The organism is Sphingobacterium litopenaei, assembly GCF_014692495.1.
GTDB classification, from domain to species: domain Bacteria; phylum Bacteroidota; class Bacteroidia; order Sphingobacteriales; family Sphingobacteriaceae; genus Sphingobacterium; species Sphingobacterium litopenaei.
In genome coordinates this window covers 1-115,343 of the sequence record NZ_JACOIJ010000007.1, presented here as the reverse complement: position 1 = coordinate 115,343, position 115,343 = coordinate 1, and the positions used below count along the sequence as shown (strand labels likewise).

Sequence of the window (115,343 nt, the reverse complement as noted above, 5' to 3'; positions counted from 1 at the left end):
TATCGAAGCCGCATATCATATTAGCTACTGTTGCAGGTGCAAATACGCGAACCTTATCTAAGATTGTATTAAAATCTATCTTTTTGTCCTTTAAATTATGTTGATAAACAGGCATATTATCTGTTTTAGTTCTTTCCACTTATTTTGCTCCTACGTTTACCAAATCAGCAAACACACCTCCTGCGGTTACTTCCGCACCAGCTCCAGGACCTTTTACTACTAATGGGCGTTCTTTATAGCGTTCTGTTGTGAATGAGATAATATTATCACTTCCCGACAACGCATAGAATGGATGTGTCTCATCTACCATTTGCATAGAGATAGAAACTTTTCCATCCTCCAATTTACCAATGTAACGAATTACTTTATTTTCTGAAGCTGCTTTATCTTTTAGGTCATTGAAATATTGGTCAGCTTTTAACAATTCCGTATAGAATTCATCTACTGAAGCGGCCTGCAAACATGATTCTGGTAAGATAGCACCCAAATCAACATCAGAAGCTTCAATCACATGCCCTGCATCACGAGCTAAGATAAGCATCTTACGCATAAAATCTACACCTCCCAAATCATCGCGAGGATCTGGTTCTGTATAGCCTAAAGCTTGTGCATTTTTTACTACATCATAGAAAGAAGCATCTCCTACGAAATTGTTAAAGATATAAGAAATCGTACCAGAAAGGATAGCTTCTATTTTTATGATTCTGTCACCACTCAACATCAAATCTTTCAATACACGTACTATTGGTAAACCTGCTCCAACATTAGTTTCGTAGAAGAAATCTACACCGTGTTTACGTGCTGTGTCGCGCAACAATTTATAGTTAGCATATTCACCCGAATTGGCAATTTTATTACAAGTGACAATAGAAATATTAGATTTGAAAATATCCACATAATAGGTAGCAGGTAATTTGCTGGCTGTATTATCTATGAAGACTGCATTTGGCAAGTTCATGTTTTTCATGATCTCAACAAAGCTAGACAAATCCGCCACCTGACCTTTGCTATCCAATGCTTGAGCCCAAGAATCCAAATCAATTCCATTGGCATCAAAATACATTTTACGGGAATTAGCAACACCAACAACTTTGATTTCTAAATCATTTTTCTCTGATAAGAAATCATGCTGCTCAGCCAGCTGTCTAAATAAAGTAGAGCCGATATTACCAGTACCCAAGTTAAATACGTGCAGCGTTTTTTTCAATTCTGCAAAGAAAGCATCATGAACTGCATTCAAGGCTTTAGCCAAATCATCTTTTGAGATAATTACGGAGATGTTGAATTCAGAAGAACCTTGTGCTATTGCGCGTACATTAATACCATTACGTCCTAACGCAGCGAACAAACGTCCTGACATACCAGGTGTACGTTTCATATTTTCACCTACGATTGCCAATACCGAAAGATTCGTTTCTACTTCTGGCATTACCAATTTATTGGCTTCCAATTCCAATTCGAATTCCGAAGAAATCAACTTCAGTGCTCTTTCTGCATCGCTAGGATTTACTGCAAACGTAATACTATGTTCGGATGAAGACTGCGTTATTAACACCACATTGATCTGCTCGCGAGCTAATAAAGTAAATAAACGGCCTGAAAATCCTGATTTGCCAATCATTCCAGAACCTGAAAGATTGATGATAGAAATATCAGAGATGGACGAAATACCTTTAATTGGATATTGTGTACAATCTGATTCGAACTGAATAATCGTACCTGGAAATTCTGGTTCAAAAGTATTGCGAATCGCAATAGGAATACGTTTCAAAAATGCCGGGATCATCGTCGGTGGGTAGATTACTTTCGCGCCGAAATAGGACAATTCCATCGCCTCTGTATAAGATAATACAGGCAGAGAGAATGCTTTTTTCACTATCCGTGGATCCGCCGTCAACATACCATTTACATCGGTCCATATCTCGATTACCGAAGCATTCAATACCGATCCAAAAATTGCAGCAGTATAATCCGAACCTCCACGGCCTAAGGTAGTCACACGACCAGCTTCATTTGATCCAATGAAACCCGTCACAAACATCAATTTATCTGCATGCGAATGATTCAAAGAATTGATCAACGAATTGGTTAATTCTTCATTCAAATGCGCATTTCCAAAATTTGAATCTGTTTTCACATAATGTGATGCATCTACGTATATAGCTTCGGGAATGTATTGTTCCATGATTTTAGAAACCATATAGTTGGAGAAGCGCTCACCAAATGAAATAATCAAATCTTTACTTTGCAAGCTTAACTCCTTCAACGCATAAACACCTTGCAAAATTTCTTCTAACTCATTAAGCATCAACTTCAGTTTGGTGAAAACTGGATTTTGATACTTAATTGCAATAAGTTGTTTTACAACTTCGAAGTGCTTTTCCTCTAACAATTTAATGTCTTCGGTGAAAGATTTGCGGTCAGCAGCATTTTCAGCCATTTTTGTCAATAAGTTGGTCACTCCAGACATTGCTGATAATACCACCAAAGGCTTTTCTCCCTTTTCATAAGAAGACTTTACAATCTCTAATACAGATTTGATACTTTCTACTGTTCCTACAGATGTTCCGCCAAATTTTAGAACTTTCATTGGGTTTATTTAATATATGTTTAGTTTGTCATAATAGTCTACCAACAAAAAAAGCCCTCCTCTCTTTCGGAGGAAGGCTTCTTTATATTTACACTCAATTGTACACACAAGTTACTTCCTCCGAGAATATCCCCCCGTAGTAATAATAATTGTTGAAATAATTGAGTTATTAATTTTCATATTTTTTAAATCTGCGTCTAAGATAGAATTATTTTGACATTAAAATCAAATTTATTTTAAAAAAATCACAAAAACCGCTGTTACAATCGATAGAAGCGCATCTATCTTTGCGTATTTATACTCTATACCAGGTACTTATATCTTAAAAAGTGTTAAGAAACTGTTAAAAATACTTTAATTTGTTTGGATAGTACGCACGTATCTATTATCTTCGTATTATCTGCTCCCTGGAAAAGAGTAGATCGAAGGAAAGTTGTAAATAAAAAAAAGCGATTTAATGAACACAAAAAAACTAATAGCGTCAATGCTATTTATAGGCTTTTGTCTAGTGTCGCAAGCACAAACTACCAAAAAGAACAATGAGCAAGATAACCTTGCTAAAGAGTATTTCTCGCAAATCATGGGCGTAGCGGTAAATGCTACAACTAATACAAAACTTTATCAATTTGTATATGATTGGTTAGGCACACCTTACAGATTAGGTGGTGACTCTAAAAGAGGAATTGACTGTTCTAAATTCTCCCTTGCAGTTTACGAAAATGTATTTAATACAACCATTGGTTTTAACAGCAGAAATCAATATGCTAACGTAACACCTGTTAGCCGTAAAGATTTACAAGCAGGAGATTTGGTATTTTTCAAAATCAGAAGCAAAAACATTACACACGTAGGTGTATATCTTGGTGATGATAAATTTGCGCACGCCTCTTCAAGTAAAGGCGTAATGGTAAGTAATCTTAACGAAGCGTATTGGAAACGTTATTATTATAATGGCGGACGCCCAAAACCAGAAGATTCGCACACTATGACTGCTGATGCGTCATCTTTTAAAGAAGATAAATAATTAGCAAAAATTAACTATATTAGAAAGTCCGAATGATACTACGCATTCGGACTTTTTATTTATTTTTGTTCCATCAGATTTGAATTTATGTCAACAAAAAGAACCCTTATACTTAATAAAGAACAAATACTTCAAAAGTCAAAGCGTATTGCTTATCAAATCTTAGAAGATAATTTCGACGAAAGTCATATTGTATTGGTCGGTATTGCAGATAGAGGATATGTATTTGCTCAACGCCTACAAAAAATCCTACAAGGCTTCGCTCCAGACAAAGAGATTGAATTGGTAAAAGTCTCAATTAATAAAGTAAAAAGATCATTAGAAGCTTCCACAGACTTACCTATTGAAACCGCTAAAGACAAGGCTGTAATTGTCGTAGACGATGTATTGAATAGCGGAAGAACGTTAGCTTATGCTTTGGGCGCTTTCATAAATGTACCATTAAAGAAAATGCGCACTGCAGTATTGATTGATCGCAGTCACCCACAATTCCCTGTACACAGCACTTTCTATGGTCAGAAGCTTTCGACTATTTTGAAAGAAAATGTAGAAGTGTATTTAGAAGAATTCGATAAACAAGAAGATGCTGCATGGTTAGCATAATAAATTAAGAAAGGGTTAATCAACAACGATTAACCCTTTCTTATTTTTAGCTTCATTCCTGGTTTAATTACCGAATTTTTCAAAGCATTATCTTCTTTTATCTTAGAGACTGTACTCCCTTCAAATTTTCTAGCTATGCGATCCAAAGAATCACCTTTTTGCACCACATAATAGGCAGTACGTGATTTTTCCGTTTTCACTATGCTTTTAGATACATTCTTCGCTAAAGTAGAATTAATGGGTTGAGCGACTACCAAAGAGCGACCAACAACCAAACTGTTGTTTTTTAAACCATTCCACGCCTTTAAATTCTGGACAGTTACACCAAATTTCTTGGACAAACTTGACAATGTTTCACCTTTACGTACTTTGTACTTTTGAGAAACATTAGCTAATTGCATTTCAGGTTCCTCTTTGATTGCCAATTGAATAGAAGATGGCGCATGTAATGCTACATACAATAAACTATCATTCAGTTGAGGAGTAACTGGAATAAACAAACGTTTTGGCTTATCTACTGTACCATTAATGACATCTTTTTTATATGCTGGATTGTAATGTTTAATATGGGAAACTTCCACATTAACAGCTTCTGCAATATGTCGCATATTTACAGCTTTATCCACCATAACCACCCTAGTTTCAAAATCCAATTCCGTCTTCGCTGGCTCAATACCCAAAGTTGACGCATTACTCAGTACATAGGTCATTGCTACATATTTTGGGATATAGTTTTGGGTTTCTTTTGGTAAATAAGGTGACAATTCCCAAAATGTAGGATTTGTCATACCCGAACGTTGAATAGCGCGTTGCACACAGCCACGACCGCAGTTATAGGATGCTAATGCCAATAACCAATCATTGAATTGATTGTAGGATTCTTTCAAATATTTGGAAACAGCATAAGTAGCGGAATAAATATCCTTACGTTCATCTATATGCGAATTCATATCCAGATCATAAATGCGCGCCGTGGTATAAATGAACTGCCACGGCCCTACAGCCCCTGCAGACGAAACCAAATGAGGGTTCAATGAAGACTCCACTAAAGATAAATACTTCACTTCTTCAGGAATACCCATCTCGCCTAATATCTGATCATAGACCTTAAAATAGTGCTTGCTTAAACCAAGCATACGATTCATATAAGGTCTATAATTCGAAGACACGTATTTGTCAATAAAGAATTTTACTTGAGAATTGTAATCTAAGGGAATAGTCTTTACAGAAGCTTTCATGCGACGTAATGTATTTGCATCCTCTATGGATACATCCACTTTGACATCTACATTTTTCTTAATAGAATCTAATTCAACTAATAAGGCTTTATGCTCATCCATCGAGGTCGCAAAAGTTGTTTGATTATAATAATCGTCTCCGATAAGATCCTTGTAAGCGGTTTGAGCTTTAGTTATGTGTACACTGATTATGGTAGTTAATAATACGGTGTATAATGATTTTTTCATATTGTGCTAGTTTTTGGATACTAGTTGGCAATATTTAGCCAATATTGGCAAAAACACAAAGATTACATTTTTCTCGAAATGTAATCTTTGCTATTATTTTTTATTGATTATTTGTTTTTTCGTTTGTTTTGTCAGCTGGATCTTCGCGTTGTCCATCCTTAAATTCTTTCACACCTCTACCAAGACCGCGCATTAGTTCAGGAATTTTTTTACCCCCAAATAATAAAAGAACTAAAATCACGATAATGATGATTTCTTGTGTTCCTATGAATAATAAATTAGATGTATACATTTTATGTTCTTTCTTTAATTACTTATCAAATCTCTATTTTACAAATATATAGAATTAATTGTTATCCTAATGTAACTATCTTGCTAACCAAGGTGCTGGGTTAAAATCGTTAGCTCCTTGTGAAATACCGAAACTTACAATCGGTACACCGCTCTCTAAATCACGTCCTGCGGTACCAATAGTCTGACCACGACTTACCTTCTGACCACGTCTTACCGAGACAGAGCCTAAATTTGAATAGAATGTAAAATACTCCCCGTGTTTAATAACAATAACTTCTGGTAATGATGTAATAACCTCTCCGTCAAATACAGCTTTCACCGCTGCACCTTCGGTAGTCCTTATGGTAATATCAGGCTCTGATGTTGTTACGCCTTCGTTTGAAGACAAACCGTAATTACGGATAATAGTTCCTTGAGCAACCGGCCACGGTAGACGTCCTCTATTTGATTTGAAATCGGCAGACAAACGTGCAGCTTCTGGTGTAGAGCGTAGAATCTCACTATCCGTTTTCTTAGGTGTTGCTTTTTCTACTTCAGCCACTGATTTACCAGTACGTTTAGCTTCAGCTTCCGCAAGGCGTTTACGCTCTGCCTCTTCTCTACGTCTTTGTTCAGCTATTTCTCTATTGATTGCAGCACGTATCATAGCTTCCATCTTTTTCTTCTCTTGCTGCTTTTTAGTCAATTGACTTTTGAATGAACGCTCTTGCTTCACAATGCTATTCAGCTGCGATTGATGCTGTGAGCGGTCTTTACGAATGATATCCCTTTCTTTTTGTTGATCCGCCAATAGAACACGTTGAGTATTTCTATCCGCTTCCATCTGCGCAATCTTCAGCTCAATATCTTTCTTCACTTTTTCGATCTCGGCAGCTTTGGTTTTACGCGCGTCGGAGAACTGTTGCAAATATTTAATACGTTTGAAAGCTTGGTTGAAATCCTTAGAAGCAAAAATGAACATCATTTTGTTGTATCCATTTTTGTTACGAAAAGCGAACATGATCATTTTTTCATAATCTTTACGCATTTTCTCCAATTCGGCTTTTAGTTCATTTACAGACTTAGTATTTTGATTAATTTGATAAGTCAGACTATTAACCGTTCTGCTGATTACCGTAATTTTTTCTTCCCTCAGGTTTAACTGTTTGCTTAAAGCTGTCACTTCTTTCTGTGACAATAGTTTTTCCTTAGTCTTAGCCAATAATTCTTTGTTCAAACTAGCAATTTCGGAATTGATTTTTTCTAATTGCTTCTTTAATTGCGCACTGCTTTGACCAAATGACAGTTGGCTACAAAAGAAAATAAAAAATATGCTTAATAGTATTTGTCTAAAATTCATGAAAATGAGCTCAGCTTTCTCGTATTTGTACAACTTCCAAAAATAGTGATATCTAACTGACTTGCCTAATAAAAAGATTTATTTAACACGTCATTAATCCAAAACTTTATATTTAGCAGGTACCGTAAAAGGCATTTCCAATTCTTGATTAAAATCAATTTTATTGTAATTCAACACAGCAGTAACATTAATATTCGAAGTATTAAGTTTTATATTTTGATTTTGCGGAAAATTATAACCTGTTACGTCATTGAAAGAACTGTAATAAGCTTCTAAACTATTGCTACTTCCTACAGGCGTCAGGCGAATTACTTTCGGACGATATTTGTTATTCAAGCTGTATTGAAATGAAACATCATCTCTCACGCCTACGATCTGCACATCTTCCGTCGCCTGAGCAACGGTCAATTTATCTGTGCGCAACAAATCCGAAGACACATTTGCAATAAGCAAATCTTGTAAAACCCCAAAAGTCACACCAGCACCAGTATAGCGATGAATATAATTGAAAGGTTTCGCAATGTATTCACCTTGTAATTTATTCATAATCTTAACACTGTCAGGTGTTATTAGAACGCGTACTCCTTCCACATTCAAAAATGTAGCTGTCACGGAAATCCATATTGCTTTATTACGCTGAATACGCACATGCATCGTGACATCCTGATTTTCATCGCCTAATTCTACCCTTGCTTTAGCTCTTCCCGAGAAGCTATGATAATCCAAATTATTGATGAGATAATCTGCATTTTTATCAGAAGAGTTAACTGTATTTACCGCTGTATCAGAAGGCAATTTAGCTGTCTGTTTGCGTGTCCCACAACTAGTCAAAATCGCCAATCCCAATGTTATAGTTAATATTTTATTCCACATATTTTTTCTCTTTTATCTTTTGTTGAATCTTCGCAAAACTTCCTTTTGATTCGGATTTAATCTCTATATCTAATGCTTTTTGCCATTGTACAAGAGCATCCTTTTCACGATTCAACTTACTCAAAATATCACCATAATGTTCTAACAATACAGCAGATGTTTTATTTAATTTTACCGCTTCTTCTATCCATTTCAACGCTTCTTGGTATTCTCCTTGTTGGAATAAAACCCAAGCATAGGTATCCATATATGTTGCAGAATTAGGTTCAATTTCAATTGATCTTTTAGAAAAATCAGCAGCTTTTTCCAAATCCTTTTTGCGTACCGCCAAATAATAAGCATAATTATTCAAAGCCGACACGTTCAGACTATCTAAAGCTATAGCTTCATCGTACGCTGCATCAGACATGTTTTCCATTTTTAATTCATGGTATAAATCACCTAATGAGCCATAAATCAATGAGCGCAAATAATTATTTTCATTTTCAGAATAGTTTAAAGCTGTTTCGAGCATACCCTTACTCGACTCGTAATCTTGCTTTCCAGCAAATCCTAAACTGGTGAAATACAATAATTGAGGATTATTAGGATTATATTTTAAACCTTCTAAGCCATGTTTGATTGCTTCATCTGCCTGTCCTAATCCTAAATCTGTATTGATGACTAATCGCCAAGCATTGATATAACGTGGATTAGAAGAAACTACATTTAAAAACACCGATCTCGCTTCAGCAGCATTTCCACCTTTCCAAAGCAACTCACCTTTCAAAATCTGTCCTTCTAATATATCGGGATGACGCGCTACTAATGAATTAGCTAAGAGTTGCATCTTGTCATCAGACAATATTTGCTCTTCATTCATCAGTCCCATTATAAACTTATATTTATCCCAAAAAACAACTTCAGAAGCATCGAAAGCTATCTTTAAAGCTGTATACATAGGCTCTGTCTTCCCCATGTTTTTATAAGTGTCCGCCAAGTCCAGATAAAGGCTTTTATCATTAGTACGTTTGATTCCGCGTTCGATAACCGCTAATGCTTCTTTAGGTTTATTTTCATTAGCATGTATATAACCTAAATAACCGTACACATCAGGAATCATTGTCTTACCATCTAACTTTGTTAATATTTTCTTAGCAGAAGTAAAGTCTTTCGAATTAATATATACTTCCGACATGACCAAATGCAAAGTATCTGAGGGATTCGCTGAGGTTAATTTCCCATATAATTTCTGTGCTTGATCCAATTGTTTATTTTCCGCATATAAAATCAACAATTCACGGTTCAAACCTTCGTGTTCAGGATATTTCACTTTTAAGTCTTGAAGTAATTCAATTCCTTTAGCCAGATCTTTTTTTGATTTATATAACTCTAAAAGATGATTTGCGTAAAACATATGTTTACTTTTATCATACGCTAATGCCGCATTTTGCACCGCTTCATCATAGTTTCCCCTCTGCCCAAGAATCAAAGATTTTGCATAATAAATATCAGCTACCTCAGGATATTTAGCTGTAATATCATCTAATAGTTGTAATCCTTCTTGAAATCTACCTTCTCTTAATTTTGCTTCTACCGCTTTTAATTCTTCACGATATGCTACTTCTGACTCCGTCTGTGCCTGTACTATTAATGTTGTACAAATGCAAACAAGCAGCATCAAGTATTTTCGAAAGCTATATATTAATTGTTTATTCATCATAAAATAATAAAAATTCATCGTGTTCTCGCTAAACATACTAATGTAGCATTCTAGTCTTACAAAAGAGTAAATTCTAAACTATAAGTTTAAATGCTAAAAACTTAAAAAAAGTTAAAAAATATTTTAGTGTAAAGATGTTTTATAATTGAAAATAAAATTATTACCTTTGCAGTCCGATTGTAGTGATTACAATCATTAAAACATTATTAATTAATTAAATAAAAGCAAGTGAATACGTTAAGTTACAAAACTGTCTCTGCCAACAAAAACACCGTTAACAAAGAATGGATCGTTGTTGACGCTGAAGGCGAGATCTTGGGACGCTTGGCAAGCGAAATTGCAAAAGTAATTCGTGGAAAACACAAGCCAACATTTACCCCACACGTAGACTGCGGAGATAACGTGATCGTTATTAATGCAGACAAGGTTAAGTTGACTGGAAACAAATTAGGCGACAAAACATATGTTCGCTATACAGGCTACCCAGGTGGTCAAAGATTTGTATCTCCAAAAGAATTATTGGCTAAACACCCTGAGCGCATCATCGAAAAAGCGGTACGTGGTATGTTACCTAAAAACCGTTTAGGTCGTCAGTTATTCAAAAACCTTTTTGTTTATGCTGGTACTGAGCACAAACACGAAGCGCAAAATCCAAAACCAGTTAAATTTTAAGGAGAACAAACATGTCAACAACTAACACTTCAGGAAGAAGAAAAACTGCTGTTGCTCGTATCTACTTAGGAGCAGGTAGCGGAAACATTACCGTAAACGGTAAAGACTACAAAGAATATTTCCCAACATTGCCATTGCAATACATCGCTACTCAATCATTATTAGTAGCGGAGTCATTAGCAAATTTTGATGTGAAAGTTAACGTTCAAGGTGGTGGAGTTAAAGGTCAAGCAGAAGCTGTGCGTTTAGCAATCGCTAAAGCATTAGTAGAGCTTAACCCAGAAGTAAAACCAGCTTTACGTGCTAAAGGTTTAATGACTCGTGATGACCGTATGGTTGAGCGTAAAAAACCAGGACGTCGTAAAGCACGTAGAAGATTCCAATTCAGTAAACGTTAATCAAAGGAGGAACACAAAATGGCAAGAACTACTTATCAAGATTTATTGGATGCAGGTGTTCACTTCGGTCACCTTACTCGTAAATGGGATCCGAAAATGGCTAAGTACATTTTCATGGAACGCAACGGTATCCACATCATTGACTTGAACAAAACTCTTACGAAATTAGAAGAAGCTGCTTCAGCTATCAAACAAATCGTAAAATCGGGTCGCAAAGTTTTATTCGTAGCTACGAAAAAACAAGCTAAAGAAATCATCGCTCAACAAGCTAAGGCTGTTAACATGCCTTACGTTACTGAACGTTGGTTAGGTGGTATGCTTACAAACTTCGCAACAGTTCGTAAGTCTATCAAAAAAATGTCTAACATTGACAAAATGCAAAAAGATGGTACATTCGATGTATTATCTAAAAAAGAAAAATTGATGATTCAACGTGAGCGCGTTAAGTTAGAAGCACTTTTGGGTGGTATCGCTGACTTAAACCGTTTGCCAGCTGCTTTATTCATCATCGATGTGAAAAAAGAACACATCGCTGTGGCTGAAGCTATCAAATTGAACATCCCTACTTTTGCAATGGTAGATACAAACTCTGATCCTACTAACATCGACTTCCCTATCCCAGCTAATGATGATGCTACTAAATCTATTAGCCTTATCGCTGGTATCATAGGTCAAGCGATCGTAGAAGGTTTAGAGGAGCGTAAACGCGACAAAGAAGAAGATGCGGAAAAAGAAGCTGCTGCTGCTAAAGCTGCAGTAGATAATGGAGATGCTGATGCAACTTCAGGAAAACGCACTCGTAAAGCAAAAGACGTAGAATAATATTCTATATATAAAGCCGGATAGACAAGTGTAGGTTTCTGGAAGTTTGCTTCCTTACCCACGCACGTCTTTCCGGTTTTTTTGTTAAAAAGAACCAAAAAACTTAACAATAGCTCATCGCTTTGTTAATGACAACATTGTAATTTTATTAAAAAAGAAAATATCATGTCAGTACAAATTTCTGCATCAGATGTAAACAAATTGCGTCAACAAACAGGCGCAGGTATGATGGATTGTAAAAAAGCTTTAGTAGAATCTAACGGAGACTTCGAAGCTGCTGTTGACTACTTACGTAAAAAAGGTGCTAAAGTAGCTGCTAGCCGTCAAGACCGTGATTCTAACGAAGGTGTTATCATCGCTAAAGCTTCAGCTGATGGTAAAACTGGTATCGTAGTAGAAGTAAACTGTGAAACTGACTTCGTAGCTAAAAACGCTGATTTCGTAGCTTTCGCTGACAAAATCGCTGAAGTAGCTTTAACTAGCACTCCTGCTTCTTTAGAAGAATTAAAAGCTTTAACAGTTGATGGTAAAGTAATTTCAGAAGCATTAATCGAGCAAACTGGTGTTATCGGTGAGAAAATCGATGTTTCTAAATACGAAATCGTAACTGGTGAGAAAGTTGTTGCTTACATTCACGGTAATTACCGTTTAGGTGTATTAGTAGGTCTTTCTGCTGCTGTAGAAGGTGCTGAAGAAGCTGGTAAAGACGTAGCAATGCAAATCGCTGCGATGAACCCAATCGCTATCGATAAAGATGGTGTTGATCAACACACTATCGAGCGTGAAATCGCTATCGCTAAAGAACAAATCATCGCTGAAGGTAAACCAGCTGAAATGGCTGAGAAAATTGCTCAAGGTAAATTGAACAAATTCTTCAAAGATACTACTTTATTGAACCAAGAGTTCGTTAAAGATTCTTCTAAAAATATCGCTCAATTCTTAGATTCAGTATCTAAAGGATTAACTGTTACTGCTTTCAAACGCGTACAATTAGGAGCATAATTTTAGTATTAAGTACTAAATTTAGATATAGAAAAGCCTTGCTTAGATGATAAGCAAGGCTTTTGTCATTTTAAGATTTGTCTACTTTCCTTTGATAAATAAACTCCATTACGAATTACGACACCAACAGTCATTTTCACATTTATAGGATATCCGAGTATTTTATATGGCTTCGTTGACTTTGTAAGTAAGATTCTTTAATCTCAACGATAAGGTCTTTATATACATCTTTTCCCCAAGAATTATACTCAACAGATCTTACTGCCATTCCTATCTATAATTACATCAAAAAATAACTTGGGAATCCCCGACTTGTGGATTGCTGTATTTCTAGTGAAATTTATGGCATCTATTACAAGACTTTGATCTACACTTGAAGATGAATATGTTTGATCCACCAAAAATTTATCTTTTGGTAAAACAATAGTAACTGTATCCAAAAAGACTGATACTGCTTGCCAAAATTTTAATGAATCTATCCGCTCACTATTATTGTTATGATACTGTATAATTTCGCTTAGATTTTCTACTAGCCTATCGTGTACTACATAATCCTTCAGTAATAAATTATCGGAAATATAAATTTCACAGTTAGGAATCTCTTTGCCTACTGGGTTTAAAACACATTTTCTAATAAGACCTACATTTGCATGAAATTCATACAAAATCATTGAACTATCTTTTGAAATTAAACGTATAAATTCATTTCCTGTTGAAAAATAAAATTGAAGATCTGAAACATGACTATCATTATTTGTAATCGATTTATTATCCATATTACATGATAATAGTAGAGGAATAAATAATACTAAAATTAATATTCTCATATTTTATAGAATTGATTAAATAGATGATGCCATCCGTAATCAGATTCCATAACAATTACATAATTACAGAGGAAACACTACCGCTTCCATTGAATTCTTGGAAATGGATCGAAAACAAGCCCGGTAAACAATTGGAATCCGCTATCCACGAAGCGATAATTGTAATTATCGTGACCATATATTCCAGAAACATATAAACCGAGATTATTGTGGAAATACACTGTCCCTGTTAAATCTGTCCGGAAAGGATTAACATATGGATGAGGTTTATGGATTAAATTGAAATTTAAAGCTACTTGATAACGATCAAAACTCCAATCTGACATTTCATCTTCATCTTTATTAAACATCTTCATAAAATCACCACCCAATTTGAAGCGATTTTTTCCATATATTTTGATGTCATTTTCTGTGTAACCTCCAATATCGGGAAGTATCCACAATATTCGATCATGAAAACGATTGTATCCAAATTGTACAGAGAAAGAAGATTTAGGCCTATTATTACCCGTCAATTCGCCCAAAGCCTGTATGTATTTGACATTTAATTCCGTAAAATTAGTGGAGAAATTCCCACTGTAACGATTAATCATAGCAGATAAGTCGGAATCCTTATTTATCTTATCATATAAGGCTTCTGCTTCCGGAGTACCATCTGCCAAATTAGGATCAAAAGCACTTCGATCCTGACCATTTGAATAATGTCCAGATTCAACAGCTAAAGCTACAAAAGCATTATTTATAGACTTCAGTCGTCGAAGTTGCTGATAAGCGATTCCAATATGGTATGAAGGCATACGCACAGGTTTGCTATTGTCATGATACATCCGTATTTGTGGCTTGAAATGAAGATATAAGACCGAAGTTTTATTCTTATCGTTTTCTAAATCTTCCTGTATAGTATTAAAGAATGCCAATCGAACTATTGGATTCGCCTCAAACAATATTTTTTCTATCTCCGGAACCATGCTCGTCTTATAGCCGACATTAGCACTCTCTCCAATTGGATAGACATCCCGAAGAACGCCTTGTGCTTTGGTATTCAAAATACTGGAGATAAACACAATTACCAAAAGTAACTTTTTCATAGCCAATTAATTTTCTTCTACAATCTCTTTAATTTTTTCAAAATCATGATCAGAAAGCCCATTTACCAGAGCTTTCGATCCTGATTTCCGATTAACAAATACAAGAAGATAATTAATGCCTTCTGACTTTAATTCTTTATCAAAATCATCTCGAAATTTATTATCACAACTTATTAAAAAAGTTCCAGCAACTTCAACATACATCATCTCGTACATAGCAAGAAAACTACGGATGTATGCAAGGTGTAGGGATGTGACATCTATTGTTGCCAAAAACAAATACTTCGTTTTGACAGCTTGGTTGGTCTGTTTTTTACTCATAACAAATAATTAGTTAGTGTGGTTAATTGTACTAGAGAAGTACAATTACCTATACACAACACAAACTATATAGAAAATTGTTTTAAGTAAAACAAAAAAAATAAATTTTAATGTAGTTTAAAAATTTATTTCAACTTTAATTTCAATTGATGCATTCCAGCTTCCAACTTAATTTCTCTTTCACCTTCTATATTATTGGGTGCATAAAAAGTTGCAGATGAATTGGCAGGAATGGTGATATCGTAAGTAATAGATTTTTTGTTTTTCCTCCAATTAGAAATAATCTTCCCATAAGGCGACTCATGAAACACTTTCGAATGTTCTAATCCTTTTGGAAAAATAGGTCTCAATAAAATATGTTTAAATCCTGGTTGCGTAGGATCTGGAAGAATACCACCAATAGATTTAAAGAACCACCCTCCTATTTCACCAAACATCATGTGGTTGTCCGAAATATCTCTTTTGGCATCTAAATCCCAATTTTCTAACAAGGTAGTCGCTCCATTAACAGCCCACCATCCCCACGAAGGATAGGTATTTTGTACCGCAACTTTATAAGCGGATTCACTATAACCATTATTGTTTAAAGCGTTAAGTAATGCCTTTGCTCCTAATACCCCAACATCCAAATGGAAATTCGTTTCAACTACCTTTCTATTGAGATTAGCAGCAACTTTACTAATCATGTCATCAGGTACTACGCCCCAGTGTAATGGCACACTCAATTCTGTCTGTGTTCCAGATGCATAGACACCTGTTTGTCTATTTAAGAATTTGTCATTTATAGCCTTTTTGATCTTCTCAGATAAGGCATAATAACGTTGATAATCTTCCTCCTTATCAAATAATTTAGCTGCTTCTGCCAAAATCTTAGCATCTACATAAAAATAAACCGAAGAAGTTAGTTCTAAATTAGAAGTGGACTTTACAGGCACCCAATCACCGCGTCCAAAGGTTGTTAAGCCTTTCACACTTATTCCTTCTACATAATCTACATATCGCTTAATATTCTCATAACAATCTTGCAACAACTTACTATCCCCATAAAACTGATAAATTTCCCATGGAATAATAGCAATGGTACTGGTCCAATCCAAACCGTTAGCAGCACCGTATCCCCAACCACCTGTTGGAATAATATCAGGCAATACGCCATTTGGTTGCTGTTCATCACGGTGATCAGCTAACCATTTTTCATAAACTGTAATACCATCGTAGTTGTAAAGAGCTGTTTCTATAGCCAAATGTCCATCTCCTGTCCAACCATTCTTTTCACGCTGTGGACAATCAGTAGGATAACCCATTAAATTGGATAAATAGGCATTATTGGTGATGCGCCAAAGATCATTTATAAGCGAATAAGAAGTATTTACATTTCCTTTGGGAAGAACATCACTATGGACAAAATAAGCAGTAAGACTGGATTCATCGATTTCTATAGGCTCGCTACTGGTAACCTCAACATACCTAAAACCTTTGTAATTAAACTTGGGCATAAATTCATCTTCTTTAGTACCGCTTAGTATTAAGATGTCAGTCTGGAAAGGATCTTTTTCTTTATCACCTAAATAGTAGACATCTATATTAGAAAGGTCCAAACGACCATTTTTATCAAGACGCTCACTATGCGTTATATGAAGCTCTGTTCCTGATTTACCCTTTACTTTTATTTTGGTGACCCCAGCCATATTTTGCCCCATATCGTAGATGTATGTAAAAACATCAATTTTTCTAAAGCTTATAGGTTTATATTCTTTTACCAATCGAATAGGGGCTATTTGTTGGGCTACTATATTACCAGAAGGCACACTTCTGTACCGAACTCCTTCCCATTTCGAATCATCGAAGTCCGGCAGATCCCAACCTTTCTGTTCAAGCCGTGCGTCATAATGTTCTCCTGTATAAATACTATTAGAAATAATCGGACCAGAGGAAGTTTTCCAATCACGTTCGGTAACTAATGTTTCTATTGTACCATCTTCATATTGAATACGCAGATCCATAGCAAAAGTAGGTCTTCCACGCCAAGGTGCTTGGTGAAAATCCCAAACCGCCAAAGGTTGATGATTATACCATCCATTTCCTAATACTACCCCAACAGCATTTTTTCCAGATTGTAGATGAGCCGTAACATCATGCGTCACATACAATGTTCTTCTGTCAAATCGCGTATACATTGGATCTAAATAATGATCTCCTACACGCTTTCCATTGATTGACAGTTCATACAATCCAGCTACAGCTATATATGCCCGAGCAGATTTAATCTTTTTACTCGTTGAAAATTCCTTTCTAAAATAAGGCGCAGGTCGATGATGAATATCTTTGTGATCACTAATCCAGCTTCCCTTCCAGTTGTTCATTCCCATCATTCCTGTTTCAAATGAAGCGATTTCTGAACTGTGAGCTACTTGGTCTTTATCCCAAACTATAACTTTCCAATAGTAGTGTGTTAGAGCCTCTAATTTTTTGCCTGAATATGAAACTAATATAGCGGATTGGTTTATTTTCCCACTATCCCAATAATCAGCAATACCTTGAGTCAAAGCGCTTGAATCTATGCTAACTAATATTTGATAAGCCTTCTGAATAGCACCGTTTCTATTGTCTTGTATTTTCCACGAAAATCTCGGGTTCATAGCATCAATTCCTATTGGATTTGTAAGATGTTCGACTTTTAAATCAATTGGCTTACCATTAGTTTGAATGATACTTGCTCCAAGATTGAAGCTAACTAGAAAAAGTAGTATAGATAACAGTGTTTTCATAACCAGGTATGGATTAGCAATTAAGCCTCGGATAGAAAGATCTTCAAAAACTTAACCATCAGAAAGATAAGGATTTTTACGCATCGATATTTAATATTTTTGTATCAATATAATGTCTTTAAATCTCATACGTATAAAGTAAGAGTAAAGCATATAAAAAAGGAAGATAGCTTCTCAGCTATCTTCCACACACACACTATTAAATCGCTCAAATTAATACTACTTAATTGTTGAGCTTTTATTGTTTAAAAATTCCCATTCTGTTATATGTGAATTCTGATGTTTTTTGAGTTGTATAGCATTAAACTTTTCAATTATTTCAGGATATAATTTTGCTAAATCCCTTGTTTCTGCTCTATCATCTTTTAAATTGAATAACATCCAGGGACTATTTTTATCCTTTCGGACATTTACACGTACTCCTTTCCAATCCCCCATCCGAATAGCGACTTGACCTCCCTTTTCTGGATATTCAAAGTATATATATTCCCGCTGCTTTTGATTTTGTAGTTGATTCAATAAAGTGGGCAAAATCGATATACCATCATTCTTTTGGGTTTCAATTCCTAATATGTCAGTAAATGTTTCCATCATATCAAACTGAACGGAAATAAAATCACTAGTAGATCCTGACTTAATCATTTTGGGCCATCTTACAATAAAAGGTACTCGAATTCCTCCTTCAAACACATCCATCTTCAAGCCTCGCAAATCAGCTGCACTATTGAAATATTTGGCTTGCACACCACCATTGAATGTTGCTCCATTATCACTGGAGAATAGAATAATTGTATTCTCGTCCAATCCAAGCTCTTTCACTTTTTGCATGAGGATGCCAACCTGTTCATCAAGAAAACTAATCATCCCTGCGTAAGTAGACAATGGATATTGAGATGTATTATAGCCTGACTGTCCATAATATGGCTTTTCTCCTGGAAATTTCCCAATATACTGTTGGATGTATTTATCTGGAACCTGCAACCCTACATGAGGAATGGTATATGGTAAATAGAGAAAAAAAGGATCAGCTTGATTTTCCTCTAGAAATTTTAACGCTTTATCGGTGAATTTCGTTCCTGCATATTCATTACCTTTGAATTTTTCGAAATCTGCAACTGTTACTGTTGTAGAATCTAACTTTCTATGTACAGCAAAAGATGTATTGTTTAACGTATGCCATTTTCCATTTTCCCAAAGATGGGTCGGGAAATAATTATGTGCCTGCTTTTGATCTAAATAACCATAAGCATAATCGAAGCCTTGCAGATTTGGATTACCAGAAGTAAAATGCATACCCAAGCCCCATTTACCAATTATTCCTGTTTTGTATCCTGCAGATTTCAACATTTTTGGAATAGAATAAATGCCTTCTGGCAAGGGCATTTGTCCGCCTTCAGTTTCATCGGTAAAACCGCCCATCTCATAATTACCACGAATGTACGAATGTCCTCCATGCTTGCCCGTAAGCAACATACATCGCGCAGGAGCACATAATTATTTTGAGACGGCCTCTTGTGTTTATCTTCCCTTTGGTCGATGTGAAATAAAATGAGATTTCAATTTATCCAAACCAATATCTTCTTCTATTTTGTCAATCTCATATAACCATACTTTATCATTCAGCATCTCTACACGCTCTTTGGAGTTAATCAAATCCAAAGGTTTCACACGAAACTCTTTGCTAATCGGCTGTGTTTGTGTTTGCGCTAAACGTGTATGACGAATAATCTGTAAATGAAAGTTGGGCCACTTACCTACTGCCGAAAAATTCGCGGTATAAATTTGTGCGAAATCATGTTTCGGGACAGAATTAGCAAAAATGCCAGTAGTTTTAGAACCAGAAATTTCAGACACCGAAACTAATAATTCATATGAAGTTTCATTAATAATATAAAACTTCGCCAATCCATCCTTTTGTTCGCCAGCAACCCCAATAAAGATTCCTTTATCCACAAAAGGTAAATTTGCTTGAGCTGGCAAATCATCTAATTCATCTTCGATGGTGCGCATATTTCCATGCACCAATGTCACTTTCGTACGCAATACAGGAATTTCAAAACCAGTATCATCGGTTACACCGATTATATCATTCGCTTGCATAGATGTGATATGCCCTTCTATGGGTTCATCTATAAAACGTACTAAATCTCCTATTTTCAAATTCATCTTATTTCTCTATTTTATCAATCACTGCTATCAACTTATCTACATCCTCTTTCGTATTGTACAAATGTAATCCTATTCGAATTCCAGTTCCGCGAGGAAAACATTTAATTCCTTCTGCCATCAACAAATCATAATATTTCGGATTGATCTGCACATTAAATAACGAAGATTTGACCTTTCTGTTTTTTATTTCGGGCAAAAGTAAACTTCTTTCTTCTAATTTTTCGTAAGCGTAAGTACTAAGCTCGTGCAAATATTTTTGAATATTTTCCAACCCCAGATTTTTCAACAAACGAACTGATTGTCCTAAGGTACCATGACTCAAAGTATCTTGATGTCCAGGCTCAAAAAATGTATCCAAAATACTTTTCGAAGACCACATCTCCTCCTTAGGCCGCTCGCCTTGTTGGGATTCAGCATAGATTTTCGATTTCAAATTCTCCGAAATCATCATATAACCATTGCCAAACCCAGCCATCAACCATTTATATCCCGAACCTCCTACAGCATCAAACCCAGAATTCAAAAAATCAAAAGGTTCTGTTCCGAGATATTGAGTAGCATCTGCAATAACTAGCAAATTAGGATTTTCTTTCTTCAATTTTTGGACGAAACTCAAATCAATTTTCACCCCATTTATATATTGCACAATACTCAACAGCAATACATCTACTGCTTTCTCACGAATTGTATGTTCTATATTTTCTTCGAGATTTTCGTCCACCTTTACTTTTACATAATCCAATCCTCTGCTGATAATGGGATAATTCAATGATGGATAATCTTCATCCAAAATAGCATATCGCAAGCCCTCTGGTAAGCCATTCACCAAAGTATGCAATCCAAAGGAAAAGTTAGGTAATGCAAATAAATTAGCTAATGGACAATTGAAAAGAGTTGCAAATTCAGCTTTCGCTTCCGCAATAAATGCACCTTGCTGATCACGTAAATTACCTCGTACATCAAAGAAATCCTTTTCCCTATTTGCTCGCCAGCTATAATGAGTACGCGGCATTAATCCATTTCCTGGTGTATTAAGATAAGTAATATCAGTCGGAATATCGAAGTAGATTTTGTAATCCATGGGTATTATATTGTTGGTTTTGAAGCAAATTATAAAATATTTTGGAATCAATTAGCTTAGCCCCCATAGATTCTAAATGATCCGAATGAATTTGACAATCGACAAGATCCAAATCAAAATTCTTGCACAAATAAATCAGTGCCGCCTTAGATGCATTAGAAACTTTTGAAAACATACTTTCCCCACAAAATACTTTCCCAATTAATACGCCATATAATCCCCCCACCAATTTTCCATCTTGCCAAACTTCTATGCTATGTGCAAAACCTTTTTGATGTAGATTAATATAAGCTTTTTGCATCTCATCGACGATCCATGTCCCATCTTGGTCTTTTCTATCCGCAGAAGCACAATTATGAATAACATGTTCAAAAGCGATATCAAAAGTAATTTCAAAACTGCCTTTGTCCATTATCTTAGACATAGATTTACTTACTTTAATCTCTTGAGGATATAATACAAATCTTTCGTGTGGAGCATACCACAATATGAGCGTTTCTTCTGAATACCATGGAAAAATTCCATTTGCATAAGCATTCCGCAAACGGTCTAAGCTTAAATCACCGCCTACAGCAAGTAAGCCATCTTCTTCGGCCAAAGAGGGATCAGGAAATATTATTTGTTGCTCGTCTAGTCGAAATATCATAAGCCAAAAAAGCCAGATTGATTAATCTGGCTGTCTAGTTTCTTTACTTATCTCTTCGAATATCTTATCCATATGCTCTACATATTCGTTAGTATCATCTAAGAAGAATTCCAATTGCGGAACTATTCTCGCTTGATTCTTAATACGAGCGCCTAATTTATATCGAATTTCATTCGTTTTCGTTTTGATGGATGCTATATCATCCTTTGCAGTTTTTGTATTCAAAAAGCTTAAAAATACACGCGCTATAGCTAAATCTGGAGTCACACGAACTTTTGTTACCGTGATAAAAGCTCCTGGTGCCCAAGCTCCACCTTCACGCTGAAATAGCTCTGCTAAATCTTGCTGAATAACACCTGCAAATCGTTGTTGTCTCTTACTCTCCGTTCCCATATGAATGTCCTCATGGTTTATTTTGACAAATGTCAATACAAATATACGGATTTGTAGCTTTTAATTGCACGACAAAAAAAAAGACTTGTCGCGGGTTTGGACAAGTCTATAATTAGTCTAAAATAGTTTTATAATTGGATAGAAAATTTCTTGGTGAAGTTTTAAGACATTGCGGTCTATCATGAATTGTGTTTTTTTGGTTATTCACTCGTGAGTAAATACTCACAAAGTTTCATTCTTTCATCTCCCTTTGTGGTTACAAACATAATGAGTTAAAACGGATTACAAAAGAAAAATTTAAAAAAAAGTAAGTGCTTACTTATTTGTTTCTGATTCTAGTAAATCGATTGCATTACCTTTTCCGAATTCATTGGAATAAACTTTTATTAAAACACCTACAGAGGATAGGATTAATGGACCAAAAATCAATCCAAGCATACCAAACATATTTAACCCTAATAATACACCGAAAACAGTAATTAAAGGCGGAACATTACCTAAAGTCTTAAGTATCGTAAAACGTAGAATATTATCAATCCCTCCAACCAATAAAAAACAATACAACGTAAGTCCAATACCACTTCCAACTGTCCCCGTAGCAAATACAGTTATACATACTGGAATATAAATAGTCATAGTTCCCAACACTGGAATTATAGAAGAGACTCCTGTTAAAGTTCCCAATAGGATATAATTCTCCACACCAAAAATCCAATACCCAAACATCGCTACCAAGCCTTGGCACAACCCCAAAATTGGAATACCTATCGCATTCGATCGAACCATTAGATCTACTTCTGCCCAAATTTCATTCTTACTCGTTTCAGAAAACGGTATAGCTCGTCTTATATAATTTTCCATTTGGCGGCCGTGAACTTGCATAAAATACAGGACAAATAGCGCTACCAAAATATTAACCCCTACTTCCATTACCGAATTAAGAATACTTGGAATATATTTTGTCAATCGTTGCAAAAAATTCATTAAGGACTGATCCGACATATCGATATCTTTCAAGATAGGCTTATCCTCCATAAATACTTTTACTTGATTAAATTTCGCTATGATATCAGCTGGATTGCTTAATATATTACTGACCTGTGGAACTAGGTAATCCACTATAGCCCAAATCGGTAGAACAATAAATACAATAGAAATTAGGATATAGAGAATGCTCGCTAAAGATTTATTCCAACGACGTTTTTCAGTCAATTTGAAATAGGAATTTCGAAACAAAATATACAAAGTAACAGCACCTAAAAAGCCAGGTAAATAATACAGCAAGTTCTTAAATATCAAAATACATATAAGAAGAATAATCAAAATCAGCATAATCTGATTTATAGGTGTATTATTTATCTGTTTGTGTCTCATACTATTTTACTTCTTTTACTTTGCCAACACTCAAAACCATAATCACAGCACTTAGAATCAATACGGCCCATCCCCATTTGATATGCAAGGTCTTAGCCAAAAGACCATCTACTAATTTCATTCCGAAATAATTGTTGATCTTAAAATAAACAGCTACTAGTCCCAAAATAGTCCAAATAAAGAAGGCTATAGAAACAAAACGAAAAGCAGCAATTTTTCGCGACACGAAAAATAAAACAGCTAAGCCTAGAATACCTAAGGTAATTAAAAATAGACTTGTATCTGTCTCATACAGATTCCAATTTCCTTTGATTGGAACTTTCAAAAATGGACAAAAAATAGTCGATAAAGCTGCAGCAGCAACACCTAGTAGTGCGATTGGTTTTCTTAATATATACATAATAGTAAAGGTAAATTTCAAAATTTACTTGCCCAAATAATTAATCCTTATATTTGAACATTGTTTTCCGCTGGAAAATTATGCACCAATCTCAACCCCAAATTATGATTGTAATTACAAAATAGATTTTGATTATATGATATAGATCATTATTCAAAAAAATATATTTGTAAATATTTAATTATCAACAGTTTAAAAATTCAAAACTCATTATTTAGAGTCTTTCTAAATTAAACGGTTTGACAGATTTTTGACAGAATAACCAAGGTTTTAGCATACATTTGCATCAGTTATTTGAGCTAGAAAGTTAAAGCGTTGAAGAATTTAAAAGTAATAGCATTCACCCACAAACACGTTGACCTTAAAGATTTGGGGAATTTGGTTATCTGTAACGAAGAGTTGGATGCCAGATTGATCAATCTTAAAAATGCATTAGATATTCCTGAAATATTCTACATCGCGACGTGTAACCGTGTGGAGTTTGTATTTTATGGTGCGCACGAATTGACAGACGAATTTATCGCTGACTTCATGCAAAAAATGAATTTTTGTGTACCTGCCGAAAGACTTCAATGTTATTTAGGTCAAGTAACTCGCTATGCAGGAATGGACGCGCTTAATCATTTGTTCCGTATGTCTTGCTCTCTGGAGAGTCTAGTTGTCGGAGAAAAAGAAATTTTAGCGCAAGTGCGTCGTGCTTACGAAAAATGTCGTGAAGCTGGATTTACTGGCGACTTCCTTCGTCTGATGATGGATAGACTAGTTAAGACAGCAAAAGAAGTTTACACATACACTAACATTTCTCGCAATCCTATCTCTGTAGTTTCTTTAGCTTACCGCAAACTAAAAGAAATCAAATTAGCAGAAAACCCTAGAATTTTAGTTATCGGTTCGGGCGAAACGAATCAAAACTTCGCTAAATACCTAGAAAAGCATAAACACTCAAATTTCGTAATTTTCAATCGTACCCTTGAAAATGCTAAAAAATTAGCCGAAGAATTAAACTGTGAAGCTTATCCTTTGACTGAATTAGCAAATTACAAACAAGGTTTCGACGTGATGATTACATGTACTGGTGCTGCTGGTTCTATCATTGATAATGAATTATACCAAAGCTTGTTGAATGGCGAGACAGATAAAAAAGTGATCGTAGACTTAGCAATCCCGAATGATATCGACGCTGAAGTATTAGCAAACAATCCTATTCACTACATTGAGGTAAGTGGTTTGCAAGCTATCGCAGAGAAAAACATCCAAGAAAGATACAACGAATTAGAAAGTGCTGAAACCATCATTGATGCAAATATCAAAGAGTTTCTTCCCATCATCAAACAACGTCGTGTAGAAGTAGCTATGCGTCAGGTTCCGGATAAGATTAAAGAAATTCGTGAGATAGCAATGAATGAAGTTTTTGCGCAAGACCTTAACAATCTTGACCCACAAGCCCGTGAGGTATTAGAGAAAGTTATCAACTATATGGAAAAAAAATACATTAAAGTTCCTATGGTGATGGCTAAAGAAATTCTTGTAAAAAACACGGAATTCGAAAAGAATTAATCTCCTTCTTCTTTCCTAGACAAAAGATACTTTATTCTGACACTAAAACAGTCGGAAAGTGGTTCAATTTGGCTAAATTTGCATCGTTAATTACATAACGTAAATTAGTCTCAGTGAACAGAAAATTAATTATCGGAACTAGAGGTAGCCAACTTGCACTTTGGCAAGCCAACTTCGTAAAAGATAGATTAGCAAAAATCGGCGTAGAAGCTGATTTAAAAATTATCAAAACTCAAGGCGACATTATCCAGCACCTGCGTTTGGATAAATTGGAAGGCAAAGGTTTCTTTACCAAAGAATTGGAAGAAGAATTATTGTCTGCAAAGATTGACCTTGCTGTTCATTCCCACAAAGACTTACCGACGGTAAACCCTCCAGGACTTATCATTGCTGCAGTTTCAGAACGCGAAGATCCTTCGGAAGTAATCATCATTCACAAAGATTGTGTAGATGTAACTAAACCATTCTCTTTGAAGCACAATGCTAGCGTAGGTACATCTTCAAACAGACGTAAAGCGCAATTGCTTTCTGTACGTCCTGATTTAGAATTTTCTGATCTCCGCGGTAATTTGCAAACACGTATTCAAAAATTACGTGATGAGCAATACGACGCCATCGTATTAGCAAAAGCTGGTGTTACGCGTATTGAGATGGATTTATCAGATTTTCATCTTCAAGAAATAGCTCCTGTAGAAATCATTCCTGCTCCTGCCCAAGGTGTATTGGCGATTCAGATCCGTGAAACAGACACAGAATTATTTGATGTGTTACAACAAATAAACTGTGAATCTGTTGCAAAAACTATCGCTGTAGAACGTAAAGTTTTAAATATGTTTGATGCAGGCTGTCATGCACCACTAGGTTCTTATTGCCGAGAGCGCAATGGAAAATACGAAGCTTGGACTTCTATTGCAGAAGATAACGAAGATTTTCCAGATAGATTTTATATCCAATGGGATACGACTGAGAGCATGGCAGAAAAAATATTTGAAAAATATAAGAAAGACCGTAAACTCCCTTCTTCGGTTTTCATCTCAAGAGATTTGGATGATAATTCATACTTAGGAAAATGGTTAGCAAAACATAACATCGCTATAGATGGCCGCTCTTTGATTAAAATCTACCCTACTATCAATAAATTGGATTCTTTTATCCTAAAAAGAGCAGATTGGATTTTCTTCAATAGCAAAAATGCGATTGAACATTTCTTCAAATTGGAACCTTTGATTTTGAAGAAAACTAAAATCGGGGTTTTAGGTAGAGGTTCAGAATCAACTTTACGTAAATTTGGTCGCGTAGCAGATTTTTCGGGTGATGATTTAGGTATCAGCACAGAAGAAATCGCGAAAGAATTTGCAAAAGTGGTGGATGGACAAACTGTATTTATACCACGTGCTAAGGACTCTTTAATGAGCATCCAAAAAGCATTGACTCCAGAAACACAAGTTATCGACATGCCTATTTATGAAACGGTATTGGAAGAAAATGTGGATAAATCAAATGCTGAAGTTTTGATCTTTACTAGCCCAAGCAACGTACAGGCTTATTTTGCTGAAAATCTTGCTGAACCTGATCAACAAATTATCTGTATCGGAAATTCAACAGCTAAAGCGATCGAAGAAATGGGACTAAAATATACTCTTCCATTCTCTCCTGACGAAATGGGCTTAGCAGAAGCTATTTTTGGATTAGATTATAAATAAAAAACATTAAGCCATTTCTTACGAAGTGGCTTTTATATAAAACAAATACCATGTTACAACGTCCTAGAAGAAACAGAAAATCAGCAGTCATTCGTGACATGATTCAAGAGACGCACTTGTCGCCTTCTAACTTAATATTCCCATTATTTATCATCGATGGTGAAAACCAAAAAGAGGAAGTAAAATCAATGCCGGGCATCTTTCGCTATTCTATTGACAACTTGCTACGAGAAGTAGAAAGCTGTATGAATTTAGGATTGAAAGCATTCGATTTGTTCCCTGCTGTGGAAGAATCGTTGAAAGATAAATTCGCGACAGAAAGTTACCGTGAAGGAACTTTGTATTTACGCGCTATCGATGCCGTAAAGAAAAATTTCCCAGAAGCCTGTGTTATTACAGACGTTGCAATGGACCCATACAGTTCGGATGGTCACGATGGAATCGTTGAAAATGGTGAAATCCTAAATGATGAAACCTTAGTCGTATTGGGTAAAATGGCATTAGCACATGCGCAAAATGGTGCTGATATCATTGCTCCTTCGGATATGATGGACGGTCGTATTGGCTATTTACGTCAAGTTTTGGACGAAAACGGCTTTACGAATGTATCCTTGATGTCTTATACGGCTAAATATGCTTCTGCATACTACGGACCTTTCCGTGATGCCTTAGGTTCTGCACCTAAAAAAGGAGATAAAAAGACCTATCAAATGAATCCTGCAAATAGCAGAGAGGCTTTAATTGAAGCGCAATTGGATATGGAAGAAGGTGCAGACTTCTTAATGGTAAAACCAGGTCTTCCTTATTTGGATGTAATCAAATTATTGCACGATAACTTTGATTTGCCAATCGCCGCGTACAATGTTTCGGGAGAATACGCTATGTTAAAAGCTGCTATCGCCAATGGTTGGTTATCAGAAGCAGTTATTATGGAAACATTACTAAGTTTCAAACGTGCAGGTGCTACTTCTATCCTAACCTACCACGCGAAAGAAGTCTTGGAAAAAGGTTGGTTGAAATAAAATATTACGCTTTGTCGTCATATCGACTTTAGGAGATATCTCATCAGATTCCTCATTGCATTCTAAATGACGATTTATAACACAGGCTCAAGAAATTGTTGAGCCTGTGTTTATTTAACTGCTTAATGTCATTTCGACGAAAGGAGAAATCCAAACTAATAGATTACTCACTCCGTTTGCAAAGACAAAATGCTTTATTAAAATCCTGACCTGAGAATGAATATAATTTACGTTTAAATCTCTAACTTCGCAAGACTATTGAATTAGCACATGAAAGCACAAGATATATCTAGAGAAAAGTCAGCTGAACTTTTCGAAAAAGCAAAAAAATATTTTCCAGGAGGTGTAAATTCTCCTGTTCGCGCATTCAAATCGGTTTATGGTACACCATTATTTATCGAAAGAGGTGATAAAGCACATCTTTGGGATGCGGATGGAAATGAGTTTATAGATTTTTGTTGTTCTTGGGGGCCACTTATTTTAGGTCACAACAATCCTGAAATCCGTGAAGCTGTGCAAGCGCAATTGAGCAAGGGATTGAGTTTCGGTGCGCCTACTGCTTTGGAAAACGAATTAGCAGAATTGATTATTTCAAACAATAAATATGTGGAGAAAATCCGTTTTGTAAGTTCAGGTACAGAAGCGGTGATGTCGGCTATTCGTTTGGCTAGAGGTTATACTAAGCGTGATAAAATCGTCAAATTCGAAGGTTGTTACCACGGCCACTCGGATTCTTTATTAGTAAAAGCTGGTTCAGGATTAGTAACATTTGGTGAGACTTCTTCAGCTGGTGTCCCTAAAGCTTTTGCAGATGAAACTATCGTCATTGGTTTAAATGACAAGGCGGCTTTAGAACAAGTTTTTGTTGATTTCAAAGATCAAATTGCGGCAGTCATCATCGAGGGAGTTCCTGCAAATAACGGTTTATTAATTCAAGATAAAGAATACATTCAATTCTTACGTGATATTACCACAGCTAATGGTTCATTGTTGATTTTTGATGAAGTAATCACTGGTTTCCGTTTAGGATTCGAAGGTGCTGCTAAATATTATGATATTCAACCTGATATCTTGACGTATGGAAAAATCATCGGCGGCGGTATGCCGGTAGGTGCATATGGTGCTTCATCTGAAATTATGGGGCATATTTCTCCTGATGGTGGGGTTTATCAAGCAGGTACTCTTTCAGGAAATCCAGTGGCTATGGCTGCGGGTATTGCGGCTTTAAGTATTCTAGCGCAACCAGGATTCTACGAAAAACAAGAGCAAACCACTTTAGCTTTCGTTGAAGAAATTCGTGCTTTCATCACAGAAAAAAATCTAGAAGTAAAGATTTTTACGATTGGCTCTATATTCTGGTTTGCATTCACTTCATTAGAAAAAATTCAATCTGCAGATCAAATCGATCCAGCTTCGATGGAAAAATATAAAATCATGCACCGTGAATTGTTGAATAGAGGCATTTACTTCGGACCTTCAGGTTATGAAGTAGGTTTTATTTCGTCCGCACATACTGCTGAAGACTTACAAACAGCTATTGCTGCTATTAAAGAAGCACTTTTAGTTGCTTTCTCATAAAACTTTTTAGTGTAGTGGTTTGTTGTAATGAGTATTGATTACAATAAACCACTTCATTATGAAAAATATCGTACGTAAAAATTTATTTTTAACCGCAGCCTGCGGCTTATTTATTACTTTTTCTTGTAATTCATCCAACAATTCTAATACAACTTCTTCTCAAGACTCTCTAACATCGGTAGATTCTACTGAATCCATAGAAGTTACTCCTTTACCACATGCTAAAGAATTTCCAGGTGCAACGCTTACAATTTCTTCTCTAGCTTCCGAGAAGTTGGGTAATGATTCAGCCAAAGTAACTATTAAATACAGTGTCCAAAATTTCAATTTAACGGATCAAACCGATCACGATCACCATATGGCCAATTCTGCGGATGGCCAACATATACATTTCATTTTAGACAATAAGCCCTATGTAGCTTTATATAAGCCCGAACATATATTTAATGTTTCGATAAATTCAGAACATTATCTATTATCATTTTTGTCTCGCTCATTTCACGAATCTATCAAAACTTCAGATGCCTCAAAATTAGTGAAATTCAAAGTAAACGCAGATGGCAAAGTAGAAGAACAAGGCGTACCTTCTGAACCATCTTTATTTTATAGCAGACCAAAAGGTGAATATAAAGGTGACGATACAAAAACGGTATTGTTAGACTTCTTCTTGGTAAATACCGACCTTGCTCCAGATGCGAACAAGGTAAAAGCTACGATAAATGGTGTCGAATTTATGTTAGATAGATGGGTACCTTACCAAATCACTAATCTACCAAAAGGCGATGCTATCATAAAATTAAGTTTAGTAGATAAGGATGGGAATGCACTAACTGGTGACAATGTAACAGTAGAAAGAACAAGTAGCATATTGGAATAAATCTCGTTATAATAAAATTACAAATGCATTAAACTTTTATTGAATATCATTGTCACAATAGATAACTAAGTATTAATATATAACTACTATACACATGAAACGAGTATTACTTGCCTTAGCAATTGCTAGCGCCTCATTAGTGACATTGAGCTCTTGCACAAAAGAGTATATTACCAATTATTTGCCAGGTGTGACTTATACTACTACTGTAAAGCCAAATGATTGGGTACGGGATGGAAATACAAATATTTATTATACAGATTTAGAGTTTCCTGAACTTGATAATGCGTATTATAACTATGGTACTGTGCAGGTTCATCTGGAATTTACAGATAGCAAAGGATATTACAATGCAATTCCTGCTACGATTAAAGGTATTCACTATTCTTATGAATATAAAGTCGGTACAGTTTCTTTGTATGCAGAAGATAGATTAGGTTCAAACCTGAACGCACTTGATAAAGATATTAAAGTAAAAGTAACACTTACAGACGCCGACAACGGCGGAAACTAAAAAATAAAAAGGAATGTTTGGGACTGCCCCCAAAAAGTTAGACAAATTTATGCAATGTTCTTGATATAATGAGCTCTGTATTCTACAGGGCTCATTCCGTTTAAATTGGGAGTGTAAAATAATAACAACATACGATTAGAATACCTGTTAGCCTCGTTGCTTACAGGTATTCATCTTTTATATCTACCAGTAGCTATCCAATAGAGAATAAAAGAAAATTAAAATACTATTATTATAATTTGTTCTTGTCTATTGATTTCTTTCATTACTCCTAATAAACTATACGTTCATTAAATATATTTTCGTCCAACCCACTATTTTGTCTATGCCTATAGACTATATCCTCCAGAAAAGCTATATTTATAAAACATCTACTACTATTACCGAATGATTAAAGAGCTTAAAACGCTAAACTGTGAGGAAGAGCCAATTCATTTGTGCGGGAAAATTCAAAATTTTGGTTACCTCATTGTTTTTAATTTATCGGGCAAATGTGTGGCCGTTAGTGAGAATTGCTCGGAATGGCTTCCTTTTGATTTATCCAGTGCGTTGCATCTGGAATTGAATGATTTTCTTAAAAACATTCCATCGGATTCTCCTCTTGATTTGAATATCAAGGATTTTCAAATATTAAAACAGCAACCATTATCGACAAAGACCAAATTAAATGGTAGAAATTACCAGCTGACGCTTTACGTTCACAATGAGAAATTGTTTCTGGAGTTCGAAATGAATGAAAACATGATCATTGAACTAAATCAGTTGAATGAATTTCAGCAAAATTTCGAACGTAGCGAAAATGTATGGCAAACCTTGTGCGAAAATATCTTTAAGATTATTGATTTTGATCGCATTATGGTATATCAATTTTTGGAAGACAGCAGTGGTATTGTTATTGCCGAAAACAAAAAACTGAAAGAAGAATCTATTCTAGGCTACAGATATCCAGAGTTTGATATTCCTAAACAAGCAAGACAGTTGTATCTTAAAAATCTTTCGCGTCAAACCCCCGATATTCATGAAAAGACTATAGATATTTATGGTTTATCACCAGAACAAATAGATCTTTCTAAATCTCAAATTCGGGCTTTATCTCCTATGCACTTACAATATTTAGATAATTTTGGTGTGCGAGCTAGTGCAAGTTTTTCCATTGTCATTGACAATAAACTTTGGGGATTAGTAGCTTGCCAGAATATTGAACCAAAATATATCCCTTTTGACAAAAGAAGTCTTTGTCTTTTTGTTACTCAATATGCTGCAAATAAATATTTGGTAAAACAACAGCGTATTAAAATTCAGCAAGATCATACTATCAAAGAAATCGAATTGGAACTCAAAGAAAAATTATTCTTTAGCCAATCTTTTGAAAAAACTTTGAGTGAATTTGCGAATCGTTTTATGCAAACTATCTCTGCAACTGGTCTAATCATTAAATCTCCAGATTATACTTTACGATTTGGAGACACACCTAACGAATATTTGCTTCAAGACATACACACTGAAATAAACAAAATAGTGGGTAATGAGAATATCTTTACCAGTCATTCGTTTTCCTTATCGGCAAATAAAAATGTAGATAACAAAAACTGGACAGGCATCGCTCGCTTATGCTTTGATGAAGATAATGAATTTGCTATTTATTGGTTCAGAAAGGAAATTATAGCCGAAGAAAAATGGGCAGGGGTCCCTGAAAAACATCAAATTTTTTCGAAAGAAAAACAAGCTTATATTTACTCTCCTCGTACTTCTTTCCAATTGTGGAAAAAAGAGGTAAGTGGTCAGTCAGAAAAATGGTCAGTATTTGATAATGACTTTTTAGTAAGGATTCAAAAACTTATTCAAGAGTCTATGCTAAGAAAATTGAATGAAGTTCGACGACTAAATCAGAAGTTGATTGAGGCTAATAATGCCTTGGATACATATACACATCAGTTGGCGCACGATCTTAAAAATCCGCTGTCGACAATCAAAACTTCTGCACAATTCATGCAAACCCGACAGGATATCTCTCAAGAATTTGTAGCTAGATTTTCTAAAAATATTGCAGATGCCGCTAGTCTGATTAATGATATTATTGATAAGACCATTGAATCTACAAAAAGCTCTTTCAATATTCTGAAATATGAACTGGTGGCAACTGAAACATTTATTAATCAGCTTATTCAGCAGGCTATTCAGAGGTACAAAGTCCAGAATTTTGAAATCATCCTTGGAGATTTGCATCCAGTTTTTGGTGAAAAAACTTTACTGTATCAGCTGTTTATGAATCTAATTAACAATGCGGTTAAGTTTAGTAGTAAAAACAGCATGACAGTTTTGGAAATATATAGTATAATAGAAGATAATAAGACTGTTTATTTCATAAAAGACAACGGCATAGGCATAGAAGAGACAGAAAAAGAAAAGGTATTTAGTATTTTCAAACGCTTATCCAATGCTACTCAATTCGAAGGAAGTGGAGTGGGTATGTCGATTGTAAAAAGAATTGTCGATCGATTAAATGCCGAAATCAGCTTTGAAAGTATAATTGGATCCGGAACCGTATTTAAAATAAAATTCCCGAATGAATAATAAATTATTAAAAACAGAAACGCAGGATTTACACGATAGAATTGAGCAGGTGATGAATGCACACTTGTTATTTAGTAATCAATTTACTATCGCTCATTATAAAAATTTTATATTAAAATCATATTGCTATATCACGGGCATTATTTCTAAAGTAAGTTTGGAATGGCTTGAATTAAGCGATATTTTGTCTCAAAAGCAAGATTCATTATTGGTTGATCTTAAGCATATGAATATTGATTATACTCAATATTCACCCGTTGTAGTGAATGCTTCTGATAAACATTATAAGCTCGGATTAATTTACATTGTTTTAGGAGCGATGCTAGGTAATAAAATGATTTTGAAGAAACTACAGGAATATCCTTCATTTGATGGATTTCCTTTTGCATACCTCTCCCAACATCAAGATCAATTATCTATTATTTGGAAAAATTTTCAAGTTTTAAATAATCAATTGAGTCCTGCGCAATTACAGCAAGTGATTCAGGGAGCAAGAGATGGCTATTTGCTGTTTGGAGAATGATTAACTAGACGCTTACGTATAAATACGCATGCAACAGTTTAAAATTCCATCTTAAAAAAATTAGTACCTAACTTCTTTGTTTAATTATCACATTGTGCCAATAATTTATTTTTGGCATACCAATTGAATAATACTTGATATAGGATTAAATATTAATATAAATATCAAGATTATGAAAACTATTGAACAAAAAGCAGCAGAATTGGGTTTAGAAAAAGGATATTATTTACTTTTATTAGCTATCATAGGACAAAATGAAGAATAAGTCTATGAAAGTATATATAAAACCAATCAAAACATAAAAGCCTGCAAAACTTATTCGCAGGCTTTCTTATTTTTTCTAGCTTTTAAAAAATTTTCTAGTTATTAACTAATAGATTTTTAGCATGTGCCAATGCTGCTTCTCCTGGATTCGCTCCACTTAACATCTGCGCTATCTCCATTACTCGCTCATCTTCATTCATCAATACAATATTCGATCTCGTCTTATTTTCTTTATCTTCTTTATACACTTTGAAGTGTGAAGTTCCTTTGGAAGCAATCTGAGGTAAGTGCGTTATCGCCAACACTTGCATATTTATCGCTAAACCTTGCATCACCTCTCCCACTCTTAAAGCAACTTCCCCAGAAATACCCGTATCGATTTCATCGAAAATAATTGTAGGTAAAGCCGATTTACTAGCAACTAAAGACTTAATAGCCAACATCACACGAGATAACTCGCCACCTGATGCTACTTTATGAATAGGTTGTAAAGCTTGCCCTTTATTTGCGGAGAATAAAAACTGAACAGTATCCAATCCTTTAGAAGAGACTTTCTCCAACGGTTGAAGAGTTAAGGAAATATCCAATCGCGCATTAACCATTCCAACATGCGCCAAAGTATTTTGAACAGCGTGTTCCACCTCAGATTTTACCTTAGATCTATTCTTGTGGATATTTTTACCCACTTGCAATACTTTAGTTTCTTGCTTTTGCTTCTCAGCTTCTAATTTCGCTAAGATTTCATCATGATTCAATGCGACCTGAAGCTTCTCTTCTAATTGATTTTTAAGTTCAATTAATTCCGATTCAGAATCTACATGATGCTTTTTCAGTAAACTATAGATATCACTCAAGCGTGTATTAACTTCATCTAAACGCTGTTCGTCCAAATGCACTGCACTTTCTTGATTCGCAATTTCAGATGATACATCCTTAATTTCTATGTATGCACTGTTAAGACGATTGGCCAGTTCTTCAGCATCTGAAAAATAGCGAGAAGCTTGCTGAATTTGCTGAATACTTTCTTTTAATAAAGCTAAAGCAGTGTGTTCGCCGTCCGAAAGCAAATAATTTGAAGCCAATAAAGCTCTCTTTATTTCTTCAGCATTTTCCAATTGGCTTTGCTCTTCTTCTAACTCCTTCACTTCACCTTCACGCACATTTACTTTTTCCAATTCATCAAACAAAAACTGGTTATAATCCAATTCAGCATTCGCTGTACGAGATTCTTCTTTTAAGGATTTAAGTTTTTTATCGATTTGCCTTAGTTGCTGTAGTTCCTTACGAAACTCTTCAAGTAAAGATTCGTTTCCTGCAATAGCATCCAACACAAACAATTGAAATTCTTCGGTATTGATTTGCAAGGTTGCATGTTGCGAGTGAATGTCGATTAATCGTTCACCCAAAGTTTTTAATATCGAAAGATTGACAGGTGAATCATTCACAAAAGCTCTAGACTTGCCATCGACTGATATTTCACGGCGGATAATTGTTTCATCATCATATTCCAAATCATTTTCTTCAAAAAATCCTTTCAGATCATACGATGAAATAGAAAAATAACCTTCTATCACACATTTTTTATCTTCATTAAAAAACTGTTTTCCATCCGCTCTATTACCCAAAACCAAACCCAATGCACCCATCAGAATAGATTTACCCGCACCAGTTTCACCCGTGATAATATTCAATCCCTTATCAAAAGCGATATCCAAATTGTCAATTAAAGCGTAGTTTTTTATTAATAATCGTGATAGCATAAAGTATATGTTGATGTTATTTCTACCGAAAAACTAATTTCAAATATAGGGATAAGATTTAGGTTTGAAAACCATAAAAAATTCACTTTCTGCTATTAAAATAATATGTTTGTAACGATATGCCCGATTTCAGCAAACAATTGAGTAAGTATATTCCTGCAGAGGCTGCTCCAATTATTTCGCAATGGATTAATGATACCGCTTGCCGATTTAAAGTCACCAGGAGCCGTGCCTCTAAATTGGGTGATTACCGTGCGCCTTTTCGAGGAAGTCCACACCAAATTACGGTGAATCACGACTTAAATCCGTATGCTTTTTTAATGACTACAGTTCACGAGTTTGCCCATCTTAAAACATATCAGGATTTCAAAAATCTGGTAAAACCGCACGGCGAAGAATGGAAAAACAACTTTAAAAGCTTAATCCAGCCATTTTTGAAATTAAACATCTTCCCTTCCGATATCGTGATTGCTATTAACAATTACATGAATAATCCTGCCGCATCCTCCTGCACGGATTTGAATTTATATCGTGTTTTGAAAAAATACGACACCAAAATCTCGGAAGTAACACATGTAGAAGAATTGCCAGAACAGGCAGTTTTTCAACTAAAAAACGGAAGAACTTTTCAAAAAATGGAAAAACTTCGCAAAAGATATAAGTGTTTGGAGATTTCAACGCAAAAAATCTATTTATTTCATCCTGTAGCAGAAGTTATTCCTGTCAAAGATTAGATACAACATACTTTCTTACACTTTTAATTGTAATTTTATCCGTACAATAATTATTTAGATGATGAATAAATCTTTTGTAGCTGCCTTGCTTATCTGTACAGCTTTGACTTCGTGCAAACAAACTTCCTCTATGTACGATGCGAGCAAATTGGATAGCACCGCACTCGATGCAATTACAGAATCTGCTTATCGTACTTACGTGGAGAAGTTATCTTCTGATGAGTTTTTGGGTAGAAAACCTTTTACTAAAGGCGACACCTTAACGGTAAATTACATTCAAGAGCAGTTTAAGACGCTTGGGCTAGAACCCGGAAATGGAGATTCGTACTTCCAAGAAGTCCCTATGGTAGAAATAGCTTCCAAACCTTCAACTCCTCAACTTACTTTCGAAGGAAAAAACGGCACATTAGCTAAAAAAAATCTAGACGATTTCGTGATTGTTTCACGTAAATCATCTCCCAAAGTTGCTATTCAAAAAACAGATTTAGTATTTGCAGGGTTTGGTATAGTTGCTCCAGAATACAATTGGAATGATTACGAAGGCTTGGATGTCAAAGGGAAAACTGTTGTAGTCATGGTTTCTGATCCAGGGCGTTATGACAAAAATCTTTTCAAAGCCGATACGATGACGTATTATGGTCGTTGGGATTACAAATACGAAGAAGCTGCAAGACAGGGAGCAACTGGTGTGTTGATTATTCATGAAACTGGCGCCGCTAGTTATGGTTGGGATGTGGTTCGTTCAGGTTGGTCTGGCCCTCAACTTTTGTTGGCCGATGATAATATCAAAACAACAGATTTTGAAGGGTGGATTACTACAGAAACGGCTAACGCTTTATTTAAGTTCGCAGGAATTGATCCTATAATAATGGAAGAAGCCAAGAAACCAAATTTTAAAGCTGTTCCATTAAATATTTCTACCAAAGTAGAATTAAACAATACTATTCGTAATTCGAAGTCCAGCAATGTCATTGCTAAAATTAAAGGAACGAAACGTCCGGATGAAACTATTATTTACACTGCACATTGGGATCATTTAGGTGTTGGCGAACCAGTAAATGGAGATTCGATTTACAATGGTGCGATTGATAATGCAGCAGGTGTTTCCGCATTATTCGAAATTGCTAATGCTTTCAAAGCAGCCAAACATCAACCAGAAAGAAGCATTGTTTTCATCGCCTTGACAGGTGAAGAAGATGGCTTATTAGGCTCTGGTTATTACACGAACAATCCTATTTATCCATTGAACAAAACCGTTGCTAACTTAAATATGGATGCATTCAGCGCAGCCGGTGCGACTAAAGATGTTTCGATTGTAGGCTATGGACAAACAGAAATTGAAGATTATGTAGCTAAATCTGCAGCTAAATTTGGTAGAACCGTAGCTGGCGAAAAAAATCCAGGTTCTGGTGGCTTTTACCGTTCGGATCATTTCAACTTTGTCAAAAAAGGTGTTCCTGGATTGTTTATGGGCTCTGGTTCGAAATTAATTTCTACAGACTCATTGGCTAATGACACACGTAGAAAAGGATTAGGAAAATACCACTCTCCACAAGATGAAGTGAATGAACATTGGGATTTTAATGGTATAATAGCAGATGTTCGTTTATTTTTCGATATTGGATATATGATGAGCTACGAGACAACATTCCCACAATTCAAGGCAAAATCCGAATTTAGGGAATTAGGTGAAAAACGACTTTCAAAATAGTACTTTTGTAAAAACTGAAATTTAAAAACAAAACATATGTTAACAGGTATGAAACATTTACATTCAACTTTAGCGGTAATCTTATTACTAGCTTTGGTTATTTCTATTGTAATTACTGCAGTAAATTATTTTAAAGCAAATCCATATAACCGCAAAATTGCTTTAATCGGATTTATATCTGCGCACTTACAATTATTGATTGGTTTGATTATTTATTTTATTTCTCCACTAGGATTCAAAAGCTTTTCTGGTGAAAACATGGGAAATAGCTTATCGAGATTATATTTCTTAGAGCACCCACTTACAATGATTATTGCTATTGTATTAATTACTATAGGTTATTCAAAAGCTAAAAAGGCAACAGAAGATTACGCAGCAAACAGAACTGTATTTATCACATACACGATTGCATTGATCTTGATTCTATCCAGAATTCCTTGGTCAACTTGGTCATTGATTAACTAAAGAACATAAAGGGCTCATTCATAATGAGCCTTTTATGTTTTAAAGCCCTCATTGATAAATCCTTTATAACTCAGAGAAGTAACATTTTTTATCAATATTCTCCCCTTCGCCCTTCCTAAAACATTTAATTTCATTAACTTTACGCACATAAATTTGTATTTTGTATAAAACAATCAAAATGAGTGTAGATATCAACAAACTTGAACAAACTGCAACACAAGTAAGACGTGACATCGTACGTATGGTACATGGATGTCAATCCGGACACCCAGGTGGATCATTGGGCTGTACAGACTATTTCGTAGCTTTATATTTCTATGCTATGAAACACGATCCAGCTTTTAACATGAACGGCGTTGGTGAAGATTTATTCTTTTTATCTAATGGTCACATTTCACCCGTATTTTATAGCACATTAGCTCGTGCTGGATATTTCCCAGTAAGTGAGTTGGCTACCTTTCGTAAATTAGATTCACGTTTACAAGGTCACCCTACTACTCATGAAGGATTACCAGGTATTCGCATCGCTTCAGGTTCTTTGGGTCAAGGTCTTTCAGCAGCTATTGGTGCGGCACAAGCTAAAAAATTAAACAAAGACAACAGCTTAGTGTATGTATTAATGGGTGATGGTGAATTGCAAGAAGGTCAAGTTTGGGAAGCTGCAATGTATGCGCCACACAATAAAGTGGATAACTTAATCGCGGCAGTTGACTACAACGGAGCTCAAATTGATGGTTCTACAGATCAAGTATTATCTTTAGGCAACTTAAGAGCTAAATGGGAAGCTTTTGGTTGGGATGTATTAGAAGTAGAAAAGGGTAATGATATGGCTTCAGTAGTAGCTGGTATTGATGAAGCTAAATCTCGCTCAGGAAAAAGAAAACCTGTAATTATCTTATTGCACACGGCAATGGGTTCAGGTGTTGATTTCATGATGGGTACGCACAAATGGCACGGTGTAGCTCCTAACGACGAGCAACTAGAAAGTGCATTGAATCAATTATCATCAACTCTAGGCGATTATTAATATAGATAATAGAAGATAGATAATAGAAGATAGATAGTAGACATTAGATAATAGAATTATTCGAGATAAGCTATCTCACATCTAAAGTCTCAAATCCACATCTAAATACAAACATGAAAAAATATACATTCACAGAATCTAAAGATACACGTTCGGGCTTCGGTGCTGGTTTATTAGAAGCAGGTAAGCAGAACGAAAATGTAGTAGCATTATGTGCTGACTTGGTGGGCTCCTTAAAAATGGATGCTTTTATCAAAGAATTTCCAGAACGCTTCTTCCAAATTGGTATTGCTGAAGCAAATATGATGGGTATTGCTGCTGGTTTGACTATCGGTGGTAAAATTCCTTTCACAGGAACTTTCGCTGAATTTTCCACAGCACGCGTTTACGATCAAATCCGTCAATCTATCGCTTATTCACACAAAAACGTAAAAATCGCTGCATCACATGCAGGTCTTACATTGGGTGAAGATGGTGCTACACACCAAACTTTAGAAGATATCGGTTTGATGAAAATGTTACCTGGAATGGTGGTTATCAATCCTTGTGACTTTAACCAAACTAAAGCAGCTACTATTGCGGTAGCAAAATACGAAGGTCCAGTTTACTTACGTTTCGGACGCCCAGTAGTTCCTAACTTCACTCCTGCTGACCAAACTTTTGAGATTGGTAAAGCGGTCATGTTGAACGAAGGTAAAGATGTGACTATTATTGCTACTGGTCACTTGGTATGGGAAGCAATCAAAGCTGGAGAAGAACTTGAAAAATTAGGTATCGATGCAGAAATCATCAATATCCACACCATCAAACCTTTGGACGAAGAAGCAGTCTTAGCATCAGTAGCAAAAACCGGCTGTGTAGTTACAGCGGAAGAACACAACCGTCTTGGTGGTTTAGGAGATAGTGTAGCGCAAGTATTGGCTAAAAACTTACCTTCACCACAAGAGTATGTAGCAGTAGATGATAGCTTCGGTGAATCAGGTACTCCTGCACAATTGATGGAAAAATACGGCTTAAACGCAGCAAGCATTGTAGCAGCTGCACAAAAAGTTATTAGCAGAAAAAAATAATAAATGGAAGACGCGCAAATCATATCCATGTTTGCCGATGAAAGCACACGTGAGGCGGCTTTCAAACAATTGTTGAAGAAATATCAACAAAAAATATATTGGCATGTCAGACGCATGGTCATCGATCATGACGATGCGGATGACGTGACCCAAGATATCTTTGTGAAGGTATGGCGTAATTTAGATAAATTCAGAGAGGATTCGCAATTATACACTTGGCTGTATCGTATTGCTACCAATGAATGTATCACATTTCTGAACAAGAAAAAGCAAAAAAATAATGTTTCGTTAGACGATGACAGTTCATCTTACCTATCTGAAACATTAACAGACGGCTCATATTTTAATGGGGATCAAGCCCAAATGAAATTACAGCAGGCTTTGCTAACCTTGCCAGAAAAACAACGCCTAGTATTCAACATGAAATACTTTGAAGATTTGAAGTATGATGAGATATCCGAAATTTTAGGAACTAGTGTAGGGGCCTTAAAAGCTTCATACCATTTAGCAGTGAAAAAAATAGAGCATTTTTTCAATAGCCACGATTAAACCTTTGGTTATTAAATTCATCTATATATACACTCATGAAGGAACACAACACATATAACGAAGAATTAGGAGGCAAAAATCTACCAGATTCATTGCGTGTAAATCCTTTTTTTATTCCTAAAAATTTCTTTGAGGATCAAGAAGAACATATCCTCGGTCAAATTCATTTCGAACGTACTGTCGGAAATATAAACGAAAGTTTAGATACAAAAGCTACAGCAAATGTTCCTAATGGATATTTTGACACACTCGAAACTTCTATTTTTGCAAAAATCGCAGAACAGGGTTTGAAAGATAAAGTGAGTGAAGATGGATTTACTATTCCTACAAACTATTTTGATGATTTAAGTCAAAGTATAGAGGCTTCTATTGCAGAAGAAAATCTTAAATCTATTGTACCTGCTTTAGACTTCCAAGTCTCAGGGGACTATTTTGAGGCTGCGGAAAATCAAATTTTTGCAAAAATTGCTGAGAGTAACATTCATGATCAAGTAGGCAAAGAATCAGGGTTTAGTGTACCAACTTCTTATTTTGAGGAAGCATCAAATGAAATTGAAGCTAAAATCATTGTAGAGAAATGGTCTGAAGAATTAAACCAAGAACACTTTACTGTTCCTACAGGATATTTTAATCAATTGAATGAAAAAATTTTAGCAAGAACGACTAAACAAGAAACTACTATACTTACTCTTCCAAAGCGTACAAATTGGAGAAAATATTCTGCAGCAGCAGCAATTGCGCTTATTGTAGGTGTAGGCTCCTATTTTGGTTTTCAAAATACGATTTCTAATCAAAATGGAAATCAACTTTCAACTACAGAGGTAAATCTTGATCATGTGAGTGATGAAGAAATATTAAATTATTTAGCTCAAGTTTCTGAAGGTGAAGATTTAATCCATTTAGCAGAATACACGTCTGATACTAAAAATGAAAATGTTCAATTGGATTTGGAAATTGGAAAAGAGGAAATAGAAGAGTATTTAAATTACATGCTATAATGTTACGATTGAGATATATTATATTAACCATCTGCTTTATTTTCACTTTACATCTATCTTCACAGGCACAACAAAACTTTGAGGCAATAGAAAGTGAGAAAATTGCTTATATCACTAAGGAATTGAAATTAAGTCCTAGTGAAGCTGAACGATTTTTCCCTATATACAATCAGTATAATAAGGAAATGTGGGATTTGAAACGTGCTAAAAGAGGCTTCAACGTTCGCGGTAATTCTCTTAATGCGGAAAAACGTGATGTAATTGCTTTTGATGCTAAAGAAGTAGAACTTAAAAAGTCGTATCGTGCAGAATTTGCAAAAATTGTAGGACAAACTCGAGCTTCACAATTTTTTCAAGTCGAAGAAGATTTCTTCAATTTACTCCGAAGTAAGATACAGAATAGTAGAAAGAAATAGATAAAAATAAAGTCCTACAAAGTAAATTTGCAGGACTTTATTTTTAAGACTTTCTTTGGCGCAATTATTTTCCTTCCATTTCTTTTCTAATCTTACTATTCTTTCTTCCGTATCCGAAATAAATAACAAGACCAATCAAAATCCATACTATTAATCGAATCCAGTTTTCTTTACCTAATCCAGCGATCATAATTCCACAGGTCAATATACCTAAAATAGGAATTAAAGGAACTAAAGGTGTTTTAAATTCTCTATGTAAATTAGGCTCTTTTTTGCGTAAAATTATTACAGCTAAACATACCAAACTAAATGCGAATAACGTACCAATACTAGTCATATGCCCCACTACATTTCCTGGAACAAAGGCTGCAAATAAAGCCACCAATAACAAGATTAATAAGTTTCCTTTCCATGGTGTTCCATACTTTGGATGTACATCTGAAAATACTTTTGGCAATAATCCATCTTTACTCATGGAATAGAATACTCGACTTTGTCCCAAAAGCATCACCAAAATAACCGAACTAAAACCAGCTAAAATTGCTATTGTAATGGATTTGCTTAACCAAGAAAAACCAGGCATGGATTCTTGAATTGCCATTACCACCGAAGCTTCACCACCACGCGTAGGATCTCTGAAAAATTCTGTATCCACTAGTCCTGTCAATACATGACCAAATAAAACATATAATAAAGTACAGACAGCCAAAGAACCTAAAATACCAATTGGCATAGTACGCTTAGGATTTTTCGCCTCTTGTGCAGCGGTACTAACCGCATCAAAACCAATAAAAGCAAAAAATACGGTTCCAGCTGCGCCTAATATTCCCCAAATTCCACCAAAACGATGTGAAATACCTTCATGGTCTACATACACAGTGGACTGTGGAATATATGGAGTGTGATTTGCAGGATCAATAAAATGCCAACCTAAGATAATTACCAAAACAACAATTGTTACTTTAACAAACACAATAATATTATTAACAACAACAGATTCACTAGTTCCTCTAACCAATAGTAAACTCATTAGCGTTACAATAAGTAAAGCAGGTAAATTCATAATACCTTTAGAAGTAGTGACAAGGTTTTGATAGGGTGTGGGCACTTTACTTAGCAATTCTGGTTCTAAAGCCAATTGAGTTCCAATTTGCATTTTTTGCGCTATTGCTGGTTCAAAAGCACTCTGTAAGGCGGTTAATTGTTCCTGACTATTTATCTGCAAAAGATTTAAGCTTTGAAATGGTGAATGACACCATTCATATGGTATGGGTTTGATACCTATGATATCGACTAGAAAATGATTTAAATATTCACTCCAGGCAATACCCACTGTCGCTGCAGAAACTGAATATTCTAAAACCAGATCCCAGCCAATAATCCATGCCATTAATTCTCCCATAGTCGCATAGGTAAAGGTATAAGCAGAACCAGATACAGGTATAGAAGATGAAAGCTCCGCATAACATAGACCTGCAAATACACAACCTAAAGCCGCCAGGATAAAGCCGATTGTTACGGATGGACCAGCATTTTGTGCAGCTGCTGCTGCTGTACGAACAAAAAGTCCAGCGCCAACAATTGCTCCAATACCCAAAGCAATTAGCGCCCCACTAGTAAGTGTTCTTTTTAATGTTCCCTGGCCCCTTTGCTCAGCCTCGGCTATTAAATTTGCAATCGATTTTTTATACCACATAATTCGGATGTTAATTTTTGTTTATCAAATGTAAAAAAATGAAATTATTATTTTCGAATATTTCAAATTAAATCATGATGCGATGCAAAAGTGACAGAATAACGTTTAAATAATTAACTTAGTTTTAATTACAACTAATTTAAAACAATAAAATTCATAAGTTGCCTACCTCATATCAATCTATTAGAAATTAGGTTTTTAGAATAATTATGCATACCTTTGCAACGCCTTAGGCAATAGTGCCTATTGTATAATTTATTTCATGAACCCATTTTTAGAACTGGGAATCCGTGAGGAAGTTGTTAAAGCCATCTCAGAAATAGGTTTCGAAAAACCTTCTGAAATACAGGAAAAAGCCATTCCTGTTTTATTGACTGGCAGCGACGATTTTGTCGGATTAGCCCAAACCGGCACAGGTAAGACAGCGGCATTTGGTCTACCATTATTAGAGCAGTTAGACTTTTCTCAAAAACACCCACAAGCATTAGTATTATGCCCAACTCGTGAGTTGTGTTTACAAATCGCTAAAGATTTAGAAAAATTTGCTAAGTACATCGACAACGTACACGTTGTAGCTGTATACGGAGGTGCAAACATCAGTGATCAATTACGTCAAATCAGACGTGGTGTACAGATTGTTGTCGCTACTCCAGGACGTATGTTAGATATCATTGGCAGAAATGCTATTGACTTCTCAAATGTAAAATATGTTGTATTAGATGAAGCGGACGAAATGTTGAACATGGGCTTCCAAGAAGACATCAACAACATTTTATCAGAAACTCCAGAAGATAAAAAAACTTGGTTGTTCTCAGCTACTATGCCTAGAGAAGTACGTCGTATCGCTCAAAAGTATATGACTGATCCATTTGAATTAACTGTAGGTACAAAAAATACAGGTAATGCAAATATTGAGCACCAATACTTCTTGGTAAAAGCAAGAGATAAATACGCAGCATTCAAACGTATCGTGGATTCTAATCCAGAAATCTTTGGTATTGTATTCTGTCGTACTAAAATCGAAACTCAAGAAATCGCAGAAGCATTAATCAAAGATGGTTACAATGCAGATGCATTACACGGTGACTTGTCACAACAACAACGTGATAAAGTAATGAAACGTTACCGTGACCGTAGCTTACAAATGTTGATCGCAACAGACGTAGCTGCTCGTGGTATCGACGTAAATGATGTAACACACGTTATTAACTTCTCATTACCTGATGAAATTGAAAACTATACACACCGTTCAGGTCGTACGGCTCGTGCGGGTAAAACTGGTATTTCAATCTCATTAATCAACATTAAAGAGCAAAGCAAAATCCGTCAACTTGAAAAAGTTATCGGTAAACCTTTCGTTAAAATGCAAGTACCTCAAGGGGAAGAAGTTGTTGCAAAACAATTGATGACCATCATTGATAAGGTAAAAAATGTTGAAGTTAACGAAGAGCAAATCAACACTTTCTTACCAGCTATTATGGAAGGTTTCGAAGATTTATCGAAAGAAGAAATTGTAAAAAGATTTGCATCTCTTGAATTCAATCGTTTCTTAGATTACTACAAAAACGCACCTGATTTAAATATCGATGCACGTGAAGTAAGCGGCGATAGACGTGAAAGAGGAGAACGTGGTGAACGCCAAAGTTCAAAAGGATACACTCGTTTATTCATGAACTTAGGTTCTGTAGATGAATTTAGCCGTGGAGATATGTTAGGATTTATTTGTAATACTGCAAATATTTCGGGCAAGTCTATTGGTAAAATTGATTTGAAAGGTGTATTCACATTCTTCGAAGTTCAAGATGAAGAGGTTAATAAAGTATTCGATGGCTTCAAAGGTGTAGACTTCAACGGACGTCAAGTTCGTATCGAAGTATCTGGGGAAGGTCGTTCAGATCGTGGAGACCGTGGTGGTCGCTCTAGAGGCGGTGACCGTGGTGGAAGAGGTCGTGGTGAGCGTAGCGGAGGCTTCGGTGGCGAAAGAAGAGATCGTGGCGGTGACCGTCGTGGTGGATTCTCTGGCGAAAGAAGAGAACGTGGTGGAGATAATGGCGGATTCCGTGATTTCTCTGGCAAACGCCGTGAATCGAAAAGCAAATATTAATCTTAAGAATATTGCGTAAATTTGTTAGGCTACCTATTTGTTTAGGTAGCCTTTATATTTTATGTGATATTGCTTATGAAAAACGAGCCTACACGTATATTTGATCTAGTCAAGTATAGACAGGACACTTACCCTACTTCTTCTATTTTCTCTTATAAAGAAGAAAAAAAATGGAAGAAACTCTCTAATGAAGAATTCCAACAACAAATCGACGAACTTTCTAAAGGACTCATTGCCCTTGGTGTAAAACCACAAGACAAAGTCGGAATAGTAAGTGAAAATAGAATAGAATGGTCCTTACTAGACTTTGCTATTCAACAGATTGGAGCTATCGTCGTGGCATTATATCCCAACATTTCAGACAACGACTATAAATATATTTTAAATCATGCTGAGGTTAATATCATCTTCATTAGCAATAAAGATTTATACCAACGTATCTTTAATCTCAAAGCCGATCTTCTAACACTAAATAATCTTTTTATTTTAGAACAAGGTACAGTCTATCCTCATTGGAGTATTGTTAATCAAACTGGAAAGGTTATTTCCGATTCAGAGTTTCATACGCGAAGAAATGCTGTACAACATGAAGATATTGCCACAATAATTTATACCAGTGGCACCACTGGCAATCCTAAAGGTGTCATGCTTACGCATAAAAATTTGTTAGCAGATATGATGAGCAGTGAATATTCTTTTCCAGTGACTTCATATATGCGTGCTTTGTCTTTTCTTCCTGTCTGTCATGCTTATGAACGCTTGTTTCATTATGTATATATGTACAAAGGCTTAACAATTTATTATGCCAATTCAATGGAAACCATTGGCGCAGATATGAAAGAAGTCAAACCTCATATTTTCTCAGCTGTACCACGTGTCTTAGAAAAAGTGTATGAGAAAATAATGAAAACCGGAGAATCGTTGACTGGCATTAAACGTAAATTATTCTTTTGGGCTATCGCTTTGGGTGAGAAATACGAATTAGAAAAAGACAAACGCAGTGCTTTGTATAATTTTCAATTATCAATAGCCCGAAAATTGATTTTTTCCAAATGGAAAGAAGCTCTAGGTGGAGAAATTGTAGGTATTTCTTCGGGTTCTGCTGCTTTGCAAGAGCGTTTAATTCGATTATATATGGCAGCAGGAATTAATATTTATGAGGGGTATGGCTTGACAGAAGCCGGACCATGCTTAGCTGTTAATGATTTTCAACGCGGAATGAAACTAGGGACTGTTGGTTTGCCATTGATAAATATTGACATCAAATTAGCTGAAGACGGAGAAATATTAGCCAAAGGCGATAATATCATGCTTGGTTATTTTAAAGATCCAAAAGGTACAGAAGAGATTATTAAAGACGGTTGGCTATATACGGGAGATATTGGCCAATGGATTGACGGAAAATATTTGAAAATTATCGATCGTAAAAAAGAAATGTTCAAAACCTCTGGAGGAAAATATATTGTACCACAACCTATTGAATCAAAAATGGTCGAATCACTATTTATCGAACAGTTTATGGTTATAGGGGAAGGCGAAAAATTTCCTGCAGCATTCATAGTCCCATCTTATAATAACCTTTTGGATTGGGCTAAGGAAAGTGCAATGCAACTTACTTCATTATCAAAAGAAGATTTTTTAGCACAAAAGGAGATCAAAGAAAAAATTACCCACGAAATTAATCGAATAAATACATCCTTTGGACAATGGGAACAAATCAAAAAGTTTTCCATTATTCCAGAGGAATTCACTATTGAAGGTGGTGAACTCACTCCTACCCTCAAAATGAAACGTAAAAAGATTATTGAAAAATATAGTAAGAATTACAAAGAAATTTATAATTAACAAGAAAGACCTCTTAATTCGAGGTCTTTCTTGTTATATTTTTTCTTCTGCTTTGAGATATCTTGTCTTTGGATTCTCTTTGGAGAAATTTTGGATCAATTTATAGGTATTTGGAATAAGTGATTCAAAACGTTTCAATGTCTCCTCAGATATATTTTTCCTATCGAAAGGAACGACTTTAACATATTCTTGAATCTCTCCAGCATTACGTCCATACTTATAGTCGTAAGTAAATCTGCCTTCAGCATCCAATTTTACGTTCTTATTCGTAACATTAGGCACCGAAATATAAAATTCTGACTTTGTCATCAATGGATTTTTACTGTCATTGAAAAGACTTTTCGAATTCAAAGCTGTGTATAACTCTTGAGCTACATAAACCGAAGGATCAATGATATGTAGATTTTCGGAAATCAGATTTCTATACACATAATTTCCGTCCTTGCCTTTATAATTTCTCAACTCATCAAAAACCTGTTTAATTTCCTTTATCAAAAAAGGATAATGCGTACATCCCAAAATAATAGCTTTCAAAGGCTGCGCCTTATCTGCCTTACGCATCTGTTCCATTAGTGAAACCAAATGATAACGTACATAATTCTCAGCATCATTTAATTGAATAATCGAACAATCGTCAACATTTTGATTATCACAAAGGAGGCTACTATTATCCTTTTTAAAGTTGTAAACCTCTAATAGGGCTTGATCTATTCTATAATTTGGATTATCTAGCGAAGGGCCGCGATATTCTTTTCTCGGTTCTTTTACATTCTTGCGAATAAAATCAGGTTCTTCGTCTACAGCTTCAGCAAGACCGTATCCACCTTGATTAAATATCTCAATATCACCAGTAAAATTTCCTTCGACTATTTGCTGTCTCAGTGTCCGTTCATAACCTTTTGAAGCAATAGTACCGACTGTCGCAAAAACCGCTATAGAACCATTTTCCTTTTTATCAAAAAACGAAAGCGTCCCTCTTGCTGCAGCGTTTATCACACCGATTACAGGAATATTCAAACCCGTTGTATTCAAAAAAGCTACCGCATCTTCATAGCCATATGCTGTAGCAGTATTACATGCAATGACAATCGCTTTTACCTGTTCTTTATCCTTTTGAAATGAAGTTTGATTCGAATTCTGATAATATTTATTACTTAATAGAAATTGAAAATCTTTGATAATATGCTCTTTCAACAAATCATCCTTACCCGTAGCATTATAATTACCATAAGGCATATTAGCCTGATCTGCTAAATAGATAAATTTTTCGCTTTCAAAATCTAATATTCCATCCTTACCTTGATGCTTTGTATGGTTATTAAATTGATCAAAATTAACTAGTGCATCAAGTACAGTCAATCCACCTGTTCCCGAGTCGAATACGCCAATAGGGAGTTTATTCAAAGGCGTAGCATAATTCTGGAAATTAATATAATAATAGTTGTTAGGTTCCTTTAAAATATTTTCCTCTATTTTCAATGGAGTTTGTGCAACAGAAAATTTTAATGAAAAGCATAACCCAGCAAGGAAAGCTATTTTAAAAAGACTTTTATTCATATTTCATAGGTTGAAAATGCTAAAATAAAAATTTCAATAACCAATCACGAATAAACATGCAAATATAAATATAGCAGACGCAAAAATCAAAAATGATGCGGTAATAGACGACAACAATCAATTTACTAAAATCAGAATATTATTCTGTTACACACAATATAAACATAACTTTATTTCAATTTAACAAAACAATAAAAAACATAATATACCATAAAAAACCATATTTTACCATTTAATCTTAGTGAAAATCATTTACCTTTGTGCGCGATTCTTATAATAAAAGCTATATAACGCACACTAATTTTACTATAGCTAGCAAAATCTAACAGATAAACTATTGAATACATACGGTCAAAAAAATGATCTTTTTTGGCATGCATGCTATTTTAATTTTTTATCCACAGGCTAAATATTACTACAAGGCTATTCTATAAGAAGAATCATTTAATGTCACCATATACTATTAGTCATATGGCTGAATAAAAAACTACAAAGAAAAACGTGATGAAAATGAAGAAATACACTCCTCCTAAAATGGAAGTTTATAGCGTATTTGTGGAAGAATCCATAGCTAATACCTCAAACATTACCATACAACAACCAGCCAATCAAGGCTGGCTAGAAGTATGGCAAGAAGAAGAAATTGACTTACAATATGAATTTCAAAAATAATTTTAATCAAATGAATTTTGTTAAAAATTTATTAATTCTGCTTATTATAACAGTAACACTCTCCTGTCAAAAAAAATTTGACGACGAGGTTGGCGAAGGGATTAGTAATGTTACGCTGAACATAAGTGCCGATAATTTATCAGAAGGTAATTCAAGCACATTACAGGCTTCATTGAAAAGCAATGTATCTAATGTTCAAAAGATATATACTTCTTTAGGTCCAGAACTAGCTATACAAGCTACAGTAGAACCAGAGTCGATAATAAACTCATCCAAAAAAATCGCAGCAACTACGCAGACTTCTTCCTCAAAGGAATTAGAAAATGGAACTAAAATCAAGATTTTTGTTTTTGACTCCAAGGGTAATTATTTCAAATCACTTAACCCATACCTATAAAAAAGGAGATAATAGTATAAAAATTGAGAAGTTAAACATTGGCTCGACTTACCAATTTATTGCATATTCTACCAATAGCACCTCAACAGTACCAGTTCCCAAAGACACAACTAATGTATCAAAACTTGTACTTGAAAATCTAACAACTGAATTCATTTATCACCACGAAAATATTACTGTACGAGTTGCTGGAAATACCATTGAGATGAAGCTTAAACACCAATTTAGTGAGGTGTACACAACCATTGAGGCGGATCAAACAGACAAGAGGTTGGGAAGTAAAATCACAGAACTTACCAATCCAACTATTACAGGAGGTTTCGAAAAAGCGAGTTTTGATCTCGCAACAGGCAGTCCTTCATTCCAAAATAAATTGACATCTGCAAAAGAACTGAAAATTATCGCAAACACAATAGGCAGTGATGTCATACGTTCTGAATCTTTATTTATATTGGCAGATGGAGCAGAAAGCACCTATGATATATCCTCTCTAAAGATAAATGGATTATTTCAGCATATAAATATACCGGACATAAAAATACAACCAGGGGTAAGATATAATTTAAAATTAAAAGTAGTTTGTCCATGTGTAGTAGACGCAACGCCAACTGGGGATTTTAAAGTAGATATTTTCGGTTCAAATGTAGCGTCTGCGACTCCAAAACCGTTGACATTTACGTTTCCTGATTCGGACTTTGGAGCTATTATCGATATATACCAGATCGACAACTCATTCAACATGACCATTAACGACTCTACGTTATATTATGGAACACAAAACAACGCCAACACTCCAAAGCAAAAAACTGAAACCAATGAAATTCAATTTCAAGGATTTAATCAGTATGAGCGTTCTTTAAAACCAAATATTCAATTTGCAGATGGCACGCGATGGGGTAAGAGCTATGTGGACAAAAATAATAATACGGTAACGATGCCTGAGATTTTTAAAATGAATGGACGTAGTGGTTCAAAACCAATTATAAAAATACAAATTGATCCACAAGGACATATTACCATGTTTGGTTCTAAAAATGACACAGGTGGAGAACCATACTATCCCCTTTCTTTGATAGTAGTTTCTGTTCGTCGGACCGAGGTTTTGCCTCAGACTTCCTTCAGATTCCACCTCGCGGTGGACACCCTTGTCATAAGCTAACACTTCCCACTGTAAAGGCGTGTTCGAGACTTACACCCTAGAGTTATTGCCCATGCTGGGCACACAACAATAAAGGGAAGATAATATGCATCTTCCCTTTATTGTTTATTAAATCTTTTCCTTAAAATCATTCGTCTCGATTTCCTTAATCTGGAATGCCTTACTGGATAATGCCGATCTTTCGTAATATTATTAAAAATCAATGCCACTGTGAATAAAATCAATGCCCCTGTTAATACTGGAGATAACACGTACATATAACCCAGTGAAGTTATTTTTGTTCCACCGCTCACAGCTATTAAAGCCGTAGCTCCGCCAGGAGGATGAAGTGAACGTGTAATCTGCATTGCGACAATAGATAAGGCAACTGCCATAGGTGCCGTTAACCAAACCACGTCTGGAAAGAACTTCCCTACTGTTACACCAACTATAGCTGATACGACATGACCACCAATCAGATTTCGAGGTTGCGCTAGTGGACTATAAACAACACCATAAATAAGTACTGATGATGCGCCAAAAGAACCAATAAGGAAAATGTTTTCTAATTGAGGAAGTTGTATGGATTGTAAATAAGCTATTATTCCAATCCCAATAAATGCGCCGATAAAAGACCAAAAGTGATCTTTAAAATCGACTAAAGTTTCTTTATAAACTACGTATTTGTAAACTCTTAATTGTCTGCGTAGTTTCTGCTTAAGCATTTTTTTTATTGAATATTACGTTGACGGATAGCCTCGTAAATCACTACACCTGCCGATACGGATACGTTCAATGAACCAATTCCTCCGAACATAGGAATTTTGGCTAATTTGTCTGAAATACGAATCAAATCATCCGAAACACCTACATCTTCAGCTCCCATAATTACACAAGTAGGAACGGTATAATCTACATCATAAACAGAATCCTTTGTTTTCTCTGTACTAACAACTAATTGTACGCCTGAATCAATAAGAAATTTACCTGTTTTGCCTAAAGAATCTTGACGACAAACCGGGATTTTGTACAATGCTCCAGCAGAAGTTTTAATTGCATCTGGATTAATTTCTGCAGAACCTTTTTTAGGAACAATAATCGCGTGCACCCCAGCACATTCAGCAGTACGCGCAATAGCTCCCATATTACGAACGTCTGTTACTCCATCTAACATCAACAACAAGGGCGTCTCTCCTTTTTCGTAAATCTCTGGAAGAATATCCTCAATATTTTGATAGGTAATTGGCGAAATTACAGCAATTACACCTTGGTGATTTTTGCGCGTAATTCTATTCAGTTTTTCAACAGGAACTTGTTGATAACCGATATTATGCTCTTTGATCAACGCCTTCAATTCCAACAGTAAGCTTCCGCTTAAACCACGTTGTATAAAAAGAGATTCAATCTCTTTACCACTGTCAATGGCTTCGATTACGGCACGAATACCAAATACCATTTGATTACTTTCTCTTTTTTCGCCGCGATCACGACGTTGGAAATTGTTTTGCATTATTCTAAATTATATGTAATGAGATAAGCCATTTCATAAGAGCTTATCAAAATTTTGTACAAAGATACGAGAAATTTAGCTTAGACCTAAATTGAAAGTTTTACGTAATGTTTCCAAGGCAGGATTCTTTTCCACCATCACTTGGTACTTTTCTTGAGAGGTATACGCCTTACGAATAACCGTCTGCTCTAATTGATGTGTAGTGAGATCCAACGCAAAGTTCTTAAGCTCAACGCGCAAATAGTTTAGAATATCTATTTTCCCTTCTTTTAGCTGATCACTTTGCACCATATTTTCCACATCGACCTCAATGATGTTACCATTCAGTCGAGGTTCGTTGGCAGTCATGATCGTATATAAAGTAATACGATTCTCAGCTTTTAATTTTTCAGCTAAAGTATTCCATTTACTGATAAATGAATTGAAGGTGATTTCTCTAAACTCATTTCCTTGCACCAAATCTGACTCTTCCTCTTCATCAACAGATTTTTCTTCAAAAACAGTAGCTAAACTTGGTACTGCGACCGAAGGTTTGAAACTTCCCCAGCCCTTACCTGATGAAAAAGATTTTTTCTCTGGCTCTGGAGCCTTTACGGGACTAGGAATTGCTGATTTTAAAGGTGCTGAAGCTTCATTTTTTACTGAAGGAGCTGGTGTAGATAAAATTGTTTTAGGAGCTGCTGCTGGAGCAGGTTTTACGGATTCAGGAAGTTTTTTTTTTACGTCCACTTGCGTAGCTGATACTCCATTCAATCCTAGCTTAATCGCGGAGGACAAATGACACATTTTCAACAGCGCCAATTCAATTTGCAAACGTTGGTTTTTACTTGAACGATAGGAGATTTCACATTGATTCGCAATATTCAATGCAGATAATAATAATCCAGAACTTAATTCTGCAGATTGCTCGTAGTATTTTTTCTTAATATTCTCACTAACATCCAAAAGCTTTAATGTACGAGGCTCTTTCGTCACCAAAAGATTGCGAATATGATTCGACAAACCAGCAATAAAGTGTCCCCCATCAAAACCTTTGTTCAACACATTATTAAAAATCAATAAGGCTTCTGCCGCTTCTTCTTGGGCAATAGCTTGCATTAATTTGAAATAATAATCATAATCCAGAATATTGAGATTGTCAATGACAGCTTGATACGTCAAATTGCGGTTGGAGAAACTCACAATCTGATCAAACATAGATAACGCGTCACGAAGACCACCATCCGCTTTTTGAGCGATGACATGTAAGCCATCAGCTTCAAAAGTCACATTTTCTTTCGTTGCGATATTGGCCAAATGATTAGCCATATCTTCTACTTTAATACGATTGAAATCAAAGATTTGACAACGTGAAAGAATAGTTGGGAGAATCTTGTGCTTCTCTGTAGTAGCGAGGATAAAAATAGCATAAGCAGGTGGTTCTTCTAAAGTTTTCAAGAAAGCATTAAAAGCCGCTTGCGAAAGCATATGCACCTCATCTATGATATAGATTTTGTATTTGCCCGTTTGAGGCGGGATACGTACCTGTTCGATCAGGCTTCGGATATCATCTACCGAGTTGTTGGATGCTGCATCCAATTCATGAATACTGAAAGATGCACCATTTTGAAACGACTTACAGCTATCACATTCTCCACAGGCTTCTGTATTTTCTGAGATATGCTCACAGTTGATGGTTTTTGCTAAAATACGTGCACAAGTCGTCTTACCAACACCTCTAGGCCCACAAAAAAGGAAAGCTTGCGCTAGCTGATTGTTGTGAATAGCGTTTTTGAGAGTGTTTGTAATATGCAATTGACCAACGACAGAATCGAAGGTAACGGGACGATATTTACGCGCGGAGACAATGAAATTATCCATCATCACAAAGATAGCTAATTTCGTACGCTAAGACAACACATGTTTACATAATTACCGCCCATTAATTGCCAACACGTACAAATCTTTCACCACACCCCTCAATACAAGGATAATATATTGTTAATTGATTTCCTTTCAATTCATAATTAAGTTCATATCCACACTTATCAATTATTAACTTATTCCTATTTCCAGAACTTTCAGATATAATATAAGACGATTCTTCATGTAATAAACCATTTGAAATCATGGAGCATAATGAAGAATTTGATGAAACTTCACCTTCAGATGTAAACTCCAAAATTTTACCACCATTAACTTTTGTAAATTTCCCACTACCATCACCTGGATCAGAATAAACTTCCGACAATTTCCATTTGCCAACAATCGATCCTACAGCATCTTCACTTGAATTATTCTTTTTACAGGAGCAGTACATTAGTTGCAATCCAACAATGCAAAACATGATTATTAAATTTCTCATAATTATAATTATAATTGATTTACTTACAGTAACGACTAAATCAAATAACTCGCTACATAAAGTTCGTTCAATATATTACAGAATCTAGAAATACAAAATATACTATTTAATCATCGTATGCAATTCTTTACGATATTGCAAAGCACTCTTACCTGTAAATTCTTTAAAAAGCTTATTAAAGTGACTAAAGTTATGAAATCCACTTTCATAACTTATATTCGCGATACTCATTGGTTTTTCTGCTAATAACTTACAAGCATGTACAATTCTATATTCGTTGACGAATCGAGTAAATGTCTTATTGGTTACTTTTTTGAAAAAACGACAAAAAGAAGGTACAGTCATAATAGACATTTCGGCAACTTGTTCCAGACTTATTTCTTCCAAAAAATGATCCTTCACATGATTAAAGATCATATTAATTCGATCGTTGTCTTGCACTTGCAGCTCTACAGTAAAGCCAGCAGCATTTAATACCTTATGATCTGCAGCACTTTCCAATTCTTTTAACACCTCTAATAAACTTAACAAACGTTCGAATGGATTTAAGTCTATCATCCCTTCTATTTTAGCGCCGACAGCATTTTTAGTCGCATCAATAAATGCAATTCCCGCTTTTGCCACTTCAAAAAAATCTATTAAAAATTTATTTTCGGGTAGATTCATAAATTCTCTACCAAATAGTTCTGGCTTAAATTGTATAACTGTTTCTTTTTTGTTACCTGTATTCGTATCTGTAAAACCACAATGCGGAAGATTACTGCCAATTAAAATAAGGTCACCTTTCGTATAATAAGAAATATGACTTCCAATTTGCCGTTTTCCTGTGCCTCCATTTACATATACAATCTCAATTTCTGGATGATAATGCCACACATGAGCTTTATTATTTTCATTTTCCACGTATTTGGCGTATGCAAACGAACTTCCAAAAGATGGCTCTATAATTTCAAAGCTTGGGTTGATCTTTTTCATATCTAAGAGAAAGTTAGGCAAAAAATGATCATAAAAGTTAATTTAAAAAAAATTATTCGACAAATAATCAATATAGCATAGAAATTAGAAAATTTACCATAAAAATTATCCAAAATCCACGAATACCTTTGTTATATAAGATATTTAATAATCATTTAAAAATTATTTGTTATGAAAAATCTATTAAAAACAACTTTATTACTTGCTTTATTAGCAGTTTCTTCAGCATCTTACAGCGATGATATCAAAATATTATTAAAACCATACTCATACAAACAAAAATCATTGGTATTTTCGACAAATAAAGCTGAAAAAGTAGATTTATCAATTTACAATGTGTACGATGGTGTACTTTACAAAGAAAGCATCAAAAGTGAAAAACCCGTAACAAAGGTTTACAACTTGGATAGTTTCCCCGAAGGTCATTACATAGTGAAATTGGTAAGAAAAGACAAAACAATAGAGTACGAAGTAAAAATTACTAGAGACAAGGCGCTAGTTTCAGCTCCTTATGTAAGTAAATAAACTTACTTCAGCACTTTACAATCTATGTTTATATTTAAGTGTAGGATTATTTGAAAATTAAATTTAAATAATGAAAGATAAGGTCTGTTAGATTAGTGTATTCCTCTAACATCACACGAACTAAATTTCAAATAATAACACTATAGTATAAACATAGATTTTTTTAAGGAATATGACAAACCAACCTGTTAACCATAATCTATATTGAATATTTACAAGAATGAGCTTTGGTCGTTAAGCTAAATAGACTTGACTGAAGCTTATTCTTTTAAATCCATTATCCAAAAATTGAACTTTCTCTCCCCTATATATATTGTCAACTCCTTATTCATAAAATAAGGGGTTTTCTTTTAAATTGTATGCAAGAGTTTTAGAATCCTCTGATGATCTCGATTTTGCATCCTACCCAAATAATCCTAGCCTTTCAACTCGACAAAAAAAATTGTAAGACCATCAAATCTAAAGATTAATATGATGGCATTTGTGAATGCTTCATCACAAACCAGAGTCTTAATATAGGTGAAATAGCAGATATTTACTTGGACACAGAATACAAAGTCGTATATCACTATTCCCCAAAAATAAAACTCCTCATTACATGAATAAGGAGTCAATGACTAAGTTTAAAATTATATATTAGAATGTATATTTAGTCCAGGCAAATACCGATGTATTAGCGCCTGTAGAAGTATTATTTTTTGTTGCTTTAGCAGCACCTTCCAATTTAATTTTGGATGATGAGAATAAGCTTTCTGGCTCAAATGTATATGTAATATTTGTTGCAGCGTTTCCTGCACCATTACCATCTTTCATGTCTATAATATCTGAAAAAGTAGAATTCGCCGCATTTTTAATCAAAAGATTAGTAATTGTAGCTGTGGCACCTCTTCTAATTTTCACGAAATCATTCATCAAAGGTATTTCATTACCATCTTTATCTTTAGTGGCTAATTGTGATGAATGATTAATGATGGTAATATCTTGCATTTTGAAATTAGATTGGTTAATGTGATCAGGTCCCTTTCCATCATGATTTCCATCCGCTTCAATACCTCTTGGATCTACTTCGTCCGTTTTAAAACCAGCTGTCCATATACCGTATGCATTTTTAACAGTACCCGAATACCCTTGGGTAAAATCAAACATATCATCTTCCGAATTAACAACTAATAGATTGGTCACATCTACAGAACCACCGAAAAATTCGATACCATCATCTGCTCCATCCTTAATATATATGTTAGAAATTTTAGTTCCATTGCCAACACCGTTTAAAGTTAAACCATTATGCTCCTTGTCATCAGAAATATTTGCACCTGTATATTCTAATATGATGTAATCCAACTCACCAGAATTGTCTGCTATATCAGAACCACCATATTGAATTTGGTCGTTTATCTCTGTACCGAAAGTACTAGGATCCGAAGCATTAGCACGAGAAAGTGGTGCTTTACCATTAATAACCAAACCACCCCAGGAGCCCGACTTCGCTGTAGAAGAGGTGAAAATGATAGGCTGAGCAGCTGTACCTTTAGCCAGAATTTTTGCGCCTTTTTCTATTAAAATATAGGCTGACTGAGTCGTCGCAATAATTTTTGTTCCCGCAGGGATTGTCAATGTGGCACCTTCACGCACTATTGTTGGATCTGTCAAACGTATTTCACCAGCTTTAAGAGTTACATTGGATGTGATACTACCTTTTAATTCTGTTGTTTCTGGTTGTGGCGTTACTTTTGTATTATCGTCATTGCTATCACACGCCATAAAACTTAAAGTAACAATAGCTAAAGCTGTGAATAATTTAGTTTTCATTTTTATTTTTTATTTAGTTATAATTCTTGTTTATAATTTTTATTTTATTTACTCAAATGTAAAAACCCAATAAAAACACGTAGTTAAGACTTGATTAAGAAATTATTAAAATTTATAAGAGACACCCGCACTAAGGTCCACTCCTCTTCTGAATGATTGTAAAGTAATGCCTTGACCTGCATCTGTATCTCTTATTAATTCGAAACTAGGATTGATAATATTACGCGCCTTTACATTCACTCCCCATTTTTTGTTGATCGCTACATTCGAAATAAAATCCAAAGTAGAAACACTTTTCTCAATTACATCTTTGAATCCCTGTGTACCAATTGCAAATATTCTATCGCTGAAATAATTTAGTACAATACTCGAAGTCCAAACAAATTCTTTACCATTAAAAACATAGTTTACATCGGCATTCACTAACCAAGGAGACGCACCTTGCAAAGCACTCGTTCCATTAAACTTTGTGAATACTGCATTAGGATTTTCGAGATCTTGTTTTGTATACAAGTAGGAAACATTCGCTCCGGCTGCTAAAACATTCACACCATGCTCGTTTGTAGTTTTGAATAAATTTTTCTTCAACTCTACTTCTACTCCAGCAACAGTTGCTGAAGAACCAACATTAAAGTAAGTCATTACATTATTGCCTGTTTCTGATCTTGCAATAGGGTTTTTCAAGTTTTTATAAAAGGCACCTACGGAGATTAATTCACCCGATGAAGGAAACATTTCCCACTTAAGGTCAAAATTGGTATTCTCAACGGGTACTAGATCTTTATTACCAATGGTACTATAAGTTGAGAAAGTATTTCTGAAATAAGCTGTTTCTAAGAATTGTGGTAAAGTATAACTCATACTTGCCGAGGCTCTCAAATTACTATTTTCGGATAAAGCATATTTTAAGTTCAAACTAGGTAAAATGTAGTTTTTCTTAATTTGTGATAGGCCATCCAATTCTGTACTCGATAAGTTTGTACTATAAACGATATCCTGAAAAACATTATCAAAACGAACCCCTAAAACCGAGGTAAATTTTTCTGTAAATTGGTACGTTCCAGACACTAATCCTGAATGAACACGCTTTTTGCCTGAGTACCAATAAGGTCTAAAATCATCTGAACCCCTACCGGTTGAAAACTCAAAATTTCCATTTTGAAAAGCATCGTACCCGTAGATTCCATCAATATCTTCTTCATCCTCTGTATTCAACACCAGTGACCCATTCTTTTTGTGACCAAATATCATCGCGTTGAAATCACGATCTACAATATTTCCATTGTATCCAATTTCAATTTTGCGGTCTAAGTTTTTGTCGTTTTCGATTTTGTATGAAGCAATGGCTTTTGCTGACCAACCAGTTTCTTTTATATCCGAATAATAACGCTCATTAAAATTCTGAGTATCGTACAAACGGTAAGTACCTGTTTGACCAATATCAATCAATTCTAATGTACGACGATCTGGCTCATTACTCTTCACTACATTATATCCTAAACCTAGATCTAACTCTATCAATTCAGTCACCTCTAACTTAGAAAGCAATTGATTCACAAACAAATGATTATCCACAACATGACTACGTCTGAAATAGGCATTATCAGCAATGTCAAATGCTTTAAAGCCGAAATTTCTTTCGTACTCTTGTCCTTGATCGTTAATATATAGCGAGTTGAAAGCCAAATGATTATTACCAAATGTGTATTTCAAATTAGTCATTCCTGTTTTCGATATGTTATAAATAGAACGATTTGAAGACTGATCCAACGTTATCACACCCGCCGTATTTGTTTGACGAATCACACCGTCATAATACTTGTAATCAGAATTCATTCCTGCAGTCAACAAAACATTCAAACAATTCTGACCAATCATGAATTTTTTACCTCCCATAATGGAAAAACTTGAGTTAATTGGATTTTCCATTTCTTTTGAATTCCATTTGTTGTGAAAATCATAACTAGTCAAGCTCGTAATTGGTGATTTAGTTTCCTTTAGCGTACCTAACCAATTCGTACCATCTATACGACGGAAATTATTTGCCCGAATTGCTTCCGTATTAATACCTGCAGATGCTCCAACTTCTAAAAATGCATCTTCAGTCAATTCTTTTGAGATAATATCAATATTTGCTCCTGCTACATCAGCAGTAATACTTGCATTAAATGTTTTATTAACACCAATACTTTGAATGATACCCGTGTCAAAAAAATCTAAGGATATATTTTTATTCAATGGATCCTCAGATGGAAGTGCTAATCCATTTAAAGTTGTATTATTATATCTATCGCCAAGACCACGAACAAAAACATTTGCTCCACTGGCAGACTTGGTCACCCCAGACATTTTGGTTAATGCGCCCTCAGCATCACTCACCCCTTTACGGGATAGCTCTTGTGCGCCAATTTTTTCCACCATTAGATTAGATACTTTACGTTCTTCTAATAAGGATATTTCGCTAAGTTGCGCTCTCCTTCGGGTTACGACGACCTCATCCAATTTCGACGACTCATTTATCAGCGCGACATTTACATTAGCCCAACTATCATTATCCAACACGACATGAACAGCTTCTTTTGCATAACCTATATAGCTGGTCTCAAGCGTATACTCTCCAATTTTAGAAATTTGAAGAATAAATTCGCCTTTATCGTTTGTGGATGTCCTCATTCCATTTTCTAACACCAATATTGTTGCTCCAGCAATGGGCTGCATCGATTCTAAGTCCAATACCCTTCCCTTAATACCTAATTCATTTTTGTTAATTGATGCGTTTAAATCCTGCTTTACTTGACTATGCATTGCTGTATCTAGGACATTGGCAAAAGTCTCACCAAAATGGAATAGTCCAATCAAGACCATCACCACTACCTTCATGTAAATCTTAGTTTTCAATTTGATTTCATTTTTTCTTAACACAAAGTAAATGAGCGGGTATTAAGGAAGTATTACCTATAGATTATCGTTCTTTAAAACTATTGTTAAGAAATCTGTTCACTTGAATGATGGAATAGTATTGACGATGTAATATTTTGAATAGAATTTTTGATTCTAAGGTATTGTCAATACCTTTAAACTTATCTAAAAGCTTTTTGGAAAATATTCTATGATACGTTCAGAAAATCTCAAATTCCAATATTCTTCTGCGAAAAATGAATTAACATTCCCTACAATTCATGTTGATAAAAACAAGCACACCTTACTGCTAGGAGAATCAGGAAGTGGAAAAACTACTTTATTACATCTTTTAGGCGGGTTATCTGCTCCTACTGCTGGACAGGTCTTCATAGACAGCCATGATATTTATGCACTTAGCGAGGAGAAAAGGGATTTATTCCGAGCGAAAAATATGGGATTTATTTTTCAAGACGCACATCTCTTGAAAAATCTTACCATCGAAGAGAATATCATCCTAGCCCAATATTTAGCAAAAGTAAAACAAGATCGCAACGCAGTGATAACAGTATTGGATAAGCTTCAAATTAAAGATAAAGCTAACAGTTATCCCAATCAATTGAGTCGTGGTCAGTTACAACGTGCAGCTATTGCTCGTGCAGTCATCAATCATCCAAAAGTTCTAATTGCCGATGAGCCAACAGCAGCATTGGACGACACCAACACCAAATATGTAATGGATTTGTTGATGGAAACGGCTGCGACTTTTGAAGTAACACTACTTATTGCAACGCACGATACAAGAATTAAATCTTATTTTGCTAATACCTATCAATTATAAGACGGACGTATGAATACTTTATCACTTGTTTGGAAAAATATAACACAACAATGGGGCTCCACGCTATTGAGTATATTACTTACCGCTTTTGGTGTATCCATATTAATTGTTATTTACATCAGTTCTGTAACCTTAGAAAAACAATTAGAGAACAACACCAAGAATATTGATTTAGTCGTCGGTGCCAAAGGAAGCCCAATGCAACTTATTTTGAGTTCTTTGTACCATGTAGACAATCCTACTGGAAATATTCCTTTGTCAGAAGCTAGCAAAATCGCAGAAAATCCGCTAGTACAACTTGCTACTCCTATTTCTCTTGGTGATAATTATAAAGGTCATCGAATTATTGGTACAGATGAGACCTTTTTAGAAATGTATGATTTGAAATTGAGTACAGGAAAATTATGGTCTAAATCTTTTGAGGTGGTTTTAGGCGCCGAAGTCGCCAAAAAAAACAATTTAAAAATCGGAGACAAAATATTTAGTGCGCATGGTTTATCAGCAGAGGCACATCAGCATGATGAACATCCATTTACGGTGGTTGGTATTTTATCACCATCTTATTCTGTCGTAGACAATCTTATTTTGAGTAATCTTGCTAGTGTTTGGGACGTTCATGGGATTGCGCACAACGACGAGCATATTCATGAAGAAGAACATGACCACGATCATGATCATCAACACGATCATGCACATGATGGACACGACCATTCCACACACGAAAACGATCACGATCATAGCCACGAACATACAGTGCCTCATGAAGAAGAGTTAGTTGCAGAAAAACCACAAAATAATGCATTCATCAAAAGTATTGGAGAAGATATGATTGAAGATCACGGTGTTGAAATCACAGCATTATTGGTCAAATACAGTTCTCCAACTGCTATATCAGTTCTTCCAAGAATGATTAATCAAAGCACACAAATGCAGGCAGCCTCTCCTGCTATTGAAAGCTCTAGAATATTTTCTTTATTAGGCGTGGGATTTGATTCTTTAGGAATTTTAGCTTATGTGATTATGGTGATTGCTGGTTTTAGCGTATTCATCAGTTTATACAATGCAATGAAAGATCGCAAATATGATTTAGCGGTTATGCGAACATTGGGAGCTACTAAAGCTAAACTTTTTACACTTACCATAGTCGAAGGATTGATTATTACATTAATAGGCGGAATAATAGGTTTAGTTTTGGGTCATGGAATTTTATATTATATCAGTCTGCAAACAAGTCAAAGCGCAGATTTCATTCAAGCTTTCGCCATTCAAGCAAATGAATTTATTATTTTAATTATGGCAGTAATAATCGGAATTTTGGCGAGTATTATTCCCGCTATTAAAGCTTATCAAACAACAATATCAAACACACTATCTTCAAAATAATGAAAAATATTATATTCATATTTACACTTTTACTGTTATCAATTGGTGCTAAAGCACAAATTGGCGGTAACAACTTAGGCTTGGACGTACCAGATCATACACCTATGATGAATAAAACATGGGAGGCTATAGATAAAATGATGTATAAGGTTACAACCAGTGGAAACAAAAAAGTATATACTCCACATTATCCTGCTGAATTAAAAAAGCTGGAAAACAAAATAGTGGATTTGCCCGGATATTTGGTTCCTTTGACAAGTGGAAGAAATCATAGCACCTTTATGCTTTCTGTATTACCAATTGCTCAGTGCCAATTCTGTGGAACGAATGGTATTCCTCCTATGGTAGAAATATTCATAAAAAAAGGCACTGTAAAATTCACGGAAGAGCCTATAAAAGTTAGAGGTAAAATGGTGTTCAATCCTGAACCATTAAAAGGTAATGCCGAAATTCAGATCATCGATGCAGAATTAATTCACTAACGATTCAGCAACGACACTTCAATAACAGAAGTTAGGGCTGCAGTCTCTGTACGCAATCTAGCTTCTCCAAGCGATAGAGGAACAAAGCCAGCTTCAATAGCCTGGCTTATTTCTTTTTCGGAGAAATCCCCTTCAGGACCAATCAGAATAAGATATTTTCCTTTTGGAGAAAAGGAAGTAGAAATATATTTTTTCTCCGAATCCACACAATGTGCTATACCCTTTGAAATTACTTTGTCTTTTACTGCTTCTTGAATGAATTTATTAAAAGTAATGGCTGGTTTAACTGTTGGCAAATAAGCTTTCAACGACTGCTTCATCGCTGCAATAGCTACTTTTTCCAAACGTTCTACTTTTACTTCTTTACGTTCAGAATGTTCGCAAATGATGGGTGTATAAGATGTCAAACCTACTTCAGTAGCTTTCTCCAAAAACCATTCTATACGATCTATATTTTTAGTTGGCGCTACAGCTAAATGAATTTCATACGATAGCTTTCCAAAATCCTCCTGTACCGAAAGCACTCGTAAGGTCGTACGTTTCGGATGCGCATCAATAATTTCGGTTTCATAAAGTCCACCGCGACCATCCACTAAGTGAATTTTCTCACCTTGTGTCAACCGTAAAACACGAATAGCATGTTTGCTCTCCTCTTCACTCAACATAAATGTTGGATGATGAGGTTGAATTTCTGGAGTAAAAAAAAGTTGCATATTAAGAATCTGATCCTTCGTCGTCCGATTGTTCCACAACATCCAATTTCACGTACTCGATATTCTGTTGTGTTTTCTTCATGATAGTAAAGCGATATCCTAATTCTTCTAAAGATTCACCGACATCAGGAATCTTTTCGAAGATATGACTTACTAAGCCAGCAATAGTATCATAATCCGAGCTTTCAGGTAATTCGAAAGGCAAATATTCATTCACATCATGCACGCTTGCACCAGCATCAATCATAAATTCTGTCTCCGAAATCTGCTCTACTAAAGGAGTTTCCTCATCGTATTCATCTTGAATATCACCAACCAATTCCTCAACGATATCCTCCAAAGTAACCATACCCGAAGTTCCTCCGAATTCATCCAACACAAAAGCAATTTGAATACGCTTTTGTTGAAACTCCGCCATCAAATCATTGATTTTCTTAGTTTCTGGAATGAAATATGGCTTACGCATAATAGCCTTAAGCTCTACCTCTTTCCCTTTAACCAAAATCGGCAAAATATCTTTTGTATGAACCACACCTACGATTTTATCGATATTATCATCGTAGATCGGAATACGAGAATAGCCTTCCTCAGTCACCGTTTTTATAAAATCTTCAGCGGTATCATTTTGTTCTACAGCGACAATTTTGGTTCTAGGAACCATGATATTCTTCACAATACGCTCATTAAAATCAAATACATTTTTAATCAGCTCATGCTCCGAAATATTTAACGCTCCAGATTCTTTACCCTTATCAAGAAGATATTGCAATTCTTCAGAAGAGTGGTTTGCCTCACTAGGATGAGGTTCAATACCAATCAATTTTAATAGAAGATTAGCCAGCCCATTGAATACGAAAATCAAAGGCATCAAAATCCAATAGAATAATCGCAACGGAACAGCTACTTTCATGGTAGTTGCTACAGGTTTTTGGATAGCGATTGATTTGGGAGCCAATTCACCTAAAACCACGTGTAGCAAGGTGATCGAACCGAAAGCTAAGACTACTCCTAGACCTTTGGCCCAACCTTGAGAGACATCAATATGGAAATAAGAGAACATGTGACTCACAACCTCTGTCATGACTTCCTCACCTATCCATCCTAATCCCAACGATGCTAAAGTAATACCTAGCTGTGTGGCAGCTAGGTATTTATCCAAATGCTCTGTAATATTCTTTGCTATCTTAGCTACATTGCTGCCGGATTTAGCTTGTAGCTCAATCTGCGATGCCCTTACTTTGACAATCGCAAATTCAGCGGCGACGAAAAAGCCATTTGCAAAGACTAACAATAAAGTCCAAAAAATATCGAGAGCCATGTTGATTATTTATTTCTTATTTCAGTATTATAAAGCTCAATACTCTCTTTGATAATATTTTGAGCATAAGCACGTCCATAAAGATTCTGAACCTCTACACTTTTACCTTCTAAAGCTTTGTAATCTTGGAAGAAACGCACGATTTCTTTCATAGTATGCGGAGGCAACTCAGACAAATCGTTGATATAATTTACCGATACGTCATTTTTAGCTACCGCAATGATTTTATCATCTTGCTCGCCACCATCAATCATATGCATTACACCAATAACTTTAGCTTCGATTAAGCTCATTGGATATACGTCTACAGAACTGATTACTAAGATATCTAATGGATCTTTATCGTCACAATATGTTTGTGGAATAAAACCATAATTAGCCGGATACATTACTGAAGAAAATAAAACACGATCTAATTTGATCAAACCACTTTCTTTATCGATTTCGTATTTAGCTTTTGAACCTTTAGGAATTTCAATTATAGCATTTACTGAATTTGGCACGTCATCTCCAGGAGACACTTGATGCCAAGGATGTTGTGTACTCATTAATATTCTTTACTGTTTATTTGTTGTTTACTTCTTGTTTCTGTTTTTAATCCATCTCTTGAGCAGAGCAATACCCAATGGTAAGAATGCAATGACAATCATACCAATGATTATATATTCAACATAATTGATTATTTGTGGGAACATTTCCCCTAAAAAATAACCGGATAATGTTAATAAACTCACCCAAATTAGTGCACCTAAGACATTGTATAGTACAAACTTTTTAAAGTCAAGCTTGACCACCCCTGCAAAGATTGGTGCAAATGTACGAATTATTGGAACAAACCTTCCAATAACTAAAGCTGTTCCACCATATTTTTGATAGAACTCTTCAGCCATTACAATATATTTTTTCTTGAAAATCAATGAATCTTGCCGCTTGAACAGCATGGGACCAGCTCGGTAACCAAACCAATATCCAGCAAAATTACCTGCTATACCAGCAGCCAAAATACCTAAAAACATGGTCGTAATATTGACGTCAATTTTGTTTAAAGCACAAAAAAGACCTGCTAAAAACAATAAATAATCTCCCGGCAAGAAAAAACCAAAGAAAAGACCTGTCTCAGCAAAAACAATCAAGCAAACAATGTAGAATCCGCCATGACTAAGTAAGTACTCCGGATCCATCATTTGCTGGAAAGAAATCAAAAAATCTTGCATAGTTGTTAGTTAAAAGACTCTAGCTGTATTTTTTTATTCAGCATTTGTCACTTCTGAAATTGCTTGACGAATATCATCAGCAATTTTTTGCATTTCATCAGCAGGCAATGATAATTTTGGTTTATCAAAGCTCATATCACTAACTTTATTTAATGGAATCAAATGGATATGTGCATGGGCAACTTCTAATCCGACTACCGCTACACCTATTTTTTTACATGGAAATACTTTTTTGATACCTTGGGATACAATCTTAGCAAATACCCATAACCCCATATATTCGTCATTATTAATATCGAATATATAATCCGTTTCCTTCTTTGGGATCACCAAGACGTGTCCTGGTGTCAAAGGTGATACATCTAAAAATGCTAAAAAATCATTACTCTCAGCTACTTTATAAGCAGGAATCTCACCAGCAACAATTTTTGAAAATATTGTAGACATAAATTATATCAAATCTGTGTATTCGCAAATATAATAAAATATAGATGACTATATCATATATATTATAGTCGAATTGCTATTCTTATTACACTAAATCCACATATATAAACAAAGGAAAGGATTCTATGTGATAGAATCCTTTCCTTTGTTTATATAGATAGTATTATAAGCGGTTATGGCAATACCGCTCATAACCCTTAAAATAAATTATCTTGAAATTTCTAAAATTTCAAATTCAATCTCACCTGCTGGTACTTGTACCGTTGCTGTTTCGCCCACAGATTTCCCCAATAAACCTTGAGCAATTGGCGACTTAACAGAGATTTTACCAGACTTCAAATCTGCCTCTGTCTCCGATACCAATTGGTAGGTCATTTCAGCGCCATTCTTTTTGTTTTTGATACGAACAATTGATAAGGCTAATACTTTTGATAAATCTAATTTTGATTCATCGATCAAGCGTGCACTTGACAAAACTTCTTCTAGTTTAGCTATTTTAGCTTCATGCAACCCTTGAGCTTCTTTTGCAGCATCATATTCTGCATTTTCGGACAAATCACCCTTGTCTCTTGCCTCCGCAATAGCGTTAGCAATCTTAGCTCTTCCTTCAGTTTTCAAGTACTGCAATTCTTCCTTAAGCTTAGCTAACCCTTCTGCTGTGTAATAAGTTACTTCTGCCATAATTATATATTTTAACTTAATTTTTTAACACTAAAATTTTAACAAAAAAATAAACAAGACCATTCGCTCATAGAGAGAATGGTCTTGTTCATCGTTCTACACGAAGATATATTAAATAAATTAAACTTCCAAATAATTCAATATCTATTCCTCATCCACAAATTTGTACCCTAGACCGCGTACAGTTTGTAAATAAGATGGCTTATCTGGGTTACTTTCGATCTTTTTACGCAAACGAACTACGTGCATATCTAATGTACGGGTATTGACGTTTGAGCTGTATCCCCATACGACCTCCATTAATTCCTCACGTGTAATTTCTTTGCCCATATTTTGCAAGAAATGCAACAAAATACGATTTTCTAAGATTGTCAACTCAATTTTTTTCCCATCGCGGATTAAAGAATGGATTTGTGGGTGATGCTCAGTATTTCCAAAGAAATAAACGTCTTTGTTCGCACTCTTTGGCACAAAGAAACGCACCTTATTATCAATCATAGCTACCAGCACATCCATATTGAATGGCTTAGTGATGTAATCAGTAATACCATGACTATAAGCATCTATTTTGTCCACATCTTGGGACTTTGCTGTCATCATGATAATAATGTTTTCAAAGCCTTGCTTGCGAACGGATTGACACACATCAATTCCTTCCTTTCCGGGCAACATCCAGTCCAAAAGAACAATATCTGGCTGTACAGACAGTATCAACTCTTCGGCTTCCACACCATTACCTGACTGAACTACTTTATATCGCTCTGTCTGTAAACGATGACTAATCAAAAAACGTAAATTTTCATCATCCTCTATGACAGCAATTGTTATATCTCTATCCATATATAATTTATACATTTTTTACTTCTATAGGAAAGATCAATGTAAATGATGTACCTATATTTATTTCGCTTTCTACCTTAATTTCACCACCCATAAATTCGGTGATTTCCTTACAAAATGCTAAACCTAAACCTATACTACCTTGTTGGTTAAATTGGTTTTTGACGCGATAGAATTTCTTAAAAATACTATTAAATTCTTTCTTATCTATACCTATGCCGCGATCTTTGAATAAAATAACAAAATTTTTCTTAGTTTGTTCGACTTTTATTTCCAAAAACCTCTTTGATGGGCTCGAATATTTATATGCATTATCAATTAGATTTTGAAAAACACTGTTCAGCAACACTGGATCGGCATATATTTCGTCTTTTACGTCTACATGATCTACAAGCTCCAAATCTGGATATTTAATACGAGTAGACTCGAATATATGCTGACAAAACTCTTTTAAATCTATAAACTCTCCGTTGAATTTTATAGATTTATTTTCAATTTGTGCAAAAGAAAGCAATTTATTCATTAAGCTATTTAGCTTGTCCGCTTCTTGATCTAATATACGGCCGTACATCGCTCTTTCGGCATCACTAATCTGCTCTGCACTTTTGATATTATTTCCGGCAATTTTTATTACGCTTACCGGTGTTTTGAATTCGTGTGTCAAGTTATTTATAAAATCATATTGCAATTGAAACATACGATTATTTATCAACACATTACGATAAATCAAATAACCAATCAATAATAAAATCAAATATATCAAAACCAAAATTCCCACCACAGGGAAAAACCACTTGTTTATTTCTTTGGTGATGTGACTTTGCGAAGTTTCAAGCTGCAATTTATAATCCGACAAAGCTCCTGGCAATGCTATTTCAGTGCGTAGATAAGCCTGTTCATTTATCGAATATTGATCTACGACGGGCAAAATACTGATCTTTTCGTAGAGATTTGGATATTTATTTTTAATCTGAATTTTAGTAGGAGTAATGTAGAAAACATAGAAGTCTTGTTCATAACTCGATTTCTGATAATTTGCATCTACCATCATTTTTCGAAATGACAATATATCTGACATCCGCGGAATATTCATATACGAAATTTTCCCCGGTTGAATATTATAAAAAAGCTTATATACTTCAGTATTCGAGATTCGACTCGTATCGATATTTTCACGCCCCAAAAAGGTGCACAGCTTTAAGAATACACTGTACAACTCTTCGTTCGAAGATAAATCCCCTTCACTAGATTGACGTGAACTTTGAAGTTTGAAATCTTTAGTTAGTTTGTATTCAAAACTTGATTTTGCCGAAGCACCAAAGTTTCCAATACGCATCTGGCGTTCGATAGAATCAATATTCGTAAATAAAATATCCGAAAAATCAATTTTCTGAACGAAAGGATACTTACGAAGAATAGCATTAGAAAAATCTTTTGCTTGCACAGAATCCATAAAACCTTGATAATACGCCACCTCTGGAATTTTTTCTTGAAAAAATTCATTAAAGTCACTTATCGTCTCATCAAAAACTTCCGCCTTGCGATTATTGAAATCTGTTTGTACAAAATTGGTGGTAATCGTTCGAGCAAAGAATACTGAAATAACAAACAACAACGTTACGAAAAGCAAAAAGACTATAAGTAAGCCGAAGTTTTTTCTATATCTCGAATCTATTCTAGCCATTATCTCATTTGTTCTTTCAGGAAGTTTTCAATAGTTTGATAAAACTCCACAATATGCTCTTCTTTTTTGAATCGTCGTCCCTCATCTTCTTTCCAAACAAACTGAAGGTTCACATCGTTGCTCTTTACTTTTTGCACAAACAAATTTACATCTGTCATACTATTATAACGATCCCTTCCTCCTTGGAACATCAGAATAGGCATTCGAATTTTATCCGCATGAAATAATGGTGATATTGCCTTGAATAGTTCATATTCTTTCTGCGGATCCCCGATAATTTTATAATAAAGTTGTTTATACGAGTTGTAATATGGAGGAAACTCTTTAAAATAAGTAAATAGATTAATATATCCCGATGCCGAGATCGCACACTTATACAAAGTAGGATTGAAACAAGCTGCGTATAAAGCAGAATATCCACCAAACCCCGTCCCCATAATAGCGATTCTGTCTTTGTCAGCAATTCCTGTATGAATCAACCACGCGACACCATCATTGATGTCATTTTGAATCTCGCCACCCCATTGCTTAAATCCAGAAACGTAAAATTCTTTACCCAAACCAGTAGAGCCGCGATAATTTACCTGAAAGACAGCATAACCTCGATTTGCCAAGAATTGAACTTCTGGATTAAACCCCCAAACATCTCGACGATTAGGGCCATCGTGAACCAACACAACAACTGGATACCTGTCTTTTTTCTCTAGCGGATAGGTAATATAGCCTTTTATACTTTTTCCATCACGTGAATTGAAGGATACTTCCTCCATATGCGAAAGCGTTTTGTCTCTCAAAGAAGGATTTAAAGGAGTCAATTCTTTGATTTCACCTTTATGATAATAATATATTCCTCCCGGATTTCTATCTGTATAAGTTCTGAATAAAACAGTATTAAATGAACTATCTAAATCTATCATATCTACACTATATCCCTCAAATTTAGATGCGATGGACTTATAAATATTTTTTAAGGCTTCATTATGTACCGTGGTTTCTTTTTTCTTTCGGTAGGTGGTAGAAAACAGTATTTCCTGTCGGGTGAAAGAATATCCTTCCCCATTCAGATCTACTTCCTTATTACTTACCAGAATTTTTTCTTGCCCATTTTTCAAATCCAAATTCACTACTGCAACTTTGTCTCTGCCTCTATTTGACAAAGCATAAATTGTGTTTTTTGAATCTTTAACCGGTCCTAGTGGATACACCATAGAAGAAAAGTCTGTCTCCAAAACATTTTGATAAGGCATACCTTCTTCTTCTCTATACCATAATTTATCCTCTACACTATCGCTTGAAATAGCCAGTCGCACTTTGCCGTCCGAAGAAACAAACCATTCATTAAAATTATGGATGTTTTTATCCACCAAAATAGGCTCATCACCATTCAATGGAATACGATACAAGTCAATGGCTGTGGAATCTCTTCTATTCATTTGAGCCAACAGATAACCATTAAAAGCACGTGTAGGAGCTAACCATTTTACTGTATGTTTTGCAGGCTTTAGAAGTTTATTGATTTTTTCAGTATGAATATCAACAGTAAATAGTCGCAAACTATCTTGATAAGATTCAGCATTGGAAAAGACAATTGTATCCTTTGTTGCCCAAAAATAATATTGGACATTCATGCTGTTTTGATAAGTCAATTGTTTGGAGGAATCAGGATGATCCAAATTTAAAATAAAGATGTTTTTGCAATGATCTTCCAGTCCGAGATAAGCTACCCATTTGCCGTCCGGAGAAATTTTGAAACTGGTATGATCTGGCTTATCAAAAAAATCTTCTATCGGAATGACTTCTTGACGAACATCCCTGCCACAAGCTATTATCAATCCACAGATTGCTAACAACATTACCCTAAAAACCATCTTGATGTTCATACGCCCTTTACTTCTACTCAAATAAAGTAATTTTCTAACATATTTTAATAATTGCAACCTTAATTTTACAGCAGTTTTTGATGGTTTTCCTAACTTTGCTCCATGTATCTATATAACATATCTATAATTATCGAAAATGATCACCATGAAAGCTTAATGGATTGGTTAAAAAATAATTGGTTCAAAACATTACCAACATCCGCAAAATTGTTAAAAATGTTGGATTCTCCACATGAAGGACATACCTATAGTGTACAGCTGGTTTTTGAACATGCATCTGATATTCCTACTTTCCAAAAAGAGAAGGTAAGCGTGCTACAAACCTATATCGCTCAACATCATCAGGAAAAAGCTTTCATTTTTGATAGCACGATGAAATACATATAAAGTTAAAATCCTATATAAAAACAAAGTCTCCTACAGAATAGGAGACTTTGTTTCTTTATGTCTAAACTTCTTGTACCAGACTATTGCTACCGTTCCGCCTACGAGAAAGGGCATAGCTAACAGGAATAAGATACCATTATTAAGACCTTTGCCCTGCGTATTTCCGTGTTGCGTACTGTTTTCGGCATTCAAAGAACACATAGCACACTGTGCTTGGACTTGATTTGAAGAAAGTGTACTCAAACCTAGACTCAAACTAAAACAGACAAGGAGTATACGCAATATTTTCATATTTCAAAGGTAACTATATAAATATCAAAACTAAGTAAGATTGTTATTTCAGCAACACATTAAACTTATCCCAAAAACCATCAACAGGAACGGGAGCTTCGATCAACATATCCTCTTCTTTCACGGGATGCTTAAACGCCAATGATCTGGAATGCAAACATATGGTGCGACGCAATGATCCACGTGGATAACCATATTTATTATCTCCCACGATAGGGCACCCCATATAAGCCAGCTGACAACGGATTTGATGCGTACGACCAGTCAATGGATTGATTTGAAGTAAATAATAACCATTCAATTGTCCTACCACTTCGTAATCTAATTCCGCATAACTCCCATTCTTGACCTCACGATCATAAGCTTTGGTTATCATTTTTTTGCGATCGCGCAACAACCAGTTAGTCAATTTTCCCGATTTGTGAGGAGGTCTTTCCTTCACTACCGCGAGGTAAGTTTTCTTAACTTTTCTATCGTGAAAGGCTTTGTTCATGCGATCAAGACCTTTACTCGTTTTTGCGAATAAAATCATACCACTAACGGGTCTATCCAAACGATGGATTACCCCCGCAAAAGCACCATTCGGCTTATCGTATTTTTTAGCCAAAAAATCTTTGACCATATCTTCTAAAGACTTATCGCCAGAATCATCGACCTGTACAATATCGCCTCCACGTTTATTTATAGCAATTAAATGGTTGTCTTCATATAAGACATCCTTTTCTGTGATTACAGACATGATTTATTTTAGTGAAATACAAATTATTGAACTTCCGCAGCTTCTTTTTGCGCTTCTTTTTCTTTTTTCTTGAAGAAACCTCTTAACAAAAAGTTACTTTGTAAAGCTTCCATATTTTGATCTAATTTCTCTGTACTTGTATTTAAGTTTCTCAGAATTTGCTTGATTTCATTCGCCGCAGCAGGATCATTTGTCAATACACCAATAGCGTTATCTTTATCGTTGAGACGAGCTGAGGTTTGATTTAAATTTTCTACTAAAGCATTAGCTGTTTGTGTAACGCCTTGAAGTTGAGCTGCCGCATCGCGTAATGACGCAAAAACCTTTGTATCAGTAGTCAAATCATGAATAAGACCTTGGTTGCTGTTCAATTTTTGAGTTAAAGACACCAAATTATTTACAGCAAGATTGGCATCCGACATTACTTTATTCATGGATGCAACGGAAGTTTTCAAATTATTAGCTATTTCATCATCCGTCATTAATGCTCCTACAGTACCTTTACCATCTACCATTTGTTGAGAAAGTTTCGCAAAATTGGAAGTGATTATTGATAGGTTAGCACCATTTTCTTGTAATAATCCCATCATTTGCTCCATACCACCACTTGCACCACTTTTAAGCACATCGCCATCCTGTATTTGTGGAACTGAAGCATTACCACCAACTAAGCTGATAATAGAGTTACCAATCAAACCATCGGAGCCTAATGTAGCCACTACGTCTTTACGAATAAATTGACTATTTTTCTCTTCTATATTCATGGTTACACGCACGTTCTCCACACTTTCGAAAGCAATTTCCTTTACAATCCCCACTTTCACTCCGGAGAACCAAACATTGTTTCCTACTTTAAGGCCTTTAACATCTTTGAAATACGAAGTAACTTTAATGTTTTTGCTAAATTTATTTTGTTGCGTACCCATGTACAAAATCCCTGCAACTAATATTACTAAGCCTATAAAGACGAAAAGTCCTACTATTAATGATCTTTTATTTTCTGAAGCACTCATTATTAATTGAATATTATACTATAAAATTATAATCATAAAACGGTTTGACACGCTCATCATCCGTATCAAAAATTTCGGCAAAATTACCTTGTCGTTCAAATCTTCCATCCAACAACATCACCATACGATCTCCTACCATCTTTGCACACGCTAAATCGTGCGTAATAATAATCGAAGAGGTTTGATAACGCTCTTGCACTTCATTAATCAAGGTATTGATGTCCAAACATGTAATCGGGTCAAGACCTGCTGTGGGCTCATCATATAACATAATGTCTGGTCTTAAAATCAATGTACGCGCGATACCAATTCTTTTTTTCTGACCGCCTGACAACTCCGAGGGCATTTGGTTAATTGCTTGAGATAATCCTACACCTTCCAACACATCTTCTACCTCGCGATTGATTTCAGCGCGTGTCAGATTACGTTTGTTACGTACCAAAGGAAATTCCAAATTCTCACGCACGGTCATACTATCATACAAAGCACTGTTTTGAAATGAAAATCCTATTTTAAGACGCAACTTCATCAAATCACGCTCCTTCAAATCATTCACTGTTTCACCAAGCACATTGATGATACCTGAATCTGGTTTTAATAAACCCGAAATCAATTTTATCAAAACAGATTTACCAGTACCCGAACGGCCTAAAACAACCAAGTTTTCGCCTTCGAATAATTTCAAATCCACATTGCGTAATATTTGTCTATCGCCAAATGATTTGCTCACATCGTCCACATGAATGACTGCGTTATCGTAGTTTACCTTTACTTTGCTCTTTTCCATATATTAGGAGATTAAAGGTGTGATAAAACCTAAAAGTTGTACAATTAACAACTCTTCAATAAACACTATAAACATAGATGCAACCACCGCAGAATTGGCAGCTTTCCCCACACCTTCTGTTCCTTTTGAAGAATAATAACCTACATAACAACTTGCAAAACCGATGGTGAATCCAAATACAACAGCGCGTAATACCATTGCAAACAAATCAATCATTTGAATGGATTCGAATACCTGTGTAAAGAAACTTAATAAACTTAAATCATCTTTAGCCGTAATACTTAGATAACCACCGAAAAGCCCAATACCCGCCACATAAAAACAAAGAACAGGAATCATAATGGTAGTTGCTAAGATTCTACTTGCAATCAAAAACTTGAAAGGGTTTGTTCCCGACACTTCCATCGCATCGATTTGTTCAGTTACATTCATCGAACTTAATTCGGCACCAATTTGAGAACCTACTTTACCTGAAGCAATCAAAGCTGTTACCAATGGTGCTAAAGCACGAACGATAGCAATGGATATTAACGCTGGCAACCACGAAGTGGCGCCAAATTCTTCCAAAGATGGTCTAGATTGTTTGGTGAATACAAAACCTACAATAAATCCAGTCAATGAAATCAATGGAAAAGACTTCCATCCTACTTCATAACACTGTCTTATTATCTCTTTAAACTCAAATGGTGGACTCACAACTTCGCGAAAAAATCGCATCAAAAAACGATGCAATCTTGCAAATTCGAGGAGTAAATTATTGATTTTCCTTCCCATTTATATTTCTTAAACGTATGTATAAATTAAAAAGTACGGTGTGCGAAGCACAGCGCAAATGTACAAATTTTTAGGTGACCACTCTTACTCATTACTAAAATTACAAATACTACAAATCAATAAATTGTTTTAATCTGCACTCTAAATATTTTTTTCGCCATCATAAAATAGCCATAATGGCTTTGTAGCGAACATAATTCTAAGCATAAATACCTGTTCTCACAGAAAGGTAAAATTTTAAGACTATCTCAATTAAACCCTCGTAAGTTTTTCGTTGTCATACCAACAAACACAGAGAAACAACGATTATTTACATTTTAATTCATATAACATGAAAAACTGGAAATTCACCCTTTATATGTCAGCGATAATGATCGCTTTTTCCAGCATTTTGACCATAAATACAGCGAAAGCCCAAGTTTACGGACAAGTTTCATTGGATTTATTTTACGACGAATTATCGCCTTATGGAAATTGGGATATGGATCCTAATTATGGTGATATTTGGTATCCCAATGAAGGAAGAAATTTTAGACCATATAGCTCAAATGGGTATTGGACAATGACAGAATACGGAAACACTTGGGTTTCCAACTATGATTGGGGATGGGCACCTTTCCACTATGGTCGCTGGGTGTATAACTCATACCGCGGCTGGGGATGGATACCAGGTTATGAATGGGGACCAGCTTGGGTGGAATGGCGTTCTGGAAATGGGTATTATGGTTGGGCGCCGATGATGCCACGTGTAGGTATTAGTATTGGCATTAATATTCCAGTATCAGCTTGGTGTTTCGCACCAGTGAGATACATTTACTCGCCAACTTTCCATAGACATGCATATTATGGTAGATCCAACATTTACAATAGAACCACCATTATCCATAATACGTATGTTGTAAACAATCACCATTATTACGGTGGCCCAGCGCGTAGAGATATTGAGCGTGCGATAGGTAGAAGAGTCGAAGTAAGAAGTATTAGACAATCTGATCGTCCAGGAAGATCACAAGTAGATAGCAGAAATGTATCTATTTATAGACCAGATCGAGACAATAATAGAACAACGAGTCGTTCTGTAACTTCAAATAGAAGACCTACTAATACAAATAGAGAAGCAACGAGAAACGATAACCGTGTGGACAACAATAGAAGTGCTGCAAGAAATGCACAACGTGAAATACATATAGGTGATAATGGAAAAACAACTATTCGTAATAGAGAAACTAAAACTGAAGAAAGAGCAGTCACAAACAGAAATAATTCTACGGTAAGATCTGAACGTAATTCTACTTCTAGAAATACAGAAAGTGTTAATCGTAATACGGAAAGAAATAATAGAACCATTGAACGTAGTACAGTAGATAGAAGCAATGAAAACGCAAGAAATCGAAGTATTGAAAATTCTAGAGGTAACAATGCTCAACCGCAACGTGTAGAAAGAAGCGTACCTCAAAGAGTAGAAAGAGCACAACCACAAAGAGTGGAGCAAGCTCAACCACAACGTCAAGAAAGAGCACAACCACAAAGGGAACAAAGAACACAAGAGCGTAGTGTTCGAAATACTAACCCAGTATTCCAAACATCAAACTCACGTGGGGCACAATCGTCGAATTCGAATGTGACACGTTCATCTTCTTCACCTCGGGTTGAACGTTCTGCTCCTGCATCAAGCAATAGATCAACAGGAAACGCTCAACGAGGAGGCGGCAACAGCGGTTCGGAAAGAAGTAGAAGATAATAAGAATAAATAAATCATAATTCATCATTTTGGCGAGTTAAGGTATCTTGGCTCGCTTTTTTTGTGTACTTTCGATTAAATTTTAGTCGCCCACAAAACATCTAAGTGGGTTTTTCGTTAAAAAACAACATTCTTTATGGCAAAACTCGAATCCATATTAGATAATGATTTCTATAAATTCACGATGCAATACGCCGTGATAAAACTGTTTCCTAGGGCGAAAGCTAAGTATCAATTTATCAATAGAGGAAAACATCAATTTCCAGATGGTTTTGCGGCAAAGCTAAGAGAGGCTATTCAAGAATTAGGAAAGCTTAAGTTGACGAAAGAGGAAAAGAAATTCTTTGCAGAAACTTGCCCTTACATTGATCCTACATATTTTGATTTTTTGCAAGGATATCGTTATGACCCAGATGAGGTTACAATTATTCAAAATGGTTCAGAACTATCTGTAAAAATCGAAGGTTATTGGTACCGCACTATTTTGTGGGAAGTTCCCATTATGTCTTTAATCTGTGAGTTGTATTACGAGATGACCGGACTTCAACGTGTATCTGATGCGCAAGTGGCCGCTATCGTAGAAGACAAAATGCAAAAATACGACAAGTTGGATATTACCATTGCCGATTTTGGAACAAGACGTCGTCATTCTTTTGCGGTACATGATTTGGTCATTAAAACGTTGAAAAACCATAATTCCAAAACTTTCATTGGTACAAGCAATGTTTATTTGGCTATGAAATATCAAACCAAACCCATCGGTACACATGCGCACGAATGGTTTATGTTTCATGCCGCGAAGTTTGGGTACAAAATGGCTAATTTATTAGGTTTAGAAAATTGGGCGAATGTATATCGTGGCGATTTGGGTATAGCTTTATCTGACACCTATACTACAGAAGCTTTCTTCAAGCAATTTGATAAAAAACTGACCAAACTATTTGATGGTGTACGTCATGATTCCGGTGATGCTATTGAATTCGCCCAGAAAACAATCAACCATTATATCAGTAAAGGAATAGATCCAAATTCCAAAACCATTATATTTTCGGATGGATTGGACTACAATAAAGTTGAACGAATAGTAAACTTTTGCAAAGGTAAGATTGGAATTTCTTTCGGGATAGGAACTGATTTCACGAATGATGTGGGTTTAGAACGCATGAATATTGTATTGAAAATGACAGAAACCCTACCCGAAGAAGGGGAATGGACACCGGTAATTAAGCTTTCGGATGAGGCGATGAAACATACCGGAGATCCAGAAGAGATTGAAATGGCCATAAGATATTTACAGATTGATGAGCATGCATAGAGATGTTTACGGAGAGGCGTTAGCCGAATATTTTGAGAAAGAAGAATTAACTGCTCCTCTATTGTTACATAGTACATACGGTGATATTGAGGAAATGCCTGTGGAGGTATTCTTCCGTGATGCAGAAGATTTTCCAGAATTGGAATTCATTGCTTTATCGCTTTGCGATGGTAAAGTATTGGATGTTGGTGCGGGAGTTGGTGCACATGCTTTATACCTTCAAGAGAGAAATTTTGATGTAACAGCCTTAGAAATTTCGCAATCTGCTTGTAATATTATGCATCAACGTGGGGTTCAGAAAATTCTACAGGAGGATTTCTTCTCATTAAGTAATCAACAATTTGATTCACTTTTATTTTTAATGAATGGGATTGGGCTAGCGGGCACGGTGGAAGGATTCAGAAAGTTATTAGCGCACAGTAAATCATTATTAAGTGAAAAAGGGCAATTATTGTTTGATAGTTCTGACATTTCATATTTATACGATGAATACCGCATCAAAAGACCAGACTACTATTTTGGAGAAATAGGTTATCAATATGAATTCAAAAGCATAAAAGGCGAACCTTTCAAATGGCTTTATTTGGACCAAGAAACATTAATCAAGGTAGCACACGAAGAAGGTTGGGTTGTTCAAATTCTTTTTGAAGATGAGAATGATCAATTTTTGGCAAGAATGGAACCAAGGAAATAATAAAACTGTCATTCCGAGATTGCTCCTTTCGTCGGAATGACAATAAGTAAAATATTATTTCAGCAATATTCGGATTGTATAGACAAAAAAGAAGTAGGACATTTGTGTATGGAGATGTCAGAAAATAATTTGAATTACAATCGGATAGCAAAAGCATTAGCTTACATTCAAGCTAATTTCAAAAGACAACCTAGTTTGGAAGAAATTGCAGCACACGTACATCTCAGTCCTTTTCATTTTCAACGTTTATTCCAAGAATGGGCAGGCACCACGCCAAAAAAGTTTTTGCAATACATTAGTCTACAATACGCAAAACAAATTCTTCAGGATTCCAAATCTACAGAAATAGCAACTTTCGAAACGGGATTGAGCAGTACAAGTCGCTTACACGAGCTTTTTGTCCATATAGAAGCGATGACACCTGCTGAATATAAGAATGGAGGTGCATCACTAGAAATCAACTATAGTATTCAAAGCACTTTATTTGGAGAAGTTTGTGTAGCTTCCACGAGCAAGGGAATTTGTCATGTTTCTTTTATTGACAGGGATGAAAATGCCTTAAAAACTATTCAGTCTTTATTTCCGAATGCACAAATTATATACTCAGAGCAAGCCCTTCATCAGGAAATAGAAGATTTTATTAATTATACTTCAAAAATAAACTCGCCAATCCATTTACACCTGAAGGGCACATCCTTTCAGCTCAAAGTATGGGAAGCCTTATTGAAAATCCCCCAGGGAAAGTTGAAAACGTATGGTCAAATAGCACACGAGATTGGCAATCCTAAATCATCCCGAGCAGTGGGAACTGCGATAGGAAGCAATCCAATAGCTTATCTGATACCTTGTCATCGGGTGATTCAAACTTCTGGACTCTTCGGCGGTTATATGTGGGGACCAATTCGCAAAACAGCGATCATTGGGTGGGAACATGCAACTATAAACTCTATTACAGATGAAATTATTTAATACAGCCGACCCAACAAAAAACTTGCTACCTTATGATGGCTCTGTGATTTATTATGGTCCAATTCTGGATAATCCCTCCTATTTCTACGAACAATTGCTGAAAGAAATAAATTGGCAGCACGATCAAGCCATTATTTTTGGCAAACTAGTTACTACCAAAAGAAAAGTAGCTTGGTATGGTGATCATGCGTATTCTTACAAATATTCGGGCATCGAAAAAGTCGCTTCCCCGTGGAACAACACTTTATTGGAACTAAAAACTATAGTGGAAAAATCAAGTGGCGAAACCTTCAACTCATGCTTACTGAATCTATACCATGATGGAGATGAAGGAATGGCTTGGCATAGCGATGGCGAAAAAGATTTGAAGAAAAATGGCGCGATAGCCTCCGTTAGTCTTGGCGCAGAACGAAAATTCTCTTTCAAACATAAAACTTCCAAAGAAAAGATTGATATTAATTTAGAGAATGGATCATTGCTTATTATGAAAGATGAAACGCAGACCCACTGGTTGCACAGACTTCCTCCAACGAAAATAATCCATACACCTCGCGTCAATTTGACTTTCCGAACTATTACGAACATGTAACATTTCTAATTCTAAATCAATTCAGTTCTTCATTCCCATCTTTCTTCATTATCTTTATTTAGACACTACCAATTTTCTAAATCAATGAAGAAAATATACTTTCTAGCACTTCTATTTGTGCATTTTCATATTTTATCCGCACAGATAACCACTCCAAAAGAACATTTTAGTTTCGCAATTGGCGAGGATTACCATTTAGCAAATTTTACACAGACAGAAGCCTATTTCAAAAAGCTAGCTCAACAATCGGACAGGGTCATTTATCAAGTCATTGGTAAGACGGAAGAAGGCAGAGATCAGCCCATGCTAATTGTTTCTTCACCTCAAAATCTGGCAAAATTATCCGAATATAAATCCATTTCGCAAAGTCTTGCACGTGCCGAACTTTCAGAGCAAAAAGCAAAAGAATTAGCCAAGCAAGGCAAATCTGTAGTATGGATTGACGGTGGATTGCACGCCACCGAAACCGTAGGCATGCACCAATTAATTGAGATAGCTTACCTTTTGGCAAGTAAAAATGATGATGAGACTAAAAATATTCTTGAAAATTGTATTATTCTATTAACACATGCTAATCCAGATGGACAAGAGTTGGTCAGCAATTGGTATATGAGAGAATCACAGCCAGAGAAACGTTCACTGAGTAATTTACCTTCTCTTTATCAAAAATACGCAGGTCATGACAATAACCGAGATTTCTTTATGTTGAATCTAAAAGAATCTCAAAATATAGCCCGACAATTGTTTATTGAATGGAATCCACAGATCATGTACAACCACCATCAAACAGCACCAGCAGGAGCTGTAGTTGCGGGTGCACCTTATCGTGATCCATTTAATTATGTATTCGATCCTTTGGTCATTACAGGAATCGAATCATTGGGTGCTGCAATGTCATCACGATTGTATGCAGAAAATAAGCCAGGTTACACTCAGCGCGGTGGCTCGGTCTTCTCCACATGGTATAATGGCGGATTGCGTACAACCACCTATTTTCACAACACAATTGGCTTATTGACTGAAATTATTGGTGGACCCAATCCATTTGAAATCCCTTTGGTGCCATCACGTTTGATTCCCAATAGTAATACGCACTATCCCGTTCTTCCACAGATTTGGCATTTCAAACAATCTATCGATTATTCGACATCGCTAAATTACGCGGTATTGAATTATGCAGCCAAGTTTAGAGAAGAGCTTTTGTTTAACATATATCGAATGGGAAGAAATTCCATTGAAAAAGGTAGTCAAGACAGTTGGTCTTTATCCCCAAGCAAAGTCGCTGTTGTGGAAAAAGCTATTGAAAATTTAAAAGTACAAGACGAAAAGTTAAAAAATCAACGTAGTAATCCAATACAGGCCCTAGATTCATTGTTGAAGGATTCAAAATATCGTGACCCAAGAGCATATATTATTTCTGCACAGCAAGATAATCCAGCTACAACAATCAAATTCCTAAATGCCTTATCAGCGAATGGAATTCGTATCGAACAAGCAAAAGAAAGTTTCGCTTTTGATGGTAAAAAATATCCAGCTCAAAGCTATCTGATACGAACGAATCAGGCTTTTCGTCCGCATATTCTGGATATGTTTGAAGCACAAGATCATCCTAATGATTTCGAATATGCAGGTGGCCCTCCTATCCCACCATACGATGCAGCTGGCTGGACTTTGGCTTATATGATGCATATCAATTTTGACCGTGCTTTTGATGACGTAAAAGGAAATTTCACTATGCTACCTTATGGTGAGCCTTTAAAAATTAATACAGCAGCACTAGGTACAGAAAAATATGTAGTGTTAGCGAATAAAGACAACGAAAGCTTTCGCGTAGTCAACGCATTACTAAAGCAAAAAGTCAAAGTTTACCGCAATGAAGCTGGAGGTTTTATTTTTCCCAATAATATTCAAGTAAAAGAATTGTTAGCCAAATCAGGTTTGTCCACAACTGGTGTTAATAATTTACCAAATGATAGTAAACTCATTAAATCCCTTCGCATAGGACTTTGGGACACCTACGGCGGTAGTATGCCTTCGGGCTGGACTCGTTTTATTCTTGAGCAATATGGCTATGATTTTACATTAGTTTTTGCACCAGAACTCGACAAAGGTGATTTAAATAAAAAATATGACGTCATTATTCTACCAAGTAATGCTTTGATTAGAACGTTCTCAAGTTCTCTTCCAGCGAATCTCCCAGCTAATTACATATCACAATGGGGAAATATGACAATGAATACTACACTTCCACAACTGGAAAAATTCATTAAAAATGGTGGGCATTTGATTGCAATTGGTAACAGCTCAAAAATAGCAGAAGATCTAAAATTAAACGTGGTGAATCACTTGGTAGACACAGATAATAAACCTTTAAAACGCGAAGTGTACTATACACCTGGTTCGGTCTTAACGGCTTCATTGGACAACAACTCCAAATCAGGAAAAGGCTATCCATCAGAAATTGATTTTTATTTCTCTAATAATAATGTTTACAAAATTCAGGATTCTACCCTCAAGCCTCTAATGTGGTTTTCTTCCGAAAAAGTCTTGAAAAGTGGTTGGTCATGGGGAGAAAAATACCTTAAAGATGGCGTTATAGGATTCGAGAAAAGCATAGAAAAAGGTAAGCTGACCGTATTTACTTCAGATATTACCTTTAGAGGCCAAACACATGGTACATTTAAGCTGTTATTCAATAATTTATATTAATACAGAAAGGGCAAGTTGTGGTTAACTTGCCCTTTCCTTTTATTAAAAAATAAAAAGTATTATTTTACTAAAGCAGCTTCAATTAACTCTCCGTAAAAATCAGTTTCTTTCATTCCAAAAGCGCGAACTTGTTGCGGAATAAAACTTTGCGCAGTTTGTCCAGGAATAGTATTGATTTCTATAAAATAGAATTTGTCGGTTCCATTTTCTAAGAAGAAATCCACACGTACCATACCTTTACAATTCAATCGAATATAAATCTTTTTGATAATTCGCGCAGCTCGATCTTGCTGCTCTTGAGTCAAATCAGCTGGAGTAATTTCTTCTGTTAATCCTGGCGTGTACTTCGCTTCGAAGTCAAAAAATTCACGTGTAGTTTTGACCTCTGTCGCTGGCAAAACCACCAACTCCCCCTTTGAATTTCTGAAAATACCTTGTGAAAACTCTCTACCTGTAACAAATTCTTCTACCAATACCTGAGCACCTGTATTTTCTGCATCATACGCCTTATCCAAGGCTTCCTTTAATTCCGAAGCTTCTTTTACTTTGGACATACCAATACTAGAACCGCCCGCATTTGGTTTTACGAAGTAAGGCAACTGCAACTTTGACTCCACTAAGTGAACAGCTTCTGCTCTATGATTTTCAAAAAGCAATACAGAATTAGCGACATTCAACTCTGGAATATCCGCGATAATTGCTTTTGTGTAGCCTTTGTTCATCGTCAACGAAGATGTTAATGCATTACAAGAAGTGTACGGTAAACCTACCATATCAAAATAACCTTGCAATCGACCATCTTCACCTGGTGTGCCGTGAAGGATGATAAACGCGACGTCAAATGTGATTTTAACATTATTTAACAACAAGGAGAAATCATCTTTTATGATATTGTGTTTCGTTCCGTTTTCATCTTCGTAATACCAACCTTCTGGTGTGATATCGATTAAATATATATCGTATTTATCTTTGTCTAATTGACTGTAAACGAATTTTGAACTTTTGTAAGATACTTCAGCTTCACCTGTATATCCACCTGTGACTAATGCTACTTTTGTTTTCATATTAAGGGATTCTGTTCGCAAATATAATTTGTGATACACGGAAAAACGAATATTTTTGCTGAATATTCGTTAGGTTTATCCACTACAGATAGCGTAACTTTACATTAAAGAAAAATAAAACACTTAGGGATGTCCAAATTATTACTTTATCTAAAAACAGATGAGTTTAGAAAAAACCTCATTTATGCATTAATAGCCATCGCAGGAATTTTCTTAACGGTATATATCGGACTAAGAATTTATACCAAACATGGTGATGCGCAGAAAGTACCTTTATTAAAAGGATTAACCATCACTGAAGCTAAAGAAATATTGGACAAAGCTGGCTTGGAATACAAAATCGATTCGATTTATCAAATGGATGCTAAACCAGGGTTGGTCATCGAACAAAATCCTTCAGCGAGTGCTCTTGTTAAAAGTGGCCGTACAATCTATTTAACAATTATTACGGAAGTAGCTCCGGATGTAGAATTCCCAAATATTATCGAAAAAAACCTAATCGAAGCACAAGCTATTCTTAACAATGCTTCGCTAAAAATTGCAGATACCATTTACATCAATGACATTGCTCGAGATGTGGTTTTAGATGCAAAATTTGCAGGACAAACCATTAAAACAGGACGTTTAATAGCTAAAGGTTCTAAAATAACATTAGTGCTTGGCAATGGTCGAGGGGCTAATGAAGTAGAAATCCCTACATTGACAAACTATACATTGGTAGAAGCGAAATTTGCTTTAGCAGGTCTTGGTCTTACTGTAGGAAAAATTACTGGTAATATAGTAGATACGGCTACAGCTCGTGTTATCAGTCAATCTCCTGATTCGACATCACGTTTTATCAGTATTGGTTCCCCAATTAATTTAGAGTTAGCAAACGACATTACCCCGACAGAAAAACTTCCAAATTAAAAACATGACTACAACAAAGAAATTTCCTAAATTGTTAGGAATCACCATTGCAATAATCCTTGCGGTAGGACTTATTGTGGGGTATAAAATTTATCAAATCTTCTTAGGTGCTTCGGTAACCGATGCGCAGAAATATTTATTCGTATATACGAATGACACTTACGAAAATGTATTGAGCAGAATCCGTACGGACAATGTGGTAAAAGATGCAGATGAATTTGATTATGTATCCAAAGCGATGAAATATCCAACTTCTGTAAAAGCTGGTCGCTACAAATTAGAAAAAGGGATGAGCAACAGAAGACTCATTGGAAATCTTCGCGGCGGATACCAAGAACCTGTATCATTACGTTTTTCGAATATCCGATTGAAAGAAGATTTTGCTGGTTTTCTGGGTCGCAATTTCGAACAAGATTCTTTGCAATTTCTTTCTCTATTGACCAATGAAGCAGTAGCTGAAAAATATGGCTTCACCAAGGACAACTTTTACACGATGTTTATTCCAAATACCTATCAAATCTATTGGAATACATCCGCAGATAAAGTGATTGATCGTCTAAATGAAGAATACAAAAAATTCTGGACAGCTGAACGTATAGAAAAAGCAAAACAACAAAATCTTACGCCTGTTGAAGTTTCTATTTTAGCTTCCATCGTACGTGGAGAGGCTCTTCACAACGACGAAATGCCAATGATAGCAGGTCTATATTTGAATAGATTGAAAAGAGGAATGTTGCTTCAAGCAGATCCTACGGTGATTTTTGCCAATAATGATTTTAGTATTCGCCGTGTGTTGAATAGACATTTAACGATTGATAATCCATACAATACATATCGATACAAAGGTCTGCCTCCAGGACCAATCAATATGCCTCCAATTGTGGCTATTGATGCCGTATTAAATCCGTCAAATCACAACTATATATATATGTGTGCAAAAGAAGATTTTTCGGGCTATCACGCCTTTGCTGAAACAGTAGCAGAACATCAAATTAATGCGCGCAAATTCCAAAAAGCACTAGACGAAAGAAATATTAAAAGATAAAAAATAAAAATATCCATGTTTGTACACGAAGAAAAAGTTAGGGTGAGATATGCAGAGACGGATCAAATGGGATACGTTTATTATGGAAATTATGCAGCCTATTACGAGGTAGCTCGTACCGAAATGTTGCGAAAAACAGGATTTTCTTACAAAGAATTGGAAGAAATGGGTGTCATGATGCCCGTGCTGGAAATGAATATTAAGTATATTCAACCGGCTAAATATGATGAATTATTAACGATTAAAGTAATAATTCGAGAAAAACCAGCCGTTCGAATCAAGTTTGAATATGAAGTGTACAATGAGGCTGGCACATTATTAAATACAGGAACCACTCAACTAGTCTTTGTTGATATGGCTAAAAACAGACCTTGCAAAGCCCCAGATGTTTTCATGAAGCAAATGGAGCCTTATTTCGACTAATGTGAAATGAACAAGCTCCATAATCGATTATTATTGTTAAAACCGTACGACAATTTGGTCGAATGGAGCAAAACAGCCTATATACCTGGTTTTGGAAAACTTCCTATTTATACTGTTGCTACGTTCTTCTTCCAAGAAATAACACGCGAGTCTATTCTCAATAAAGCATCTAGCTTAGCCTACAATTTTATACTGGCTATTTTTCCAGGTATTATCTTCCTATTTACCTTGATTCCTTATATTCCTGTCGAAAATTTTCAAGAGAAATTATTGGGATTTTTGGAAATTGTTATTCCAACGGATGCGTACAATGCCATTAAAAACACATTAGAGGATATTGTCAAAAACCAAAATGGTGGTTTGCTTTCTTTTGGTTTTCTATTGGCAACATTTTTTGCAACCAATGGCATGACCAATCTGATGATGGCTTTTAATAAAGCTTCTCTAACGCGCGAAAACAGAAAATGGATTGTTAGAAGAACCATTGCTTTGGCTCTTTCTATTGCGATTATCACCGCATTAGCATTAGGTATAGGGGTCTTTACAGCGGTTGGGGTCATCATTAACTACCTAAAGGAAAGTATAGATTATGATTTAGCTTGGCTTTGGACCTTCCTTCTTAAAATTTCTCGCTGGAGTATTCTTTTCTTAATCTATTTCCTTACTGTTGGACTAGTATATAAGTACGGTCCCTCCAGTTCTAAGCATTGGAAGATTTTTAGTCCAGGTGCTTTATTAGCAACAATATTGGCAATTCTAACCTTTTCTGGATTTGCCTTTTACATCAATAATTTTAACGCATACAATAAATTATACGGATCGATAGGTACTATTATTGTAATAATGATTTGGATGTATTTAAATTCCTTAATAATTTTGATAGGTTTTGAACTTAATACAAGTATTATTTTATCAAAACAAAGTATAAAAACTCCAATTAAAAAGATAGTTAATCAATTCAAAACATAGTTGCTTAATGATAGAAAAACAGATTCATTCAAGAAACAGAATAAGAACGGCCTTACTTGTTGCGACGATTGCTCTCTTTCTCTTTATTACTACTATTTTCTTTATTAGTATTAACTATTTTGAAGGAATTCAAAAACGTATTTCTAACCTAATAGAGCTTACAAATTACAAAGACTCAAGATACGAAAACGCGGTCAATTACTTCTTAGAAGCAGAAAACCACTTTAGACAATTCTCTATTGATCTCCAGATAAATAATTATAAAGAATATGAAAAAGATCTTCTCAGTCTAAGCCAGATAACTAACGAAATAATAGAGTCACATCAACGCGATAGCGTACAATTTGCATATGATTTAAACTCATTAGTTCGCTTAGATAAGTATAAAGTTTTACAAACTAAAATCAAACAACTCACAGCCTTATCCACACAGACAGATACGTTACAATCAAGACTTCAAAACACAGTACTTTCGTCTCCTCCATCTACTAAAAATCTCACAATAGACATCAACAAAGTAAAGAAATCTCCACAAAATAAAGAAAAATCAATAATTTATAATATTGTAAAAATACAACAAGACCCTGTCATAGATGAAGAGGTGATCCACACCTATAATGAAGAGATTAAAAATTTCTCTAAATCCAATTATAGTCATTTCTTTCAATTTAGAAACACTTACGAATCGATAAGAAAATCCGAAAGGAAATTATTAGCCAATCATTTCACTTTATTATACAGCATTTACCAGACCTTATTAGAAATTAATGATTTGCAATTGTTGAAACAGAAACAAATGCTCCAAAATGAACACCAGGATTTGTTGAGACAATCTGGTAAATTGACATGGCAAACAATATTATGTCTTGTTTTTATCTTTATTCTAATATTTATTATGATTTACTATCAATTCAGAAATAAATATTACGAAGAACAATTAATTCAAGAGGAGCAATATGCGGCCAAGTTAGCTTCCGAAAAATCAGATATCTTAGCAGAAATAAGTCATGAGATTAGGACGCCTATCAATTCTTTAATTGGTATAATAGATTTACTGCGTAGGAGATCTAATATCTATTCGGAAAAGGAAAAACTATTCCTCGATTCAGCATATTCTAATATATCCAATACTTCCCGTACCATTAATGATATTCTTAATCTTAGTAAAATGGATTATACATCCTCCATAGAATTAAAAGATTTTGATATAGAAGAATTGGCCCATGATATTTATTTGATACACAAAAGTCAGGCTGAAATTAAAAATATAGCACTCGAAGTCATCATTGAAGAAGATACCCCAACTATAATTCATTGTGATGAACTCAAAATCCGTCAAATATTGACCAACCTAATATCTAATGGTATTAAATACACCATGCATGGCAAGGTAAGTTGTTACATCATGATCAATGAACTCAACAATTTATACATTCGCATTTCGGACACCGGATTAGGTATTTCGGAAAGCATGCAACCCAATATTTTCAAAAAATACTTTACTAAAAGCGACGAAAACAAATTGAGTAATGGAATCGGTTTAGGTTTGTATATTACGAAAAGATTGGTAAAACAGTTACAAGGTTCAATCACCTTTACGAGTAAAGAAAACTATGGAAGTACATTTACCATAGAAATTCCTATTCCAAAGGCCAAAAAGAAAAATAAACCATCTGTTACTTATAACACCTTAGCTGATTTAACTGGCACTATTTCATGGCTTTTGGTAGATGACAATATTCTCAACATCTTATACCTCAAGCAGTATTTCCAAAGTTTTACGCAGGTCAAAACAGCTTCTAATGGTCTAGAAGCGCTCGAAATCTTAAAGAACTATACACCAGATATTATCATTACAGATATCAATATGCCAATTATGACTGGCGATGAGCTATTAGTATATATCAGAAAGCTACCTGAGCTTGCCAAAACCAAAGTCATAGCTACATCTTCTGATTATGAACAAATCAAAGAATTAGAGAAAAAAAGGATGCTAACCTTTGATAATATCATCATCAAGCCATTTAATGAAAAAGACCTTGTAAAAATAATAATACAGACCTCTGCCATCGACTCTTCGAGCGAATAAAAAACTGTTGAAACTTTTTTTTACATAAATAATTGGAAATAAAACTTTTTCGTATCTTTGCACTTCCTACAATGTAGGAAAAAGGAGAAAATTAATTAATGGCAAAAAAACAAGAAGCAGAAAAAGAGTTAGCGGCGAAAAACGCAGAGCTACAAGGTGCTGACACTAAAGTAGTGAAAGACACTGAGACAATTGAGTCTGAAGCAGATTCAACTTTGATCGACCAAATCAAATCAACTACTTGGTCTACACCAGAAGGTGATTTCGATTGGGATGCTGACGAGAAAGCTTTCGGTAACTACAGCGAGGCTGAGCGTGCTAAATTAGAAGAGCAATACGCTGGTACTTTCAACCAAATCAATCAAGGTGAAATTATCGAAGGTGTTGTTGTTTCTATCAACAACAAAGACGTTGTATTAAACGTAGGTTTCAAATCAGACGGTCTTGTAGCAAAAACTGAGTTTCGTGATCTACCTGATTTAAAAATCGGGGATACTGTTGATGTATTTGTAGAGTCTCAAGAAGATGCAAATGGTCAATTAGTATTGTCACGTAAGCGTGCAAAAACTCAAAAATCATGGGAAGCTATCAATGAAGCATTAGAAAATGATGCTATCATCGACGGTTTCGTTAAATCTCGTACTAAAGGTGGTCTGATCGTAGACATCAAAGGTGTAGAAGCTTTCTTACCTGGATCTCAAATCGACATCAAACCTATCCGTGATTACGATGTTTACGTAGGTAAAACTATGGAATTCAAAGTGGTAAAAATCAACCACGAATTCAAAAACGTAGTAGTATCTCACAAAGTATTAATTGAAGACGATTTAGAAAACCAAAAATCAGAAATCGTTGCTAAATTAGAAAAAGGTCAAGTATTAGAAGGTACTGTTAAAAATATCACTGACTTCGGTGTGTTCATCGACTTAGGTGGTGTTGACGGTTTACTTCACATTACAGATATCTCTTGGGGCCGTATCGAGCATCCAAAAGAAGTTTTAGCTCTTGATCAAACTATCAACGTTGTTGTATTAGACTTTGATGATGAGAAAAAACGTATCGCATTAGGTTTAAAACAATTATCAGCTCATCCATGGGAATCTTTAGACACTGCATTAGAAGTAGGTTCTAAAGTAAAAGGTAAAATCGTAACAGTTGCTGATTACGGTGCTTTCTTAGAAATCATTCCAGGTGTTGAAGGTTTAATCCACGTATCTGAAATGTCATGGTCACAAAACTTACGTTCTCCTCAAGAGTTCTTAAAAGTAGGTGATGAAATTGAAGCTCAAATCTTAACATTGGATCGCGAAGAGCGCAAAATGAGCTTAGGTATCAAACAATTGACTCCAGATCCTTGGAAAAACATCACTGAGCGTTACCCAGTTGGATCTAAACAAAAAGCTGTAGTTAAAAACATGACTAACTTCGGTGTATTTGTTGAATTAGAAGACGGTATCGACGGATTAATCCACATCTCTGACTTATCATGGTCTAAAAAAATCAACCACCCTAACGAATTCACTAAAGTTGGTGAAACATTAGATGTAGTTGTATTAGAATTAGACGAAGAAAACCGTAAATTATCTTTAGGTCACAAACAATTAGAAGAAAACCCTTGGGATACATTCGAAACTATCTTCACCGAAGGTTCGATCCACGAAGGTACAGTAATCAAAGTTGGTGACAAAGGTGATATCGTAGCTTTACAATACGGTGTTGAAGGTTTCTGTCCTTCTAAACACTCTGTAAAAGAAGACGGTTCAGCATTGAAAGTAGATGACACTGCTGAATTCAAAATCATCGAGTTCAACAAAGAGAACAAACGTTTAGTTATCTCTCACTCTCGTATCTGGGAAGAAGCTAAAGAAGAAGCTCGCAAAGAAGAATCTAACGCACGCAAAAAAGACGCTAAATCAGCATCAAACGCAGTGAAAAAAGTAAAAGATTCAGTTGAGAAATCTACTTTAGGTGATTTAGACGTTTTAGCTCAATTGAAAGAGCAAATGGAAGGTGGCGACAAAAAATAATTTTTAGTCACTGATCACATATAAGAAAAGCTCCAATCGCAAGATTGGAGCTTTTTGTTTTTGTAGCTTAATTCGTAAATTTAGGTTATGATATTCGATTCTTCTCTCATTACGGTCACACAATTAGCTGAAGCACTAAAAGATAATACGATTATTCTTTTAGACTGCACTATTGATAAAGTTGGAAAATCACTGAAAGGAAAAAAGTTGGAACTTATTCCTAACTCTTTATTTTTTGATATTGAAGGAAAATTATCTGATAAAAGATCAAAATTACCCCACACTTTAATTGCACCTGAAGTCTTTGAGGAAGAAATGCAAATGTTGGGAATTAACCAAGAGAGTACTGTTGTAGTGTATGACTGCTGGGGAATTTATTCTGCTCCACGAGCCTGGTGGATGTTTAAAGTAATGGGATTTGATAAAGTATATGTACTTAATGGTGGTTTGCCTATATGGAAGAAAAACAAGTATCCAATAACTACGGAATATGCTGACGCTCCCGCGAGAGGAAATTTCAAGGCAAATTTCAGAGGAGATTGGTATGCAGACAAAGAGTTCATTCTTGAACATTATAAAGGTACGGAGATTGATATTTTCGACGCACGAAGTAAAGGAAGATTTACGGGTCTAGTACCCGAACCTCGAAAAGGATTGCACGGTGGGCATATTCCGCACTCCAAAAATATTCCTTATGAAGTAGTACTCGCAGGAGAAGTATTCGCAAATAAGGAGGACATCCAATCCTTATTTGAACATCATAATACTAAAAGCAGTGAACATGTATTTACATGCGGATCAGGAATTACCGCATCAATTATAGCTTTTGCCAGTCATCTTATTGGTACACAAAAAATTAGAGTGTATGATGGATCATGGGCCGAATGGGGAATTGAGGAATTAAATCTTCCGATAGAAAAATAAACCGATTTACTCAACTGATTCACTTAAAGTGTGTTCTTTAGTGTGGATTATTTATGCTATTTTTAACTATAATAAACCATACGTGGTCAAGCCCTATAAACAATTGATAGAGTCGTAAAACATGAAAAACAAAATCCGAATACTTTTATTCGTACTTACACTTTTATTTTTTGCGACAGCCGTCACCGTAAAAAATGCCATTACGGACAATGATATATTAGATTTAGAAGCAAAGAAATTCACAAATACTATTCAAAATAAGGAGCAAATTATAGATAAGATTTTCTCCGATTCTATTTTGAACAAAACTTTTGTCAATAGCGAACGCTATCCACTTCAAGTAAGAGAAATCTCCAAAGAATATCAACAGCATCAAATATATCTATACATATACAAAAATGGCAAACCCATTTTCTGGTCATCCAATATTTATGTTCCAGAAACTGATGCCGGATTGAATGAAGGAATTTCGTATATCTATGCCGATAATTTTTCATTCTTAGTAAAGAAGAAAAAATTGGCTTCGGAACTTCATATAGTAGCATTAATTCCCATTGAGCGACAATTTAATGCAAACTATAAGCCACAAGGTTCTGTAAAATATATTGGAGCGACAACCAACACACAACTGCAAGTAGCAAAATTTGGTGATACAGATGAAATCCGTAACATCTATTCTGTCAATAAAAATTACCTCTTTTCTGTTAAGCTAAAAAGTAACAAGTACAACAATATCTATTTAAATATTCAATTGCTTTGTTGGGTATTAGGTACCATTTGTTGTGTCATATTAATCAGTAGTATTTGTGTTAGTATGGCAAAAAGAGGAAGACCGTTTTTATCAATTGTGTTATTATCAACTACATTTTTGATTATACGTGTCATAGATTTAAATACGAATTGGCTTTCACAAATATCGGATTACAAATTATTCTCACCTCGCACCTACGCATATAGTGATATAGCGCCGAATCTTTGGTCCTTTTTGGTAAACTCTATTGTAATCTTATGGGTTGTCTGTTTCTGTATTTATATTAGGAAATATGTCGTAGTGCCAAAATTTCTGGTAAAACGTTCTATCCGGAATTGGGTATTTCTACTCGTCCTTTTATCCATTTATTATTTATACAACCAACTCTTTAGTCAGTTAGCTACATTAATAACACATTCTTCTTTTTCGACAGAAGATCTTATCACGTTATTTTTCACCTATGACTTTACCTTCTATCATGTTCTCATTTATACGATTATAATCTTCTCGGTAATATTAATTACTGACATTGTCATTTATATTGGTAAGATTCTTACACCCAAAACTACCACTAATCTTAATATACAATTGATTGCCTTAGTTATGGCATTAATAATTGGTGGTTTTTATGAAGACTTTTCGTTGATTAATGTGCTGATTGGGATTCTCATTATGATGCAATCATTTGACAAATCTATGTTGCGACACAACAACATATATACGCAAGTGATTACAATATTGACAATTGCATGTATCACGACTATAAAATATGCGGACGCAATCAACCAAAATAATAGAGAGCATATGAAGTTGATGCTCTTGAATTTGGAATCTGATGATGATGTGGAAGCTATCTCCTTATTCTCGGGGATTGAAAATAAACTGGACAACGATACTCAATTAAAAAAACTAATTGAATTAGCTTCTACAAACCCAAATTCTCAATTAATTGACGATTATATTCAAAAAAACTATTTAACAGGCTATCTATCTAATTATAATTATTCAGGATACTATTATTTCAATGGGAAACCTTTAGATACTTATTTCTCTAACCCTCTAACCGATTATCGAGAAAAAGTAATTACTAATGCTACTAAAGTAAATTATACCCGATCTTTCTATAAATCTAAAACCGAAATTGGTTATTACGACTATTTCACGTTGATGAGTACACAAGATGATGCAGGTAATAGTTATTCTATTATTATCAATCTAAAAAAGAACATCAATAATATTACTACCTATCTACCTTTTTTCACGGATAGACCAGTTGATAATGATGTAAATGCCAAAACGAAAGATTATAATTTTGCTATCTATAAAGATGGTATATTAATAAGTCAAAATGGAAAATTCACTTATCCGAATAAAGACTTATATCAGGATAAAGGAACAGACGAGTTCTTTATTAATGATGATGATAATAATTTTGAACATATCATTTTTCGTCCAGACACGAGAACAACCCTTATTGTAAGTAAGCCAATACAATCTTATTGGCAATTTATTACAGTAATATCCATTACGTTTTTATTTCTTTATCTAGTAACCACGATTGTACGATTTTCGGCTCAAATCATTCCTATTTATATTCGTCAAGATGTATCTTTTGTCAATTTATATTTGAGATTTAGGTATACTCTAGCGCAGATTCGATATAGTTCTCGCATTCAAACTTTAGTAATTAGTTCCGTTTTAATTGCTATTGTTATTTCAGGTATCATCAGTTTTTATAGTATCAAGCTTCAAACAGAACAAAGTCGCAAAGATCAGAAATTCGATTATATCGCAGAGATTGTACAGAATCTGGAAGACATTGCATCCAAAGATTCTTCTTATACACACTTATCATCCTTATATAAAACGATGTCCACACTAACTAATGTGATGGTAACAGATTTTAATCTTTATGATAAGAATGGAAAATTATTTTTCACCACGCAACCAAGCATTTACAATCATAATCTGATTTCTTCATACATCAATCCTAACGCCTACTTGGAAATGAACGTATTGAAGAAAAATGAAACTTTAATGCTTGAGCAAATTATAGACTTCGAATACGAAACTGCTTACGCAACCATTAAAGATTCAAATTACAAGACCATAGCTTATCTGGGCATTCCGTATTTCAATTACCAAGAGGTAGAAAACGAAAGTACGAATATACTCTTGAAAACGATTTTAAATATTTACACTATTATTCTGATCATTTTCGCTTTTCTGGCATTGTATATTTCTAACAAGATAACGGAGCCGTTGCAAATTATTCGTAAGAAGCTTTCGCAAACTAATATGTCTGGTAAGCCAAATGAATCATTGTATTGGGAAAAAGATGATGAAATTGGGCTTTTAGTAAAAGAATACAACTATATGTTGGTAAAATTGGAGGAACATGCGAACCAGTTGAGACATGCCGAGCGAGAAATTGTATGGCGTGAAATGGCACAGCAGGTTGCCCATGAGATTAAAAATCCATTGACCCCAATGAAACTGGGGATTCAACAGTTAAATAAATCTTTCAAAGATAATGATCCAAGATTTTCTGAACGTTTCGAAAAAATTTCCAATTCATTTATAGAACAAATAGAAGCTTTGGCACGCATTGCTTCGGAGTTTTCGGCTTTTGCCAAATTGCCAGAATCTCAGTTTGTCGTCCTCAATTTGATTGAAAAGATTAATAAGTCTATTCATGTGTACGACAACATTCCAGATGTACAAATTGAATTGATAAATGAGTCAGGACTCGGTGACCGAATTGAGATTTTTGGAGACCGCGATCAGGTTATTCGCATGTTTAATAATCTTATAAAAAATGCGATAGAAGCTACATTGGGGAGACGCAGACCTAAAATTAAAATTACACTTAAATCGCACGACGAACATAACGTCTTGGTAGAAATTAGAGATAATGGGTTCGGGATTCCGAATGAAGTATTGCCCAAGATATTCAAGCCTAACTTCACGACCAAAAGTTCAGGAACTGGTCTTGGATTAGCATTCGTAAAACAAACCATTACAGGTATGGGTGGTACAATTGATTATGAAACTAAACTGAATCATGGTACTACGTTTTATATTATCGTTCCATTATACGATCCTAAAGAAGAATTGCGATAGGATTTTTACAAAATTTAGTTAACAAAACACGTATATTAGTATCGTAAAATTTAAAACTGTTTCACAAATGAACTGGAGAAAATCCTTTTATATTGCGGCATTCTTATTAGCCTCATCCACCCAATCATTTGCTCAAGACAACTTGATTAATGCACTAAAAAACAATGTTAGTGACAAAAGCAAAGATGGTTTTGTATTCACAGAAGTAATCAATTTAGGTAATACTTCTATCAAAGATCAAGGTTCTTCAGGTACTTGTTGGTCTTACTCAGGAAACTCATTTTTAGAATCAGAAATGATTCGTATGGGTAAACAACCTGTTGAGATTTCTCAAATTTTTACAGCTTACTATACGTATTTAGAAAAAGCTAAAACTTTCGTTCAACTTCATGGCGACCAAGCTCAAGGTGAAGGTGGTCAATTACACGACGTATTGACTATTTATCGTAAATATGGTGCGGTACCAAAAGAAGTATATACAGGACTTCGTGAAGGCCAAACACGCAACAATTTCTCTGAAATGAGCAACATTTTGCAAAACATGAATGAGAACATTGTGAAAAACAAGAAATTAACTCCAAACTGGCAAAAAGCCGTGACTGGCGTAATGGATGCTTATTTGGGCGTTCCTCCTCAAACTTTCCAATATAATGGAAAAACTTATACGCCACGTACTTGGGCGGATCAAGTAGTAGGAATTAATCCAGATGATTATATCGGAATCAGTTCTTTCAAAGCACATGACTATTACAAACCATTTGTATTGTTGATTCCTGATAACTGGTCCTATGAGAGATTCTATAATGTAAAGATGAATGATTTAACTGACATTATAGATAATGCATTACAAAACGGATATACTGTTGCATGGGCAACTGATGTTTCGGAAAAATTCTTTAGCTGGAAAAATGGTGTTGCTTTCGTTCCTGAAAAAGAAATGGAGAAAATGACACAAGCAGAAGTTGCAGATTTATTTAACGGTCCAAAACAAGAAGCAAAAATTACAGAAGAAATCCGTCAAGCGGCTTATGACGATTATTCTACTACAGATGACCATGGTATGCACATCGTAGGTTTGGTAAAAGATCAAAACGGTAAAGAGTACTATATCGTAAAAAATTCTTGGGGCGAATCCAATGATTACAAAGGATATATGTATGCCACTAAAGAATATGTGAAATACAAAACTATTTCTATCCTTTTACACAAAAATGCTATTCAAAAAGGTATTAAATCAAAATTAGGAATCTAATACGATTAAAAAATCATAAAAAAGCTCAACGTATGTTGAGCTTTTTTATGCAATCAATTATTGGAATATTAATATTTATTATTGTTATACTTGTAATAAAAACATACATTTATCACATGAAATTAAATTATCTACTCGCTTTAGCAGTCGTAAGTATGCTATCCAGTTGCAGTTTATTTCAGAATAAACAAAATTCTCTAGGATCGAATGCTAGCGAATTGAATGCAAAATGGCATATATTATCGATTGAAAATAAAGCTATAGACAAAAAAGTCAATGGAAAAGAACCTGTATTTAGTTTTGATTTAGCTAAAAACGAGTATGCAGCTATTACGGGATGTAATAATTTGATGGGAGGTTTTGAACTCAAATCATCCAATAAAATCAAATTTTCTAGAGGAGTATCTACCATGATGGCTTGTGATAATATGGAGGTAGAGCAAGGCCTTTCTAAAATTTTACCTTTGGTAACATCTTATAAAATAAGCAATGATACTTTGTCATTTTTAGATGCTAAGAAAGCCTTAAAAGCGCAATTCAAATTAAAAAAAGAAGATAAATCAGCACAATTGAAAGGTAAATGGGAATTAGATTATATCGGATTAACTGAAAAATCGATAAATGAATTATTCTCAACCAAAAAGCCTACTTTAGAATTCAATATCAAAGAAGAGACTTTAGTGGGTAATGGTGGCTGTAATAATTATTCTGGCACTTATAAAGTCGATGCACATCGATTAAAATTTGGTGCTATAGCTTCGACTAAAATGGCTTGTTCATCTTTAGAGGGTGAAAGTGCATATTTCAAGAATTTAGAAAGAATTTCATCCTTTAGTGTAGATGAGAATCATTTGACACTCATTACGGATGATATTGCGATTTTGAGATTTAAAAAAGTAAAATAAAAAGGAGGATTTAAAATCCTCCTTTTTTCGTTGTTATCCGAATAAATCCGAACTTAAATATCGATCTCCTCGATCACAAGCAATAAAGACAATAACGCCTTCTTCAATTTCGTTAGCCACTTGCAAAGTAGCGTGAAAAGCGCCTCCAGTACTCATTCCTGCAAATACACCTTCTTTCTTGGCCAATAATCGCGCTTTATCAATAGCATCTTGCTGATCTACATCGATTACACGATCCACCTTGCTAGCATCAAATATCTTAGGCAGATATTCTTTTGGCCAACGTCGGATACCAGGAATAGATGATTCTTCCGTAGGTTGACAACCAACAATTTGAATATTCGGATTTTGTCCTTTCAAGAAAATAGAATTACCCATAATCGTACCTGTAGTACCCATTGCGCTCACAAAATGTGTAATCTTACCCGCTGTATCACGCCAGATTTCTGGACCTGTGGTCTTTACATGCGCCTCGTAGTTGTCAGGATTAGCAAATTGATTCAGAATAAAAACACCTTCTTTCGCTGCTTTTTCTTCTGCATAATCGCGACACACTTCCATGTTTTCCAACAAAGTTACTTTGGAGCCAAAAGCTTCCATAGTCAACGTACGTTCGCGTGTAGAACTAGATGGCATGACCAATTCCAGCTCCATTTCGTAGATGCTGGCAATCATAGCCAATGCAATACCTGTATTGCCACTAGTGGCTTCGATAAGCTTATCCCCTTTTTTAATATCACCACGTTCAATAGCTGAACGAATCATATTCAAAGCTGGTCTATCTTTTACCGAACCAGCAGGATTATTACCTTCTAATTTGGCGTAAATTTTCACCTTAGGATTGTTGTGAAAGCTCGTGATCTCTACCAAAGGTGTATTGCCTATAGCATCTATTATATTTCCCATTATAAAGCGGGTTTAGTATCTATAAATTTTGAATTCGATTGATGATAAACTGTAGTGTATGGATCAATGCTTGAAGTCAACCACACATTACCGCCAATTACAGAATGATGTCCTATTCGGGTTTCACCCCCTAATATAGTAGCTCCTGCGTAGATAACCACATAATCCTCAATAATCGGATGACGCTGCTTACCTGCTAGATTTTTCTCTACACTCAGTGCGCCCAACGTAACACCTTGGTACAATTTTACATGCTCGCCTATGATACAGGTTTCTCCAATTACTAATCCTGTACCGTGGTCTATATGCAAGTATCTACCAATAGTAGCTCCCGGATGAATATCGATTCCTGTACGTTCGTGCGCCCATTCTGTTAAAATTCGTGGGATTAATGGCACTTCTAATAACCACAATTTATTAGCCATTCGATAAACACATGTAGCCAAAAAACCTGGATAAGTACGTATAACTTCGCGCAAATCCTGCGCTGCAGGGTCTCCATCCAAGATGGCTTGGGCATCGGTCAGCATCACTTCATATAATTCGGGTAAAGAATCGTAGAATTTGCGGACGACAATATCGTGATGACAATTGCTGCATTTTCTGCTCTTACGTAATATGCTGAGAAGTTCGACTTCCGAACGATAGAAAATATCTTTGACATCTTCTACTGAAGACAACTGCTGTGGATTTCTTTCGGGAAAAAGTGCTCTAAATAAGTCTCTTGCCCACGTCCAGATACGCGTATTGCTGGGCATATCTTGCGCCTCTAATTGTTTTTTATAAAGATGGTTATAAAAATCTTCCATGACTGCAAATCTACACTTTTGAATTATAAAAATCTACTTTTAAGATAGATATTATAGAACTAATTTATTCATTAATTCTGCGTGCGTTTCCTCTGCCGAAATACATAATCCCGTATGCACTGCTGAAGATTGGATAATCGTACTTCTATTCGCGGTAAGCCACCTAAATCTTTCTGCTTGTTCGAGATTGGCTATTTTGCCATAAGATTTATCGCCAGCACATATTTTTTGAAATGATTCCAAATGTTTTCTTATTTCTTCGATATCCACATTAGCATATAAAGCCTTTAACTTTAGTTCATCCAAATGAAAAAGAAACTCAGCATACCGAAACTTCTTGCAATATAGAGCTACGCCCACATTCACAAATTCCTCACGTTCTACTCGAGGAACTACACGCACTACTGCATACTCATATAATGTTCTTACGCTCATTCTCTATCTGATTTAAAAACAAGGATGAATTTGCTAATCTGCGCAACAAAAATTGCAAGTAAACTTCCCTTACTGCATCTGGAGTTAAGTCTCTCCCCTCTTCTATCAACCATTCGTCTGGAATAACTTTCAATACACCGCGAATATTTTCTTCCGTAAAATAAGAACTGTATTTATCATGTACTTCCTGCACTTTGGAAGCTTGTTTCAGTAATACATGATCTTTGATTTGTACAAAAGGTTTTGCTACATAATCTTCCCAATTGTCCCACGAATGATGAAAATACAAAGAAGCACCATGATCAATCAACCACAATTCCTTATGCCAAACGAGCATATTGGTATTGCGTGCTGTACGATCCACATTCATCAATAAAGCATCTAGCCACACAATTTTTGAAGCTTCCTCTTCATTGAATTGGTCTACGTTGGCATCGTATGTAATCGCGCCATTCAGAAAATGAACACCTAGATTTTTGCCTATAGAAAACTTAAGCAAATCCTGAATTTCTTCATCTGCTTCCAAACGCCAAAACGATTCATCCAAATTCGCAAATACCATTTCTGGCATACGCAAACCCAATAGACGAGCCAACTCCCCTCCAATCAATTCCGCAACCAATGCTTTCTTGCCTTGACCTGCCCCACGAAATTTAATGACATAGCTAAATCCATCGTCAGCATCCACCAATCCAGGCAAAGATCCTCCCTCGCGAAAAGGTTGTATATAGCGAATGATTTCGACTTCTCGAATTTCTGGTTTCTTAATTCCCATTTGTTGTTTCAAAGTATATTCGAAGTTACTCGAAAATATATTAGAAATTGTCATAAAATCCTAAAATCAAACAGGAATATGACTATACGCTAAATACTTTTCTGACTATATTTGTAACACAACATTTGTTTTATACTTAATATGAATACTACGGAAGAATATAATGCGGTCATTGATTTTTGTAAAAATCTATTTGTCAATAAAACTAAAGATTACGGTACTTCTTGGCGCATTATGCGTCTAAGTTCAATTACTGACCAACTTTATATCAAAGCCAAACGTATTCGTACTTTAGAAATTAAGCAAGTTTCTAAAGTGGGCGAAGATATCGCTGGCGAATTTGTGGCTATCGTGAATTATTGTGTAATTGCGTTGCTGCAATTGGAGATGGGCGAAGAAGGGGAAGAAAATTTGGATGCAGCATTTGTTGAACAGAAATACACTGAAAAAGTAAACCAAACTCGTGATTTGATGTTCGCTAAGAACCATGATTATGGTGAAGCATGGCGCGATATGCGTATTTCATCAATGACAGATATGATTTTGATGAAATTGCATCGTGTAAAACAAATTGAAAACAACGACGGAAAAACAATAGTGTCAGAAGGTCTTGCTGCTAATTACCAAGATATGTTGAATTATGCTGTTTTTGCGTTGATAAAAATGGGCTTTATGGATAAAAAATAATATTATGTTGAATACTTCCTATTATACTCCTTTACAAAAAACCTCTAACAAACCAGATATTCTACTTTGGATATCACGTGTGTTCGTAGGTTTATTATTTATATTCTCAGGTTTGATCAAAGCCAATGACCCAATGGGCTTTGGTTACAAATTGCAGGAATATTTTCATGTCTTTAATCTTACCTTTTTGAACGATTACAGTGCATGGATAGCCATTGTGATTTGTGCTTTGGAGATTATCTTAGGAATTCTTTTACTGTTAGGCATTGCACGTAAATCCGTTGCTTGGGGATTATTATTACTCATCATTTTCTTTACGTTTCTGACATTTTACTCTGCATTCTTCAATGTCGTGACATCTTGTGGCTGTTTTGGTGATGCTATTCCGTTGACCCCTTGGCAATCTTTTATCAAAGATTTGATTTTATTGGTGTTCATCGGAATTATTTTTGTCAAAAGGAACAAGATTACGCCGATATTCAAAAGCTCTTTCGCAAATAATGTGTTGACTTTGTTTACGTTCATTTTTGCTTTTGGCGCAGGAATTTATACATACAAATATTTACCTATTTTAGATTTCTTGCCTTATAAAGTTGGTAATAATTTACCTTCTTTAATGAAAGTACCAGAAGGAGCTCCACAGGATGAATTTGAGCATATTTATAACCTAAAAAATAAGCAAACTGGGGAAACCAAAAAAGTAACCGATAAGGAATATATGAGCCAAAAAATCTGGGAAGATGAAAATTGGGAAATTGTCGGTGAACCTCTCACAAAGCTTATCAGAAAAGGTTATCAAGTAGCTATTCCTGATTTGATGATTACGGATAATGAAGGACAAGATTTTACACAAGAAATTGTGGAGAATCCGCATTATAATTTTGTGGTAACAAGCGTAGATGTTACTAAATTTTCGCCAACAGACTTTTTGGCTTTAGATAAAATCAACCAAACTATTAAATCATTGAGCGAAGAATATAATATCCGTGCAGTATTGTTAACAGCAAGTGCGAGTTCGGACGTCGATTACTTGAATGATCAATTAGATTTGGTTTTAGAAACTTTCTATGCCGATGCTGTACCATTGAAAAGTATGGTGCGTTCAAATCCGGGCGTAATGCTATTGCAAAATGGTATAGTTATCGAAAAGTGGTCAAAAGATACTTTTCCTTCGAAAGAAGAATTAATCAATACATATCTAAAATAACGAATGGACAAACCTATTTTCTTAGTCGGCTTCATGGGTAGCGGTAAAACAACATGGGGCAAAAAAATCGCTAACGCTTTGGAAATGCCATTTGTGGATTTGGATCATGAAATCGTAGCAAATATCGGGATGACGATTCCTGAATATTTTAAAGCTTATGGCGAGGAAAGTTTTAGAAAATTAGAAAATGAATATCTCAAAAAACAAGCTGGTAGAATAGCGATTATTTCTACTGGTGGAGGTACGCCATGCTACTATGATAATATAGATTGGATTAATGAAAATGGTTTATCTCTTTATCTGTATCATACGAGTAAATCGCTCTGGTCACGATTAAGCCAATCGGATGTAAACAAAAGGCCAGTTTTGAAAGGGTTAACTGGCGAGGAATTATTTGAATTTATTGATTCAAAACTAAAAGAACGTGAGCCTTTCTATGAACGAGCTCATATCAAATTCGAACAAATACATACGCCATTAGAGCAAATCATCGAACTGATCAAAAATTACGAAGCTAAATAATGAAGAGATTAAGTCCCCTATTTGTTGTTTTCCTGAGTGTTATACTCCTATCGTCCTGCTTTCGGAACACACCTTCCGAGACGAAGCAAAAACATGATAGTAGTAACTCGATTGAAACCTCAGACTTTTCATCGGATAACTTTAATATTAATAGCCTCGAGGATCTTTATCAGTTCCTAACGTTTAATGATGACCGCTATCCATTAATTAGTGCACACCGAGGTGGAGACACCGATGGATATCCGGAGAATGCTATTGAGTCTTTTCAATATTGGGCTAAACAATTTCCGCTTATCATTGAATGTGATGTTCGTTTATCAAAAGATTCTGCTTTGGTATTGATGCATGATGAAACACTGGATCGTACATCCAATGGAACTGGTAGAATTGGGAAATATACCTTGGCAGAATTAAAAGAATTACGTCTAAAGGACAGTAATGGGGAATTAACGAATTTCCAAATTCCTACATTGGAAGAAGCCTTGACTTGGGGTAAGGGGAATGTTTTATTTACTTTAGATGTCAAACAAGATGTACCTTACGGTTTGCTTTCCCAAATTATTCAACAAACTAATGCCCAAGCTTCTGTAATTGTCATTACATACAATGCAAATCAAGCTCGAGCTATCTACCGTATCAATCCTGATTTGATGATTTCTGCGAGTGTAAAATCGGAAAAAGATTTAGTAAAACTTGCAGAAGCAGGCATTCCGGACAACAGATTGGTGGCATTTGTAGGCACTTCACAGCCAAAAAAACCGTTGGTGGAATTGCTTCACTCACATGGTATCAAAACGATTTTAGGTACAATCGGCAACTTAGACAAACAAGCGAAAAGCAGAGGCTATCAAGTTTATGCCGAATATGTGGAAAAAGGTGCGGATATTTTGAGTACGGACAATCCTGGTGAAGCACAGAAAGCTTTAGATTTCTACATTAACAAAAGAAATATCAAATCACCCTTTATCAATCGTTAGGTCATGTCCATTCGTGTTCAAAATCTGAGTAAACAATACGGAAAACAAAAAGCGTTGGATAACATCTCCTTCCAAACGCAAAGCAACCGTATCATTGGATTTCTAGGACCAAATGGCGCAGGTAAATCTACCACGATGAAGATTTTGACTGGGATCCTTCCAATAGAAGATGGTCAATGTTGGATAAATGATATTGATTTAAAATTTAATTCTCTGGAGGCAAAACGAACAATTGGTTATCTTCCTGAGAACAATCCGCTTTATTTAGAAATGTATGTTCAGGAGATGTTACATTTCCAAGCATCGCTATATCAAGTCAAGAATATCGAAAAACGTATTTCAAAAGTTATTGAACGGACTGGATTGCAGCAAGAACAACACAAAAAAATAAAGGAGCTTTCTAAAGGGTACAAACAGCGTGTTGGCCTGGCATGTGCCATCATTCACGATCCAAAAGTGTTGATTCTCGATGAACCAACCACAGGATTGGATCCCAACCAAATTATAGAAATCCGCCAGCTTATACGCGAACTCGCCCAAGACAAAACGGTTTTACTTTCTACGCATCTAATGCAGGAAGTCGAAGCTATTTGCGACGAAATTATCGTCATTCATCAAGGACAGATTAAAGACCAATTTCTATTAAAAGACAAACAAGAACGCTATCCTAATCTCTCGATGGAGGAAATTTTTGTTAAACTGACCAAATAATTTCCTGTTCAACTCATTCTGAGTTTCTTTTGCATTATGATGCAATATTTCCTATTTTCGGACTTAAAACCTGAAGAAATTGCTTAGTATTTATAAAAAAGAAGTTATATCCTACTTTAATTCTTTTATTGGCTATTTAGCTATAGGCTTATTTCTTATAGTAGCGGGTCTACTAGTTTGGGTATTCCCCGAGACTTCCATTTTGGACAATGGCTATGCTAATTTAGATTCTTTTTTTCAACTTGCACCTTACTTGCTCTTGTTGCTAATTCCGGCCGTCACTATGCAGAGTATCGCTGGAGAAAAGGCGAATGGAACTTTTGATTTATTACTAAGCAGACCTATCTCATTTCATCAAATTGTATTAGGTAAGTATTTAGGAAGTTTGACCGTGTCTCTATTTGCATTAGTGCCTACGTTAATCTATCCAAATGGACTTTATTTATTAGCTTCTCCTATCGGAAATATAGATATTGGCGGGATAACAGGTTCTTATGTTGGATTATTTCTGTTGACAGCTGCGTTTACAGCGTTATCCATTTTTGGTTCAGCATTGTCTAACAATCCTATTATTTCCCTTTTGCTTTCGGTAATATTGTGCTTTTTTAGTTATTATGGTTTTGATGCGATAAGTAAGTTTTCGGTTGGCAATGAAAATTGGATAGCAGCATTTGGTATTCAATACCACTATGAAGCGTTGAGTCGTGGCGTCATGCTGGCTTCGGATTTGATTTACTTCATTAGTTTTATTGTTCTTTTTCTGATTCTTTCAGTTGGTCATCTAGGTCGAAAATTTAGAAAAAGAAAGAAAACATTTTCTGTTTATGCCTTCACATTGTTAGTAATATTTCTCTTAAACCAATCTTTTGTCTCCAATCTTTTCGGAAGAATTGATTTTACAGAAGATAAAAGATATACGCTGAGCTCAACTTCTAAAGACATTCTGCAAAAAGCTGATAATGATATTTACATAACGATTTTTCTAGACGGAAAATTGCCTAGTGGATTCAAAAGATTACGACAATCAGCCATTGATATGGCACGTGATATGAATCGCTTGTCCAATGGAGCTATAAAAGTAAACATTATAAATCCACAGGAAGGTTCGGAAGAAGAGAAACGACAAATTTATGAAGCACTCATTAGCAGAGGATTGCAACCGACAAATCTGAGTGTAAAAAATAGCAGCGGTTATTCACAAAATCTGATTTTCCCTTACGCTATTGTGAATAAAGGTGAACAAGAAGTAAATGTAAATCTATTACAAAATAAAATTGGCCTAAATCCAGAACAGATATTAAATAATTCCATTCAAAACTTGGAATATGGATTTATCTCTGCTATCAAAAAGCTTTCTAATCCAATAAAACCCTTTATTGGATTTACTGAAGGTCACAATGAGCCTTCAGACTTAGAATTGTATGATGCAATGCAAACTTTTGCGCAAACCCATCGAGTAGGACGTGTAAACCTGGATTCGATTCAACTGGAAGATTTACAAAAATTTTCAACGATAATTATTGCAAAGCCTAAAACTAAGTTTTCAGAAAGCGACAAATACAAATTGGATTATTACGTGCGCAATGGGGGTTCGCTTGTTTGGGCAATCGACCAGGTGGATGCAGAATTGGATCATTTAAGGCAACCGGGGAAACAAGTGCTAATCGGTAGAGAATTAAATTTGGATGATCAACTGTTTCTTTATGGCGCCCGATTGAACTATGATGTCCTAGCTGATATGAATTGTGCACAAATCCCGATGTCTGTGGGAAATATCAACGGACAAGCACAAATCGAATTGACCCCATGGTTCTTTTTCCCTATTTTGATGCCGAATCGTCCTCATCCAATTATTAAAAATTTAGACGGAATTCGCACTGAATTTATTGGGACAATCGATACTATAGCGAATCCTAAAATCAAAAAGGAAATTATTCTAGAGTCTTCACCTTTTGCCAAAATTTACCAAACAGGTTCTATCATATCCTTGCAAATGGTAGAAGAACAGCCCGATCCTACTAGTTTCCGAAGCGAGCAAAAACCCGTAGCAGTACTGCTTTCAGGCCATTTTCCCTATATTTTCGAAAATAGACCAGCTCCTTCCGGAATTAAAGATCCCGTTAATCTTACTAATATTTCGAAACCAGCCAAGATGTTTGTTATCGCAGATGGTGATTGGTTAATCAATCAAGTGAATACCAAAGATGAATCACCTTATCCATTAGGCTGGGACAGATATACCGAAAAACAATTTGCAAATAAAACTTTACTACAGAATGTAGTAGATTATTTAACGAATGACGAGCAGCTAATAACCTTGCGTAATCGCGAAGTAAAACTTCGCCTATTGGATCAAACTCAAGTTAAGCAGGACAAATTGAAATGGCAACTAATCAATGTAGCCTCTCCTATTATAGTTTTAATTTTGATTGGATTTATACAGCAAACTATTCGTAAAAGAAAATACACTAAAAAAGTCGCAATATAAATTGCGACTTTAGTTGAATAAAAACCAAGAAAGTATTAAAATTAATTCTTTTTCATGCTGCCTGTTTCTGCTAAGCGCAAATGCCAGCTAAATGCTTCTTCTAATAAATGAGGGGTATGTCCACCGCGCTCACATGCTCTATCAAAATAAGACTGTAATTCTTCACGATAGTCTGGATGCACACAGTTATCAATGATTTTTTGTGCGCGTTCACGAGGTGCTAAACCACGTAAATCTGCTAAACCAATATCTGTTACCAAGATATCTACATCATGCTCTGTATGATCCACGTGCGAAACCATTGGTAATACGTGTGAAATTTTATTTTCTTTGGAAGCGGCTTGTGTTACGAAAATACTTAAGTATGCATTCCGTGCAAAGTCTCCCGAGCCACCGATACCGTTCATAATTTTTGTTCCCGAAATATGTGTAGAGTTCACATTTCCGTACAAGTCAAATTCAATAGCTGTATTGATGGCAATAACTCCTAAACGACGGATTAAACCTGGTGTATTGGAAATATTTTGTGGTCTCAATACAAATTTATCTCTGTATTTGCTCAAATTACCGAAGACACGATCATAACAATCTTGCGAAACTGTAACTGAAGATGCAGAAGCGAAACTCAATTTTCCGGAATCGATCAAATCAAAAGTACTGTCTTGCAACACTTCGGAAAACATAGTCAAATCGTAGAAATTACTGTCTTTGAAACCTGTCAACACGGCATTTGCTACTTTACCAATACCTGCTTGCAAAGGAAGCAAACGCTCCGTCAAGTGACCTAACTTTACTTCGTTTTCAAAGAAATTCAAGATATGTTTCGCGATGTTGGTTGTTTTTTCATCTGGAGCAGCGATATCTGCAGGACTATCCTTTTTATCTGTAAATACGATAGCTACAACTTTATTTGGATCCAAAGGAATAGTCTTACGACCAATTTTATTCCAAGGCGCTACAATAGGAATTACATTACGATGTGGATAATCTTCAGCTTGATAAATATCGTGCAACCCATAAAATTCCTCCGGAATAGCTGTATTGACTTCCAAAATTACTTGTTTCGCAAGATTCGCAAATGTCAACGAGTTACCTACAGAAGTTGTAGGCACAAAACTTCCGTCTCTATCAATATAGGTTACTTCCAACACAGCGATATCGACTGGAGGAAGGTTTTTATTATGTAATAATTCTGCCGCTTCACTTAAGTGTTGATCAATAAACAATACTTCACCAGCATTGATTTTATTACGTAATGTACGATCTACTTGGAAAGGCATACGTTTTTTCAAAGCACCTGCTTCAGCCAATTTACCATCTGTATCATGACCCAATGAAGCACCTGTCATCAACGTAATCTTTACATTTTCTGTCTTTGCACGTTCTGCTAAAGCCGGAAGTACGACCTTACTATCTCCCGCCTTCGTAAAGCCGCTCGAACCCACAACCATACCGTCTTTAATTAGTTGAGCTGCTTCCCCTGCAGTCATTACTTTACTATGCAAAGATTCTAAACGTATTCTACTTAAACTCATTTTCTATGTATATTACTAGGCGTTATCTCTCTTATAATCAAATAACATTACAATATTAATGATTAATAGAACGTCATTTTTATTATTTTCAGTCACTTAATTATCTATATAGTAGAAAAACTATTTAATAAACTGACTATCAGTAATTTAATTATATTTTTGATATTAAAATTTATTAAGTGTTATATTCAATGTATTAATAAACATGCATTTACATTCTAAAAAGACCGATTATTATTTAACACAAATCAATAAAAACTAGAATCATCAAGTGACCAAACACTCACTTTTTGGTTATTTAACTTAAAAACGAGAAATTTGTTTTCAAATTATGTTATATGGAAAAGGAATATGTAAATAAGTATTACATGACCGAGGTTGATGCATTCGAAGACAGTATATATTGTCATCATGCATTAATGGGAGATAGTTATATTGGTGAGCACGTCCACAAAAAAGGACAATTTTTATACACAGAAGGAGGTGTTGTCTTTTTGAAAACGGCTACAAAATCTTACTTTCTTCCTGCGAGACATTACATTTGGATTCCAGCTGGTATGAAACACAGTATTCATCCGAGTTCTTCGCACGTGGTAATGCGAAACCTTTATTTTCCTAAATATGAAACAGATACTGACTTTTTTGAAAAAATAAACATTTATCCGGTAAATGATTTATTGATCGAACTTATAATGTTTACCAACCGTTGGAATGGTAATATTTTCCCTGTGGAAGAGCCGAAATACTCAATTGCTAAAGCTTTCAAGCTGATTTTGCCAGAACTTTCGCAATCCGAATTACCTCTGGCTCTACCTTATCCCCAAAATCAAAAGCTAAAAGACATTATTAAGTATTTAGAATCCAACATTTCGGAAAATGTAAGCTTCAAAGTACTTGCACAAAATTTTGATATAAGTGAGCGAACACTTGCTCGATTATTTCAAAAAGAATTAAACATGTCTTTTATTCAATATTACACAATTTTGCGTATGTTAACGGCGCTTAAGCTTTTATTAGACGAAAAGTTAAGTGTAAACGAAGTTGCTTTGAAAGTAGGATACAGCAGTCTTCCAACATTTAGTAATACATTTAACAAAGTAATCGGGGTTCGCCCAAGCGATTACGTTAAGCATCAGCACACTTTATTATAATACTTCTAATCTAAACCTTTAAAATTATGACGTTTAAAACACTCGTATGGTCGGCATTAGCGACTGTATCAATTTTATCTTGCTCTACACAGATTAGCACTGTCAAGTCTACTGAGGATGAACCAAAAGCTATCCAGCTTTTTAATGGTAAAGACCTTAAAAACTGGACACCTAAAATCAGAAATTATGCGGTAGGTGAAAATTTTGGAAATACTTTCCGTGTAGAAGATGGTATGATGAAGGTAAGGTACGACCAATACGACAATTTTAATTTCCGTTATGGTCATATTGCTTACAATACACCATACTCTTATTATGTACTACGCGTGGAATATCGTTTTGTAGGTGAACAACCTAAAGGCGGCGAAGGCTGGGCATGGCGCAACAGCGGGGCTATGCTGCATGGACAAGACCCAAAAACTATGGGTATAGACCAGAACTTCCCTATTTCCATTGAAGCACAATTTTTAGGGGGAGATAATGATCCTAAATCCGTACGTACGACTTCCAATCTTTGTACACCAGGTACACATGTCGTAATGAATGATAAATTATTCAGTCCGCATTGTATTAATGCTAAATCTAAAACCTATCATGGTGATCAATGGGTAACAGCAGAATTCGTAGTATTGGGTGATTCGGTAATTCGTCACGTCTTGGAGGGTGAAACTGTAATCGAGTATTCTAAACCACAAATTGGTGGAGATATGGTAGATGGGTACGATCCTGCCGTTAAGAAAGATGGGCAACCATTGACTGGTGGATATATATATTTACAATCAGAAAGTCATCCAATAGATTTTCGTAAAGTGGAATTATACGATTTAGAAAAGTATAAAAAGCAACCTCAGCAATTAGACAATATAATTAACAAGATATTAACGAAAAAAGGCTCGAATTAGACTGCACCCCAAAGTTTAGACAAATTTAGTTTAAAGATTTATAATAATGAGTTCGGTATTCGACCGGGCTCATTTTGTTTAGATTGGATTTGATTCTCTCATTATTGTAATATTTGATATACTCCTTAATTTCTCTTTTTAAGTGTGCTATGCTGTTGAATTTTTGGATGTAAAATAGCTCTGATTTTAATGTTCCAAAGAGGTTTTCAATAACTGCATTGTCCAAGACCTAGCATTTTCATGATTTTAAGTACTGTTTTGTGGTTGACAGCATCACCTTTCTTGCGTAATTCGTCGGTGATACGTCTATAACCATATCTACCTTTATGCTTGTTATAAATACTCTTTATCAGTATTTTAAGTGATTGGTATTTGTCCTTTCGCTCACTTTTCTCATGATAATAATAGGTACTTCGTGCCACCTTGCCATAACTTAGCAATAATGCTAAATCAAATTCGTGCCTTAATTCTTTGGCTTGGATTTTTGTTTTGATTCCGCTTCCTCTTGTGCTTGAATTAAGGCATTTTTAAGAATGCTACCTCACAACGCAATTTTTCGTTCTCTATTAATAGTTCCTCTTCTCGAGTCAATGGCTTAT

At 35.3% G+C, this 115,343-nt stretch carries 105 protein-coding genes and 1 pseudogene (1 of these 106 running past the window's edge); 56 read left to right on the top strand and 50 right to left on the bottom strand.

The window, feature by feature from the left end:
• Together H8B04_RS05855 and thrA are read right to left on the bottom strand one after the other, a co-directional pair.
• Positions 1–115, bottom strand: partial view of a homoserine kinase gene (locus tag H8B04_RS05855; protein WP_190301750.1) — the start only. Its footprint begins 884 nt before the window's first position; 115 of the gene's 999 nt are visible here — the first part of the coding sequence; it begins with the start codon at positions 113–115; its stop codon lies beyond the left edge, outside the window.
• Positions 116–139: 24 nt separating this feature from the next.
• Positions 140–2,590 (bottom strand): bifunctional aspartate kinase/homoserine dehydrogenase I, encoded by a 2,451-nt coding sequence (thrA, locus tag H8B04_RS05850; RefSeq protein WP_165291699.1) that lies wholly within the window; start codon positions 2,588–2,590, stop codon positions 140–142.
• 457 nt (positions 2,591–3,047) lie between these two features.
• On the opposite strand from thrA, the gene H8B04_RS05845 reads away from it, so the two are divergent.
• Together H8B04_RS05845 and H8B04_RS05840 are read left to right on the top strand one after the other, a co-directional pair.
• Complete coding sequence (locus H8B04_RS05845; protein ID WP_165291700.1) at positions 3,048–3,614, top strand: C40 family peptidase; 567 nt, start codon at positions 3,048–3,050, stop codon at positions 3,612–3,614.
• Between the two features lie 87 nt (positions 3,615–3,701).
• Complete coding sequence (locus tag H8B04_RS05840) at positions 3,702–4,217, top strand: phosphoribosyltransferase family protein (RefSeq protein WP_190301735.1); 516 nt, start codon at positions 3,702–3,704, stop codon at positions 4,215–4,217.
• A gap of 29 nt (positions 4,218–4,246) precedes the next feature.
• Here the strand turns inward: H8B04_RS05840 and H8B04_RS05835 are convergent, their stop codons facing one another.
• The 5 genes from H8B04_RS05835 to H8B04_RS05815 form a co-directional block, all read right to left on the bottom strand.
• Positions 4,247–5,683: a LysM peptidoglycan-binding domain-containing protein gene (locus H8B04_RS05835; RefSeq protein ID WP_165291702.1), complete on the bottom strand. Its 1,437-nt coding sequence runs from the start codon at positions 5,681–5,683 to the stop codon at positions 4,247–4,249.
• A gap of 100 nt (positions 5,684–5,783) precedes the next feature.
• Positions 5,784–5,975 (bottom strand): twin-arginine translocase TatA/TatE family subunit, encoded by a 192-nt coding sequence (locus H8B04_RS05830; protein ID WP_165291703.1) that lies wholly within the window; start codon positions 5,973–5,975, stop codon positions 5,784–5,786.
• A gap of 75 nt (positions 5,976–6,050) precedes the next feature.
• Complete coding sequence (locus H8B04_RS05825) at positions 6,051–7,316, bottom strand: murein hydrolase activator EnvC family protein (RefSeq protein ID WP_165291704.1); 1,266 nt, start codon at positions 7,314–7,316, stop codon at positions 6,051–6,053.
• A 93-nt stretch (positions 7,317–7,409) separates the two neighbouring features.
• Positions 7,410–8,189: a DUF4292 domain-containing protein gene (locus H8B04_RS05820; RefSeq protein WP_165291705.1), complete on the bottom strand. Its 780-nt coding sequence runs from the start codon at positions 8,187–8,189 to the stop codon at positions 7,410–7,412.
• Complete coding sequence (locus H8B04_RS05815) at positions 8,179–9,891, bottom strand: tetratricopeptide repeat protein (protein WP_190301734.1); 1,713 nt, start codon at positions 9,889–9,891, stop codon at positions 8,179–8,181. Before H8B04_RS05815 ends, H8B04_RS05820 begins: the two co-directional genes overlap by 11 nt.
• A 228-nt stretch (positions 9,892–10,119) precedes the next feature.
• Here H8B04_RS05815 and rplM point away from each other — a divergent pair, with 228 nt between their 5' ends.
• The 4 genes from rplM to tsf all read left to right on the top strand — a co-directional run bounded on the left by rplM (position 10,120) and on the right by tsf (position 12,785).
• Positions 10,120–10,563: a 50S ribosomal protein L13 gene (gene rplM, locus H8B04_RS05810; protein WP_132777065.1), complete on the top strand. Its 444-nt coding sequence runs from the start codon at positions 10,120–10,122 to the stop codon at positions 10,561–10,563.
• An 11-nt stretch (positions 10,564–10,574) separates the two neighbouring features.
• Positions 10,575–10,961, top strand: a complete 387-nt coding sequence (gene rpsI, locus H8B04_RS05805) for a 30S ribosomal protein S9 (protein ID WP_165291707.1) — start codon at positions 10,575–10,577, stop codon at positions 10,959–10,961.
• 18 nt (positions 10,962–10,979) lie between these two features.
• Positions 10,980–11,783, top strand: coding sequence for a 30S ribosomal protein S2 (rpsB, locus tag H8B04_RS05800; RefSeq protein WP_165291708.1), 804 nt, complete (start codon positions 10,980–10,982; stop codon positions 11,781–11,783).
• A gap of 165 nt (positions 11,784–11,948) precedes the next feature.
• A complete protein-coding gene (tsf, locus tag H8B04_RS05795; protein WP_165291709.1) occupies positions 11,949–12,785 on the top strand; it encodes a translation elongation factor Ts in 837 nt (278 codons plus the stop codon).
• Positions 12,786–13,033: 248 nt separating this feature from the next.
• Here tsf and H8B04_RS05790 read toward each other — a convergent pair whose 3' ends face one another.
• The 11 genes and pseudogenes from H8B04_RS05790 to H8B04_RS05740 form a co-directional block, all read right to left on the bottom strand.
• Positions 13,034–13,561 (bottom strand): hypothetical protein, encoded by a 528-nt coding sequence (locus H8B04_RS05790; RefSeq protein WP_190301733.1) that lies wholly within the window; start codon positions 13,559–13,561, stop codon positions 13,034–13,036.
• Between the two features lie 128 nt (positions 13,562–13,689).
• A complete protein-coding gene (locus H8B04_RS05785) occupies positions 13,690–14,700 on the bottom strand; it encodes a hypothetical protein (RefSeq protein WP_190301732.1) in 1,011 nt (336 codons plus the stop codon).
• A gap of 6 nt (positions 14,701–14,706) precedes the next feature.
• Positions 14,707–15,021 carry a hypothetical protein gene (locus H8B04_RS05780; protein ID WP_165291712.1) on the bottom strand — a complete coding sequence of 105 codons (315 nt, stop codon included), beginning with the start codon at positions 15,019–15,021 and terminating at the stop codon, positions 14,707–14,709.
• 125 nt (positions 15,022–15,146) lie between these two features.
• A complete protein-coding gene (locus H8B04_RS05775; RefSeq protein ID WP_190301731.1) occupies positions 15,147–17,789 on the bottom strand; it encodes an alpha-L-rhamnosidase in 2,643 nt (880 codons plus the stop codon).
• Positions 17,790–18,008: 219 nt separating this feature from the next.
• Positions 18,009–19,268, bottom strand: a pseudogene (locus H8B04_RS05770) (sulfatase-like hydrolase/transferase); the annotation flags it as partial.
• A gap of 39 nt (positions 19,269–19,307) precedes the next feature.
• The gene (locus H8B04_RS05765; protein ID WP_165290271.1) at positions 19,308–19,955 is read right to left on the bottom strand and encodes a hypothetical protein; all 648 of its coding nucleotides are present in this window, start codon (positions 19,953–19,955) and stop codon (positions 19,308–19,310) included.
• Position 19,956: 1 nt separating this feature from the next.
• Positions 19,957–21,039: an aminotransferase class V-fold PLP-dependent enzyme gene (locus H8B04_RS05760; protein ID WP_223815290.1), complete on the bottom strand. Its 1,083-nt coding sequence runs from the start codon at positions 21,037–21,039 to the stop codon at positions 19,957–19,959.
• On the bottom strand, positions 21,005–21,685 hold the full coding sequence (gene aat / locus H8B04_RS05755) for a leucyl/phenylalanyl-tRNA--protein transferase (RefSeq protein ID WP_165290270.1): 681 nt from the start codon (positions 21,683–21,685) through the stop codon (positions 21,005–21,007). Before aat ends, H8B04_RS05760 begins: the two co-directional genes overlap by 35 nt.
• Positions 21,686–21,706: 21 nt before the next feature.
• Positions 21,707–22,078, bottom strand: coding sequence for a 30S ribosome-binding factor RbfA (rbfA, locus tag H8B04_RS05750; RefSeq protein WP_165290269.1), 372 nt, complete (start codon positions 22,076–22,078; stop codon positions 21,707–21,709).
• A 315-nt stretch (positions 22,079–22,393) separates the two neighbouring features.
• Positions 22,394–23,452, bottom strand: coding sequence for an AI-2E family transporter (locus H8B04_RS05745; RefSeq protein WP_190301729.1), 1,059 nt, complete (start codon positions 23,450–23,452; stop codon positions 22,394–22,396).
• A gap of 1 nt (position 23,453) precedes the next feature.
• Entirely contained in the window at positions 23,454–23,852 is a 399-nt protein-coding gene (locus tag H8B04_RS05740; RefSeq protein ID WP_165290267.1) for a hypothetical protein, read from the bottom strand.
• A gap of 315 nt (positions 23,853–24,167) precedes the next feature.
• On the opposite strand from H8B04_RS05740, the gene hemA reads away from it, so the two are divergent.
• The 8 genes from hemA to H8B04_RS05700 all read left to right on the top strand — a co-directional run bounded on the left by hemA (position 24,168) and on the right by H8B04_RS05700 (position 34,200).
• Positions 24,168–25,409: a glutamyl-tRNA reductase gene (gene hemA / locus H8B04_RS05735; RefSeq protein WP_165290266.1), complete on the top strand. Its 1,242-nt coding sequence runs from the start codon at positions 24,168–24,170 to the stop codon at positions 25,407–25,409.
• Positions 25,410–25,522: 113 nt separating this feature from the next.
• Complete coding sequence (hemC, locus tag H8B04_RS05730) at positions 25,523–27,112, top strand: hydroxymethylbilane synthase (RefSeq protein WP_190301728.1); 1,590 nt, start codon at positions 25,523–25,525, stop codon at positions 27,110–27,112.
• A 50-nt stretch (positions 27,113–27,162) separates the two neighbouring features.
• Positions 27,163–28,134, top strand: a complete 972-nt coding sequence (gene hemB, locus H8B04_RS05725; RefSeq protein WP_190301727.1) for a porphobilinogen synthase — start codon at positions 27,163–27,165, stop codon at positions 28,132–28,134.
• Positions 28,135–28,404: 270 nt separating this feature from the next.
• Positions 28,405–29,712, top strand: coding sequence for a glutamate-1-semialdehyde 2,1-aminomutase (gene hemL, locus H8B04_RS05720; RefSeq protein WP_190301726.1), 1,308 nt, complete (start codon positions 28,405–28,407; stop codon positions 29,710–29,712).
• Between the two features lie 58 nt (positions 29,713–29,770).
• Complete coding sequence (locus H8B04_RS05715) at positions 29,771–30,589, top strand: hypothetical protein (RefSeq protein ID WP_206366783.1); 819 nt, start codon at positions 29,771–29,773, stop codon at positions 30,587–30,589.
• A 94-nt stretch (positions 30,590–30,683) separates the two neighbouring features.
• Entirely contained in the window at positions 30,684–31,103 is a 420-nt protein-coding gene (locus H8B04_RS05710) for a hypothetical protein (RefSeq protein ID WP_165290262.1), read from the top strand.
• Between the two features lie 387 nt (positions 31,104–31,490).
• Positions 31,491–33,677 (top strand): ATP-binding protein, encoded by a 2,187-nt coding sequence (locus tag H8B04_RS05705; RefSeq protein ID WP_190301725.1) that lies wholly within the window; start codon positions 31,491–31,493, stop codon positions 33,675–33,677.
• Entirely contained in the window at positions 33,670–34,200 is a 531-nt protein-coding gene (locus H8B04_RS05700; RefSeq protein ID WP_190301724.1) for a biliverdin-producing heme oxygenase, read from the top strand. Before H8B04_RS05705 ends, H8B04_RS05700 begins: the two co-directional genes overlap by 8 nt.
• A 359-nt stretch (positions 34,201–34,559) precedes the next feature.
• On the opposite strand, the gene recN is transcribed toward H8B04_RS05700, so the two are convergent.
• Complete coding sequence (gene recN / locus H8B04_RS05695; RefSeq protein WP_190301723.1) at positions 34,560–36,224, bottom strand: DNA repair protein RecN; 1,665 nt, start codon at positions 36,222–36,224, stop codon at positions 34,560–34,562.
• 119 nt (positions 36,225–36,343) lie between these two features.
• Between recN and H8B04_RS05690 the strand changes: the two genes are divergently transcribed.
• The 8 genes from H8B04_RS05690 to H8B04_RS05655 all read left to right on the top strand — a co-directional run bounded on the left by H8B04_RS05690 (position 36,344) and on the right by H8B04_RS05655 (position 43,194).
• Positions 36,344–36,958, top strand: coding sequence for a SprT family zinc-dependent metalloprotease (locus tag H8B04_RS05690; protein WP_190301722.1), 615 nt, complete (start codon positions 36,344–36,346; stop codon positions 36,956–36,958).
• Positions 36,959–37,016: 58 nt separating this feature from the next.
• Positions 37,017–38,669 (top strand): M28 family metallopeptidase, encoded by a 1,653-nt coding sequence (locus H8B04_RS05685; protein ID WP_223815289.1) that lies wholly within the window; start codon positions 37,017–37,019, stop codon positions 38,667–38,669.
• Between the two features lie 48 nt (positions 38,670–38,717).
• Entirely contained in the window at positions 38,718–39,134 is a 417-nt protein-coding gene (locus H8B04_RS05680; RefSeq protein WP_165290257.1) for a hypothetical protein, read from the top strand.
• Positions 39,135–39,312: 178 nt separating this feature from the next.
• Positions 39,313–40,161, top strand: coding sequence for a transketolase (locus H8B04_RS05675; RefSeq protein WP_165290256.1), 849 nt, complete (start codon positions 39,313–39,315; stop codon positions 40,159–40,161).
• A gap of 113 nt (positions 40,162–40,274) precedes the next feature.
• On the top strand, positions 40,275–41,231 hold the full coding sequence (locus H8B04_RS05670; protein WP_165290255.1) for a transketolase family protein: 957 nt from the start codon (positions 40,275–40,277) through the stop codon (positions 41,229–41,231).
• Between the two features lie 3 nt (positions 41,232–41,234).
• Entirely contained in the window at positions 41,235–41,780 is a 546-nt protein-coding gene (locus tag H8B04_RS05665) for an RNA polymerase sigma factor (protein WP_165290254.1), read from the top strand.
• 35 nt (positions 41,781–41,815) lie between these two features.
• Positions 41,816–42,778 carry a DUF3379 domain-containing protein gene (locus H8B04_RS05660; RefSeq protein ID WP_165290253.1) on the top strand — a complete coding sequence of 321 codons (963 nt, stop codon included), beginning with the start codon at positions 41,816–41,818 and terminating at the stop codon, positions 42,776–42,778.
• On the top strand, positions 42,778–43,194 hold the full coding sequence (locus H8B04_RS05655) for a hypothetical protein (RefSeq protein WP_206366782.1): 417 nt from the start codon (positions 42,778–42,780) through the stop codon (positions 43,192–43,194). The genes H8B04_RS05660 and H8B04_RS05655 overlap by 1 nt, the downstream gene beginning before the upstream one ends.
• Before the next feature lie 64 nt (positions 43,195–43,258).
• On the opposite strand, the gene H8B04_RS05650 is transcribed toward H8B04_RS05655, so the two are convergent.
• Complete coding sequence (locus H8B04_RS05650) at positions 43,259–44,890, bottom strand: APC family permease (protein WP_165290252.1); 1,632 nt, start codon at positions 44,888–44,890, stop codon at positions 43,259–43,261.
• Between the two features lie 262 nt (positions 44,891–45,152).
• Here H8B04_RS05650 and H8B04_RS05645 point away from each other — a divergent pair, with 262 nt between their 5' ends.
• The gene (locus H8B04_RS05645) at positions 45,153–46,994 is read left to right on the top strand and encodes a DEAD/DEAH box helicase (protein ID WP_165290251.1); all 1,842 of its coding nucleotides are present in this window, start codon (positions 45,153–45,155) and stop codon (positions 46,992–46,994) included.
• A 75-nt stretch (positions 46,995–47,069) separates the two neighbouring features.
• Positions 47,070–48,839 (top strand): AMP-dependent synthetase/ligase, encoded by a 1,770-nt coding sequence (locus H8B04_RS05640; protein ID WP_165290250.1) that lies wholly within the window; start codon positions 47,070–47,072, stop codon positions 48,837–48,839.
• A 33-nt stretch (positions 48,840–48,872) separates the two neighbouring features.
• Here the strand turns inward: H8B04_RS05640 and H8B04_RS05635 are convergent, their stop codons facing one another.
• Positions 48,873–50,396: a glutamate racemase gene (locus H8B04_RS05635; protein WP_190301720.1), complete on the bottom strand. Its 1,524-nt coding sequence runs from the start codon at positions 50,394–50,396 to the stop codon at positions 48,873–48,875.
• Between the two features lie 510 nt (positions 50,397–50,906).
• Between H8B04_RS05635 and H8B04_RS05630 the strand changes: the two genes are divergently transcribed.
• The 3 genes from H8B04_RS05630 to H8B04_RS05620 are packed head-to-tail and all read left to right on the top strand — an operon-like array spanning position 50,907 to position 52,624.
• A complete protein-coding gene (locus tag H8B04_RS05630) occupies positions 50,907–51,068 on the top strand; it encodes a hypothetical protein (protein WP_190301719.1) in 162 nt (53 codons plus the stop codon).
• A gap of 10 nt (positions 51,069–51,078) precedes the next feature.
• Positions 51,079–51,465, top strand: coding sequence for a hypothetical protein (locus H8B04_RS05625; protein ID WP_190301718.1), 387 nt, complete (start codon positions 51,079–51,081; stop codon positions 51,463–51,465).
• A complete protein-coding gene (locus H8B04_RS05620) occupies positions 51,392–52,624 on the top strand; it encodes a hypothetical protein (protein WP_190301717.1) in 1,233 nt (410 codons plus the stop codon). Before H8B04_RS05625 ends, H8B04_RS05620 begins: the two co-directional genes overlap by 74 nt.
• Positions 52,625–52,722: 98 nt before the next feature.
• Here the strand turns inward: H8B04_RS05620 and H8B04_RS05615 are convergent, their stop codons facing one another.
• The 5 genes from H8B04_RS05615 to H8B04_RS05595 all read right to left on the bottom strand — a co-directional run bounded on the left by H8B04_RS05615 (position 52,723) and on the right by H8B04_RS05595 (position 57,432).
• Positions 52,723–53,328 (bottom strand): HPP family protein, encoded by a 606-nt coding sequence (locus H8B04_RS05615; RefSeq protein ID WP_190301716.1) that lies wholly within the window; start codon positions 53,326–53,328, stop codon positions 52,723–52,725.
• A gap of 5 nt (positions 53,329–53,333) precedes the next feature.
• Positions 53,334–54,113, bottom strand: a complete 780-nt coding sequence (gene rlmB, locus H8B04_RS05610; protein ID WP_165290245.1) for a 23S rRNA (guanosine(2251)-2'-O)-methyltransferase RlmB — start codon at positions 54,111–54,113, stop codon at positions 53,334–53,336.
• A gap of 75 nt (positions 54,114–54,188) precedes the next feature.
• Complete coding sequence (locus tag H8B04_RS05605) at positions 54,189–55,973, bottom strand: DNA polymerase III subunit gamma/tau (RefSeq protein ID WP_165290278.1); 1,785 nt, start codon at positions 55,971–55,973, stop codon at positions 54,189–54,191.
• Positions 55,974–56,034: 61 nt separating this feature from the next.
• Positions 56,035–56,457, bottom strand: coding sequence for a hypothetical protein (locus H8B04_RS05600; protein WP_190301715.1), 423 nt, complete (start codon positions 56,455–56,457; stop codon positions 56,035–56,037).
• Between the two features lie 102 nt (positions 56,458–56,559).
• Complete coding sequence (locus H8B04_RS05595; protein ID WP_190301714.1) at positions 56,560–57,432, bottom strand: AraC family transcriptional regulator; 873 nt, start codon at positions 57,430–57,432, stop codon at positions 56,560–56,562.
• 171 nt (positions 57,433–57,603) lie between these two features.
• Between H8B04_RS05595 and H8B04_RS05590 the strand changes: the two genes are divergently transcribed.
• Complete coding sequence (locus H8B04_RS05590) at positions 57,604–57,957, top strand: hypothetical protein (protein ID WP_190301713.1); 354 nt, start codon at positions 57,604–57,606, stop codon at positions 57,955–57,957.
• A gap of 636 nt (positions 57,958–58,593) precedes the next feature.
• Here the strand turns inward: H8B04_RS05590 and H8B04_RS05585 are convergent.
• Positions 58,594–59,769 (bottom strand): hypothetical protein, encoded by a 1,176-nt coding sequence (locus H8B04_RS05585; protein ID WP_190301712.1) that lies wholly within the window; start codon positions 59,767–59,769, stop codon positions 58,594–58,596.
• 105 nt (positions 59,770–59,874) lie between these two features.
• Entirely contained in the window at positions 59,875–62,667 is a 2,793-nt protein-coding gene (locus H8B04_RS05580) for a TonB-dependent receptor (RefSeq protein WP_190301711.1), read from the bottom strand.
• A gap of 211 nt (positions 62,668–62,878) precedes the next feature.
• Between H8B04_RS05580 and H8B04_RS05575 the strand changes: the two genes are divergently transcribed.
• Genes H8B04_RS05575 through H8B04_RS05565 form a run of 3 tightly spaced genes read left to right on the top strand, consistent with a single transcriptional unit; the run spans position 62,879 to position 65,373 of the window.
• Complete coding sequence (locus H8B04_RS05575; protein WP_165290239.1) at positions 62,879–63,508, top strand: ATP-binding cassette domain-containing protein; 630 nt, start codon at positions 62,879–62,881, stop codon at positions 63,506–63,508.
• Between the two features lie 9 nt (positions 63,509–63,517).
• Complete coding sequence (locus H8B04_RS05570) at positions 63,518–64,891, top strand: ABC transporter permease (protein ID WP_165290238.1); 1,374 nt, start codon at positions 63,518–63,520, stop codon at positions 64,889–64,891.
• Positions 64,891–65,373 (top strand): hypothetical protein, encoded by a 483-nt coding sequence (locus tag H8B04_RS05565; RefSeq protein ID WP_223815288.1) that lies wholly within the window; start codon positions 64,891–64,893, stop codon positions 65,371–65,373. The genes H8B04_RS05570 and H8B04_RS05565 overlap by 1 nt, the downstream gene beginning before the upstream one ends.
• Here H8B04_RS05565 and H8B04_RS05560 read toward each other — a convergent pair.
• From H8B04_RS05560 to H8B04_RS05520, 9 genes are all read right to left on the bottom strand, one after another.
• Entirely contained in the window at positions 65,370–66,086 is a 717-nt protein-coding gene (locus tag H8B04_RS05560) for a 16S rRNA (uracil(1498)-N(3))-methyltransferase (protein ID WP_165290236.1), read from the bottom strand. The two genes, H8B04_RS05565 and H8B04_RS05560, sit on opposite strands and share 4 nt — an antisense overlap.
• 1 nt (position 66,087) lies before the next feature.
• Positions 66,088–67,404 (bottom strand): hemolysin family protein, encoded by a 1,317-nt coding sequence (locus H8B04_RS05555; RefSeq protein WP_190301710.1) that lies wholly within the window; start codon positions 67,402–67,404, stop codon positions 66,088–66,090.
• A gap of 5 nt (positions 67,405–67,409) precedes the next feature.
• On the bottom strand, positions 67,410–67,952 hold the full coding sequence (locus H8B04_RS05550; RefSeq protein WP_165290234.1) for an inorganic diphosphatase: 543 nt from the start codon (positions 67,950–67,952) through the stop codon (positions 67,410–67,412).
• Between the two features lie 27 nt (positions 67,953–67,979).
• Positions 67,980–68,618, bottom strand: a complete 639-nt coding sequence (locus H8B04_RS05545; RefSeq protein ID WP_165290233.1) for a DedA family protein — start codon at positions 68,616–68,618, stop codon at positions 67,980–67,982.
• A gap of 33 nt (positions 68,619–68,651) precedes the next feature.
• Complete coding sequence (locus H8B04_RS05540) at positions 68,652–69,065, bottom strand: HIT family protein (protein ID WP_165290232.1); 414 nt, start codon at positions 69,063–69,065, stop codon at positions 68,652–68,654.
• A 207-nt stretch (positions 69,066–69,272) separates the two neighbouring features.
• On the bottom strand, positions 69,273–69,746 hold the full coding sequence (greA, locus tag H8B04_RS05535; RefSeq protein WP_165290231.1) for a transcription elongation factor GreA: 474 nt from the start codon (positions 69,744–69,746) through the stop codon (positions 69,273–69,275).
• A 144-nt stretch (positions 69,747–69,890) separates the two neighbouring features.
• A complete protein-coding gene (locus tag H8B04_RS05530) occupies positions 69,891–70,586 on the bottom strand; it encodes a response regulator transcription factor (RefSeq protein ID WP_165290277.1) in 696 nt (231 codons plus the stop codon).
• A 7-nt stretch (positions 70,587–70,593) separates the two neighbouring features.
• Entirely contained in the window at positions 70,594–72,270 is a 1,677-nt protein-coding gene (locus tag H8B04_RS05525; RefSeq protein ID WP_165290230.1) for a sensor histidine kinase, read from the bottom strand.
• Positions 72,270–74,171, bottom strand: coding sequence for a S9 family peptidase (locus tag H8B04_RS05520; protein ID WP_190301709.1), 1,902 nt, complete (start codon positions 74,169–74,171; stop codon positions 72,270–72,272). Before H8B04_RS05520 ends, H8B04_RS05525 begins: the two co-directional genes overlap by 1 nt.
• An 81-nt stretch (positions 74,172–74,252) precedes the next feature.
• On the opposite strand from H8B04_RS05520, the gene H8B04_RS05515 reads away from it, so the two are divergent.
• The gene (locus tag H8B04_RS05515; protein ID WP_165290228.1) at positions 74,253–74,537 is read left to right on the top strand and encodes a DUF4286 family protein; all 285 of its coding nucleotides are present in this window, start codon (positions 74,253–74,255) and stop codon (positions 74,535–74,537) included.
• Positions 74,538–74,567: 30 nt separating this feature from the next.
• Here the strand turns inward: H8B04_RS05515 and H8B04_RS05510 are convergent, their stop codons facing one another.
• The 5 genes from H8B04_RS05510 to H8B04_RS05490 are packed head-to-tail and all read right to left on the bottom strand — an operon-like array spanning position 74,568 to position 78,141.
• Positions 74,568–74,828, bottom strand: coding sequence for a hypothetical protein (locus tag H8B04_RS05510; protein ID WP_165290227.1), 261 nt, complete (start codon positions 74,826–74,828; stop codon positions 74,568–74,570).
• 43 nt (positions 74,829–74,871) lie between these two features.
• Complete coding sequence (locus tag H8B04_RS05505) at positions 74,872–75,567, bottom strand: RluA family pseudouridine synthase (protein WP_165290226.1); 696 nt, start codon at positions 75,565–75,567, stop codon at positions 74,872–74,874.
• A gap of 23 nt (positions 75,568–75,590) precedes the next feature.
• Positions 75,591–76,580 carry an MlaD family protein gene (locus H8B04_RS05500; protein WP_165290225.1) on the bottom strand — a complete coding sequence of 330 codons (990 nt, stop codon included), beginning with the start codon at positions 76,578–76,580 and terminating at the stop codon, positions 75,591–75,593.
• A gap of 13 nt (positions 76,581–76,593) precedes the next feature.
• Positions 76,594–77,367 carry an ABC transporter ATP-binding protein gene (locus tag H8B04_RS05495; protein ID WP_165290224.1) on the bottom strand — a complete coding sequence of 258 codons (774 nt, stop codon included), beginning with the start codon at positions 77,365–77,367 and terminating at the stop codon, positions 76,594–76,596.
• Between the two features lie 3 nt (positions 77,368–77,370).
• Complete coding sequence (locus H8B04_RS05490; RefSeq protein ID WP_165290223.1) at positions 77,371–78,141, bottom strand: MlaE family ABC transporter permease; 771 nt, start codon at positions 78,139–78,141, stop codon at positions 77,371–77,373.
• Between the two features lie 331 nt (positions 78,142–78,472).
• On the opposite strand from H8B04_RS05490, the gene H8B04_RS05485 reads away from it, so the two are divergent.
• The 6 genes from H8B04_RS05485 to H8B04_RS05460 all read left to right on the top strand — a co-directional run bounded on the left by H8B04_RS05485 (position 78,473) and on the right by H8B04_RS05460 (position 86,158).
• Complete coding sequence (locus H8B04_RS05485; RefSeq protein WP_223815287.1) at positions 78,473–79,882, top strand: DUF6600 domain-containing protein; 1,410 nt, start codon at positions 78,473–78,475, stop codon at positions 79,880–79,882.
• 136 nt (positions 79,883–80,018) lie between these two features.
• Positions 80,019–81,197 (top strand): nicotinate phosphoribosyltransferase, encoded by a 1,179-nt coding sequence (pncB, locus tag H8B04_RS05480; protein WP_190301708.1) that lies wholly within the window; start codon positions 80,019–80,021, stop codon positions 81,195–81,197.
• Positions 81,184–81,891, top strand: coding sequence for a class I SAM-dependent methyltransferase (locus tag H8B04_RS05475; protein WP_317170645.1), 708 nt, complete (start codon positions 81,184–81,186; stop codon positions 81,889–81,891). The genes pncB and H8B04_RS05475 overlap by 14 nt, the downstream gene beginning before the upstream one ends.
• Before the next feature lie 114 nt (positions 81,892–82,005).
• Positions 82,006–82,860 carry a bifunctional transcriptional activator/DNA repair enzyme AdaA gene (locus H8B04_RS05470; protein ID WP_190301743.1) on the top strand — a complete coding sequence of 285 codons (855 nt, stop codon included), beginning with the start codon at positions 82,006–82,008 and terminating at the stop codon, positions 82,858–82,860.
• A complete protein-coding gene (locus H8B04_RS05465) occupies positions 82,847–83,449 on the top strand; it encodes an alpha-ketoglutarate-dependent dioxygenase AlkB family protein (protein ID WP_190301707.1) in 603 nt (200 codons plus the stop codon). The genes H8B04_RS05470 and H8B04_RS05465 overlap by 14 nt, the downstream gene beginning before the upstream one ends.
• Before the next feature lie 84 nt (positions 83,450–83,533).
• Positions 83,534–86,158, top strand: a complete 2,625-nt coding sequence (locus H8B04_RS05460; protein ID WP_190301706.1) for a M14 family metallopeptidase — start codon at positions 83,534–83,536, stop codon at positions 86,156–86,158.
• A 59-nt stretch (positions 86,159–86,217) separates the two neighbouring features.
• Here H8B04_RS05460 and H8B04_RS05455 read toward each other — a convergent pair whose 3' ends face one another.
• Positions 86,218–87,222 carry a D-alanine--D-alanine ligase gene (locus H8B04_RS05455; RefSeq protein WP_165290218.1) on the bottom strand — a complete coding sequence of 335 codons (1,005 nt, stop codon included), beginning with the start codon at positions 87,220–87,222 and terminating at the stop codon, positions 86,218–86,220.
• Between the two features lie 129 nt (positions 87,223–87,351).
• Between H8B04_RS05455 and H8B04_RS05450 the strand changes: the two genes are divergently transcribed.
• From H8B04_RS05450 to H8B04_RS05405, 10 genes are all read left to right on the top strand, one after another.
• Positions 87,352–88,131 (top strand): PASTA domain-containing protein, encoded by a 780-nt coding sequence (locus H8B04_RS05450; RefSeq protein ID WP_190301705.1) that lies wholly within the window; start codon positions 87,352–87,354, stop codon positions 88,129–88,131.
• A gap of 4 nt (positions 88,132–88,135) precedes the next feature.
• Positions 88,136–89,176 (top strand): endolytic transglycosylase MltG, encoded by a 1,041-nt coding sequence (gene mltG / locus H8B04_RS05445; RefSeq protein ID WP_165290216.1) that lies wholly within the window; start codon positions 88,136–88,138, stop codon positions 89,174–89,176.
• A gap of 15 nt (positions 89,177–89,191) precedes the next feature.
• A complete protein-coding gene (locus H8B04_RS05440) occupies positions 89,192–89,599 on the top strand; it encodes an acyl-CoA thioesterase (protein WP_190301704.1) in 408 nt (135 codons plus the stop codon).
• A gap of 6 nt (positions 89,600–89,605) precedes the next feature.
• Positions 89,606–90,568 (top strand): YihY/virulence factor BrkB family protein, encoded by a 963-nt coding sequence (locus H8B04_RS05435; RefSeq protein WP_165290214.1) that lies wholly within the window; start codon positions 89,606–89,608, stop codon positions 90,566–90,568.
• A 7-nt stretch (positions 90,569–90,575) separates the two neighbouring features.
• Positions 90,576–92,657 (top strand): hybrid sensor histidine kinase/response regulator, encoded by a 2,082-nt coding sequence (locus H8B04_RS05430; protein WP_190301703.1) that lies wholly within the window; start codon positions 90,576–90,578, stop codon positions 92,655–92,657.
• A 98-nt stretch (positions 92,658–92,755) separates the two neighbouring features.
• The gene (gene rpsA / locus H8B04_RS05425) at positions 92,756–94,684 is read left to right on the top strand and encodes a 30S ribosomal protein S1 (RefSeq protein ID WP_165290212.1); all 1,929 of its coding nucleotides are present in this window, start codon (positions 92,756–92,758) and stop codon (positions 94,682–94,684) included.
• Positions 94,685–94,771: 87 nt separating this feature from the next.
• Positions 94,772–95,608, top strand: coding sequence for a sulfurtransferase (locus H8B04_RS05420; RefSeq protein WP_190301702.1), 837 nt, complete (start codon positions 94,772–94,774; stop codon positions 95,606–95,608).
• A 121-nt stretch (positions 95,609–95,729) separates the two neighbouring features.
• Positions 95,730–99,482, top strand: a complete 3,753-nt coding sequence (locus H8B04_RS05415; RefSeq protein ID WP_190301701.1) for a sensor histidine kinase — start codon at positions 95,730–95,732, stop codon at positions 99,480–99,482.
• A gap of 67 nt (positions 99,483–99,549) precedes the next feature.
• Positions 99,550–100,734, top strand: coding sequence for a C1 family peptidase (locus tag H8B04_RS05410; protein WP_165290209.1), 1,185 nt, complete (start codon positions 99,550–99,552; stop codon positions 100,732–100,734).
• A gap of 116 nt (positions 100,735–100,850) precedes the next feature.
• Positions 100,851–101,639, top strand: a complete 789-nt coding sequence (locus H8B04_RS05405; protein ID WP_165290208.1) for an META domain-containing protein — start codon at positions 100,851–100,853, stop codon at positions 101,637–101,639.
• 33 nt (positions 101,640–101,672) lie between these two features.
• Here H8B04_RS05405 and cysM read toward each other — a convergent pair whose 3' ends face one another.
• Genes cysM through H8B04_RS05385 form a run of 4 tightly spaced genes read right to left on the bottom strand, consistent with a single transcriptional unit; the run spans position 101,673 to position 104,564 of the window.
• Entirely contained in the window at positions 101,673–102,545 is an 873-nt protein-coding gene (gene cysM / locus H8B04_RS05400) for a cysteine synthase CysM (protein ID WP_190301700.1), read from the bottom strand.
• Positions 102,545–103,354 carry a serine O-acetyltransferase gene (locus tag H8B04_RS05395; protein ID WP_165290206.1) on the bottom strand — a complete coding sequence of 270 codons (810 nt, stop codon included), beginning with the start codon at positions 103,352–103,354 and terminating at the stop codon, positions 102,545–102,547. Before H8B04_RS05395 ends, cysM begins: the two co-directional genes overlap by 1 nt.
• Before the next feature lie 51 nt (positions 103,355–103,405).
• Complete coding sequence (locus H8B04_RS05390) at positions 103,406–103,789, bottom strand: DUF3037 domain-containing protein (protein WP_190301699.1); 384 nt, start codon at positions 103,787–103,789, stop codon at positions 103,406–103,408.
• On the bottom strand, positions 103,767–104,564 hold the full coding sequence (locus H8B04_RS05385; protein WP_165290204.1) for a HipA family kinase: 798 nt from the start codon (positions 104,562–104,564) through the stop codon (positions 103,767–103,769). Before H8B04_RS05385 ends, H8B04_RS05390 begins: the two co-directional genes overlap by 23 nt.
• Before the next feature lie 141 nt (positions 104,565–104,705).
• Between H8B04_RS05385 and H8B04_RS05380 the strand changes: the two genes are divergently transcribed.
• From H8B04_RS05380 to gldG, 6 genes are all read left to right on the top strand, one after another.
• Positions 104,706–105,251, top strand: coding sequence for a DUF1599 domain-containing protein (locus H8B04_RS05380; protein WP_190301698.1), 546 nt, complete (start codon positions 104,706–104,708; stop codon positions 105,249–105,251).
• Positions 105,252–105,255: 4 nt separating this feature from the next.
• Positions 105,256–106,458, top strand: coding sequence for a BT_3928 family protein (locus H8B04_RS05375; protein ID WP_190301697.1), 1,203 nt, complete (start codon positions 105,256–105,258; stop codon positions 106,456–106,458).
• Positions 106,459–106,461: 3 nt separating this feature from the next.
• Positions 106,462–106,980 carry a shikimate kinase gene (locus tag H8B04_RS05370; RefSeq protein WP_190301696.1) on the top strand — a complete coding sequence of 173 codons (519 nt, stop codon included), beginning with the start codon at positions 106,462–106,464 and terminating at the stop codon, positions 106,978–106,980.
• Positions 106,980–107,957, top strand: coding sequence for a glycerophosphodiester phosphodiesterase family protein (locus H8B04_RS05365; RefSeq protein ID WP_165290200.1), 978 nt, complete (start codon positions 106,980–106,982; stop codon positions 107,955–107,957). Before H8B04_RS05370 ends, H8B04_RS05365 begins: the two co-directional genes overlap by 1 nt.
• Before the next feature lie 3 nt (positions 107,958–107,960).
• Positions 107,961–108,668, top strand: coding sequence for an ATP-binding cassette domain-containing protein (locus tag H8B04_RS05360; RefSeq protein WP_190301695.1), 708 nt, complete (start codon positions 107,961–107,963; stop codon positions 108,666–108,668).
• A gap of 79 nt (positions 108,669–108,747) precedes the next feature.
• On the top strand, positions 108,748–111,156 hold the full coding sequence (gldG, locus tag H8B04_RS05355) for a gliding motility-associated ABC transporter substrate-binding protein GldG (RefSeq protein ID WP_190301694.1): 2,409 nt from the start codon (positions 108,748–108,750) through the stop codon (positions 111,154–111,156).
• A gap of 41 nt (positions 111,157–111,197) precedes the next feature.
• Here gldG and H8B04_RS05350 read toward each other — a convergent pair whose 3' ends face one another.
• Positions 111,198–112,691 (bottom strand): acetyl-CoA hydrolase/transferase family protein, encoded by a 1,494-nt coding sequence (locus tag H8B04_RS05350; RefSeq protein ID WP_165290197.1) that lies wholly within the window; start codon positions 112,689–112,691, stop codon positions 111,198–111,200.
• A gap of 338 nt (positions 112,692–113,029) precedes the next feature.
• On the opposite strand from H8B04_RS05350, the gene H8B04_RS05345 reads away from it, so the two are divergent.
• Both H8B04_RS05345 and H8B04_RS05340 read left to right on the top strand, forming a co-directional pair.
• Positions 113,030–113,842 (top strand): helix-turn-helix transcriptional regulator, encoded by an 813-nt coding sequence (locus H8B04_RS05345; RefSeq protein WP_165290196.1) that lies wholly within the window; start codon positions 113,030–113,032, stop codon positions 113,840–113,842.
• A 26-nt stretch (positions 113,843–113,868) separates the two neighbouring features.
• A complete protein-coding gene (locus tag H8B04_RS05340; protein WP_165290195.1) occupies positions 113,869–114,744 on the top strand; it encodes a 3-keto-disaccharide hydrolase in 876 nt (291 codons plus the stop codon).
• 25 nt (positions 114,745–114,769) lie between these two features.
• Here H8B04_RS05340 and H8B04_RS17435 read toward each other — a convergent pair whose 3' ends face one another.
• The gene (locus tag H8B04_RS17435; protein ID WP_190301693.1) at positions 114,770–114,970 is read right to left on the bottom strand and encodes an IS3 family transposase; all 201 of its coding nucleotides are present in this window, start codon (positions 114,968–114,970) and stop codon (positions 114,770–114,772) included.
• Positions 114,951–115,166, bottom strand: coding sequence for an IS3 family transposase (locus H8B04_RS05330; RefSeq protein WP_190301692.1), 216 nt, complete (start codon positions 115,164–115,166; stop codon positions 114,951–114,953). Before H8B04_RS05330 ends, H8B04_RS17435 begins: the two co-directional genes overlap by 20 nt.
• Positions 115,167–115,343 lie beyond the last annotated feature (177 nt).

Bases quoted from the DNA above. Each gene is read 5' to 3' on its own strand.
- thrA (WP_165291699.1), bottom strand. From the start codon at position 2,590: ATGAAAGTTCTAAAATTTGGCGGAACATCTGTAGGAACAGTAGAAAGT.
- H8B04_RS05845 (WP_165291700.1), top strand. From the start codon at position 3,048: ATGAACACAAAAAAACTAATAGCGTCAATGCTATTTATAGGCTTTTGT.
- H8B04_RS05840 (WP_190301735.1), top strand. From the start codon at position 3,702: ATGTCAACAAAAAGAACCCTTATACTTAATAAAGAACAAATACTTCAA.
- H8B04_RS05835 (WP_165291702.1), bottom strand. From the start codon at position 5,683: ATGAAAAAATCATTATACACCGTATTATTAACTACCATAATCAGTGTA.
- H8B04_RS05830 (WP_165291703.1), bottom strand. From the start codon at position 5,975: ATGTATACATCTAATTTATTATTCATAGGAACACAAGAAATCATCATT.
- H8B04_RS05825 (WP_165291704.1), bottom strand. From the start codon at position 7,316: ATGAATTTTAGACAAATACTATTAAGCATATTTTTTATTTTCTTTTGT.
- H8B04_RS05820 (WP_165291705.1), bottom strand. From the start codon at position 8,189: ATGTGGAATAAAATATTAACTATAACATTGGGATTGGCGATTTTGACT.
- H8B04_RS05815 (WP_190301734.1), bottom strand. From the start codon at position 9,891: ATGATGAATAAACAATTAATATATAGCTTTCGAAAATACTTGATGCTG.
- rpsI (WP_165291707.1), top strand. From the start codon at position 10,575: ATGTCAACAACTAACACTTCAGGAAGAAGAAAAACTGCTGTTGCTCGT.
- rpsB (WP_165291708.1), top strand. From the start codon at position 10,980: ATGGCAAGAACTACTTATCAAGATTTATTGGATGCAGGTGTTCACTTC.
- tsf (WP_165291709.1), top strand. From the start codon at position 11,949: ATGTCAGTACAAATTTCTGCATCAGATGTAAACAAATTGCGTCAACAA.
- H8B04_RS05790 (WP_190301733.1), bottom strand. From the start codon at position 13,561: ATGGATAATAAATCGATTACAAATAATGATAGTCATGTTTCAGATCTT.
- H8B04_RS05785 (WP_190301732.1), bottom strand. From the start codon at position 14,700: ATGAAAAAGTTACTTTTGGTAATTGTGTTTATCTCCAGTATTTTGAAT.
- H8B04_RS05780 (WP_165291712.1), bottom strand. From the start codon at position 15,021: ATGAGTAAAAAACAGACCAACCAAGCTGTCAAAACGAAGTATTTGTTT.
- H8B04_RS05775 (WP_190301731.1), bottom strand. From the start codon at position 17,789: ATGAAAACACTGTTATCTATACTACTTTTTCTAGTTAGCTTCAATCTT.
- H8B04_RS05765 (WP_165290271.1), bottom strand. From the start codon at position 19,955: ATGAATTTGAAAATAGGAGATTTAGTACGTTTTATAGATGAACCCATA.
- H8B04_RS05760 (WP_223815290.1), bottom strand. From the start codon at position 21,039: ATGGATTACAAAATCTACTTCGATATTCCGACTGATATTACTTATCTT.
- aat (WP_165290270.1), bottom strand. From the start codon at position 21,685: ATGATATTTCGACTAGACGAGCAACAAATAATATTTCCTGATCCCTCT.
- rbfA (WP_165290269.1), bottom strand. From the start codon at position 22,078: ATGGGAACGGAGAGTAAGAGACAACAACGATTTGCAGGTGTTATTCAG.
- H8B04_RS05745 (WP_190301729.1), bottom strand. From the start codon at position 23,452: ATGAGACACAAACAGATAAATAATACACCTATAAATCAGATTATGCTG.
- H8B04_RS05740 (WP_165290267.1), bottom strand. From the start codon at position 23,852: ATGTATATATTAAGAAAACCAATCGCACTACTAGGTGTTGCTGCTGCA.
- hemB (WP_190301727.1), top strand. From the start codon at position 27,163: ATGTTACAACGTCCTAGAAGAAACAGAAAATCAGCAGTCATTCGTGAC.
- hemL (WP_190301726.1), top strand. From the start codon at position 28,405: ATGAAAGCACAAGATATATCTAGAGAAAAGTCAGCTGAACTTTTCGAA.
- H8B04_RS05715 (WP_206366783.1), top strand. From the start codon at position 29,771: ATGAAAAATATCGTACGTAAAAATTTATTTTTAACCGCAGCCTGCGGC.
- H8B04_RS05710 (WP_165290262.1), top strand. From the start codon at position 30,684: ATGAAACGAGTATTACTTGCCTTAGCAATTGCTAGCGCCTCATTAGTG.
- H8B04_RS05705 (WP_190301725.1), top strand. From the start codon at position 31,491: ATGATTAAAGAGCTTAAAACGCTAAACTGTGAGGAAGAGCCAATTCAT.
- H8B04_RS05700 (WP_190301724.1), top strand. From the start codon at position 33,670: ATGAATAATAAATTATTAAAAACAGAAACGCAGGATTTACACGATAGA.
- recN (WP_190301723.1), bottom strand. From the start codon at position 36,224: ATGCTATCACGATTATTAATAAAAAACTACGCTTTAATTGACAATTTG.
- H8B04_RS05690 (WP_190301722.1), top strand. From the start codon at position 36,344: ATGCCCGATTTCAGCAAACAATTGAGTAAGTATATTCCTGCAGAGGCT.
- H8B04_RS05685 (WP_223815289.1), top strand. From the start codon at position 37,017: ATGATGAATAAATCTTTTGTAGCTGCCTTGCTTATCTGTACAGCTTTG.
- H8B04_RS05680 (WP_165290257.1), top strand. From the start codon at position 38,718: ATGAAACATTTACATTCAACTTTAGCGGTAATCTTATTACTAGCTTTG.
- H8B04_RS05675 (WP_165290256.1), top strand. From the start codon at position 39,313: ATGAGTGTAGATATCAACAAACTTGAACAAACTGCAACACAAGTAAGA.
- H8B04_RS05670 (WP_165290255.1), top strand. From the start codon at position 40,275: ATGAAAAAATATACATTCACAGAATCTAAAGATACACGTTCGGGCTTC.
- H8B04_RS05665 (WP_165290254.1), top strand. From the start codon at position 41,235: ATGGAAGACGCGCAAATCATATCCATGTTTGCCGATGAAAGCACACGT.
- H8B04_RS05660 (WP_165290253.1), top strand. From the start codon at position 41,816: ATGAAGGAACACAACACATATAACGAAGAATTAGGAGGCAAAAATCTA.
- H8B04_RS05655 (WP_206366782.1), top strand. From the start codon at position 42,778: ATGTTACGATTGAGATATATTATATTAACCATCTGCTTTATTTTCACT.
- H8B04_RS05650 (WP_165290252.1), bottom strand. From the start codon at position 44,890: ATGTGGTATAAAAAATCGATTGCAAATTTAATAGCCGAGGCTGAGCAA.
- H8B04_RS05645 (WP_165290251.1), top strand. From the start codon at position 45,153: ATGAACCCATTTTTAGAACTGGGAATCCGTGAGGAAGTTGTTAAAGCC.
- H8B04_RS05640 (WP_165290250.1), top strand. From the start codon at position 47,070: ATGAAAAACGAGCCTACACGTATATTTGATCTAGTCAAGTATAGACAG.
- H8B04_RS05635 (WP_190301720.1), bottom strand. From the start codon at position 50,396: ATGAATAAAAGTCTTTTTAAAATAGCTTTCCTTGCTGGGTTATGCTTT.
- H8B04_RS05630 (WP_190301719.1), top strand. From the start codon at position 50,907: ATGAAGAAATACACTCCTCCTAAAATGGAAGTTTATAGCGTATTTGTG.
- H8B04_RS05625 (WP_190301718.1), top strand. From the start codon at position 51,079: ATGAATTTTGTTAAAAATTTATTAATTCTGCTTATTATAACAGTAACA.
- H8B04_RS05620 (WP_190301717.1), top strand. From the start codon at position 51,392: ATGGAACTAAAATCAAGATTTTTGTTTTTGACTCCAAGGGTAATTATT.
- H8B04_RS05615 (WP_190301716.1), bottom strand. From the start codon at position 53,328: ATGCTTAAGCAGAAACTACGCAGACAATTAAGAGTTTACAAATACGTA.
- rlmB (WP_165290245.1), bottom strand. From the start codon at position 54,113: ATGCAAAACAATTTCCAACGTCGTGATCGCGGCGAAAAAAGAGAAAGT.
- H8B04_RS05605 (WP_165290278.1), bottom strand. From the start codon at position 55,973: ATGGATAATTTCATTGTCTCCGCGCGTAAATATCGTCCCGTTACCTTC.
- H8B04_RS05600 (WP_190301715.1), bottom strand. From the start codon at position 56,457: ATGAGAAATTTAATAATCATGTTTTGCATTGTTGGATTGCAACTAATG.
- H8B04_RS05595 (WP_190301714.1), bottom strand. From the start codon at position 57,432: ATGAAAAAGATCAACCCAAGCTTTGAAATTATAGAGCCATCTTTTGGA.
- H8B04_RS05590 (WP_190301713.1), top strand. From the start codon at position 57,604: ATGAAAAATCTATTAAAAACAACTTTATTACTTGCTTTATTAGCAGTT.
- H8B04_RS05585 (WP_190301712.1), bottom strand. From the start codon at position 59,769: ATGAAAACTAAATTATTCACAGCTTTAGCTATTGTTACTTTAAGTTTT.
- H8B04_RS05575 (WP_165290239.1), top strand. From the start codon at position 62,879: ATGATACGTTCAGAAAATCTCAAATTCCAATATTCTTCTGCGAAAAAT.
- H8B04_RS05570 (WP_165290238.1), top strand. From the start codon at position 63,518: ATGAATACTTTATCACTTGTTTGGAAAAATATAACACAACAATGGGGC.
- H8B04_RS05565 (WP_223815288.1), top strand. From the start codon at position 64,891: ATGAAAAATATTATATTCATATTTACACTTTTACTGTTATCAATTGGT.
- H8B04_RS05560 (WP_165290236.1), bottom strand. From the start codon at position 66,086: ATGCAACTTTTTTTTACTCCAGAAATTCAACCTCATCATCCAACATTT.
- H8B04_RS05555 (WP_190301710.1), bottom strand. From the start codon at position 67,404: ATGGCTCTCGATATTTTTTGGACTTTATTGTTAGTCTTTGCAAATGGC.
- H8B04_RS05550 (WP_165290234.1), bottom strand. From the start codon at position 67,952: ATGAGTACACAACATCCTTGGCATCAAGTGTCTCCTGGAGATGACGTG.
- H8B04_RS05545 (WP_165290233.1), bottom strand. From the start codon at position 68,618: ATGCAAGATTTTTTGATTTCTTTCCAGCAAATGATGGATCCGGAGTAC.
- H8B04_RS05540 (WP_165290232.1), bottom strand. From the start codon at position 69,065: ATGTCTACAATATTTTCAAAAATTGTTGCTGGTGAGATTCCTGCTTAT.
- greA (WP_165290231.1), bottom strand. From the start codon at position 69,746: ATGGCAGAAGTAACTTATTACACAGCAGAAGGGTTAGCTAAGCTTAAG.
- H8B04_RS05530 (WP_165290277.1), bottom strand. From the start codon at position 70,586: ATGGATAGAGATATAACAATTGCTGTCATAGAGGATGATGAAAATTTA.
- H8B04_RS05525 (WP_165290230.1), bottom strand. From the start codon at position 72,270: ATGGCTAGAATAGATTCGAGATATAGAAAAAACTTCGGCTTACTTATA.
- H8B04_RS05515 (WP_165290228.1), top strand. From the start codon at position 74,253: ATGTATCTATATAACATATCTATAATTATCGAAAATGATCACCATGAA.
- H8B04_RS05510 (WP_165290227.1), bottom strand. From the start codon at position 74,828: ATGAAAATATTGCGTATACTCCTTGTCTGTTTTAGTTTGAGTCTAGGT.
- H8B04_RS05505 (WP_165290226.1), bottom strand. From the start codon at position 75,567: ATGTCTGTAATCACAGAAAAGGATGTCTTATATGAAGACAACCATTTA.
- H8B04_RS05500 (WP_165290225.1), bottom strand. From the start codon at position 76,580: ATGAGTGCTTCAGAAAATAAAAGATCATTAATAGTAGGACTTTTCGTC.
- H8B04_RS05495 (WP_165290224.1), bottom strand. From the start codon at position 77,367: ATGGAAAAGAGCAAAGTAAAGGTAAACTACGATAACGCAGTCATTCAT.
- H8B04_RS05490 (WP_165290223.1), bottom strand. From the start codon at position 78,141: ATGGGAAGGAAAATCAATAATTTACTCCTCGAATTTGCAAGATTGCAT.
- H8B04_RS05485 (WP_223815287.1), top strand. From the start codon at position 78,473: ATGAAAAACTGGAAATTCACCCTTTATATGTCAGCGATAATGATCGCT.
- pncB (WP_190301708.1), top strand. From the start codon at position 80,019: ATGGCAAAACTCGAATCCATATTAGATAATGATTTCTATAAATTCACG.
- H8B04_RS05475 (WP_317170645.1), top strand. From the start codon at position 81,184: ATGAGCATGCATAGAGATGTTTACGGAGAGGCGTTAGCCGAATATTTT.
- H8B04_RS05470 (WP_190301743.1), top strand. From the start codon at position 82,006: ATGTCAGAAAATAATTTGAATTACAATCGGATAGCAAAAGCATTAGCT.
- H8B04_RS05465 (WP_190301707.1), top strand. From the start codon at position 82,847: ATGAAATTATTTAATACAGCCGACCCAACAAAAAACTTGCTACCTTAT.
- H8B04_RS05460 (WP_190301706.1), top strand. From the start codon at position 83,534: ATGAAGAAAATATACTTTCTAGCACTTCTATTTGTGCATTTTCATATT.
- H8B04_RS05455 (WP_165290218.1), bottom strand. From the start codon at position 87,222: ATGAAAACAAAAGTAGCATTAGTCACAGGTGGATATACAGGTGAAGCT.
- H8B04_RS05450 (WP_190301705.1), top strand. From the start codon at position 87,352: ATGTCCAAATTATTACTTTATCTAAAAACAGATGAGTTTAGAAAAAAC.
- mltG (WP_165290216.1), top strand. From the start codon at position 88,136: ATGACTACAACAAAGAAATTTCCTAAATTGTTAGGAATCACCATTGCA.
- H8B04_RS05440 (WP_190301704.1), top strand. From the start codon at position 89,192: ATGTTTGTACACGAAGAAAAAGTTAGGGTGAGATATGCAGAGACGGAT.
- H8B04_RS05435 (WP_165290214.1), top strand. From the start codon at position 89,606: ATGAACAAGCTCCATAATCGATTATTATTGTTAAAACCGTACGACAAT.
- H8B04_RS05430 (WP_190301703.1), top strand. From the start codon at position 90,576: ATGATAGAAAAACAGATTCATTCAAGAAACAGAATAAGAACGGCCTTA.
- rpsA (WP_165290212.1), top strand. From the start codon at position 92,756: ATGGCAAAAAAACAAGAAGCAGAAAAAGAGTTAGCGGCGAAAAACGCA.
- H8B04_RS05420 (WP_190301702.1), top strand. From the start codon at position 94,772: ATGATATTCGATTCTTCTCTCATTACGGTCACACAATTAGCTGAAGCA.
- H8B04_RS05415 (WP_190301701.1), top strand. From the start codon at position 95,730: ATGAAAAACAAAATCCGAATACTTTTATTCGTACTTACACTTTTATTT.
- H8B04_RS05410 (WP_165290209.1), top strand. From the start codon at position 99,550: ATGAACTGGAGAAAATCCTTTTATATTGCGGCATTCTTATTAGCCTCA.
- H8B04_RS05405 (WP_165290208.1), top strand. From the start codon at position 100,851: ATGAAATTAAATTATCTACTCGCTTTAGCAGTCGTAAGTATGCTATCC.
- cysM (WP_190301700.1), bottom strand. From the start codon at position 102,545: ATGGGAAATATAATAGATGCTATAGGCAATACACCTTTGGTAGAGATC.
- H8B04_RS05395 (WP_165290206.1), bottom strand. From the start codon at position 103,354: ATGGAAGATTTTTATAACCATCTTTATAAAAAACAATTAGAGGCGCAA.
- H8B04_RS05390 (WP_190301699.1), bottom strand. From the start codon at position 103,789: ATGAGCGTAAGAACATTATATGAGTATGCAGTAGTGCGTGTAGTTCCT.
- H8B04_RS05385 (WP_165290204.1), bottom strand. From the start codon at position 104,564: ATGGGAATTAAGAAACCAGAAATTCGAGAAGTCGAAATCATTCGCTAT.
- H8B04_RS05380 (WP_190301698.1), top strand. From the start codon at position 104,706: ATGAATACTACGGAAGAATATAATGCGGTCATTGATTTTTGTAAAAAT.
- H8B04_RS05375 (WP_190301697.1), top strand. From the start codon at position 105,256: ATGTTGAATACTTCCTATTATACTCCTTTACAAAAAACCTCTAACAAA.
- H8B04_RS05370 (WP_190301696.1), top strand. From the start codon at position 106,462: ATGGACAAACCTATTTTCTTAGTCGGCTTCATGGGTAGCGGTAAAACA.
- H8B04_RS05365 (WP_165290200.1), top strand. From the start codon at position 106,980: ATGAAGAGATTAAGTCCCCTATTTGTTGTTTTCCTGAGTGTTATACTC.
- H8B04_RS05360 (WP_190301695.1), top strand. From the start codon at position 107,961: ATGTCCATTCGTGTTCAAAATCTGAGTAAACAATACGGAAAACAAAAA.
- H8B04_RS05350 (WP_165290197.1), bottom strand. From the start codon at position 112,691: ATGAGTTTAAGTAGAATACGTTTAGAATCTTTGCATAGTAAAGTAATG.
- H8B04_RS05345 (WP_165290196.1), top strand. From the start codon at position 113,030: ATGGAAAAGGAATATGTAAATAAGTATTACATGACCGAGGTTGATGCA.
- H8B04_RS05340 (WP_165290195.1), top strand. From the start codon at position 113,869: ATGACGTTTAAAACACTCGTATGGTCGGCATTAGCGACTGTATCAATT.